General features: G+C 37.7%; 58 protein-coding genes and 1 pseudogene (1 of these 59 cut by a window edge). 31 read left to right on the forward strand and 28 right to left on the reverse strand.

The features are described 5' to 3' along the window. The 5 genes in view from B5X53_RS05640 to B5X53_RS05660 are tightly spaced (at most 48 nt apart) and all read left to right on the forward strand, a layout consistent with a single transcriptional unit that may run on beyond the window. Window positions 1–391, forward strand: partial view of a DoxX family protein gene (locus tag B5X53_RS05640; RefSeq protein ID WP_079712267.1) — the 3' portion only. It extends 35 nt beyond the left edge of the window; only the last 391 of its 426 coding nucleotides appear in the window; its start codon lies off the left edge, out of view; it ends in the stop codon at window positions 389–391. Window positions 392–396: 5 nt separating this feature from the next. Then, window positions 397–852: a MarR family winged helix-turn-helix transcriptional regulator gene (locus B5X53_RS05645; RefSeq protein ID WP_079712268.1), complete on the forward strand. Its 456-nt coding sequence runs from the start codon at window positions 397–399 to the stop codon at window positions 850–852. A gap of 48 nt (window positions 853–900) precedes the next feature. Beyond that, window positions 901–1,893, forward strand: coding sequence for an NADP-dependent oxidoreductase (locus B5X53_RS05650; protein WP_079712269.1), 993 nt, complete (start codon window positions 901–903; stop codon window positions 1,891–1,893). A gap of 45 nt (window positions 1,894–1,938) precedes the next feature. Continuing rightward, window positions 1,939–2,571, forward strand: a complete 633-nt coding sequence (locus B5X53_RS05655) for an SDR family oxidoreductase (protein WP_079712270.1) — start codon at window positions 1,939–1,941, stop codon at window positions 2,569–2,571. Between the two features lie 28 nt (window positions 2,572–2,599). Continuing rightward, the gene (locus tag B5X53_RS05660; RefSeq protein WP_079712271.1) at window positions 2,600–3,277 is read left to right on the forward strand and encodes a type 1 glutamine amidotransferase domain-containing protein; all 678 of its coding nucleotides are present in this window, start codon (window positions 2,600–2,602) and stop codon (window positions 3,275–3,277) included. A gap of 125 nt (window positions 3,278–3,402) precedes the next feature. On the opposite strand, the gene B5X53_RS05665 is transcribed toward B5X53_RS05660, so the two are convergent. Continuing rightward, complete coding sequence (locus B5X53_RS05665; protein WP_079712272.1) at window positions 3,403–4,839, reverse strand: alpha/beta hydrolase family protein; 1,437 nt, start codon at window positions 4,837–4,839, stop codon at window positions 3,403–3,405. Between the two features lie 79 nt (window positions 4,840–4,918). Continuing rightward, window positions 4,919–5,473: a helix-turn-helix transcriptional regulator gene (locus B5X53_RS05670; protein WP_079712273.1), complete on the reverse strand. Its 555-nt coding sequence runs from the start codon at window positions 5,471–5,473 to the stop codon at window positions 4,919–4,921. 568 nt (window positions 5,474–6,041) lie between these two features. Between B5X53_RS05670 and B5X53_RS05675 the strand changes: the two genes are divergently transcribed. After that, window positions 6,042–8,324, forward strand: coding sequence for a glycosyltransferase family 4 protein (locus B5X53_RS05675; RefSeq protein WP_079712274.1), 2,283 nt, complete (start codon window positions 6,042–6,044; stop codon window positions 8,322–8,324). Then, window positions 8,321–9,346, forward strand: coding sequence for a glycosyltransferase family 4 protein (locus B5X53_RS05680; RefSeq protein ID WP_079712275.1), 1,026 nt, complete (start codon window positions 8,321–8,323; stop codon window positions 9,344–9,346). The genes B5X53_RS05675 and B5X53_RS05680 overlap by 4 nt, the downstream gene beginning before the upstream one ends. Here B5X53_RS05680 and B5X53_RS05685 read toward each other — a convergent pair. Next, window positions 9,332–10,795 (reverse strand): glycoside hydrolase family 130 protein, encoded by a 1,464-nt coding sequence (locus B5X53_RS05685; RefSeq protein ID WP_079712276.1) that lies wholly within the window; start codon window positions 10,793–10,795, stop codon window positions 9,332–9,334. The two genes, B5X53_RS05680 and B5X53_RS05685, sit on opposite strands and share 15 nt — an antisense overlap. Window positions 10,796–11,160: 365 nt before the next feature. On the opposite strand from B5X53_RS05685, the gene B5X53_RS05690 reads away from it, so the two are divergent. Beyond that, complete coding sequence (locus tag B5X53_RS05690) at window positions 11,161–11,337, forward strand: histone H1 (RefSeq protein WP_075325781.1); 177 nt, start codon at window positions 11,161–11,163, stop codon at window positions 11,335–11,337. A gap of 107 nt (window positions 11,338–11,444) precedes the next feature. Here B5X53_RS05690 and B5X53_RS05695 read toward each other — a convergent pair whose 3' ends face one another. The 10 genes from B5X53_RS05695 to B5X53_RS05740 form a co-directional block, all read right to left on the reverse strand. Then, window positions 11,445–12,248: a 3-keto-disaccharide hydrolase gene (locus tag B5X53_RS05695; RefSeq protein WP_079712277.1), complete on the reverse strand. Its 804-nt coding sequence runs from the start codon at window positions 12,246–12,248 to the stop codon at window positions 11,445–11,447. A 103-nt stretch (window positions 12,249–12,351) separates the two neighbouring features. Continuing rightward, window positions 12,352–13,374 carry a family 43 glycosylhydrolase gene (locus B5X53_RS05700; RefSeq protein ID WP_079712278.1) on the reverse strand — a complete coding sequence of 341 codons (1,023 nt, stop codon included), beginning with the start codon at window positions 13,372–13,374 and terminating at the stop codon, window positions 12,352–12,354. After that, window positions 13,374–15,221, reverse strand: coding sequence for a glycoside hydrolase family 2 protein (locus B5X53_RS05705; RefSeq protein WP_079712279.1), 1,848 nt, complete (start codon window positions 15,219–15,221; stop codon window positions 13,374–13,376). The genes B5X53_RS05700 and B5X53_RS05705 overlap by 1 nt, the downstream gene beginning before the upstream one ends. A 61-nt stretch (window positions 15,222–15,282) precedes the next feature. Continuing rightward, a complete protein-coding gene (locus tag B5X53_RS05710; protein ID WP_079712280.1) occupies window positions 15,283–18,396 on the reverse strand; it encodes a beta-galactosidase, LacZ type in 3,114 nt (1,037 codons plus the stop codon). A gap of 19 nt (window positions 18,397–18,415) precedes the next feature. Continuing rightward, entirely contained in the window at window positions 18,416–19,657 is a 1,242-nt protein-coding gene (locus B5X53_RS05715; RefSeq protein WP_198550759.1) for a BNR repeat-containing protein, read from the reverse strand. 338 nt (window positions 19,658–19,995) lie between these two features. Beyond that, window positions 19,996–21,003, reverse strand: coding sequence for a glycoside hydrolase family 43 protein (locus B5X53_RS05720; RefSeq protein ID WP_079712282.1), 1,008 nt, complete (start codon window positions 21,001–21,003; stop codon window positions 19,996–19,998). Window positions 21,004–21,038: 35 nt separating this feature from the next. Further along, entirely contained in the window at window positions 21,039–23,450 is a 2,412-nt protein-coding gene (locus B5X53_RS05725; RefSeq protein WP_079712283.1) for a glycoside hydrolase family 2 TIM barrel-domain containing protein, read from the reverse strand. A gap of 11 nt (window positions 23,451–23,461) precedes the next feature. Further along, window positions 23,462–25,018 (reverse strand): glycoside hydrolase, encoded by a 1,557-nt coding sequence (locus B5X53_RS05730; protein WP_079712284.1) that lies wholly within the window; start codon window positions 25,016–25,018, stop codon window positions 23,462–23,464. A 54-nt stretch (window positions 25,019–25,072) separates the two neighbouring features. Next, the gene (locus B5X53_RS05735; protein ID WP_079712285.1) at window positions 25,073–26,779 is read right to left on the reverse strand and encodes a RagB/SusD family nutrient uptake outer membrane protein; all 1,707 of its coding nucleotides are present in this window, start codon (window positions 26,777–26,779) and stop codon (window positions 25,073–25,075) included. Window positions 26,780–26,784: 5 nt separating this feature from the next. Next, window positions 26,785–29,874: a SusC/RagA family TonB-linked outer membrane protein gene (locus B5X53_RS05740; RefSeq protein ID WP_232764133.1), complete on the reverse strand. Its 3,090-nt coding sequence runs from the start codon at window positions 29,872–29,874 to the stop codon at window positions 26,785–26,787. A 225-nt stretch (window positions 29,875–30,099) separates the two neighbouring features. On the opposite strand from B5X53_RS05740, the gene B5X53_RS05745 reads away from it, so the two are divergent. Next, complete coding sequence (locus tag B5X53_RS05745; RefSeq protein ID WP_079712287.1) at window positions 30,100–34,173, forward strand: two-component regulator propeller domain-containing protein; 4,074 nt, start codon at window positions 30,100–30,102, stop codon at window positions 34,171–34,173. Window positions 34,174–34,353: 180 nt separating this feature from the next. Here the strand turns inward: B5X53_RS05745 and B5X53_RS05750 are convergent, their stop codons facing one another. Both B5X53_RS05750 and B5X53_RS05755 read right to left on the reverse strand, forming a co-directional pair. Further along, a complete protein-coding gene (locus B5X53_RS05750) occupies window positions 34,354–35,958 on the reverse strand; it encodes a RagB/SusD family nutrient uptake outer membrane protein (RefSeq protein WP_079712288.1) in 1,605 nt (534 codons plus the stop codon). A 20-nt stretch (window positions 35,959–35,978) separates the two neighbouring features. Beyond that, the gene (locus B5X53_RS05755; protein ID WP_079712289.1) at window positions 35,979–38,966 is read right to left on the reverse strand and encodes a SusC/RagA family TonB-linked outer membrane protein; all 2,988 of its coding nucleotides are present in this window, start codon (window positions 38,964–38,966) and stop codon (window positions 35,979–35,981) included. Window positions 38,967–39,866: 900 nt separating this feature from the next. Here B5X53_RS05755 and B5X53_RS05760 point away from each other — a divergent pair. The 5 genes from B5X53_RS05760 to B5X53_RS05780 are packed head-to-tail and all read left to right on the forward strand — an operon-like array spanning window position 39,867 to window position 47,594. Then, window positions 39,867–41,000, forward strand: coding sequence for a glycoside hydrolase family 43 protein (locus tag B5X53_RS05760; RefSeq protein WP_079712323.1), 1,134 nt, complete (start codon window positions 39,867–39,869; stop codon window positions 40,998–41,000). Between the two features lie 33 nt (window positions 41,001–41,033). Further along, window positions 41,034–43,208 (forward strand): glycoside hydrolase family 43 protein, encoded by a 2,175-nt coding sequence (locus tag B5X53_RS05765; protein ID WP_079712290.1) that lies wholly within the window; start codon window positions 41,034–41,036, stop codon window positions 43,206–43,208. Then, the gene (locus B5X53_RS05770) at window positions 43,208–45,136 is read left to right on the forward strand and encodes a glycoside hydrolase family 97 protein (RefSeq protein WP_079712291.1); all 1,929 of its coding nucleotides are present in this window, start codon (window positions 43,208–43,210) and stop codon (window positions 45,134–45,136) included. Before B5X53_RS05765 ends, B5X53_RS05770 begins: the two co-directional genes overlap by 1 nt. Window positions 45,137–45,138: 2 nt before the next feature. Next, window positions 45,139–46,371, forward strand: a complete 1,233-nt coding sequence (locus tag B5X53_RS05775; RefSeq protein WP_079712292.1) for a DUF2264 domain-containing protein — start codon at window positions 45,139–45,141, stop codon at window positions 46,369–46,371. A 20-nt stretch (window positions 46,372–46,391) separates the two neighbouring features. Next, window positions 46,392–47,594 carry a glycoside hydrolase family 88/105 protein gene (locus B5X53_RS05780; protein ID WP_232764134.1) on the forward strand — a complete coding sequence of 401 codons (1,203 nt, stop codon included), beginning with the start codon at window positions 46,392–46,394 and terminating at the stop codon, window positions 47,592–47,594. Between the two features lie 73 nt (window positions 47,595–47,667). On the opposite strand, the gene B5X53_RS05785 is transcribed toward B5X53_RS05780, so the two are convergent. The 3 genes from B5X53_RS05785 to B5X53_RS05795 all read right to left on the reverse strand — a co-directional run bounded on the left by B5X53_RS05785 (window position 47,668) and on the right by B5X53_RS05795 (window position 53,499). Beyond that, window positions 47,668–49,470, reverse strand: coding sequence for an alpha/beta hydrolase fold domain-containing protein (locus tag B5X53_RS05785; RefSeq protein WP_079712293.1), 1,803 nt, complete (start codon window positions 49,468–49,470; stop codon window positions 47,668–47,670). 122 nt (window positions 49,471–49,592) lie between these two features. After that, window positions 49,593–50,723: a glycoside hydrolase family 88/105 protein gene (locus B5X53_RS05790; protein ID WP_079712294.1), complete on the reverse strand. Its 1,131-nt coding sequence runs from the start codon at window positions 50,721–50,723 to the stop codon at window positions 49,593–49,595. Window positions 50,724–50,757: 34 nt separating this feature from the next. After that, window positions 50,758–53,499 carry a glycosyl hydrolase gene (locus B5X53_RS05795; protein ID WP_079712295.1) on the reverse strand — a complete coding sequence of 914 codons (2,742 nt, stop codon included), beginning with the start codon at window positions 53,497–53,499 and terminating at the stop codon, window positions 50,758–50,760. A 405-nt stretch (window positions 53,500–53,904) separates the two neighbouring features. Here B5X53_RS05795 and B5X53_RS05800 point away from each other — a divergent pair, with 405 nt between their 5' ends. The 5 genes from B5X53_RS05800 to B5X53_RS05820 all read left to right on the forward strand — a co-directional run bounded on the left by B5X53_RS05800 (window position 53,905) and on the right by B5X53_RS05820 (window position 63,743). Next, a complete protein-coding gene (locus tag B5X53_RS05800; RefSeq protein ID WP_101023103.1) occupies window positions 53,905–57,057 on the forward strand; it encodes a SusC/RagA family TonB-linked outer membrane protein in 3,153 nt (1,050 codons plus the stop codon). 38 nt (window positions 57,058–57,095) lie between these two features. Further along, window positions 57,096–59,195 (forward strand): RagB/SusD family nutrient uptake outer membrane protein, encoded by a 2,100-nt coding sequence (locus B5X53_RS05805; protein WP_079712297.1) that lies wholly within the window; start codon window positions 57,096–57,098, stop codon window positions 59,193–59,195. A gap of 69 nt (window positions 59,196–59,264) precedes the next feature. Then, window positions 59,265–61,718 carry a glycoside hydrolase family 31 protein gene (locus B5X53_RS05810; protein WP_079712298.1) on the forward strand — a complete coding sequence of 818 codons (2,454 nt, stop codon included), beginning with the start codon at window positions 59,265–59,267 and terminating at the stop codon, window positions 61,716–61,718. Window positions 61,719–61,824: 106 nt separating this feature from the next. Next, window positions 61,825–62,139 carry an L-rhamnose mutarotase gene (rhaM, locus tag B5X53_RS05815; protein WP_079712299.1) on the forward strand — a complete coding sequence of 105 codons (315 nt, stop codon included), beginning with the start codon at window positions 61,825–61,827 and terminating at the stop codon, window positions 62,137–62,139. Between the two features lie 38 nt (window positions 62,140–62,177). Then, window positions 62,178–63,743: a rhamnogalacturonidase gene (locus B5X53_RS05820; RefSeq protein WP_101023104.1), complete on the forward strand. Its 1,566-nt coding sequence runs from the start codon at window positions 62,178–62,180 to the stop codon at window positions 63,741–63,743. Window positions 63,744–63,785: 42 nt separating this feature from the next. Here the strand turns inward: B5X53_RS05820 and B5X53_RS05825 are convergent, their stop codons facing one another. From B5X53_RS05825 to B5X53_RS05855, 7 genes are all read right to left on the reverse strand, one after another. Continuing rightward, complete coding sequence (locus B5X53_RS05825; RefSeq protein WP_101023105.1) at window positions 63,786–65,405, reverse strand: family 43 glycosylhydrolase; 1,620 nt, start codon at window positions 65,403–65,405, stop codon at window positions 63,786–63,788. 70 nt (window positions 65,406–65,475) lie between these two features. Further along, the gene (locus B5X53_RS05830) at window positions 65,476–67,911 is read right to left on the reverse strand and encodes a glycoside hydrolase family 2 TIM barrel-domain containing protein (protein ID WP_079712300.1); all 2,436 of its coding nucleotides are present in this window, start codon (window positions 67,909–67,911) and stop codon (window positions 65,476–65,478) included. A 90-nt stretch (window positions 67,912–68,001) separates the two neighbouring features. Then, window positions 68,002–70,914 carry a glycosyl hydrolase 115 family protein gene (locus B5X53_RS05835; protein WP_079712301.1) on the reverse strand — a complete coding sequence of 971 codons (2,913 nt, stop codon included), beginning with the start codon at window positions 70,912–70,914 and terminating at the stop codon, window positions 68,002–68,004. Continuing rightward, window positions 70,911–72,431, reverse strand: a complete 1,521-nt coding sequence (locus tag B5X53_RS05840; RefSeq protein ID WP_079712327.1) for a rhamnogalacturonan acetylesterase — start codon at window positions 72,429–72,431, stop codon at window positions 70,911–70,913. The genes B5X53_RS05835 and B5X53_RS05840 overlap by 4 nt, the downstream gene beginning before the upstream one ends. 4 nt (window positions 72,432–72,435) lie before the next feature. Continuing rightward, entirely contained in the window at window positions 72,436–75,294 is a 2,859-nt protein-coding gene (locus B5X53_RS05845) for a glycoside hydrolase family 2 TIM barrel-domain containing protein (protein WP_079712302.1), read from the reverse strand. Between the two features lie 61 nt (window positions 75,295–75,355). Next, the gene (locus tag B5X53_RS05850; RefSeq protein WP_079712303.1) at window positions 75,356–76,648 is read right to left on the reverse strand and encodes a rhamnogalacturonan acetylesterase; all 1,293 of its coding nucleotides are present in this window, start codon (window positions 76,646–76,648) and stop codon (window positions 75,356–75,358) included. Between the two features lie 104 nt (window positions 76,649–76,752). Next, window positions 76,753–77,799 carry a GntR family transcriptional regulator gene (locus B5X53_RS05855; protein ID WP_079712304.1) on the reverse strand — a complete coding sequence of 349 codons (1,047 nt, stop codon included), beginning with the start codon at window positions 77,797–77,799 and terminating at the stop codon, window positions 76,753–76,755. Window positions 77,800–77,984: 185 nt separating this feature from the next. Here B5X53_RS05855 and B5X53_RS05860 point away from each other — a divergent pair, with 185 nt between their 5' ends. The 8 genes from B5X53_RS05860 to B5X53_RS05895 all read left to right on the forward strand — a co-directional run bounded on the left by B5X53_RS05860 (window position 77,985) and on the right by B5X53_RS05895 (window position 91,139). Beyond that, window positions 77,985–80,081 (forward strand): bifunctional aldolase/short-chain dehydrogenase, encoded by a 2,097-nt coding sequence (locus B5X53_RS05860; protein WP_079712305.1) that lies wholly within the window; start codon window positions 77,985–77,987, stop codon window positions 80,079–80,081. A gap of 78 nt (window positions 80,082–80,159) precedes the next feature. Then, on the forward strand, window positions 80,160–81,440 hold the full coding sequence (locus B5X53_RS05865) for a sugar isomerase (RefSeq protein WP_079712306.1): 1,281 nt from the start codon (window positions 80,160–80,162) through the stop codon (window positions 81,438–81,440). A gap of 13 nt (window positions 81,441–81,453) precedes the next feature. Beyond that, window positions 81,454–82,842, forward strand: a complete 1,389-nt coding sequence (locus B5X53_RS05870; RefSeq protein WP_079712307.1) for an FGGY-family carbohydrate kinase — start codon at window positions 81,454–81,456, stop codon at window positions 82,840–82,842. A 5-nt stretch (window positions 82,843–82,847) separates the two neighbouring features. Then, window positions 82,848–83,996, forward strand: coding sequence for an alpha-hydroxy acid oxidase (locus B5X53_RS05875; RefSeq protein ID WP_079712308.1), 1,149 nt, complete (start codon window positions 82,848–82,850; stop codon window positions 83,994–83,996). Window positions 83,997–84,054: 58 nt separating this feature from the next. Next, entirely contained in the window at window positions 84,055–85,455 is a 1,401-nt protein-coding gene (locus tag B5X53_RS05880; RefSeq protein ID WP_079712309.1) for a purine-cytosine permease family protein, read from the forward strand. 139 nt (window positions 85,456–85,594) lie between these two features. Then, window positions 85,595–87,079, forward strand: coding sequence for a glycoside hydrolase family 28 protein (locus tag B5X53_RS05885; protein ID WP_079712310.1), 1,485 nt, complete (start codon window positions 85,595–85,597; stop codon window positions 87,077–87,079). A gap of 7 nt (window positions 87,080–87,086) precedes the next feature. After that, window positions 87,087–88,958, forward strand: a complete 1,872-nt coding sequence (locus B5X53_RS05890) for a rhamnogalacturonan lyase (protein WP_079712311.1) — start codon at window positions 87,087–87,089, stop codon at window positions 88,956–88,958. A gap of 24 nt (window positions 88,959–88,982) precedes the next feature. Beyond that, window positions 88,983–91,139 carry a hypothetical protein gene (locus B5X53_RS05895; RefSeq protein ID WP_101023106.1) on the forward strand — a complete coding sequence of 719 codons (2,157 nt, stop codon included), beginning with the start codon at window positions 88,983–88,985 and terminating at the stop codon, window positions 91,137–91,139. Between the two features lie 129 nt (window positions 91,140–91,268). On the opposite strand, the gene xylA is transcribed toward B5X53_RS05895, so the two are convergent. The 3 genes from xylA to B5X53_RS05910 are packed head-to-tail and all read right to left on the reverse strand — an operon-like array spanning window position 91,269 to window position 95,704. Continuing rightward, the gene (gene xylA / locus B5X53_RS05900; RefSeq protein WP_079712312.1) at window positions 91,269–92,585 is read right to left on the reverse strand and encodes a xylose isomerase; all 1,317 of its coding nucleotides are present in this window, start codon (window positions 92,583–92,585) and stop codon (window positions 91,269–91,271) included. Between the two features lie 6 nt (window positions 92,586–92,591). Further along, window positions 92,592–94,085, reverse strand: coding sequence for a xylulokinase (locus tag B5X53_RS05905; protein ID WP_079712313.1), 1,494 nt, complete (start codon window positions 94,083–94,085; stop codon window positions 92,592–92,594). Between the two features lie 20 nt (window positions 94,086–94,105). Continuing rightward, entirely contained in the window at window positions 94,106–95,704 is a 1,599-nt protein-coding gene (locus B5X53_RS05910) for a sugar porter family MFS transporter (protein ID WP_079712314.1), read from the reverse strand. A 146-nt stretch (window positions 95,705–95,850) separates the two neighbouring features. On the opposite strand from B5X53_RS05910, the gene B5X53_RS05915 reads away from it, so the two are divergent. The 4 genes and pseudogenes from B5X53_RS05915 to B5X53_RS05930 form a co-directional block, all read left to right on the forward strand. Next, window positions 95,851–96,570 (forward strand): NUDIX hydrolase, encoded by a 720-nt coding sequence (locus B5X53_RS05915; protein WP_079712315.1) that lies wholly within the window; start codon window positions 95,851–95,853, stop codon window positions 96,568–96,570. 22 nt (window positions 96,571–96,592) lie between these two features. Beyond that, window positions 96,593–98,539, forward strand: a complete 1,947-nt coding sequence (locus B5X53_RS05920; protein ID WP_079712316.1) for a sialate O-acetylesterase — start codon at window positions 96,593–96,595, stop codon at window positions 98,537–98,539. 17 nt (window positions 98,540–98,556) lie between these two features. Next, window positions 98,557–99,213 (forward strand): fructose-6-phosphate aldolase, encoded by a 657-nt coding sequence (gene fsa / locus B5X53_RS05925; protein WP_079712317.1) that lies wholly within the window; start codon window positions 98,557–98,559, stop codon window positions 99,211–99,213. A gap of 3 nt (window positions 99,214–99,216) precedes the next feature. Beyond that, a pseudogene (locus tag B5X53_RS05930) lies at window positions 99,217–99,628 on the forward strand (transketolase); the annotation flags it as partial.

Genomic DNA, 99,628 nt, shown 5'->3' on the forward strand with positions numbered 1-99,628 from the left:
TATTTTCAGGATCCTGCTGGCAATATTCATGATTTTCGCCGGTTTTAGTCACTTAACTTTTAATAGAGTAGACTTCCAGGCGCAAGTTCCAGATTGGGTTCCTTTAAGCAAAGATCTGGTAGTTATTTTGTCTGGAATAGTTGAAATGGCATTAGGTCTGGCATTATTATTTTGGAAAAAGCAACGTGTGATAATAGGTTGGGCGTTAGCTATTTTCTTTATACTTATTTTTCCCGGCAATATCGCTCAGTATTTAGACAGAAAAGATGCCTTCGGAGCTTTAGATTCAGATAGAGCAAGATTAATTAGGCTTTTCTTTCAACCAGTTCTTATAGCCTGGGCACTATGGTCTTCCGGCGCCTGGGAAGCCTGGAGAAATTCAAAAAAATAAATATTATGGACGATCAGCAACTAAAATTAAACAATCAGGTTTGTTTTCCTATTTATTCGGTGTCCAGGCTAATTACAAAAGCCTATAAACCATTCCTGGAAGAAATGGATTTGACTTATCCTCAGTACCTGGTTTTACTGGTATTATGGGAAAATGATAAATTATCGGTTAATCAAATTGGTGAAAAATTATTATTAAACACCAATACCTTGTCTCCGCTTATTAAACGAATGGAGAAAATGGATCTACTGAAGCGCACCCGCTCTAAAGAAGATGAACGAAGTGTATTTATCCAGCTTACAGAAAAAGGAAAAGCACTAAAGAACAATGCGCTTCCAATTCCAGAGAAATTGCTAAATACTTTGGTAACGGAAGATGTAACGCTCACAGAAGTAATGCTGTTAAAGGATACGCTCGATAAATGGATCGATATCCTTTCAGACAAGAAAAATAGCAGATAATATACTAACTTACTGATAAATAAATTTTTAATTAAAAAAACAATAGAAATGAAAGCACTACAAATAGTAAAATACGGTGAAATTAAGGATAGTTTATCCATCAATGAGATCGAAAAACCATCGGTAAAACCAAATGAGATTTTAGTTGAAGTTAAAGCGGCTTCATTGAATCCTATTGATTATAAGATGGCACAAGGACATCTAAAAGAACTGGTGTCTTTAAAGCTACCGGCTACAATAGGTTTTGATGTTAGCGGGGTGGTTGTGGAAAAAGGAGCTGATGTTAGTGATTTTGAAATCGGTGACGAAATATATTCCAGGGTACCCCATGAACAAATGGGTACCGTTGCAGAGTTTGTTATCATTGATGCTGATAAAGTTGTTAGAAAGCCGGAAAATATATCTTTTGAAGAAGCTTCAGGATTGCCTTTAACAGGAATTACCGCGATCCAGGCTTTAGAAAAAGCCGGGTTAAAAAAAGACGACAGAATTCTTATTCACGCCGGTTCCGGGGGTGTAGGTAGTTTTGCTATTCAGTATGCCAAAGCAAAAGGAGCTATCGTTTATACAACCACCAGTACTAAAAATGTAGATTGGGTAAAAGCTTTAGGAGCTGACCGCGTAATAGATTATAAAACGGAAGATTACAAAGAAGTAGCCAATAACCTGGATATTGTTTTTGACACCTTGGGAGACGATTATACGTTTGATGCTTTTCAAATTATTAAAGAAGGCGGAACAGTAACTTCAATTGCAGGTCCGCCAGACGAAGAATCTGCCAAAATAATGGGGATCGAAGGTTATAAATTACCCGAACAATTATCTAATCTTATTGAAGATAACTCGGTCGCCTATAAACACACCTGGATGCAGCCTAATGCAGCGCAGTTGAAGGAGATAAAAGGAATGGTAGAAGATGGCGATATAAAGTCAATCGTAGATCTTATTTATTCATTTGAAGATGGAGTTAATGCTTACGAGTACCTGGCGACCGGAAGAGCACAGGGAAAAGTAATCATAAGCTTATCTAAACAGGCTTAGATTGGTGAATAGATTATATATTATAACTAAAAAAAGAAAATGATTATGAGTAAAAAGAAGAATGTATTAGTTGCCGGTGCAAACGGCAGCACGGGAAGAATCATTATCGATTTATTAAAGAAATCTGAAAACCATCAACCTATTGCTATGGTAAGAAAACCAGAGCAAAAAGAGCATTTTGAAAAAGAAAATGTAACCGCTGTCCTGGCCGATTTAGAAGAAGATTTAAACCAGGCTGTAAAAGGTGCCGATAAAGTAATTTTTGCTGCCGGTTCTGGTGGAAATAAAGTGGTTGAAGTAGATCAGGAAGGAGCAAAAAGATTAATAGACGCCGCTAAGAATGCAGGAGTTGAGAAGTTTGTAATGCTTAGCTCTATGGGCGCAGGCAAACCCGAAATGAGTGAGGAGCTTGGAGATTATCTGGAAGCCAAAGGGAATGCAGATGATTACCTTCAAAAGAGCGGTTTAACTTATACTATTGTTAGGCCTGGTGCGCTTACAGATGATGATGGTTCCGGAAAAATTCAGCTAAAGAAAAAATTAGAAAAGCAAGAAAGTATTTCCAGGGCAAATGTGGCTCGTACGCTTGTTGAAGTTCTGGACGATGATGTAAAGCAGAACCAGATTTTTGAAATTCTTGATGGCGAGACTCTGATTGAAAAAGCAGTCCGTGATTAAGAAATTTTTTAATTAAAAAAAGAAAGATATGAAAGTACTATTTGTATTAACCTCTCACGATAAATTGGGGGATACAGGAGAAAAAACAGGATTTTGGATCGAAGAATTCGCAGCACCTTATTACAACCTGGTGGATAAAGGAGTTGATGTTACGGTAGCTACACCCAAAGGAGGTAAAGCACCTATTGATCCTAACAGTGAAAGTGAAGATGCACAAACCGAGGATACCAAACGCTACTACAAGGATGCTGAAACTCAAAAAGTGATCGAAAATACCTTAAAGTTAGATGGAATTAAGTCGGAAGAATTTGACGCTGTATTCTACCCCGGAGGTCACGGTCCGCTTTGGGATCTTGCTGAAGATAAGACTTCTATAGCTTTGATAGAGGAGTTTAACAAGCAGAAAAAACCAATCGGTTTGGTATGCCATGCACCAGCAGCTCTTAAAAATGTGAAAAAGGAAAATGGGGAACCCTTAGTGAAAGGAAAAAAAGTAACCGGTTTCACCAATACTGAAGAGGAAGCTGTGCAGTTAACCGATGTTGTTCCATTTTTAGTAGAGGATATGCTGAAAGAAAATGGAGGCATTTATTCTAAGTCTGGCGACTGGGAAGTTTATGTGCTTGAAGATGGAAATTTAATCACCGGACAAAATCCTGCATCTTCCGAGAAAGCTTCTGAAAAACTATACGAGATGCTTAAATAACTAAAGCTCTCTTAATTTAAAACCTGCAACCTTAAAAGTTGCAGGTTTTTGTGATTATAATAAGAATCAGATATCCAGTTCCTATTTCTAAACACTGGCAATTAGTGATTCTAGAAATACTGAATCTAAAATTCTGATTCGATTGTAATTCCCGTAAACTCGTTTTTCAAGATGTCTATCGACTTATTCAAAAGGTATTTATCAAAAAAATTCAATATTAGTGAATTTGTAATCTTGTAAGCCTTGAATGGTTCTATACTTCCCTCCTCATTTATAGCAGAAAAATTGACCATTAATGGAATATCCATAAAATTAGAATGTCCGGAATTTTCAATTTTAATATTATAGAAGTCGGCATTGCTTTTATTCCGAAATGCGTGTTTATTGAAATTGGGTTGCTCCTTTAGCCAGTCTGAAGATATATAAGCAAAAGGTTTATTTAGTGTACTATTCACCATAGTACCCCATTGAGTGCCATCCATATTTATTGCCGCTTTAACTCGTTTGTCTTCAAGTAAAACCTGACCTGCCGCAGCTCCTCCGTGTGAATGTCCGAAAACACCAATATTTGAATTAATAATATGATTTTTTAAGAACAAGAAACTCTTTTCATTTTCTAAATGGTCTATTACCGAGGAAATATCCTTACTCCATCTTTTAATACTTTCAGCTGCAATGTAATCCTCCATTAAGTCTTTAATAGCCTTAAATTCTTCTTTAGTACTTTCAGCTTGATTAAATTCCTGGGTGGCATTCCAGGCCATATTCGCCATTTCCTGGTTATTATTTAAGCTATCATAGGTGGTGTTATATAGCTTTATATCTCCGTCTGGAAATATTGAACCTGTACTTTCATAAGTGTGATTAATATTTAAAACAATATAGCCCTGGCTAACAATTTCTTCAATTAGCGCATAGTAACCAAAAGCTTTAGAATAATGGCCGTGTGAAAAAATTAAAACCGGAAATTTCCCATTGGCAACCTCAGGACTTTTATAAGTACTGGTTTTAATAAGGTCTAAATAATCCATCGACCATCCGGGTAAACCATATTTGTCTGCAAAACCAAGCCTGCTTCCCTTATCAAGGTAATTTTCCGAATTTTCACCTGCAATCTGGGCTGGATACCAGGCTTTAATCATTAATTCCCTTTTATCATCTTTATCCCAGGTAATTGATTCTGGTCTATCGGTTTTTATATGAATATATTTTGAGCCAATCTCAAGGTTACCAGTGGGCGTGGGTAATTTAAAAACCGGTAAAATACTAGGTAAGAACCAACCCAGAATTAAAACAATTCCAAAGCCGGTGGTTAAAAATATCTTCACCAATAAATTCATATTTACCCGTATCGTTTGTTTCCACAGCAGAAAAAGAACTCCAAGAACTATTAAATAGCCCAGAGACATTTGCCACCTGGCTCCTTCTAATACTAAATGCAAAGCGAAAATAATTCCAATTAATATAGCAAAAGTTTTCCTCTTTGGAATCTTCAGCTTAATTAGAAATAGAATTGGAAAGATGGTAGCAATTACCAGTAAAATAATTTCGAAAAATCTCATCGGTTTTGTTTTAAACAAACATACTGAGGAGTTCTTCTAATTTTGTAAAAATGATAATGGACAAATAATGGACAGGATTTTAATTGGCTGAATTTGATATATTTAATAGGAAAAGATATAAATCATCCCTGGGTTTTAAGCCTATTTTTTTCCTTAACCTATAACGTGCCTTATTCACACTTTCTGGGGTAATGTTTAAAACCTCACTCACTGCTTTTGCACTCAAATTCATTCGCAGCAGTGCGCATAGCTTTATTTCATTCGAAGTAATTTTTGGAATTTTTTTCTGAAGAGATGACGTGAAGTCAGGATATATTTTTTCAAAATCGGAAAAGAAGGTAAGGCTTTCAGGTTCAAGCTGATTGTTTTTCACTATATCTCTGAGAGATATCTTTAGATCAGATTTTAATTTTTGATTGTTCTTTTCCAGCTGATTTTCCCTACGGTGTGAAATTTTCTTTTCTACCTTCTCAAAGCGATCACTCTTTCTATCAAATTTAAATTGTAGACGCTCGATTTGTTTTTTTCGCAAGATATAAGGAATAGCAATGAAGCCTACTATAAAAAGTCCTAATCCGCTAATGAACAAGATGCTAAAAACAAACCAGGTGTCGGGATCAACTCTAAACTCCATTAATAATTATAAATGTAGATTTTCACCAAAGAAAGAATTCCTAGGGATTAGGATCTAAAGTTTAGCAAAAGAATCAGGTTCAGTTTAAATATAGAGAAATTAAAACAATTTTATGTTTTAGTTTTATCAGATAAGATGCTTAAGTTCTTTGTGAATCAACTTTTTTCCCGAATTACGAACGATTTAAAAAGTAAAAAAGAAATTCAAATTCTCCTAGTCTATAAAATAAACAATTAGAAATAAATTATCAAGGAATCTGGATCAATATTTTCAATACTTTATGCCGTTCAGTTTCAAAATGAATTTTCCTTTTATTAAAGAAATACGATTTTTCATACTGAGAATGCCGTTTCCTGTTTTGGTTCTTTTGGCAGAAGCTCCCATAAAGTTATCGGAATAGCTTATTCACCGAAAACTCATCAACTCATATTTTAGCATAAGTTAACATATAGACTAGAAAAATTTTAGGCTAAATAAGTTTATCTTTAAGATTCTTCCCCAATTCGAAAAAGTCCCCGAACTTTTAGGCCACTTTTTTACGGGTAAATGTAAATTAAAATAGCTTAAAATGAAGATCGCCTATATAGGGACATATCCGCCAAGGGAGTGCGGGATTGGGACTTTTACTCAAAACCTCGCCTATGCAATGACGGCAAAAAATCAGGATGGCGAAAAAAATCATAAACGACTTATCATCGCTATGAACGATTTTGACGAAACCTATATCTATCCGCAAGAAGTAAAACTTACTATTCGCCAGGAACAACAAACTGATTATTTAAAAGCAGCAAATTTCATAAACTCCAATGGAGCCGATATTTGTATTCTGGAACACGAATTTGGAATTTTTGGAGGAAACGCGGGCGTTTATGTACTGCCCTTATTACACCACGTAAAAATCCCAATAATTGTTACGTTACATACTATTTTAGAAAACCCATCTTATACCGAGAAAGCTATTTTAAAGGAAATTTGCAAGATGGCAGATAAGGTTGTGGTGATGAGCCAGATGGCAATTTCTTTTCTGATTTCTGTTTATGATGTTCCTGATAATAAAATTGCATTTATCGAACACGGTGTCCCTGATATTCAATTTGATAGAAAACAATCTAAAACCGAATTTAAACTGAAGAAGAAAAAAGTTCTAATGACCTTTGGCTTTATTGGGAGAAATAAAGGGATTGAAACTGTTATTAAAGCATTACCACAAATCATTAAAAATCATCCGGAAATCCTGTATATGGTTTTGGGAAAAACGCATCCCAATGTTTTGCGTAGTTCAGGTGAAGAATACAGGAATTATCTACAATTACTCATAAAAAATCTCAAACTTCAGAACCACGTTTTATTATTGAACGAGTTTATAGACGAAACTGAATTATTCAGATATTTATCGGCCTGTGATATTTACATCACACCGTATCTCCACGAAGCCCAGATTACCAGCGGTACGCTCACCTATGCTATGGGTTCGGGTTGTGCTGTGGTATCCACTCCTTATTGGCACGCCGCAGAGTTGCTACAAGATGGGAAAGGCCGACTTTTTAATTTTAATGATTCAGATGATTTGGCTGTTACCCTAGGTACTTTATTGGATAATCCTAGTATCCTAAAAGATATTCAACGTAAAGCATATAAATACGGCAAAGAGATAAAATGGCCCAGAATAGGGGAGAAATACCTGGAGCTTGCTAAAAGTATTTTAAAAACTCCTAAGAAAGAAAGTTTAAATGAAGAACAAGCAATAATAGATCCTTTAATACTTCCGCCGTTTTCCCTGGCTCATATTAAGAGATTAACCGATGATACTGGGATAATTCAACATGCGAAATTTGGAATTCCTAATCTTAAAGAAGGTTATTGTCTTGACGATAATGCCCGGGCTTTACTAATGTCTTTAATGGCTTATAACCAGAAAAAAAATCCTTTAGCCCTAGAGTTAATGCCCATCTATCTAAGCTACATTCATTATATGCAGAATGAAGATGGAACTTTCCGGAATTTTTTAAGTTTTAACAGGAATTTTTTAGACATCAAAGGTTCTGAAGATTCCTTCGGAAGAACCATCTGGGCGTTGGGATATTTAATGAGAAATGCTCCTAACGATGCTTATTATCAAAATGGAAAACTGGTTTTCTTTAATGCTGTTCCGGTTCTTGAAAGGTTAAACTCCATTAGAAGTATCGCTAATACAATCATCGGGATATGTTACTACCTGCAAACTAATCCCGGAGATGAAGAAATGGTTGTACATCTAAGAAACTTGAGCTCAAAGTTAGTAACTCAGTATGAAAATAACAGAACTGAAGGATGGCACTGGTTTGAGAATTTACTTGCCTATGATAATGGGATTCTACCCTTATCTCTGCTTCACGCAACTCAAATTTTAAACGATGAAAGGATAAAATCTATAGCTCTGGAGTCTATGGATTTTCTTACTGAAAATACTTTAAAACATGGATATCTTTCAATTATAGGAAATAAGAATTGGTATGTGAAAAACGAAGAAAGGTCAATATTTGCACAGCAACCGGTAGATGCGTTGGCTATGGTTCTTATGTACTACCAGGCGTTTTTGTTAACCAAAGACAAAGAATTTTTAAATAAATTGTTTCTTTCGTTCATGTGGTTTTTAGGCGAAAACGATTTGCGAATGAGTCTGTATGATTTTGATACCAAAGGTTGCTGCGACGGAATTGAAAAATACGGAGTAAATAGAAACCAGGGCGCAGAGAGTTCTCTCGCTTATTTAATTTCGCACCTTACCGTATTGCAGGCTTACGAAGAACTTTACCAAAGTAAAGAATTTAAATCTGCTGGGCTTTCAAAAACAATGGTAAATAGCTCATGAAAATTGCAATTCTATCACCAATAGCCTGGCGTACACCACCTGAACAATACGGTCCCTGGGAACAGGTGGCCTCAAATATAACGGAAGGTTTGGTAGAAAAAGGTCATCAGGTCACACTTTTCGCCACCGGAAATTCTGTTACCAAGGCAAAACTGGAATGGGTGTGTAAATTTCCATACGAAGTAGATAAGAATAACCATCCAAAAGTATTGGAGTGTTTGCATATTAGCCATTTAATGGAACAAGCCCACCGCTTTGATATTATTCATAATCATTTTGATTTTCTGCCTTTAAGTTATTCCGGTTTGATTAAAACTCCTATGTTAACTACAATTCACGGATTTTCCTCTTCAAAGATTCTTCCGGTTTATAAAAAGTATAATTCATCAACATCATATATTTCTATTTCTAATTCAGATAGAAACAAGGAATTGGATTACCTGGCTACTATTTATCACGGTCTTGATCCTGAAAATTTCACTTTCAGAGGAAATAAAGAAAATTATCTGCTTTACTTCGGAAGAATTCACCCTGATAAAGGTGCTCACGCAGCTATAGAAATCGCTAAGAAAGCCGGTCTTCCACTAAAAATTGCCGGGCTTATCCAGGATGAAGCCTATTTTAATTCAGAAATTAAACCTTTTATAGATAATGAAAACATTCAATATTTAGGAAATGTAGGCCCTGAAGTTCGGGATAAACTTCTTGGAAATGCAAAAGCATTGCTTCATCCCATTTTCTTTGAAGAACCCTTTGGTTTAAGCGTTGTGGAAGCTATGATGTGCGGCACACCAGTTACTGCCTTTGAAAGAGGAAGTATGCCGGAACTTATTGAAGAAGGCAAAACCGGATTTTTGACTGAAAATATTGCAGAAGCTGTTTTGGCCGTAAAAGCATTAGATAAAATTAAACCTGAAGCCTGCAGAGCTCTGGCGGTGAAAAAGTTTAGCCTGGACACTATGGTCAATGCTTATATAGAAGCTTATAAAACGGTAATAAATAATAAATCATCTTCGCTTTAAAGCACTAAATAAGTCGGTTAATTTTACCACCGCATAGGTTGAAGAATAATCTGAGACCGCGTAAGGTAAGATAAGGCTTTGGTTGTGAATTAACGCTCCACAAGAGTAAACTACGTTGGGAACGTAACCTTCTCTTTCATTTTCCAGGGGCGTAACCAGAGGTTCTTCAAGGCGGCCAATTTCTTTTGTAGGATCTTCCAGATCAAACAACGAAGCTCCAATACAATAACGACGCATAGGGCCTACACCGTGGGTAATGATTAACCAGCCTTCGGTTGTATATAAAGGCGAACCACAGTTGCCAATTTGGGTAAATTCCCAGGGATATTTCGGCTTCTGAAGAAGAATGGGGTTTTTCCATAAAGTATTTCTTTCAGAAAACATGATATAATTATTGACCCCGTCAATTCTGGCCAGCATTGCATATTTTCCTTTTATTTTGGTGGGGAAAAGTGCTAAATTTTTGTTTTGAGCCCCGTCGCCGTGAAGAGGCATAATTCTGAAGGTATAAAAATCATCGGTAGAGAGAAGCTTTGGCAAAATAGTCCGGCCATTATAGGCTGTATAGGTCGCATATACTTTTATTTGCCCATCATCATCAATAAATCTAACAAAACGAGCGTCTTCAATACCACTGCTTTCCGATTCTGAAATGGGAAAAATTACTCGGGCAGAAAGATCGGCATCGTGTTTAAATTCAATATCATAGAAAGAGTCAACCAGCCAGGTTATTTCTTCCAGGGCCCTTCTTCTTTCGGCAATCATATTCGTGTCTTCCAGTATTTTGCGTACTTCCTGTTTTAAAACATAATATTCAAATCTATCGGGTAACCTGTTCATAATAGCTTTAGAAAATTTCATGGGAATATCCATTTCCTCCAGCCGTTCTATAAAGCGTTTTTTATCATATAATTTTTTGTGGGAGATTTCAGCTTTATCAATATGATTCCCGATTTTCATTAAATGTAAATCGTTGTTCTTATCCAGAATTCCCCTTCTAAATACCAAAGAAGAAATATGGCCTTCTCCCGTTGCCCTGAAGGAAATAATTACTCTTTTTTCCCCTTCTTCTAAATAGGTTTGGTCAAAATCTTCAATCATAGAAGGATTGAAAAATGCGGCCGATTCCAGGGCATACTCCATGGTGCAATAGGAACCAATAAGCAATTTTCTTTCTTCAGAAAGTTCAGCGTAATTGACCTGCATCGCTTCAATGATATGCCGAATATTAGAACAATGCTTTAAAAATATTTTGGAAATATTACGGTGGCGCCAGGAAAATTCTCTTAATGTTTGTTCTAAGGTTTGATTAACCTGAAAATCACTCATCGCCAAAATCCTTGTAACCAAATTTTGCGTGCGTTGATCCCCATTCATAAAAAACCTCACCACAACCCGGCTCGAATCTGGCATAAACTTAACATCTTTTCGTTCTACTGAAACTCTCATAAAAATGAACACTTTAAGGGGAAACCTTTTAAAGATATTGGTTAATTGAATACAAAACTTAGTTTCAATCTTAATTTTTGCGGAAAACGGAGCATTTAGATACTACTTTTTGATCTTATAGTTTTATCTCAATTCTTATTTAGGTCAGAATAATCTAATTCTCTTTTAGTGGCTGTATGCAGTGTATCAGGGTAGCCTAATTATTTGATAAAAAAAGGATTATAAAAGCTTAATCATCTGGGAGGAGTCATTCTCCCGAATTACTAATTGATATTCTTTAAAATTATTCAGTAAAAATATCCCAAAATTGAGGTCTCCGGCGAATATTCTGTTATTTTAGCGTTTTAAATTTTAAATCTACTATCATGAAAGAACTTGTTGAAAACATTCAATCTACATTTGAAAATTTCCAAACAGAAGCTAATGCACAGTTGGAGTCTGGCAATAAAAGTGCCGGTACAAGAGCGAGAAAATCTTCTTTAGAACTGGAAAAACTTTTAAAGGAATTCAGAAAAGTTTCAGTTGCAGAATCAAAAAAGTAACACCTGGAAACCTCCTGAAAAGGAGGTTTTTTTATGTTGTTTCAGAGAGTTTCCTGGTCGAGTTTCAATATCTTGCAGGGATAAACTATACCGGTAGTACTTAAGAGTTAATTAAACTCTTTTATTTTAATATTTTTAAATTCTACTCCCTGTCCTTCTGCTTGAAGACCTATGTACCCTTCGGTTAAAAGTTTACGGTCTTTTTTGATTTCAGGATCATACCCGCTTACTACGCCGCCGCCAATTTGAGGTTTGGTATATTCCAAAACTTTTTCTCCATTTACTTTGTGGATTACCAGCGAGTCGCTGTAAACAATTAGTTCCGCTTGTACCCATTCCTCAAGGGGGAAAGTTTCTGAAGAAGATTCGATGCAATGGCGGGGATCCATCTCACCTTCAAAAAACACCTCAGTACCGGGGGAACACATATTTCCGGTTGGCCGCGGCTCTCCGTCTCCCTCATCGGCAAGCATTTGGTACTCTACTGAAATTGGCCAGTCCTGCTCTTTAAGAATAGTTTCAGGAGCCTGGGAATGAAACATCACACCGCTATTACGGTAAGCGTAATCGGGTGCATCTTCCATCCACTCATTAGTAAAGCGATATTCAAATTTTAAGTGATATGAAGAGAAAGGTTCTTCGTAGAATAAATGGCCGTAACGTTCGTCAAATTCATCGTAATCGCTATAATTAACCTGAATAATACTGTCTTTGACACGAAAAGTATTTGCATAATTTTCTCCAACTTCGTGATGATGAAACTTAGCAATCCAACCATCCAGGTTTTCTCCATTAAAAAGGTTAACCCATTCGCTTTCCGGTTCTTTATTTTCTTCTTTTTTAGTGTCTGATTTACAGGCCAAAAAAGAAGTGCTTAAAATTATTGATAGTATAAGGAGATAATTTTTCATCGGTTTTATGTTTGGGTTGATATACCAGAATATAATCCAGTTTATTCGTACATCGAAATTTGGTTTTCAAGGTTTCCTATTTGAGTATCCTACTTTTTATCCTTTAATCGCTAAAAGATTTTATTCCTTCATAGGAGATCTTTTTAATATTTCCCTCCTGATCAAAATTAAGGCTATCTATCCTTAATTGTCTTAAAACATAATCTTTATCCTGCGGATATATCTGGTGATATAAAAGATAATACTGATTATCCTCTTTGAAGATTGAATTATGCCCGGGCCCGTACACGTTTATTGCTGTATTGGTTGTAGCAATAGGACTGTTTGTCCCTTCTGTCCAGGGCCCCAATGGTGAATCACTTATAGAATATCTAATTTTATAGGTGGAGTCTATCGCTTTACCATCAGAATATGTCATATAATATTTATCATTTTCCTGAAAAATGTATGGAGCTTCAAAGTAATTTGGAGGAGTGATATCTTTAATTTCTCCATCGAAACTAATCATGTCCCCTTCGAGTTTTACTGCAAAACAGCGACCGTTTTTCCAGTTAAGTCCCGAACCCCAAAAGAGATAAGCCTGCCCGTCATTATCGATAAAACAGTGAGCATCTATCATGTGATATTCTGGGTATAAGTTACTTCTTATTAAAGGCGTATTATCTTCTTTAGCATTTTTCCACGGGCCCAGAGGTTTTTCACTTACTCCTGCCCATATCTCACTTCCAACTGAGATGTACATATAATACTTTCCATTTTTAGCCTTTATCACATCTGGGGCCCAAACCATTGCATCGCCCGACGTGGAACTGGTATTATCTTTTTTAGTGGGCCAGTTTAGATGATGGGTTTTAAAGTTTTTAAAATTTTTGGTTTCTAAAACCGCCAATTTTTCTCCTCCCCAGGGATCCATGGTTGCGTAAATAAAATAGGTATCGTCTTCTTTTATGATCTCAGGATCAGCGTAATACCCGTCATGAAAAGGATTTGATATAAGTTCTTCCGAATTTTCCTTTTTTATTGAATCGGTTTGATCATTTATAGCCTTTTTCTCATTCTTGCAAGAGATAATAAGGAAGGGTAGTAAGGTTAGTAAAATAAATTTACCTGAATTTATTCTTTTCATTATTTACTTTTGTTTTTCTCAATTTCCTCATAATATTTTTGCAGGATATTAAAAGCTTTCTTTTTATTGCCTTTATCATCAATTAAACCTTTTCGGTTCCAGCCTTCTTGGTATTTTGGATGGTTTCTTCGCGGGGAGCGGAAATCAGTCAATATCCAGGGGGAAATTCCACTATAATTATCGGGCATGCGCTTCATCATTTTTATGGTCTCCTCATAATACCACTGCTGAAATTCTTCAGTCCAACGTTCATTTTTTTCTCCGTAAAATCCACCCTTAGCTCCGGCGCCGGTTTCACTAATGAATAAAGGTTTGTCATAAGCCACCTCCCAATTTGAATTTTCTTTAGCGTGAGGCAGATCTCCATACCAGCCCAGATATTCGTTTACCGAAACAATATCAGTAAATTCTCCTAATGGGTCATCAACATAATTTTTCTCCCGGTTATAACCCACTTCTAGCGCAGCAGAAACCAGTCGAGTATTATCTAATTTTCGTGTTCGTTCGATTAAGCTTTTCATGAAATTGGTACGGGTCTCACTTACGGGGGTTTCATTACCTACCGACCAAATAATCACCGATGCCCGGTTTTTATCCCGGGTAATCATTTCCTGTAACTGAGTTTTTGCTTTTTCAAGAACTTTTTCACTTTCAAAATCTATAGTCCAGTAAACCGGAATCTCTGACCATACCATAATCCCGAGGGAATCGGCTAAACGGGTCATGTTTTCATTATGAGGATAGTGTGCTAAACGGACCATATTTGCATTAAGATCCTTAACATAACCAAAAAGCTGTTTTGCATCCTCTTTATTTTTTGCCCTTCTTACATCTTGCGGAATTTCTTCATGAATACTAATGCCACGCAAAAAGATTTTCTCACCATTTAAAAGGATGTCCTTACCGGAGGTTTCTATCTTTCTGAAACCAATTTTATCTGAAATCGTATGGTTATTGTAAGAGATTTTTACGTCGTAAAGTTTAGGATTCTCAGGAGACCAGAGTTCTAAATTTTTGACATTGAATTCAAATTCTGAAATGGCATCTTTTGTAAATTCTTTTTTGAATTTGAGTTCGGGTATTTCTAAATTCACTTTAGCATTGGAATCTGCGCTTTCATTAACTTTAAAACTTCCACTGATAGTAAATTTGTTTTTTCTTTCAGAACGTTCTATATCCTGGTCAGGAGACAATCGAAGGGTATAATCCTCAACGAAATTATTTGGAAGTTTAATAAGCGCTACGTCTCTGGTTATTCCACCAAAATTCCACCAATCGGTATTTACAGTCGGGATTTCTTCCGGATGCCTTTTATTATCAACTTTTACAACCAAAAAATTGTCTTCTTTTTGTAAAAGTTCTTTCGGAACTTCAAAATTGAAAGGTGTAAAACCTCCCTTATGTGAGCCTATTTTCTTTTCGTTTAGATATACGTGGGCTTCATAATTGACTGCTCCAAAATATAAAAAGTATCGCTCGTTTTTATCTAAATCATCCAAATCGAAACTACGCTGATACCAAACGGTGCCCTCGTAATATTTAAAAACATCCGCCTGGGAATTCCAATCGCCAGGAACCTGAAGCGTATAAGGCTCCTCGTAACCGTGTTCTATACGATCTTCTTTCTTTTCTTCTTGAGGACGGCTCCAATAGGCCTCGCCGTCATTTTCATTTCTTTCTTTATATCTGTAATCATAAAACCCCGTTTCATAAGGATCTATAATATAGTTCCAGCTACCGTTTAATGATTTCGATTCTCTACCGTTGATATTAGTAATAAGGCCTTCCTGGGCTTGCCCGGGATAATTTATTACCAACAATAAAATTATAATTACAATGTTTTTCATAATCCTGCTTAAAAAAATACCGACACTCCATTTTTCGGACTGTCGGTATTGTGAAATTACCCTATTTTATTAGGCTGATGGTATAGGAGTAGGAGTAGTGATTATCCTTTAATAAATACTTTTCAAGCGGATAAGCTCCCCAGCTGTTGTTTCCTCCCAACCCACGTTGTTTAAGATCTACGTGTAAAAATACTTTATCGTAAGTTGGAATATCTGTCGGGTGCATCTGATTTTTTGATTCCCCGGGATCTAAATCTTCAGTCTTTACATCAAGTGCGCTAAAACCTAAAGGTTGATCGCCTATAATTTTTATTCCTTTTCCGTTAGTATTAGTTAAAGTTAACCAACGGGTATCGGTTTTATAACCGGCTTCCTGTGGACGAATGTAGGTCCAGGTAAACTGGTTTTCTACTTTATCTTCATAAACTCCCAAAAAGGCTGATGAATTCCTGTCGTTATAGTTCTCCCAGGGACCCCGACCGTAATAGGTAAGATTTTCATACTCCCCGGGCAATATCATGCGCATACCAAACCTGGGAAGCTCCAGCGTTTCTTTCCCTTCCATATTGATATTTGCTGAAACTTTAATTTCGCCGTTGTTTTTAATAAAATATGAAACGGTATAGGGAACATTCACTTCCTGAAGTTGATAAGTTACCTGAACTTCAACTCCATCCTCTTTTTTATCATCAATTTTAAAGTCCTGTACTTCAGGTTCATTATTAGTTGCTTCTTTCCAGGCTTTTAAACGCTCTGGCATTTGATTACCAAAATCATTATCGGTTGGAGCTCGCCAGAAGTAAGGTTGCGGGAATTGGCTAATGAATTCTTCTTCTGAATTGGTATAATTATATTCCGTTATTTTTCCTGTTTTGGCATCAATTTTACCTGAAATGTTATTTGTGCTAAAACTAAAAATTTCATTATCAAAATGATGAGTTATATTACCTTCAATTTGTTCTTTTTCAGATTCAAAAAAGGAAGCTTTATTAAGCGGAAACTGTTCTCTGGCAATTTCGTGACCTACCGGGATTAGTTCAGTTGCTTCTTTTGTATAGGCAAATACATTCATATAAGTCTCCTCTTCATCGCCCAATTCCGGAAGTTCAAGCTTAACTTTAGATTCCGTATTTGGTGCAGCCTCTACATTGAAGTATTCTTCTTTTACTACTTTCCCATTTTTCACTAATTCCCATTTAAATTGATACTTATCAAGATTAGTAAAATTGAAATCATTTTGAACAGTTAAATTCTGTCCATCTAAACTGAATTTTATATTCTGGTGTACTTTTTTAACCTCAAATAAGGCTGGGTGAGGTTCGCGGTCTGCTGTTACTAAACCGTTAGCATTAAAGTTTTGATCGTGGTGCATGTTCTCTCCACCAAGATCGCCGCCGTAGGCCCAAAATTCTTCACCTTCATCGGTATAAGCTCGTAGGCCCTGGTCTACCCAATCCCAAATAAAGCCACCTTGCATATGCGGGCTGTTTTCAATAATATCCCAGTATTCCTGAAAGTTACCGTTACTATTTCCCATCGCATGAGAATATTCACACATAATATACGGCCGTGTTTTATCCTCCGCATTCGCATAATTTTTCATACTCTGAATCCCGGGATACATCGGAGCTACAATATCTGTATTTCTATTCTCTCCAGCCTGTTCGAATTGAACCGGTCGGGTAGGGTCATTTTCTTTTAGCCAGTCATACGCATCATAAAATACGGGGCCATTACCACTTTCGTTCCCCAAAGACCATATAATAATTGAACTATGGTTTTTATTATACTGCATCATACGCTTGATACGGTCTAAATGAGCATTTCTCCATTCTTCCCGGTAAGCAGGATGAGCTTCTTTATCAAAATTTCCCTGCCACTCGGCCCCCATATCATGAGTTTCAATGTTGGCTTCGTCTACGATGTAAAATCCGTATTCATCCGCCATGTCATAAATATATTGGCCGTGAGGGTAGTGGCTCATTCTAATGGCGTTAATATTATTTTGTGCCATTACTTCAAGGTCTTTTTTGGTAATTCGTTCATCGGGTACGTGACCTTTATCACCGTGATGTTCATGGAGGTTAACTCCCTTTACGGTTATTGGTTCACCATTTACTTTTAATTGGGCATCGTCGATCTCAACAGTTCTGAACCCTGTTTTTCCAGAAATTACGGCTAATGCATTGTTTCTGCGATCTTTTAGCTGAATAGTATATTGGTATAAATTAGGATGTTCTCCACTCCATTTTTTAACATCCTGGATAGTTTCTGAAAAAATAATGTTTTCATCAGTTGTAGTAACTTGCTTTTCTTCCGTATAAACTTCCTGGCCTTCATTATCTTTTAAACTAATTGAAAGTACAGGGTTCTTAATTTTAGATTTATTGAATTCGCGTATATCCACTTCTACATTAAACAGTCCGTTTTCGTATTCCTGGTCTAATTCACTTTTTACGAAATAATCCCAGATGGCCGTTTTGGGCATAGCCTGAAGAAAGACATCTCTTTCAATTCCACTTAATCGCCAGAAATCCTGGTCTTCAATATATCGGCCATCGTGCCAGCGAAAAACCTGTACCGCTAAGACATTTTCACCTTTTTTTAAATTTTCGGTAATATTAAATTCTGCCGGAGTTTTTGCGGCTTTGGTCATTCCCAATTCTTCTCCGTTAAGGAAAACCTGGGCGTAACCGGAAATGGAACCAAAATGGAGGATTATTTCTTTATCCTTCCAATCCTTAGGGATCGAGAAATTTTTTCTGTAGCTACCCACCGGATTATAGGCATCGTCAATATAAGGTGGGTTTTTTGGGAAGGGGTAGGTTACATTGGTGTAGATAGGAATATCAAATCCTTCTATCTCCCAGTTTGAAGGTACTGTGATATTATCCCAATTAGAATCGTCTAGATTTGGTTCATAAAAATCTTTGGGCCGTTCTGCGGGAGTTTTTACGATATTAAATTTCCAATTTCCATTTAAACTTTGATATAAATTGGAAGCTTTTGGTTTTTTTGTTTGAGCCTGCTTTTCCGATTCATACAGTACAAAGTAGCTGCGTCCTTCTTCTTTGTTCTTGTCCAGGAGTTCCGGATTCTCCCAATCGTTCTTCTCCTGTGCCATTCCATTTGTTAGGCTGAATAACACAATAGCTAAGCTAATTATCTTTCTCATTTTTATAAATTTCTAAGTATTAGGGTAAGTTTTTAATTTCCAATATTTTTATAGGTGTCGCTTCTTCTTCGGCAATTCCTTCTCCATCTACCTGAATTACTTTTTGAAGAAAAATATGTAAGTCATTTTTTATTTGAAATAGCTCTTTGTCGTAATTAGGCTCCCATTGCCCTACAGAATAATCTGTAAGATCATCTACCTTCCATTTATCGTTGGAGAAAAATGATTTACCCGCAATAGAGACTTTATTATCTCGTTCTTCATCTCTAAAAAGTAAATACACCTTTTTTCCTCTTACGTTTTCCCCAATAAGTATTTCAGGTCTCGAAATAGGAATACTCTTTGTGCCGCCACCGCCAAGGTTGAAAAAACTTTTTCTGAAATCTGTTGTTTCTTTTTTCCAGTTACCATCTTCTAGATAAACAACCTGAAATTGTGTAGCATCTATATTCTCCTCATTCCAATAACTCGCGATATAGGGATTACCTTCTGCATCGGTGGTGATAGAGGTTTGATTTATTAGGCTGCTGTTTTGTGGGACTTTCCAGGCGTATTCAGCAGAGGACTCGGTTATGGGTAACTCATATTTTTCTCCGGTAGATTTCTCCCAGGTTTTGCCACCATCTTTAGAGCGAGCATAGGCTATATCGTGGTTGGTGGCAACATCCCAGCTTTCCCGCCAAACCCAGGAAATATGAATGGTTCCTTTAGAATCAACCGTAGTTTGCCAGTAAGCGTTGCGCTTATCTTCACCGTCAATTAAGTTGTCCTGTAATCTCGTCCAATTGTGAGTTTTGGTACTGTAATTATTAGCTATTAAACTCCCACTGCCCGAATGGCCTGAACGATAGAAGAAAACTAAATTTCCATCTTTAAGATTATAAAATTGCGGATATGAAACTTTATCTTCCAGGTTATTGGTCATCGGCATTTTTTCCGATAGCTCTAATCCCAAAGCTTTTTTACTTCTAGCATAGCGAAGTTCGTTATCATGATGGTCCCAGCTTACGTGCAAGAAGCCATCTCCATCAATGGCGATACTTATGGCATTATGTGCATCTTTTGTATTTCCTTTATAGCGAGTTTTATGAATTTCCCAGGAAGATCTGTCTAATTTGCGTTTAGCCAGTACCATAAATCCCTCCTCATTGTAAAATGCCGTAAACTGATTCTTTTTATGAGTGGTAATTGCTTTTTCCCTAAAAATCACAGTATTTACTGAATTATTTGCCCAGCCATCCCCGACATATATTTCCGCCATCTTTGAAGAAACGCAAGCATTCAAAACGATAATACAACCTAGAGAAAGGAAAAGGAAAAACTTTCTGTTACAGCAGCGATCTATAGTCATGGAATAAAAATGAATTAGAGAAAAAATCAATTTTTTTGTAAATTCTAAAAGTAAATTTAATGATTTCTACAATAATAAACGTAAAAACTACACTTAAAAACTTCACTTTTATAGTTCTTGAATTGGATGCTTGATACTTGTTAATTAATAATGTTAAGTTGTGAATAAAGGAATAATCAGGATTTCAGATTTTACAATGGATTTCAACCTTATCAAGGCTGAGTTAGTTTTTCTTTGATAAATTATTTTTAATCGTTCCGCAGATGATTAATGACTATTTTATCTCCAGAATCATCTACATTAAATAGATGTGGGATGCGAATATACCTTCCATTTTCATCTTCTCTGTGGCTGTGGACAGACATAAGCAATTTGCCTTCAAATGTGTGGAACATCATCCCGTGTCCATAATCTGGAGGGGTAATTAATTCTTTTTCGTGCTCCCATGGACCGTCCAGTGTGCCACTCTTAGAATAGGCGACACCCTGGGCATAAACACTGTGGTCCCAGCTGGTCCAAATCATTCCTAATTTCCCGGTTTTAGTTCGGAAAAGCCAGGGGCCGTCGGTTACTTTGTTGGGTACCTCATTGTCCTCTTCATCATATTCCTTGCTCCAGGGGGAATCACTGGCACGGAAGAGGATTTCTCCTTTCCCTATTGAGCCGCTTAGGTCAGGTTTTAGTTCTATTTTCTCCATAGTTCCATCCCAATTTTGAAGCCATTCGTGGCAGTAAATCATATATGGTTTACCATCTGTATCTTCCCAAAATGTACCATCCAGAGTAGGTTTTTCTGGCGGCAAATAAGTAAGATCTTCCATGGGTACGTAGGGCCCGTCGGGTTTGTCACTTACCAGGATATGGCTGGCACGACGCTCTATTTCGTTTCCTTTTACAGTATCAATAATGACATCCCTGTTGGTGAAGGTGGCGAAGTAATAGTACTTATCATTATATTGGTGTATTTCTGCAGCCCAAATCATTGGGTTATCTCCCATCCAGGAATTGGGATCTGTTTGTACGACATTAAAAGGACCTGTCCACATTTTTAAATCTTTACTTTTCCATAACATACCACCGGTGCCAGTCATGTAATAAGTAGAGGTGGCATCATCGGCCAGAATAGCAGGGTCGCTTAGCCGGATAGAATCAAGGGGCACATTTTTTCTTATTTTATTCTCCCTGTTTTGTGAAAATCCTGCAGGGAAATTCATTAAAATTCCGACTACTATCAGAAAAATTTTTTTATACTCCATTTGTTATTTCCTTTATTATGTAATAAAGCCTTTTTTTAAAAAGAAATCTCTTTTTCAGGAATTCCCGGAGAACTAATTTTAATATTAACTTCTTTGGCTTCACCTGTAGTTTCTATATAAGCTCTCAATTGTCCTTTGTAAGTATTTCTTTCTTTTGCCTGGTAACTTTCATGGCTGGATAAGTCTCCACTCTCCAGGCCAAGTAATTTTGCGGGGCCTTCAACTTCTATGCTTACTTCCCTGTCATCGTCTGTTATTCTGTTTCCTTCTTTATCGGTTAAAAGGATATCGAGGTGAATAATTTCTTCAATACCCTCTGAAGACGATCTTTTATCAGTTTGAATTTGAAGATCTGTAGCCGTACCGGGAGTTACCAGTTTATATTCTGAGACTATACTGTCATTTTTATCATATCCTTTAACTAAAAGTTCTCCTGGGCTAAATGGTACTTCCCAGGCAATCATTTTGTCATTCTGATAAACCGCTTCTTTTCTTCCCAGGGATTCCCCGTTTAAAAACAATTCTACTTCCTCTGTGTTTGTATAGGCTGTAATCCATTTCGTTTGTCCTTCTTCACCTATCCAGGCTTCTTCGATATTGCTTCTCCTGTTTACATCCCGTTCGCTATTGGCGACTCCTATGTAAACCATTGGTTGGTTATTCCATAAACTTTTCCGGAAGTAGAAATCAGGTTTGGGTTGTCCGGCAAGGTCTATAATGCCGGCGCCGCTGCTTCTTACCGGCCATTCCCTTGCCTCTCCAAGAAAATCAAAAGCTGTCCACAGAAACTGAGAAGAAATAAAGTCATTATTTACTACGGCAAGCCAGGCATCTAAGGCATCTCCATTTTCACTTCCGTAGATTACTCTCTCCGGAAATTCTTTATGATCTTCTTCGTATCTGTATTCCTGATAGTTATAACCTACAATATCCAGCACAGAAGGGTAGAGGGTATGATTAGACATAGTTACCCCTGCCAGGGCAGCAGTTACCGGCCTTGTGGTGTCATACATTTTAACGGCGTTTGCCAGTTCATTTGCCAGCTTAGCCAAATGACTCGCAGGAGGATTTTCTTTATTAAAACCTTTTCCGTAAATCTGGGGGTTTCTGCCTTCGTCCAGTACAGGATGGCTGTAAGGATCATTAGGATAATCTATTTCATTACCAATACTCCACATTATAATTGAGGGGCGATTACGGGTTCTTCTCACCATATCCTGAACATCCTTTACTCCCCATTCTGAAAATGCCTCATGATAACCTTCATTTCCCGGGGTGCCTACGTTCCATCCTTCTATCCATTTGTTTTTGCCGTATTCCCATTCATCAAAAGCTTCCTCCTGTACAAGGAATCCCATTTCATCGGCCAGCTCATAAATAAAATCCTGGTGCGGGTAATGAGCCATTCTTATAGCATTTACTCCTAATTCTTTTAAGGTCTCCATTCGTTTTTCCCAAACTTCTTTAGGAACAGCAGCTCCCAACGCCCCTGCATCATGGTGAAAACATACTCCTTTTAATAACATGTTCTCTCCATTTAGGAAAAATCCACGATCTGCATCAAAATGGAAGTCGCGAAAACCTACCTTTTCGTTCCATGCATCCACCTCAGTACTACCTTCTACAAGATTAACTTCTAAATCATATAAATAAGGTGAACCTGGAGACCAGAGTTTTGGATCATTAATTTCAAGATCAAATTCCAAATAATTTTCTTTACCTGGACGCAGGCTTATATCTTGTTTAGAAGTGGCAACAGAATTTCCGTCGTTATCTTTCAAATAAATCTGTACGGTTTTCTTACTAATCTCTTTTCCATGGTTTTCAAGTTCCACTGAAACTTTAGCTGTTGCACGTTCTTTTGAAACTTCGGGAGTTTGAAAAAATACCCCCCATTTGGAAAAATGATGTTCCTCCTGAGTAATTAAATAAACATTTCGATAAAGCCCCGAGCCAGTGTAATACCTGGAGTCTGCATAGTCAGTATGGTTTGCTTTTACTATTATGAGGTTATTGTCAGCCTGTAAAAACGGCGTTAGGTCGTATTGAATAGGAATAAAGCCATTAGGTCTTTTACCCAGATAATGCCCGTTAATCCAAACTTCACTGTTTTTATAAATACCGTCAAAATAAACAGCATACCTTTTATTTTTATCGTAGTCCTTGAGATTAAAATCTTTTCTATACCAGCCTATTCCTCCCGGCAAAAAGCCGGTGCCGCTGGCCCATTCGCTGCTAAACGGGCCTTCCACACTCCAGTCATGAGGCACGTTTACCGGTCTCCAGCTTACTTGATCACTTGTAGCTCGCTCTATACTTAGATCACCTTTATGGAACGTCCAGGCATCATTGAATTTTTCCTTTCCCATTTGTTGGCTAAAAAGATCTGGAAGAGTGAAAAAGAATGCAACAAGTAAAAATACTCGAATGAAGGATTTTTTTCTCATATTTTCAATTTTTAATTAGTAGTTATAGTGACTATTGCTTTTGAAGGAATAGTAACCTCTGAATTTACTGTTTTTACCTCCAAATCTTTTTCAGAAGATGTTATAAAGGCTTTTAAATTTATTAATGATTCATCGGCTTGCTGCAAATTTACACTCAGCTCTTCGTTACTTTTATTAATAAGAACAATCACTGTTTCGTCATTATTGGGATTTTTATAAGCTGAATACAGGAAAGTGTCGGCTTTCGTATTATCTGAAGCTGTAATTTGGACGCGTTGAAAACCAGGTTTAATAAAATGGCTATAATTGCCTAAAGCCCACAATATTTTACTCTCGTAGAAATTCCCGTCATTTTTTTGGTGATCTATATAAACAAGCCCATCCTTATAATCGTAAGGGGAGACGGCTAACCACCAATGCCAGGCAGTCGCATTAGCAATAGCCAGGTCAGCATGGATAATTCCGGCCACATAAAGCGCAGGATCAATTCCCAAGTCGCGGCCGTTGCCTTTCATGATTTCGTTGTTTTCTAAAATACAATATTCTGACATCCAAAATTTTAAATTATCATAGTTGTCAATCTCATTTTTCACTTTATTCCTAACCTCTTTTACTTCTGAATAGGGATAAGTAGTAAAGTAACTGTGTCCCGAGATGGTATTACTTATCTTTGAGAAGTCTCCTACATAATTTTCAGAAGATTCATCAAAGAAGCTTTTGATTTGTTCCCCTCTTTGCGGCTTATTGTCTTTTTCATATAAATAGTTGAGTTGTGCAGTTTCTGGAATGTCGATTTTTACATCCAAATTTTCTTCTTCCAGTTTCTTGTTTAATTCCCTAATGAGGCTATGTATTTCATTGTTTCTAAAAGGAGTTCCTTCCTGGCCGCCATCAGACCAATCCCACTGGGGTTCATTAATTGGGCTAATATAATCGGGGTCCAGACCTTTTTCCTGAAATCCTTTTACCACATCCGATAAAAAGCCGGCGAATCTTGAATAATTTTCAGGAGCAAGATTAGTATTCTCATTCTCTGCATAAGCCTTGCCTGTCCTGGTCATTTGAACTGGAGCACTATTAGAAAATAACAGTAGATTTTCTACTCCTCTTGCCTGTGCGGCCTCAGCAAACCAGATTTGACCACTTTGTTTTTCCCAATTGTAAGAGCCGTTATCGTTTAGGAAACCTTCAGCTCTACGCCACTCATCACTAATGCCACTATTCTCTCCCTGTTCGGCACTACCGGCTCCTATATTAAATCTCCAAAGAGATAAGCCGATCCCCAGGGGGTTACCTTGTTCATCTTTTTCGCTACTAAATAACAGGTCAGCAATTTTTTCTTTTTTGCTTTGGGGCCACTTTCCTACGAATTGGGTGGACCAGGCATCAGAAGCACCAAAGTTATCTATAGTTTGAAAGGTCTCATCTCTATCGATATTTAAAGTGATTGAATTAGAAGGTGCTTCTCCATCATCGCCTTCTTGATTATTTGCATCAGAATTATTGTTGCAGGCGAAGAGAAGGCTGGTCAGAATGATTGAAAATACTATAAAAGTTTTTATTCTCATTACTTAAAATTTTAGTTTAAAAAAGGGAGAACACTGGTTCTCCCTCTTAAATTTTTAATAACCGGGATTTTGCTCCAACTGCCCATCGGAAGATTGGATTTCCTGTCTGGGTATTGGGAGCCAGTAATGTTGTTCTTCAAAACTTCTTCCTTCTAGAGCAATTTTTCTATCATAAGAAAGACTACCGTCCTCAGCTTTTCTAATGTTAATTCCGTAAGCAGGCACGTTTTCTGTTTCCATCGCAATTTTCCAGCGACGTACATCGTAGAATCTGTGCTCTTCAAAAGCTAATTCAACCCTTCTTTCCTGACGTATAGCCTCTCTCATCTCTTCCTGAGACAATCCTGCTGGGAGAGCTGGCATTTCTACTCCATTTCTACTCCTGATTTGGTTAACCGCATTGTAAACTGACTCGTCTGGACCTGAAACTTCATTTTGTGCTTCAGCGTAATTCAGTAATATTTCAGCATATCTGAAATATATCCAGTTTTGTGTTCCGGCTACTTCCCATGGATTCTGAATAGGTAAATCTTCGTTTATAAACTTCCTTAGGTAATATCCAGTTTTACTGGTATTCCAGTTATCAGGTCCGTCTTGGGAGTCAAGCCCACCCGGAGTAAAAGTTTCCACTTCGCGGCCACGATATTCCGCTCCGTTATATAATATGCTTTCATAAAACCGAGGATCTCTGTTTTCGTATGGTGAATTTGCTTCTTCTGGGTCATCCCAATTAAATTCTGAGCCATCTGCCATTTCATAATCATCCACCAGATTTTGTAACGGTACCTGGCCTCCCCAACCACCATAACCATTAGGGCCATTAGCAATCTCTAAAGCAGTATGTCTTTCATTGATGTTGTAATACCGGGCGAAAATAATTTCAGAATGACTCCCTTCTGTAAGAAACATATCAGCATACCCATCCTGATATAAGCTGTAAATTCCCAAATCCATTACATCCTGAGCTGCATCTGCTGCTCGTTGCCATTTCTGTGGGTCAGAATTGTCATTGTCGTATAAAGGACTGGCTGCATATAAGAGTAAACGAGATCTTAAAGCTAACGCAGCTCCTTTAGTTGCACGACCATCTTCCCATTCTCCGTCATTATGCAAAGGTAGACCTTCAGCAGCTTGATTTAATTCTTCAATAACATATTCAATGCTTTCTTGAATGGATGTTTTTTCGAAAAGTTCTGGGTTAGAAAAATCATCTCCCAATTCAGAAACCCGGTCTCCCATTAAAACTACTTCTCCATAGTTTCTAATTAAATCGTGATAACGAAATGCTCTAATGAATTTTAATTCTGCTATTAGTTTTGCTTTTCCAGATTCGCTCATTTCGACATCACTTATATTTTTCAAAGCATAATTTACTTCTCTAATACTCCGGTAACTTCTACCCCAGAATGTTCCAAGAATACCTGTATTTTCTGGTGATAGTTGTCCCTGCTGAATTAACCATGTATTGTCGTCATTGTTATATATGGCCTCATCAGTTACTGTACCCATCATTGCGTATTCATAACCTCTACCGAAACCTGGAACAGAGCCATCTCCCTCCTTATCGGTTAATCTTACCCCTAAATATCGGTTGATTACATACGCTTCAAATAACGTTGAATCTTGGACTATGGCCACTTCTGATAGTCGATCGGTTGGATTTACTTCTAAAAAATCCTTTTCACAACCGATAAAGGTTACAGCAAGGAATAATATTCCTAACCTTATAGATGATAGTTTTAATAATATATTATTTTTCATAATTCTTAAATTTGGATATTTAAACCTAAATTAATAATTCGTTGCTGTGGATAAAATTGCCCGCTTTCGCTGGCCCCTTCAGGATCGTAATCTTCTACTTCAGTAATAGTAAATACATTAAATCCACTAGCGTATATCCTCGCACTAGAAACTGAAAATCTTTCTAACAAGGTGGAGGGGATTGAATAACCAATCTGGATATTCTTAAGTCTTACAAATGATGCGTCATCCAACCAAAAATCATTTCTAAACAAACCACCACTTACTGCGGATGAAGCTCTTTCACTTACACGAGGATATGAGCCATTTGGGTTGTCTGGACTCCAGCGATTATCTGCCCAACTACTGTAATAATTTCCAACTGTGCCAGATTCCGGTAATACATATTGACTAACGTTTGTTTGTCCAGAAAATAAAGCTGAGAAATCAAAATTTTTCCATTCAGCATATAAATTTAAGCCGAATGTTATTTCTGGGATATTGCCATATTCTGTTCTATACCTATCATCAGCATTAATTTCTCCATCTCCATTTATATCCTCATAAATTAAATCTCCAGGCTGAGCCCCTGGTACGTGTGGATAATCTTCTAACTCTGCTTCTGATCTGAAAATTCCTAATGTTTTATAAAGTAAATAAGTATTCATAGGTCTCCCAGTTTGTTGTTGGTATTCTGGCAGGCCGGGAGCTTCATCCATAAAAATAACTTCATTCGTAGCATAGGTAAGATTACCTGACACTCCGAAGTTAAAATCTTCTCCAGAATAATCATAACCTAATACTGCTTCTATACCATGACTTTCAACTGAACCAATGTTTTCTGAAGGAACTAAAGACTGAGCATCATACGGGTTTACTATTCCGCTAGTAGCTGGTATTGATGCATTTCTGGTTGTTAAGATATTTGAACGATCTTGTCTAAAGTAAATGAATTCAGTAGTGAAATTATCTAACCATCTCGCGTCAAACGCAATATCAGTTTTAATAGCTTCTTCCCAGGTGATATTAGGATTTGCAAGTCTAGTAAGATCAATGCCAGTTGTAACCTGGTTTCCAATAACATAGCGGTTGTTAAAACTGTAATTGTTAAAGTATTGAAACTGGCCAACATTATCATTTCCTAGCTTACCGTGTGAAGCGCGAAATTTTAAATCATTAAAAAAGGAAATACTTTCTTTAAACCATTCTTCTTCTGTAATTCTGTAACCTACCGATACAGATGGAAAAACACCATATCTATTTCCTTCCGGGAAAATAGAGGAGCCGTCTATACGCATTTGTAATTCAGCTAAATATTTTTCATCATAATCATAAGCTATTCTACTTAAGTAGCTTAATCTCGTAAAATTATAACTGCTTCCATAATTATCATAATCTGCTGCTGCAGCTCCACCTTGAGATAACTCTGGAGTTTCTGTGGTAGGGAAATGAATTCTTGAGGCTCCCATTGTGTGAGATTTATTCTCACTTTGCTCATAACCAATAAACGCATCTACATTATGGGCCCCAAATTGCTGGTTATAGTTTAATTTAATATTACCAACAGTTTTTGATTCGTTAAAATGTTCTTCATACAATGCGGCTTCCTGATCTGGCCCCCCTCCTACAACTCGCGGTATATACTCATCATTTCTATACTCATATAATGTATAAGGTGTTATGAAATTCTTTGTACGGTTAGAACTTTCATCTATAGAAAAGAATCCGTCAATCGATAAACCCTCGAGAAATGGGATATCATAGCTTCCTCTTAAAATTCCATTAAAAACATATTTCGGATTCTCATTAATTCCACCTGCATCTGTAGCTCTTACCAAGGGGTTGCTTAATTCAATACCTGTAGAGGGATTACCATTCGGGAAAACGGCGGGACTGGTAGGGTAAGCCCTATAAAGAGATCTGAAAATTTCTCCTGCACCTGTAGTAGGGAATTGTCTGTCCTCTTTTCTTCCATTCAGGGATAAACCAACCTCCAATCTATCTGTAATATCCACATCCAGGTTAGACCTTACACTGTATTGGTCGTACCTATTTGCTCCGTCTTTATATATACCATCCTGTCCAATTTTTCCAAGTGAGAAAAAGTATCTGGCGTTATCACCACCCCCACGAACGTTTAAGTTCTGTTGGGTTTGGATTGTGGTGTTTTGAAGACCTTCTTCAGGCCAGTTTGTATTAGGGTAATTTATAGGATCGCTTCCATCCCTAAACAAATTTATTTCTTGATCTGAATAAATTTGATTAAATCCATCAGAAGGATTATTGTAATAAGCTATCTCATTTCTAATATTTGCGTAAGTTGGAGCATCTGCCAAATCAGGTAATCTGGTTGGAGATGCAATACCTACATCAATTTTATAAGAAATTTGAGGAGCTGCATTTCTACCTTTTTTTGTAGTAATTAATATTACTCCATTGGCAGCACGACTTCCATAAATTGCAGCGGAAGCATCTTTTAAGACGGTGAAACTTTCAATATCTTCGGGGGACAGTCGTGACAAGCCTCCAATCTGGCCCGGCACACCATCGACTACAACCAGTACATCATTGTTACCTGTTGTAGCAAGCCCTCTTATAGAAATACTCGAATCATCGTATCCCGGTTCACCACTCCTGTTATTGGCAATAACCCCTGGCACTCTACCTGAAATTGAATTAGATAAGTTGGGTTGAGGGCTACGTTGAAGTTCTTCAGATTCTACTTCAGAAATAGAACCTGTTAAGGTGGCTCTCTTTTTGCCACCGTAACCAACTACTACTATTTCATCTAATTGTCCTAGATCTTCTACTAAGGTCACATTAAGACTGTTAGTTTCATTAACCTCTACTTCCTGGGTTTTAAAACCAATGTAAGAAAATACAAGAGTAGCACCGGAACTCGAAACTCCTATCTCGTAATTTCCATCAAAATCAGTAACCACACCATTGTTGGTGTTTTTTTCCTGAACAGTTACTCCAGGTAGAGGTAATCCTGCTTCATCAGAGACAAGGCCTGTAACTTCCTTTTGCTGAGCAAAAAGTAGGGTAGTAAACAGTAAGAAAAATACAGAAAGATATTTCTGGCATTTTTCCGATTTAAGAAAAATTTTTGACATACTTTTTATCATTTAAATAGTTAGATTATTAAAAAAATTTCAAATAGATTTTAGAAAACGATTTCGTAAAATAGGTTTCTCGATTGTCGATAGACAAGTTTCGTAATTCGTAGTGGAAAGTTAAGGGGGTATAATGTCAAAAAACAGGGGGTAAATTGTGCAGGCCAGATTATTCCTGTTTTTAACAGCCATATTTTTTATTTTTATAAAATTTTAAAGCTAGAAATGAAAATTCGTTACTTAATTTTTTTTATTCTGATTCTAAAAACCAGTTTCCTGGTGAGCCAAAATTCTATTAAAGATGGCTCGCTGGGGGATAGTTTGCATTTTCATCTTCTGGATGTCTCTTCAGGTTTGTCACATAATTTTATAAATGATATAAAACAGGATTCACTTGGTTTTATGTGGATTGCAACCATAGATGGTCTAAATCGATATGATGGCAATCAATTTGTCCAGTTTAAAAAACAGCGTGGGTCATCAGAGAGGGGATTGGTTAATAATTATATCCAGCAATTGGAGCTAAAGAATGGTAAAGAGTTAGTAGTAGCTACCGATGCTGGTCTTGTTATTTATAATTCTAGAATAGATAAATTCCAGTTAATAAATACTGAAGACGGTTTGTTAAATAATAGTGTGAGTGCTATTGAGACGGGCCCAGGTGATAATTCTGTTATTGGAACTTACCGAGGGGGAATTCAATTTGCTAATAATAAGTGGGATCTTAAATATTCGAGGGAAAACTTCGTCCAAAATATAAACCTTACTTCAAATGAAATTTCATCTATACAACTGCAGCAAGATAGTATTTTATGGGTAGGTACATACAATGATGGACTTAATAAGATAAATCTTAAGAACGGGAGAGTAAGCCATCTTTTTGAAAAAAATAAATCAACTACTTCACGGGTAATTAATAGTTTATATGAAGATATTGATGGGAATTTGTGGGTGGGCACAAGAAATGGTTTGCATGTTATTACAAGGTTAAATGATACTATTAGCATCAACGCAAAGTCTGGATCACAAGGCTTAAGTGATATGGATGTGCTGTGCTTTGAAGAAGACCTGAATAATAATATTTGGATAGGGACTAGAAACGGTGGGCTTAATATTCTTGAGAAATCTTCCTTGTTTAATGATAGTTCTAATATTAATATTCGGAGATATTTACCAAGAAATGATGGAAGTAGTGTATATAATAGAACAGTTTCAGTTATCACCAGGGACAAGGATAACAATATGTGGATTGGGACCCCTACTGGTATAAATTATGTCAATCCACTTGGAGATCCAGTAAGACTTATCACGCATAGTGCAGATAAGAAATCAATAAGTCATAATAGAATTGGTGCCTTGGCACAAAGCGGAGAGGGTAAGGTCTGGATTGGTACCGACGGAGGTGGTCTTGATCTCTATGACCCACAAACCGGAATTATTTTTAATTATCATCATAATGAAGAAGATCAGAGTAGCTTGAGCAATAATTATATATTGTCAATTCTCGAGGATAGTAAAGACCGTATTTGGGTAGGAACTTATCAGGGAGGCCTTAATAGATTGGATATAAAAAATGGAAAAGCCAGACATTATCTTCAGGGCTCGGTTTCTAACGGAAGTGATGTGCGGGTGATATTTGAATCCAGGAATGGAACAATTTGGGTTGGTACAAATCGAGGAGGTTTATACAAATACATTGAAGGTAAAGATAGGTTTAAATACATTGAATCCTTAGGAAAGATTGATATACGTTCAATAGTAGAAGATCAGGAAGAAGGTGTTTTGTGGTTTGCTACTTTTGGATCGGGATTAATTAAGTATAATCCTGAAGCCGATGATTTTCAGAGTTTTAATGAAGATAATACTAAGGGGTTTAATAGCGATATCATATTTTCAGTATTGCTGATGGAAAACGGAGAAGTGTTGGCAGGTACAAGATTTGGCGGGATACTCCGATTTAATCCAAAAACTAAGGAAGTGCTAACTTTTTCCGTAGAGGATGGTTTAAGTAATAATACCGTAAATAGTCTTATATGGGAAGATGAGACTTATATATGGATGGGAACCTATAACGGAATAAATCGTTATAATGTGGAAACAAATGAAATATTGGATGTTTCTTCTTTGGATAATCTCCAGTCGGGGGAATTCAATATTGGTGCAGCCCTTAAGAATTCTTCAGGAAACCTTTATTTCGGTGGTAATAATGGTTTGAACATTTTGGATCCGAATCATTTTAAGAGAGTAAAACAGGATTATCCTTTGTTATTTCAAGGTCTTAAAGTCCTCAATAAAACTGTTGAAGTAAGGGTAGAAGAAAAAAATTCCATTCTCAGGCAAGCGATTTTTTACCAGGATAAAATCAAATTAAACCATAACCAGAATTCTTTTTCCGTGGAATTTGCATCACTCAAATATCCGGAAGCTCATAATTTGACATATTCTTACAAACTTGAAAACCATAATAAATATTGGATTGAAGATCAAAAGGAAGGTATAGCCAACTTCACTAGTGTTCCTCCCGGAGAATATATACTGAAGGTACGCGTTAATTCCGGTGTCAATACTAAAAATTATAAAGAATTAAAATTCAATATTGTCCCTCCCATCTGGAAAACATGGCCTGCTTATTTATTATATTTTATTATGGCTACTATCTTGATCTGGATAAGTTTTAAGTATTATTCGGAGCGTGTTCACCTAAAAAATTCCCTCCTATTTGAGAAAAAGCAGCGTCATTTAGAAAAGGATTTAAACGAAGAACGGTTTAGGTTTTTTACGGCTTTTTCTCATGAACTTAAAACTCCTCTAACTTTAATTCTGGCTCCAGTTGAGAATCTTCTGGAAATTCAAAACAAAAAGATAAAAACAGATTTATTGTTTATTCAGAGAAATGCCCGCAAGTTGCATCATTCAATTAATAAATTATTAGAGTTTAGAAAGGCCGAAGAAGGTTTGAGCCAATTGAATAGAAGGGAACATGATATTTCTGAGAATCTAAAAACATGGATAGAAAATTACCTTCCTCTAGCGAAAGAAAAAAATATAACATTAGAGTATTCCCTTCCCGTAGACAAAAAAATATTCAATGTGGATATTGAAAAGATTGAAGTTGTAATTAATAATTTACTTTCTAACGCAATAAAGTATTGTAAAATTAATGGTGAAGTCAAAATCTCACTGATTTGTAATAGTGACAATTTTAAAATAACTGTAAGTGATACAGGAACAGGTATTAGTAAAGAAGAATTGTCTCATATTTTTAACTGGTATTATCGCTCCAATTCTAACGTTAAGGAAAAAGGGAATGGGATAGGATTGGCATTGTCGAAGCGTTTCGCAGAATTGCACGGTGGAAGTATTCATGCAGAAAGTACGCCCGAAGAGAAGACGATCTTTACTCTTGCAGTTCCTGCAGTCGAAATTAAGGAGGTTGAGGAGCATTTGAATAGGGATGATGAAAAGGTCGTTACCGGGCAGGTGTTTTCAGATAATATTAAGTCGCGTAAACAAACAGCCAATCTTAAACCCAATAAGGATAGACGGCTCATTCTTATTATAGATGATAACGAGGAAATTTTAAATTTTCTTAGTAATATTTTTAAGGAGGAATATGATATAATACACTCAAGAAATGGGAGAGAAGGAATTGTTAAAGCTTCCAATTATGTTCCTGATCTTATAATTTCAGATGTTATGATGCCAGAAAAAAACGGGGTAGATTTATGTTTTGAATTAAAGCAGCAGCATTCCACAAGCCATATTCCTATAATTCTTCTCACTGCTAAAGGAAATTTTGAAAGTATAAATTTAGGTTATGAGCAGGGGGCTGATGATTATATTGTCAAACCTTTCAATCCTAAATTGTTAAAAACCCGTGTTAAGAATTTATTGTTTAGTAGAGAGCAACTTCAACATCATTTTAAAGGTGTGAGGGAGAATAAATCAAAAACGGAAGAAAAAGTTTCAGTATTGCTAACGAAGGAAAAGGAATTTCTTTCTGAACTCGATCTCATAATTGCAAAGAATATGGGTAAAGGTACAGATAATGTTGATTTAATCTCACAAAAAGTTGGAATGAGCAGAACCTCCTTATATAGAAAACTGAAAGCAATTACCGGCTTGAGTATAAATGAATATATTAGAAATTTGAAAATTGAAAGAGCCGCAGAACTTATTAAAAATGAAAATTTTTCAGTTTCCCAGGCATCTTATGAGGTTGGCTTTACTAACTTAAAGTATTTTAGAAAGATATTTAAAGAAAAATTTGGTAAAACTCCAAGAGAGTTTAAATCATAAGCAATAAAAGTATAATTACAAGACAATAAAATATACAAACTTTTGAAATCTTAGTAATAACAGCATGGTGGCTGCTTAGTAAGTATACTAAAAGTATAATATAAGACAAATGCAGTAAAATTAATAATAAGAAACCTTTCCCAAAGTTGTGGGAAAGGTTTACTGGCTAATTAATACTGGTTAATATCCAGGGTTCTGCTCAAGTTCAGCATCTTTATTCAACTGAATTTCTCTAAGGGGTATGGGCATTAAAAGATGCGTTTCGGATAAACCTCGAATTTGCATATTTTCCGGTGCGTCATTATTTAATCTATTGGCTCGTTCCACAAGTGTTCCGGTTCTCATTAAGGTCATTCGGCGATTTTCCTCGGCTATCAGCTCTCTTACCCGTTCGTCCAGGATAAAATCAAGATCTATATCACCAGCATCTACCATAGGCGCATTTGCTCTTTCTCTCAGTTCATTTATTGAAGAGGCTGCACCTGCAAAATCATCCTGCTTAAACTGAGCTTCAGCTTTTAAAAGATAAGTCTCTCCTAATCTCATTAAGATGAAATCTTTCCACATTCCCCACCCAAAAGTGTCTCTTTCATCAAAATGCTTCCATTTCATAGTGTAAGGATTTGTAATAAAGAGGGTATCGGGACCTTCATAAGGTACTCTTTCCCCGTAATCTTCATAGTCTGGATTATTATAGTATAATTCCCTGTTAATATTGTATTCCGAGTTGCGCATATCACCTTGGTCATAAAGGTCGTAGAGCACAAAATTATTAAGTCTTATTCTGGATAGACCGCGGCCGCCAAGAGAATCAGCGGGCAACATACCTGCTCTACTATGGTACTGAGCACCCCATACTCTACGATGCTGAGGAGCACCCACACTTCCTCCTCGAACATCGGCCGGGTTTTCCATTTCGAGTACCCAGATCGCTTCTGTGTTTCCTTGAGACCTTCTTTGGTTACCCTTCCAGAACATATCTGAAAATGGGTCTCCATCTTCATCTGCTTTAACGCCATAACGTTCTGTGACTAAGCTATAGGCGCTGCTTTCAATAATTGCATCAGCTTCTTCTTCGGCTTTTGCAGGTTCATCAGTTCTTAGATAGAATTCTGCGAAAAGTTGGTGGGCAGCATATTTATTTATCCGAGCTTCCGCTGGCATACCTCCGACTTCGGGAAGGTGTTCAGTGGCAAAGTTCAAATCTTCCTCAATTAAAGCATTAATATCTTCTATAGGAGCTCTCACAAAATCGGTTCTGGGCTCTGTAAGTGCTTCAGTTACTAAGGGTACACCTCCATAGAGCGTTGCTAGCATATTATAGGCGTATGCTCTGAAAAATCGTGCTTCGGCATTTACTCTATTTCGGTCTTCTTCATTCATATCCGGTGCTTGCAATTCAGGATTCTCTACATTATTTATAATACTATTTGCATTTTCAATAAGATTGTAATTCCATTCCCAGGTATAGGTTGTTGCCTGGTCATCTGCGGTGAGAGAACTATACTCGTAGTAAGGAACTTCAATTCCTTGCGGAAGAGTGGGCCATACGATGTCAGTTCCCACCTGCCAAACTGCAAGCCATCCCTGAGCCCAACTAAGACCTTGATAGGCTCCCATTTGTTGATAAAGACCGACTAATGCTGCTTCGAATCCAAGGGCATCAGTTAAATTTTCTGGTGTATACGCTGAACGCACTTCTTCTTCAAGAAAAGAGTCTTCGCAAGAAGCAACTATAACTGCAAAACTAAAAACAAGTGCTGTTATTTTAAAATATCGTTTCATATCTATTCTGTTATTTATTTTTAAAGAGAAACATTTAATCCTACGGAAAAGGTTCTAACCACAGGGTAATTATTTGTCCAGTTTCCGCTTCCGCGAGGATCTTGATTACTTTCAGGATCCCATCCAATCCAATCTGTAAATGTATAAAGGTTTCTTCCGGCAACGTAAATCATAAAATTACTTACTCCATAATTTTCAATAATATCTGCAGGTAATCTATAGCTTAATCTCGCATCTTTAATTCTTACAAAGCTGGCATCTCGAGGAAAACCATAGCCGCGTGGATTACGATACCCCATAGAGGCAAATTCATTGGAAGGGTTTTCGGGTGTCCAGTAACCTACATCAATAGGAGTATTTCTTCTTCCGCCTTCATCAGCAAAGTGGATATCACTATTATTTTTTAGAACTCCCTGAATAGTTTGTACAAAAATGCTGAAATCAAAGTTCTTATAACTTAGCCGGTTTGTTAAACCACCTGTCCATGATGGGAGACCGGTTCCAAGATATTTCCTATCATTTTCAGGGTCTATAACACCGTCTCCATTTAGGTCTGCAAATTTTAAATCCCCGGGCCGGGCACTCGGGTCCCAGTTTGAAGGATCTTCGCCTTCCTGCCAAACTCCTACCATCTCGTAGTCATAAACAGCCCAGAGAGGTTTACCAATAAACCAACGGTTTCCAAGGTCATCTTCACCATCACCGTAGATATCTAAAAGTTCATTTTTGAAGGTTGAAAAGTTGAGGTCCATTTCCCATCTAAAATTATCATTCCGAATTGGAACAGTGTTCAGAGTTACTTCCAAACCAGTGTTTTGCATTTCTCCCAGGTTATCCCATACAGAATTAGACCCGGTAATACTAGGTAAACTTCTTTGAATCAAAATATCTCGTGTTCTACTTCTATAAGCTTCAATGGTACCTCCCAACCTATTTTCGAAAAAGCCAAAATCAATACCAAAGTTTGCAGAGGTGGTAGTTTCCCAGTTTAGATTAGTGTTACCCATACCGCCGAGATAAGTCCCGACCTGCGCTGAACCACCAAATGGGTACAAGGTGGTGCTGGCAGTTGTTTGGGTTTGACCTACTCCCACTGCCTGGTTTCCAGTTTCCCCGTAGGAAAAACGTAATTTAAGTTGATTTATATTATCAGAGTCCTGAAGAAAGTCTTCCCTATGAACGTTCCAACCTAAAGCCATGGATGGGAATATTCCATATTTATCGGTATCGGCACCAAAGGCTGAGAAACCATCACGACGCGCTGTAAGGGTTAACAAATATTTACTGTCGTAATTATAGTTTATTCGTCCCATTTGAGAAAGTAGAGTAGATTTCCAGCTGTTGGATGATCCACCAATATTTTCCCCTGCGCCAATATTATAATAGGAAAGCGCATCATTTATAAAACCGGAGGAATTGGAACTGGAAGTGAAATATTCATTTTCCTGAGCACTATACAAAGCTGTGAAATCTAAATTATGTTTCCCGAAACTTTTTGTGTAAGAAAGAATATTTTCAATAACCCAGTTGTTTTCTTCAGAATTAGTTAGGTTGGCCGTTCCTCCTTGTGTGTTATTTGCAGCCCTACCTGAATAGAATCGATAAGTATATGGGTTGTGTGCATACGAAGCATTGAATCTATATGAAAGACCTTCTATAAAGCCTGGAGTCAATTCTGCAAATGCATTTCCGGAGAAATTATTATCCCTTTCCATTCTATCCGTATTTAACGGTAGTAATGGGTTAGCGAATAATTGTTCCGGTTCCATTGGGAAAATAATCATATTTCCTTCGTCATCATAAGGCACAGAGTAAGGGCTCATAGCAGCAGCTTCTAATAGATTAGCTCTTCCACCATTAAAATTGTTGTTTGCAAAGAATGCGTTTACACCAACTTTTAGATAATCGGTTACATCAAGATCCAGATTAGTTCTAAAAGTTACTTTTTGATAATCATACCCTTGAATTACCCCTTTTTGATCCAGGAACCCTCCAGATAAATAATAACTGGCATTTTCGCTTCCTCCGTTTATACTTAAATTGTGTTCCTGAATTACCCCTGTTCTGGTAACTTCGTCAATCCAGTCGGTAGTACGACCGGCTTCATAATTTTCAACTTCTCTGAAGTTAGGAAGGATTCTGTTTTGCTCCAACCCCATTGCATTCATATAGTCCGCATATTTCTGAACGTATGCATCCGGGCCTCTTGGTTCGAAAATATTAGCAATTTCTTCAACACCTCCATATACGGTATAATTTATAGTTGGTTTTCCAAGTTTTCCTTCTTTAGTGGTAATAAGAATAACACCATTTGAACCACGTGTACCATATATAGCTACAGCTGAAGCATCTTTTAACACCTCAATAGATTTAATGTCCCGTGTGTTAATATCATTCAATGTTCCAAAAAATGGAGAACCATCAAGAACGATAAAAGGGCTATTATTAGCATTTATGGAGTTCACACCTCTTACCTGTATAGAGCCAGTACTTCCAGGTACAGATGAGCCTTCTGTAATATTCAAGCCTGCAGTAGTACCCTGGATAGCCTGGGTGACATTTGTTACTGGAAGATTTTCCAATCTTTCCTGGGGTACTGAAGAAACAGAACCGGTAACATCCGATCTTTTCTGAGTACCATAACCTACTACCACTACTTCATCTAATTGTCCAAGATCTTCTTCAAGAACAACGTTATTAATAGCTTCCTGGTCATTTACTGGTATTTCTTTGGTCTCAAAACCAATATAGGAAAATACCAGGATCGCATCTGGTCCCGAAACCTCAATTTCGTAATTTCCATCAAAATCAGTCACAACACCATTATTGGTGTTTTTTTCCATCACTGTTACACCCGGTACAGGCAAATTGTCTGCTGCACTTGTAACAGTACCTGTAATAATTTCTTGAACTTTTTTATTGTTTTCTGCATTTTTAAAAGGTAATGCCTGAAAAGAAAAAAGTAAAGCAACGCATAAGATTGCATTGTGTAAATTTTTCACATTCATAATAGTTTTTTGGTTTAGATAATTAACTCAAACGATTTCGAATAACTTAATGTAAACATAAAGATCTTTTTTAAATGTGCAAAGTACGTTTATTAAAGTGTCAAAAATTTAACAAAAAAAAGGTTAAAATATGGTTTATATTTCCATAGTAAATTATCTTAATCCTATTGATTCCATAGGCTTGTAATCGATTGAAATCAAAAAGTTAAATTACTGTTAAATTAAAAATATAGAGGTGAAAAACTCAAACAGAGTAAAATTTGGTGGAAATCAATTAGAGTGAGTAATTACTAGTATTTTCCAATTTAAAATTTATTTTTATTGAATTTATTGCTTTGGGTAATTACCCTCCTGGGATTATAAATAAAGAGAAATAAGACTAAACTTATTATTAAGTCAAAGGTTTTTTATATGTAATAAATTGATTATTAGTTTTTTAATTTCAGATAATTAAGATGTTGGTTTTTTTGTTAATATAGTTTTTGATGTTTGCGACGTTTTATAACGCAAATTTTTACTTTTATTTTATTCCTGAAAATGAGTGGTTCTATGGATAAATCTCATTTTACATAAAGGAAGTTATTAAACGTAGGATAAACATTTATTTTTTATATTAGCCGCAATACTATAAGATTATTAATGAATTTAAGAACCGTATTGTACTTTGGTTAACAAATAATTAAATTTCGAAGTAAACCTAAATATCTCTATGTAAATATGTTACAAAAAAATATTTTACCTCTTTTTTTAGATTAAAAAATCGTCATAGGATTTAACTTATATAGACTGAAGTACGAGACCAGTTTGATTAAAACCTATGTCCATATAAATATAGGTTTACTGAGTTATCTCTTTGAAAATTTTTCCTTCAAAAAGGAAGGAAATATAAAATATAAGAAAATGGAAAGAAAAGTAATATTTCTAGTGTTTTTGGTTAACAGTCTTAGTATTACCGCCCAGGAGACTACCTATCCCTATGATGCTTTTTATCCCGGGACGATTTGGGAAGATTCTGGAGAAAACCATATTAATGCCCACGGGGGTGGAATTATGTTTAAAGGGGACACCTATTATTGGTATGGAGAGCATAAAGGAAAAAGTAGTAAAGCGAGAGTTGGAATAAATGTTTATAGCTCTAAAGACCTTTATAACTGGAAAAAAGAAGGAGTGGCTCTTGCTGTAGAAGACGATCCTGATTCCGAGATTACAGGCGGAAGTGTTATGGAAAGACCTAAGGTAGTTTATAATGAAAAAACAGGAAAATATGTAATGTGGTTTCATTTAGAGTTAAAAGGGCAGGGCTATGCCGCTGCAAGAACGGGTTTGGCTGTTAGTGATAATCCAACCGGTCCTTTCGAGTATTTAAAATCTTTTAGACCCAATGCAGGGGTATGGCCTAAAAATTTTAAGGAAGAATGGAAAGAAACGCCTGAGGACGGTGATGCTGAAGAATGGTGGACGGATGAATGGTACAAAGCTTTAAATGATGGAATGTTTGTAAGGCGGGATTTTGAAGATGGTCAAATGGCCCGCGATATGACTGTTTTTGTTGATGACGATGGAACGGCTTATCACATCCATTCTTCAGAGGAAAATCAAACTCTACATATTTCAGAATTAACTGATGATTATTTAGGCTTTACCGATAATTGGGTGAGAGTAAAACCTGGCGGGCAAAACGAAGCACCAACTATATTTAAGCACAAAGAGCATTATTATATGATTACCTCCGGTCTTACAGGCTGGGAACCTAATAAAGCCCGTTCTTTTAAAGCAGAATCGGTTATGGGACCCTGGAAAGGCCTTGGAAATCCCGCAAAAGGAGAAGAGGCTAATGTGACTTTTAGGTCGCAAAGTACTTTTGTTTTACCGGTACAGGGAAAAGAAAACGCCTATATCTTTATGGCGGATAGATGGAAACCCGATAATCATATTGATGGTCGTTATATCTGGCTTCCTATAGAATTTAAAAATGATAAACCTATTATAGAATGGCATGACCAGTGGGATTTGTCTTTTTTTAATGAAGAATAATGACCAAACTATTAACCAATTTTAAATTTTAAAATGAAAAAAAAATATTCTGTATTCCAGTACTTCCTGCTATCGGTATTAAGTCTTTTGTTATATGCCTGTGAAAACACTGAAAAAAGTGAGTATAATAAAAATGAAAATGTAGCCTACCTATTTACATATTTTACCGGTAATGGTGAAGGCGAAGAGGCCGTTCGTTATGCGCTTAGTGAAGACGGCTATAACTACTATGCCCTTAACAATAATGAGCCTATAATTAGTTCTGAAGAAATCAGCAATACCGGTGGTGTTCGTGACCCACATATATTAAGAGGTGCCAATAGAAGCTTTAGAATGGTGGTGACCGATTTGTTGACTCAGAACGGTTGGAGTAATACTGAAATGGTATTGTTAAAATCTGATAATTTAATCGATTGGACTTCTACGGTCATTAATATCCCGGATACTTTTGAGGAATTTTCAGATGTTAGCAGGGTGTGGGCACCGCAAACTTTTTACGATGAGGAAAAAGAAAAATATATGGTTTATTTTTCCATGTTACAGCCTGATAGTTATGACAAGATTTACTATGCCTACGCCAATGAAGATTTTACTGAACTCGAGACGACTCCTAAACAATTATTTTACAATCCTAAAGAAATGGCCAGTATAGATGGTGACATCATTAAAAAGGACGGTAAATTCCATCTTTTCTATAAAACTGAGGGAGATGAAGATAAAGGGATAAAAGTAGCGATTTCAGATAGTTTGACCGGCGGCTACGAGCCTATGGAAGGTAATGTAGACCAAACCGACCAGGCGGTAGAAGGTAGCGGGGTTTTTAAACTCATAGATTCAGATAAATATATTTTAATGTATGATGTTTATATGGATGGTCGATATGAATTTGCTGAAAGTAACGATCTGAAAAATTTTGAGTTGGTAAGCGAAGATATTTCTATGAATTTTCACCCGCGTCACGGTACAGTATTGCCAATTACAGAAGAAGAAGTAAATCAACTCCTGGAGGCATTTCCTTCAGATGATTTTCCGGTAATTACCGGGAGTAATTCTTCAGCAGTAAAGCAGAAAAATATAATAATAGACGAGGCTGAAAAGTCTATCTACTTACCTGTTAAAAATGGAACCGATCTTAGCAGTTTTAATCCTGAATTAGGAACTTTTCCCAGTATTGAAATCACGAATCCTGAAGCTAAAAACTTCGAAAACGGTGTACAGGAATACACTGTGAAATTAGCCAATGGTGAAGAGAAAATTTATAAAGTTCAGGTAGAAATAGCTAATAATCCTGTTGTTGAAGGTTATTACGCCGATCCTGAAATTATATATTCAGAAAGGGAAGAAAAGTATTACCTGTATCCAACCAGCGATGGCTTTCACGGATGGTCAGGCACTTATTTTGAAACTTTTTCTTCAGAAGATTTAATCAATTGGAAAAATGAGGGTACAATTTTAGACCTTAAAAAAGATGTGGACTGGGCAGATAGAAATGCCTGGGCTCCTTGCGCTATTGAAAAGGAAATAGATGGAGAATACAAGTATTTCTATTACTTCACAGCCGCCCAAAAAATTGGGGTAGCGGTTGCAGATCAACCTGAAGGGCCTTTTGAAGATATCGGGGAGCCTTTAATTTCAGAAAAACCGGAAGGGGTAAAAGGTGGTCAGGTCATCGACCCTGATGTTTTTACCGATCCCGAAAGCGGAAAAAGCTATTTGTATTGGGGTAACGGATTTATGGCGGTTGCCGAATTAAATGAAGATATGACTTCTCTAAAGGAAGGAACTGAAAAAGTTATTACTCCCGATAATACGTTTAGGGAAGGTGCTGAGGTGTTTTTTAGAGATGGTAAATACTACTTTCTATGGTCAGAAAACGATACTAGAAGTCCGGATTACCGGGTAAGATATGCTACTTCTACCTCGCCAACTGGTCCACTTGAAATTCCTGAAGAAAATATGGTAATTGAAAAAGATGAAGAAAACGAAATTTATGGTACAGGCCATAATTCGGTTATCCAGGTGCCGGGAAAAGATGAATGGTATATCGTTTATCATCGCTTCACCCGCCCCAAAGGTATCGATATGGGACGGGAAGCCGGATTTCATCGCGAAGTTGCCATTGATAAATTGGAGTTTGATGAGGACGGTACTATTAAGAAGGTGAAGCCGACGGTTAAAGGGATAGAATCCTTAAAAACTTCGGAGTAATGAGGAAGTTTATAGCATCGGTTTTTGGGTTAGTGATTTTGTATTCCTGTTCCGATCAGGAAATGAAGAATGCGAACTTCAGTAATCCGGCAAATGATATTAAACTGGAGGTGAGCGTTAATGAAAATGGGGAATTAGTTTACATGGTTTCTTATAAGGATAAGGGCATTTTACAGGAATCGAAATTAGGCCTGTCCAGGGAAGATTCAGATTTCACAAAAAACCTTAAAATTATCGAGGTTTCAGATAAAGAAGAAGTTTCAGAGGATTATAAGCTTTTCCACGGAAAACAGTCAGAAATTAGTTATACAGCAAATCAATATACTTTAAAAGTAGAAAATGGGGATCAGAAACAAATGGGGATCGATTTTCATTTAGGTGAGAATTCTCTTGGATTTCGCTATCGTTTTCCAGAGGGGGAATCGGGTGTCAAAATAATTAATGAGGAAAAAACCACTTTTAATTTTACTTCAGAAGCCCGGGGCTGGTTGCAACCTATGTCTAAAGCAAAAACCGGTTGGGCGGAAACCAATCCTTCTTATGAAGAGAATTATAAAATGAATATTCCTCTTAATACTAAGCCCGAAATTGGTGAGGGTTGGGTATATCCGGCACTAATAAAGGAAGGAGAAACCTGGATTTTAATTTCTGAAACCGCGCCAAACCGAAATTTTAGTGCCAGTAGGTTAAAGTCTGAAGAGAATGCTTTAAAAGTTAGTTTTCCTCAAAAAGAAGAAGTTTTTCCGGGAGGTGAATTATTACCTAACGCGGAACTGCCCTTGGAAAGTCCGTGGCGTACTTTAGCCTTTGGCAACCTTGAAGATGTTGTTAGTAATACCATTGTTACTGATTTGGCGGAACCTACAAAACAAGAAGAAACCGATTATATTAAGCCAGGGCTATCTTCGTGGAGTTGGGCCTTGTTAAAAGATGAGTCGGTAAATTACTACACCACCAAAAAATTTATTGACTACGCTGCCGATATGAATTGGGCTTATTGCCTTATCGATGTTAATTGGGACGAAAATATTGGATGGGAGCGTATGCAAGAGTTGGTAGATTATGCCGACGAAAAATCGGTAAAATTACTGCTATGGTATAATTCTTCAGGTGATTGGAATAGTACACCTTATACTCCAAAAGGTAAATTACTCACAAAAGAAAGTCGGGAAAATCAATTCAAAAAATTAAAGGAGATTGGTGTTGCCGGTGTTAAGATCGACTTTTTTGGAGGAGATGGGCAATCGGTAGTTGATTATTATCACGACATACTTGAAGATGCCGCAAAATATAAGTTATTAGTTAATTTTCACGGCGCTACCTTGCCAAGGGGATGGCATAGAACTTATCCAAACCTTATGACTGTTGAAGCAGTTAAAGGGCACGAATTCATCACTTTTGAACAGGAAAATGCAAATCGGGCTCCGGCCCACGCGGCAATATTGCCCTTTTCCCGAAATGTATACGACCCGATGGATTTCACTCCTATGGTTTTAGATACTATTCCGGATATCAACCGACTTAGTACCCCGGCATTTGAATTAGCATTACCCGTCCTTTTTACTTCAGGAATACAACATATTGCAGAAACTCCGGCCGGGATGGCAAAACAACCTGAGTTTGTTAGAGAATATTTGCGAGATATCCCGGTACAATGGGATGAAAGTAAACTAATTGAGGGTTATCCCGGGCAGGAAGTGATCATGGCTAGAAGAAAGGGTGAAACCTGGCATATAGTAGGAATAAACGGTGAAAATGAAAGCAAGGAATTTGAGATTTCATTTGATTTTATTGAGAATCTTGCATCAGCCTATTTAATTACTGATGCAAAAGAAGGTTTTACAAAACAAGAGATCGAAATAAATGAACCTATTGAAATTTTTGTTCAGCCATATGGCGGATTTGTAATTAAAATTCAAAATAATTAAATATGAAAAAAAATAACAACATACCTCTAAAAGCTTTTGCCTTGGGAGTGTTATTTCTCTCTCTCAGTACAATGAGCTTTGCCCAAGAAAAACCTGAAGAAGTGAGGGAATATTATGTTTCATCCCTGATAAAAATAGCCGATCCGGTTTTAACAGCTTTGAGTAAAGATCAACTTAAAGAAAAAATGCCCATAGAACGATCTCCGGGTGCCTGGGACGATCGCACACACGTAACTTATTTAGAAGCTTTTGGAAGGTTGATGTCCGGTATGGCACCCTGGCTGGAAATTGGGCCAGACGATACGGAAGAAGGGAAATTAAGGGAAAAATATATTGAACTTAGTGTAAAAAGTTTGGAAAATGCGGTAGACCCTGACGCAAAAGATTTTATGAATTTTTCAGAAGACCGTCAGCCTTTGGTTGATGCTGCATTTTTGGCACAGGCGCTACTAAGAGCACCTAATCAATTATGGGGTAATTTAGAGGAGGAGTCAAAAGAGAATGTAATTGAAGCCTTAAAGTCTACCAGGAAGATAAAGCCTTATTACAGCAACTGGTTACTTTTCACCGCAATGGTGGAAGCAGCTTTATTAAAGTTCGATGAGGAGGCAGATATGGTTAGAATGGATTATGCGCTAAACAAACATATGGAATGGTATTTAGGCGATGGAATGTATGGGGACGGACCAAATTTCCACTGGGATTACTATAACAGCTTTGTTATTCAACCAATGATGCTCGATATTCTTAAAACGTTAAATGAGGAAGGAATTGACAAAGAAAAAGATTTAAAGGAAGTAACACGAAGAGCAAGCCGATATGCCGAAATCCAGGAGCGCCTTATTTCTCCTGAAGGTACTTATCCTCCGATAGGACGATCGTTAGCATACAGGTTTGGAGCTTTTCAGGCATTATCCCAAATAGCATTATGGGAAGAACTACCCGAAGAAATTAAACCTGCTCAGGTAAGGTCAGCATTACACGCGGTCATAAAAAAACAAATTGAAGCAGAAGGAACCTTTGATGAAGAAGGATGGCTTAAAGTTGGATTCTATGGAAGTCAGAATAATATTGGCGAAGGCTATATTTCAACCGGAAGCCTTTATTTATGTTCTGAGGCATTTCTAGTATTAGGACTTGAAGAAGATAATGAATTCTGGAGTGCTCCGGCAGCCCCCTGGACACAAAAGAAAATTTGGAGTGGAGAAGCTATTCCTATAGATAAAGCTGAATAAAAATTTATAAAGATAACAGCATGATTAAAATTAAGACTTACTTATTATTAGTTGTTTCAGGGCTACTTATGGCCTGTAATTTTGGAGAAAGCAAGAATTCAGAAGAGAATAATGAAACTACCTCAAATACTGAAGAAAAAGAGATTTTACCAGATTCTAAAGAGGAAGTAGAGGAAATTATACACCGTGTGAATAAGCACTGGCAGGATAAGAATCCTGATCACAGCTGGGCTTTTTGGCACGACGCCGCTTACCATACCGGAAATATTGAAGCCTATAAAGTGACAGGTGAAGAAAGTTATTTAGAGTATTCCAAGGCCTGGGCAGAAGAGAATGAGTGGATGGGCGCCAAATCAGAGGATAAAACTGAATGGAAATATAATTACGGGGAAACCGACGAGCATGTTTTATTTGGGGATTGGCAGATTGCTTTTCAGACCTATATTGATATTTATATGTTAGAAGGAGAAAACGATCCATCGAAAATTAAACGTGCCCGTGAGGTAATGGAGTACCAGATGAATACTTCTGAAAATGATTATTGGTGGTGGGCAGACGGTCTGTACATGGTAATGCCCGTTATGACCAAGCTTTACAAAGTTACCGGGAATGAGGAATATTTAAATAAACTGGATGAATACCTTTCTTATGCCGATAGCATCATGTATGATGAAGAAGCAGGATTATATTATCGTGATGCAAAATATGTTTATCCTGAACATAAAAGTGAAAATGAAAAGAAGGATTTTTGGGCCAGGGGGGATGGTTGGGTATTTGCCGGCTTTGCTAAAGTGCTTCAGGACTTACCTGAAGATGCTAAAAACCGAAAAAAGTATGAAGAACGCTTTAGAACTATGGCTAAGGCTCTAGCTGAAGCGCAACAAGAAGAAGGATACTGGACCAGAAGTATGTTAGACCCAGAGCACGCGCCCGGCCCGGAAACCAGTGGCACCTCTTTCTTTACTTATGGCTTTCTATGGGGAGTAAATAATGGAATTTTAGCTAAAGAAGAATATATGCCAACCATTAAAAAATCCTGGCAATATCTTACTGAAACGGCACTTCAGGAAGATGGCTCTATTGGTTATGTACAGCCTATTGGTGAAAAAGCCATTCCGGGCCAGGTGGTGGATAAAAATTCTACTGCCGATTTTGGAGTAGGGGCTTTTTTACTGGCTGCTTCAGAAATGTATAGGTATGTAAATAACACTCAAAATCCTTAACTATAATATTGAAATGTTTTCAATGGATATTAAAGGAATCTAATTTGTTAGCTAAACTTACAGGAGTTTTCCATTACTCCTGTAAGCTTTTCAAGACTTCTGCCGGTACTTTTAATATACTCCCGTGTCGAATATCTTCAGGAAAGCTAACTTTATCTGAAATATCTTCCCAGTTTTCCAGGTCGTTTGATCGTACTGCACCGAATTCTTTTTCAATATACTTATCAAAGAAAACCAGGTATTCATCCCTTATCTTAACTGAAGTTGGTCCTTCTGCCCAATACTCACCGGTAATAGGTTCACTAGCTTTGCTATAAGGGCCTTTCAGATTGTTGGCGGTAGCAATCCTGATATTTTTCTCAGCAGGTTCACGCGTTTCATCTTTCAGAAACATCACAAACATATCTTCATACTCTTTAATGCTTGCATCAATAACGTTGAAGCCGGGCTCATATAAAATCTTCGTGTCGCTAAAATTTTTAAAATCCTTAGTGCTTACATAATACATTCGGTGATTATAACCGTCGTCGGCATCAATTTGGGTTTCACGAAACTTTCCTTTTATAGTTGTTGCCCAGTAAATGATGTATTCTTCGTTTTCTTCGTCGTAGGTAACTTCGGGCGCCCAGGTATTTCTTGCATTTTCTTCGTGTTCCATTACAGGAATATATTGCTGATCACTCCAATTGATGAGATCTTTAGAAGAAGCATAACCAATTCCTTTTTCGGTCCAGCCAACCGTCCATACCATATGATATTTTCCGTCTCCGCCTTTTATAATACAGGGGTCGCGCATTAGTTTTTCATTCCCTAATTCTGGTTTTAAAAAAGATTTTCCATTATTTAAAGCTTTCCATGTGTAGCCATCATAGCTATAGGCCAAGTGAAGGCCATCTTCGCCATTTCCGGTGAAATAAGAAAAAACCATAGGTTTGTTTTGAATCAGGTGGTGCTGATCCAACCATTTTTCAAGATTGTTTGGCCAAAATGTATTTGTTCCTTTTTTCCCTAATCCGAACCCATGACCGCCATCTTCAAATATGTGCATCTCCACAGGAACGTTATTAGCTTTTAAAGCTTTATAATATTCCAGACTGTTTTCTACCGGAACAGCTTTATCATCGGTAGCGTGCACCAAAAAAGCAGGAGGTGTCTCGGCTGTCACGAGGTTTTCATTCGAAAAATTCTTTATTAGGTCTTCTTTTGCATTTTCTCCTAGTAAACTCTCCTGAGAACCTTTATGGGTTAACTTATCTTCCATTGAAATCACCGGATATATTAGAATACTGAAATCCGGCCTTCCTGAAACTACCTGGTCCTTTTGAACAATTTTTTCATTAAATCTAGTTGAAAGACTCGCCGCCAAATGGCCGCCTGCTGAGAAACCTAAAACCCCTATTTGATCTGGATTGAGGTCCCATTTCCCTGCATTTTTTCTGATAAACCGCATAGCCTGTTGGGCGTCGGCTAGGGGAGCAAGCCTCTTATCTTCCATTATTTCATCAGAAGGAAGCCTGTAGTGTAAAACAAAAGCATTCAGCCCTAACGAATTAGCCCATGTAGCAACTTTTCTCCCCTCTTTTTCTACCGAAAGATGAGAGTAACCTCCCCCGGGAAGAATTAAAATCGAAGCATTATTTGGGTTTTCAGCCTTAAAAATTTTTAATTCTGGGGTAACTACTTTGGAAATCCCGGTAACTACACCGGCCTCATTTTTATTTTCAATTTGTGTATAATCTTCTGCCAAAATTGCCCCCGGAATCTCTCCTTCCCAGATTTCCACAGATTCCTGAGCATAAAAGGTTGGGAAACAAATAAGGTTTAAGAGTATAGCCAAATGGAATACTCTTAAACCCTGTCTGGTTTGATATTTCATAATTTTATTTTTGATAATTCATCAAAATTACTCAATAATTGAGATTTAAATGCTCCGAGGCTTGCCTCGAAGATTAAATAATGGTTCTCATTGAATGCTTCGTGAGCTTCCTCCGAGGTAGTTTACTCCATTTTATAAATTTCGGTACCGGCAAGTAAAAATAATCCCAGTCCATAATCTTCAAAATCTGGTACCTTATCGTAAGAAAGTGGCTGGCCGTCTTTAGGTTCTTTTCCCGTAGATTGAACATACCCTAGAAAACCATTTTCGTGAAGTGCATCGTCGATCATTGCGTTCCAGGCTTTTTCAATTATTGGTGTATATTTTTCTTCATCAAGTAAGCCATTATTAACGCCGTATGTCATACCATACACAAATGATGCTGTACCGGAGAGTTCTTTTCCGCCATAATGATCTTCATCGTGGAGACTCACATTCCAAAAGCCATCTTCACGCTGAACTTTGGCTAAAGCTTCGGCCATAACTTGAAGGTCTTCAATATATTGATCACGATGCTGAGCGTCTTCAGGAATAATATCCAATACTTTTGCCAGGGCTACAATTACCCACCCATTACCACGACTCCAGTAAGAATCTTCTCCGTTTGGTTCGGTATAAGGTGGGTCAAAATCGGCATCTCGCCACCATAATCCATCTTCTGGATTAAACAAACCATTTTCCCCCTCTATATCTCGAGAATACATATACATTTTATGCATTTTTTCAAAATAGCGTTCATCGTTTTCCAAAACTCCTAATTTAGCAAAAACAGGCATTCCCATTTGAATGGCATCAATCCAATCCCAATCTCCATTTTGGGGAGTATGTAAGAACTTCTGCATTGCAGCCCGGGTATTTTTAAGTTTTTCAGGCTTTGGCTCTAATTGGTAAAGATCAATATAGGTCTGGGCAGCACAATAGTCGTCGGCATTTCGGGTTATATTTTTGCTTCTAAATCCCCAGTCGTGAAATTCTGCCCAGTCGAGGGCATAATTATAATAATCTTGTTTTGGATAGATTTCGTGTAATGCCATAAGACCTTCGTAATATACGGCCCTCGTCCATATGTGGCTTGGACGTTCCATATTTGTAACGATAGTTTTTCCAACATCAGGCCATTTTTCCATAAAGTATTTATTGGCCAATTCTATTTGACTTAAGACTTCATCTCTATCTAAATCTATAGATTGTTGAGCAAAGGAACTTGCACTAATAAAAATGACGAGGTAGGCGAGTAAAGAATGTTTTTTCATAATTTAAAAATGTATTTTTTATTAATTATTTGCTTTAGTTTTTATGCAAAGGAGTAAGGGTTAGAGTGTCTAAAAGACCTGAAGGCATAGGATCCCATTTAGTGGCATCAAATTCTTCATAATCTTTATTTACCATATTTATTTCGTGGAAAATTTTCCATTCCTCGCCACGAATTTCCATATCTCTAACGCGATTAGCAGCCAGATTGGTTACTTTAATTTTTATTTTGTTAATTCCTTCAAGAAGATCTCCTGTTTTTAGTTTGAATGGTGCTGCCCAGGCTGTTCCAATGTATTCTTCGTTTATGTAAACTGAAGCACTTTCCCTTACATCTCCCAGGTTAAGCTCCCAATTATCAGCATCAACATCAGGTTTTTCAAAAGTAGTTTCATAAATTCCTGTTCCCGAAAATGCTTCGGCTTTTTCTCCTAAACCGGTCCAGGATTGCATTTCCTCTATTTTCTTTGTTTCAGGGATTTCAGGACCGCCATTTTCAAAAGATAAGGTCCATTTACCTGTAATATCGTAAGATTCTTTTCCAGGTTCATAATAAAACCAGGCTTGTAATTCTTTTTCAAGTCCTGTTTTTATAAAAAATGATTCACCCGATTCTATTTGTACTCTCACCATAGTTCTGCCATTTTCTATTTTAGAATCGGCTTTCCCTGCTTCGCCGGTTAGCGGGTCAAACAGCATTATTTCATCTGAAGTTGTTTGTAGTGGAATATATTGATCTATGGATTTTGAAGTATGGTTTACCAGAAAGTATATTTTGTTGTTACCTAATTTCCTTCTAATGAATTTCAATCCCGTATTTACCAAATCTTCAGGAAGAACATTAACAGTTTTCAGATCTTCTGGAAGGTTATTAAGTTTAGTAATTTCAATGTTGTTTTCATCAATAATTTTTTCTATTCTCGTAGTCCTTTCTTTGTAATTATGATATCCAGGAGCGGTTTCAGGCAAACCGGTAAATACAATATGTGCTCCATTATTTTTTAACTCAATTAATTTTTCTAAAGTTTCTATGGGCATATTTTTACTTGCAGGAACAATTAAACTTTTGAAGCTGCCTCCAGGTAATTTAATTTTACCGCCTTCAGCACTGGCTCTGTGGATAAACCTATCAGAAATAAAATCTGTGGCATATCCATTATCCATTAAATAATTAGTGGTTTCATAAAAAGATGTATCGTGAAGCCATTCATCCAGGGAATGGATTTTTAACTGAAAAAACAGATTTCCTTTATAAAAATTATCCCAAACATCGTGAATGGGCCAATAAAGAAGTGTTTCATTGTCGGCTTCCCCGGCTTGCAACATAGATTGAGAGTTTTCTATATAGGTAAAGAGTTCGGGGGCATCCTGCCAAATAGTATTATTAGGACTAAAGTTTACCGACGCATAAAATTTCCATCCCGGCCATTTTGCGCGGTCAGGAGAATAGGTGGTCCCGTGTAAGAAAATATGATTTATTCCATTTAGGAATAGCTCTTCTACTTCGGGTTTAGCGTGTGAAAGTGCCGTTTTAAAATGATCCCTAAGCCAGGTAAATGTTTCTGAAGAAGTTAATGGTTTGCCGGCAATATGCGCCGCAGAGGATGAAAATTTAAGCATAACAGGATCTGCATCCCCTTCTCTTATATCTTCTTTTTCTCTTCTCAATCCTGGGATATCAAAGGGCATTGAGCCGAAAGTTTCACATTCAGGAATATCGGCCGAAGCATACATATCTATTAAATTTCCCGGGGAACCATGTGCCTGTAATCTTGTTTTTAATCCTTTTTCGTTGGCCCATTCCGTCCACGGAATATTGAAATCTTCCAATAATAAATCGGAAATAGTTTCCCGGTAATCGCTTTTAACCCTATTTCCTTCTTCCGACCTATTATCTTCTAAAAGAAGATGAAGTTTTGTTTTAAGGTTGTAACCTCTTCTAGATTGAAATTCTTCAAAAAAATCAGGAGTAAAATCGGTGGCATATACTTCGTAACTATCGTTAAATACACTTCTGGGTTTATGCGAAATTTTATCAAAAGCTTTATCAAATGGTTGTATGTATTGATTTAAAGCCTCGTGCGAATAATGATCTACAGTAAAGCCTTCTCCTCCCGGGGCCGCTCTTTTAACCTGTTGGCCGGTTTTACCCGTAAACACAGCAATAACTTTATGATCCTGGCCTTTAGATTTCCAATTTATCGAAGCATCTTTTTTTACTTTATGCGTGATGTCTATGTGTTTCCCTTCTTCATTAAAAGCTACTAAATATTTAAGTTTAGCAGTGGTTTGATCTCTTTCGTCTTTAGGTTCAATCTTTTGTTTTAATCGTTCTCCTTTCTTTATTTCGTAAGTTCTTGTTACCAGTTTGGTCGCGGCATGTTCCTGATCTACTTGTGGGCCGCCATAAGGCCATCCCGTTCCTAGAACCATATCAACCCCCATTTCAAGACTATCGGCTGTTTTAATGGTATAATCCAGGATTTCCAGATATTCAGGAGATAAAAAATCTAAATAATTATCCTCTTCTCCTTTCACTCCATAGATAGGTGTGATTTCTACGCCTCCAATTCCTGCTTTATGCAGTTCGATTAGATTTTGCTTTACATTTTTCTTATCAATTGCACTGCCCATCCACCACCAACGGGTCCAGGTTTTAGTGGTTATATCAGCTTTTTGCCAGGTAGTTTCTAGTAGTTGATCATTAGGGTTTTCCTGAGCGTATGTAGGTAAAAGACATAACGCCAAAAGTGGAAGAAAAATAAGTTTATTGAACATTAAGTAAAGTTTAAACCTTGGTGGATTTACTGTATTAAGAACCAATATTAATTTATAAAAATAAATATTAAGCGTTTAGCAGGTATCCTGTGCCGTCCTGTAAAATAGATAATTCATTATGAAAATTTAGCGGTACTTAATTTCAATAATTCATGCAGTAAAAAATACTGAATTATTCGATAGATATTTCTTCTTAAACTAACGTTAAGGAAAGAGCTGTATACCTTTATAATAATTTGCCAGGTCTGTAAAAATTTTATTCAAAATATGTGTAAAACAAGCATTATTGGCAGATAATTTAAATGATTTGTAAAAAAATGCAGTACAGTACAGGATACCTAAGCATAGAAAAGCAAATATATTTGAATGTTAATATTTTGTAAACACATAAACTCAATTAATTATATGAAACATTTAGTACGGAAATTATTGATGTATACAGGATGCATCTTATTTAGTATTCCTGTTTTTGCCCAGGAGAAGGAGGTGACTGGGACAGTTACTGATGAAAATGGCATACCGGTACCAGGAGTAAACGTGGCTATTGAAGGCACAACTAGCGGAACTCAAACAAATTTTGATGGAGTTTATGAGCTAAACGCTTCAGAGGGCGATGTTCTTGTATTTTCTTTTATAGGAATGCAACAAACAGAAGTTACCATTGGAGACGCCACAGAGTATAATATTGTCATGGAGGAAGGAAGTTCTGAGCTTGATGAAGTAGTAGTAGTGGGATATGGAACTCGAAAGAAATCTGATGTTACTGGAGCAGTTGCAAATGTAAGTTCTGAAGAACTTATGACGCAACCTGTTAGTAATGCTTTCCAGGCTTTGCAAGGAAAGGCAGCAGGTGTGGATATTACAAGTAGCGAAAGGCCGGGTACAATTGGTACCGTACGAATACGTGGTAATCGCTCCTTAACAGCAAGTAATGCTCCTCTATATGTGGTAGACGGTATTCCATTATTGTCTGCTTCTTCAATTGAAACTATTAACCCTAGGGATATTGAATCTATTGACGTTCTTAAGGATGCATCAGCTACTGCAGTTTATGGTTCAAGAGGTGCCAATGGTGTTATAATAGTTACTACTAAAAAAGGAAAAGCTGGTCGTCTTACTTTGAATTATTCAGGTACGGTTACCGCTTCAGAGATTGTAGACAGAGCACCGTCAATGAACGCCGCAGATTTTATTGAATTTAGAAGGTCGGCTGCTTATAATCTTGATCCGGAAACTTATGCTAATCCTAATTCCCCTACACTGGAAAATGATACTAATATATTTGACAGTCCTCTCGATGGTCAAACCTCAAGAGACAACGTATTGCAAGGTTGGGAAGGTGGTACCTGGGACCCTTCCAGAGTTACAAATACAGATTGGACAGATTTTGTAACCCAAACCGGAATTTTAAATGAGCATACTATTAGTGCGAGTGGTGGTACTGAAAAAATGAAAGCCTACGCATCTTTAGGATATTTGAATGATAAAGGGACACAAAAAGGCCAGTTTTATGAAAGATATTCTGCAAATGTTAGCACAAATATAAAGCCTGTGGACTGGTTTACCTTAGATGCTAATTTTAATATGTCCTGGAGTGAACAGGATTATGGTTTTTCAACCCTGGGAGGCCGAAGCAGTTCCGGTCCAAATGCAATTTACGGTGCTGCCAAAAACATATACAATATGGCTGTTCCATATGATAGTGACGGGAACCTGGTTATTAACCCGGGTGGTGAATCAACCATATATACCATTATGGACGAATGGGACAAAAGTACCCAGCTATCTGAGACAATGCGTGCCTTAGGAAGTGTGTCTGCGACCTTTGATATTGGAGAAATAATTGATCCATTAGAAGGTTTGAATTATCAGGTGAGATTTGGACCTGATTTTCGATACTGGAGAGAGGGTGTTTACCTTGACAATACATCAGCCCATAGAATTAATTCAGACGGAAGTCCTGGAACTAATTTCGCAAGGTTAAATAATAGAAGAGACCTTTCCTGGACACTGGATAATATTATTACTTATAACAAGACAATAGCAGATAAGCACAATTTTGATGTAACACTATTACAAACAGCATCCTCATGGAATATTGAAAATTCAGGTATGAATGCTAATAATATTCCGAAAGAATCTATGCTATGGTATAACTTTGGGGAGGTAGATATTACCAATTCTGAAAATAGTGCTGATATGTGGTCCGGCCTTAATGAACGCCAACTCAGTTCCTATATGGCGAGATTAAACTACGGTTTTGATGATCGTTACTTATTAACCGTTTCGGGACGTTGGGATGGCGCCTCGCAACTTGGGGAAGGTCGTAAATGGGACTTTTTCCCATCAGCCGCCCTGGCTTGGAAAATAGATCAGGAGGACTTTCTAAAAAATAGTGAACAGATCAATTCCTTAAAACTTCGTTTAGGTGTTGGTACTACGGGAAACTCTGCAGTAGATCCATATGCAACGAAGGGAGATATTACTTCAATCTTTATTCCTTTTAACGGGATGTCTAATCGTATAGGGTATACTACAAATGAACCTTATTATTCAGCTAACCAACTTTCCCTGGCTAATCCTTTACTTGGGTGGGAAAAAACAACACAATATAATTTAGGTGTAGACTTTGGATTTTTTAATAATAGAGTGAACGGGAGCTTTAATGCTTATAGATCATTTACCTCAGATTTATTAATGTCTGTAAATATACCAACCTTAACAGGTTTCCCTTCTACTGTGGCAAACATTGGGCAAACGAATAACCGAGGGGTAGAGCTATCCTTAAACGTGGTTCCAATAGAAACTGAAGAATTTTTCTGGGAGTCTAATATAAATGCCGCCTGGCAAAAGGATGAAATAGATGAACTGGCATATGGGGAAAACGATATGGTGGATAACGAGTGGTTTATTGGAGAATCCATAGGCGTTATATATGGTTTTGATAATGAAGGAGTATGGCAGGATACACCCGAGGATCAGGCCGAAATGGATCTTTGGAATGCTAATGGTTATAATTTCACCCCTGGTAATGTTAGACCAATGGATCAAAATGGGGATTATGATATGACTCAAGAAGACCGTATAATTCTTGGAAATCGTAACCCAAGATGGACCTTAGGCTGGAATAATTCAATAGGATATAAAGGGTTCGAGTTACAGGCATTGATTATTTCGCGTTTAGATTATACAGCTTCAATAGGAGGCCAGACTATGACCGCCAGGGCTAATCAAATTGATGTAGATTACTGGACACCGGATAATCAGGATAGTGAATTTCAAAAACCAATCTTAGGGCAGGCTACTTCAGGCTCCCAGGATCAGTTTTCCGGACTGTTAGGTATTAGGGATGCTGGTTTTGTAAAAATCAGGAATATTTCACTGGGATATAATTTTTCCTCAGAATTTACTTCAAGAATAGGCTTAAGTAATCTTAAAATTTACGCACAAGCTGTCAACCCTGGAAGTATTTATCAGGCAGTAGACTGGTATGATTTCGATGTAAACTCAATGATTTTCAATAGGAGTTTTTCATTAGGTCTTGATATCGGTATTTAAATAAAAATAACCTTAGAGTAATTATATAATTAATACAGATGAAAACAAAAATATTTAAAAATAGTAACAAGATTCTCCTTATCATGGTAGCGTTTGTACTATCTTCTTGTGAAAAGGATTTTCTTGACGAGGAACTAAAAGCTCAATATTCTACGGAGTATTTTGATACAGCTGAAGGTCTTGAGGATTTAACCGTTTCCTTATACGGTAATATTAGATGGCATTTTGGATTTGAATGGGCATATGGCATGACCCTTTATGGAACCGATGAATTTACCAATGCTAATGATCTAACCAATGAAATGTGGAATACCTACGATAGCCGTTTAGGACCTATGGGTGCAAATCCCGATACTGGGGCCGCTAACTGGAATTCTACTTCCCCAGCTGCTTTATGGGATCAAATGTATTATGGTATAGCTTCTGCAAATACCATAATCGCGAATGCAGATATCATTGAAGATGATGTGCAACGAAATCGTAATCTGGCACATGCATATTTTTTAAGAGGATATAATTATTATCGCCTTGCAGCTCAGTATGGAGGAGTAGTATTACAATTAGAGCCTGCTGTAGGAGTAGTACGAAATTTTGAAAGAGCCTCAGATGAAGAAACCTGGGCACAGATTATTTCAGATTTTAGAAATGCTTTTGAACATTTTGAAGGGGAAATCTTTACTTATGGAAAAGGGGTGACCTGGACCAAAGCAACTGCCGGGCATTTTTTAGCAAAGGCATTGCTATTTAGAGCTTCAGAAAGAAATGATGATTGGAATAGTTCTTATATAGATGCAGATTTAGAAGAGGCCGTTCAGGCTACTACCTATGCAATTAATGCAAGAGGAGCCTTAGCTGATAATTATCGAGATCTCTATGCAGATTGGACAGGAGTTGATAGTGAAGCCGAGCAACTTGATGAAATATTAATGGCAGCACCTCATAATGACGATGGTTCAACTACGGGTAGATTTGGAAATCGTACCTATAACTACTTTACGCCGCAATTTTCTGCTTTCTCTGGTGGATGGGTAAGAAGGGGAGTTTGGATTGGTGGAATGGATTTCCAACGATTAAGACCAACTGAATATTCTTACAAGGTTTTTGATCATGTAAATGATTCCAGAATGTGGAAGACTTTTAAAACAGTATATGGTATCAATAACGTGATAGACGATGAATTAGGACTTGAACCTGGAGATCCTGGAATTGTAATGATCCTCAATACTGAAGATGATAATACTTATAATAATTTTACTTTTGGTGCCTCAATTCAAAATCCTGACTGGAGAGATGTAGATGGTCGTTTACCGGAATGGGAATTAGGATCACGTCAAACCGAGACCTCTGGTTCTTTAACAAGTACTCCTGGCCAGTTTGTACCAAACTCTTTGGTATTATACCAAAATGGAGAATATGTTTCTCCACAATTTAAGAGTACTCCAATTTCAAATTTCTTTGCTGGAATTAATAAAACCGATGATGGTTCCCGTTTTGCCGAGAAAGGTGATGCGCACCGGGATGTAACTATGGCGAGATTGGCAGAAACTTATCTTATTAGAGCAGAAGCCTACGTTCGTCAAGGACAGTATGGAAGTGCTATGGATGATATTAACACCGTTAGAAATAGAGCAGAATGGAATGAAGGGGAAAATAGATCATACTATGTTGATGGTTCTCAGGCTTTTGAAAATAATGCTCTTAACACGGGTAGTGCCGCTGATAATTATATTAATTCAAATCTTGATATGAACACCTATTATTTGTCTAATCCTGATTTGGAAGTTACCACTGCAGCATCAGATTTAACCTTAACTTCTTTTCCGGATAACCTCCCTGAAGAGGATGAAGAAATTTTGTCAGAATTAGGTGTTTCTGGATCTTATGAGCGGGCTTTACACTTTATTCTTAATGAACGTACTCGTGAATTACTGGGAGAATGGCAACGATGGGAAACGCTCTCCAGAACAGGAACATTAATTCAGCGTACTACAACTTTTAATGAGGAGGCCACAGATATTACGCCTAATAAACATGAACTTCGTCCCATTCCACAATCTTTCATAGATGGATTGTTGAACGAGGATGGATCCAACCTGGCTCCAGATGTACAGGATTCCTGGCAAAATCCCGGTTATTAAAATTTAAATATTTTTAAAAACAATGCCAAACGCTATTATTTATAATAGCGTTTGTTTTATAACTTAAAAATGAACTTTACTAAAATTATAGTCTGTCCAGCTCTTTTGATTTTATTGTTGAATATAGATGCTATTGGCCAGACTGGTATTGGAGACTTCGAAGAAATTTCTTCTACAAACGATAATACAGTTGAATTAGCCACTACAATGGGTAGGGTGCAGATACAGTTCTGTACCCCTTCCATTGTGCGTTTTAGAACAAGCTGGAATAATAGCTTTGAAGAGGATGAGCATTTAATGGTAAACCGTTATGATTGGCCTGAAACCGAATATGAATCTGAAGAAGATGAAGGATCCCTAATTTTTACAACTGAAGCTTTGAAAGTTCAAATTCAAAAGAAACCTTTTGCTATTGAAATTTTTAATAAAGAAGGAGAACTTCTGAATTCTGAAAAATCAGATAATAATAAGTTAGGTGCATTTTCCACTGAGGAAAAAATTGGCGCAAAAAAGCAGCTTAATCCGGAAGAACATTTCTTTGGTTTTGGTGAACGTATGGACTTTTTAGATCGCAGAGGGAAAAAGGTCTCTCTTGATGTAGGGAGAGGATTAGGAAAACCTCATATTATTGGAGCTTATAACGTTCTAGAAGCTAATTATGCACCGGTTCCATTTTTTATGAGTACAAAGGGTTATGGAATTTTCTTCCATAATTCATATAAAACTACCTGGGATATGGGACTTTCAGATAATAAAAGTTACTCTTTTGAAGCTGCGGGCGGCGAATTGGATTATTACTTTATTTACGGTCCTAAATTTCCGAAAATTCTAGATGGGTATACTTCAATAACCGGGAAATCACCATTACTTCCAAAGTTTGCTTTAGGATTACACGTGGGTACTTATAGCGGAGGAACCTGGGGACATGAAGAAAAAACCTCCGAGAATTACCCGGTTGCTCTTGTTAAAAAATTCCGGGAATTGGAGATTCCAATAGATATTCTTCATTTAGATTCTACCTGGAGAATATTTGGTGAAAACGGCGGAAGTGGCGCAACCACTTTTGAATGGCGGGAAACTTTTGATAATACCGAGCAAATGTTTGACAGCATCTATGATATGAATATTAATATGATGGGATTACATGTGCGTCCTCGTTTTGACAATGGAAATAAATTAAGATTATTAGATGAAGCAAGGGAAGCAGGCCACGTTTATCCTGAAGATGATAACCCTGGAGAGTTTGTGAACTTCTTTGATGAGGAAAGTGTTGATTGGTGGTGGGAGAACGGAGCAATGAATGTTGTAAAGGAAGGTGCTATGTTCTTTAAAACCGATGAAGGAAGTGCATTTGGAAGAAAAGCTAACGAAAGTAACAAAACCGGCCCCCAGGGTAAGGAAATTGAATCTTTACATAATTTATTTCCACTGGCTTATGCAAAAGCCGCTTTTACTAAATTCCAGGAACATAATAATATGCGTGGTATGAACCATACCCGTGAAGGTTATGCAGGTATACAACGCTACCCTTTTATTTGGGCCGGAGACTGGCCAAGTGAATGGCAGTATTTTGAGCCGGTGATAAAAGCCGGACTTAATATTGGGATTTCGGGAGTAGGCTATTGGAGCCATAATATGGGCGGTTTTGAACACGTAGCCGACCCCGAACTCTATATCCGTTGGGTGCAATTTGGGATGATGAGTCCTATAGCGCATCTATTCGGGATGGAACATCCTAATTATAAGGAACCCTGGAACTATGGGGAAGAAGCGCAGAAAATCTTTAAACAATACGATGAGCTACGTTATAGCCTGATTCCCTATTTATACAGCAATTCCTATGAAATGCATAAAACCGGAATGCCACTTATGCGTGCCTTGGTTTTAGAGTACCAGGATGATCCAAATGTTTATGAAATTACAGATCAATATCTGCTTGGAGGCGATTTATTAATCTGTCCGGTTACAACTAAAGATGCCAAAACCAAAACAGTCTATCTTCCTGAAGGAAAATGGATAAATTACTGGACAGGAGAAAAATTTGAAGGCAAACAATATCTAAATGTACTTACGCCCATAGAAGAGATGCCAATTTTTGTAAAAGCCGGTGCCATAATTCCAACTCAGGAAATAGTACATTATGTAGGTGAAAAGGAAATAGATGAAATTATACTGGATGTCTACCCAGAAGGAAATTCTTCCTTTAAACTTTATGATGATGATGGAGAAAGTCTCGATTATCAAAACGGTGAGTTTAGTATTTCAGAAATAAACGTACAAGAAGATGAAAATCAATTAGTACTTGAAATTAAGCCACCGCAAGGAGAATTTGAAGTAAACCCTCGCAGCTATAAAATACTGATTCATTCAGAGCAAGAATTTTCAGATATAAAAATCAATGATTCTGAAGATGAAGATCTAATCACTTACGATGATAAAGTTGTAGAAATTCTGCCGCGGGAAAAAAGTGACAAAAAGATAAAGGTAGTTTTAATTAAAAAGAAAAAAACTAAATCCAGCTGACTTCACTAGAAAAAAATTTGAAGAAAGCGCACTTCCATCATGAAAAGAATTTATTTTTAGAGAATTGTTTTAACTAAGAAGATGAAGTTAAACTAACGTACTTATTATGAGTTTGAGAGCTTTTAAAATGAAATTATTGCGAGGTTTTGAAGCTGAATATAAGAGAAGGCACGATGAGATATGGCCAGAACTCAGCAAACTTCTTTCAGAAAGAGGAATTTATGACTATAATATATTCCTGGATGAAGAAACTCATATTCTTTTTGCGGTTCAAAAAGTGAAAAATGAAAAGGATTTAACCGGTTTAAGAGAAGAACCTATTTTGCAAAAATGGTGGGATTATATGAGTGATATTATGGAAACAAATCCTGATAATTCCCCTGTGGAAAAACCTTTGGAAAGGGTTTTTCATATGGACTAGAAAAAAGAATTCGATAGTAAATAATTTATTAGAATTAAATGAGAAAATATTTTCGTCCCGCCAACTTCCTTAAAATAGTAAGCGCCTGTCTGTTTCTGTTGTTTAGTACTTCAGCAGTGATGGCATCAGATAATTTTAATATCCGCAATTACGGTGCGGTAGGTGATGGGGAGACCCTGGATACAGAAGCTATCAACAAAGCAATAGAAGCGGCTTCTGAAGCGGGAGGCGGCAAGGTTTATTTTCCGGCTGGGACTTATTTAAGTTATTCTATACGGTTAAAAGATGATATTCACCTTTACCTTGGGGCCGGAGCAATTTTAAAAGCAGCAGGAGAAAATGACGGCGGTCGGTACGACGCTCCCGGGGAAGGTGCCGGTAATGAATACCAGGATTATGGGCATAGCTACTGGCGAAATAGCCTAATTTGGGGAGAGAATTTGAATAATATTACTATTTCCGGTCCTGGAGTTATCCAGGGAGAAAACTTGAGCAGAGGTTTTTATGCCTCAGAAAACTGGGATAAAAAAGGAATTCCCGCTGGTAACCTTATGTGGGAAGGTGGAGGAAATAAAGCTATTGGATTAAAATTGTGCACGAATGTGATTCTAAAGGATTTTACGATCATAAAAGGTGGACACTTTGGAATTTTGGCCACAGGAGTAGATAATTTTACTATAGATAATCTTAAAATTGATACCAATCGTGACGGAATAGACATTGATGCCTGCAGGAATGTTCGTATTTCAAATTGTACAGTAAATTCCCCTAATGATGATGCGATTGTTTTGAAGAGTTCTTTCGGACTGGGCTTTGCCCGAGCGACAGAAAATGTGACGATTACCAACTGCCAGGTTTCCGGCTATGATGTGGGAACTATGATTGCCGGCACCTACCAAACAAAAGAAGGTCATTTGGTGCCGGACCAGGAAGGACCTACCGGGCGAATTAAATTTGGAACAGAATCTAATGGCGGATTTAAAAATATTACTATTAGCAATTGTGTTTTTGACCGTTCGCGAGGCCTTGCACTGGAAACTGTGGACGGAGGTCTTCTGGAAGACGTGAATATTAGTAACATTATTATGCGAAATGTTACCAATTCCCCTTTTTTCCTTAGGCTGGCGGGTAGAATGAGAGGGCCTGAGGGTGTAGAGCGGGGAAAATTGCGAAGAGTAAGTATTAGCGATGTGACGGTTTATAATGCCGATTCCCATTTCTCCAGCATTATCAGCGGGATACCCGGCCACGATATTGAAGATATTCGATTTAATAATATTGACATTTGGTATCGTCCGCTGGACTCTGCTAGAACCCAAATCCAGAAAATAGTACCGGAATATGTTAAAACCTATCCTGAACCCGCTAAATTCGGGGTTATGCCTTCCTATGGATTCTTTATAAGGCACGCAAAAGGTATTGAAATGAATAATATCAATATTCATTATACAGGCGATGAGAGCAGACCGGCTATTATTTTGGATGATGTAGAGGAAATAGAATTTAATAATGTAGAAGCACAAAAAGCCGAAAATTCCCCTGTTCTTAAAACCCGAAAATCAAAGGGGATTAAAATCAAGAATAGTAACAGTTTACAAAATTAAGCAGGATCTAATTTAAATATGTTATGTAGCCCGATACTTTATTTATTTGCTTAAAACAAAAGAGACATCGTCTATTTGAGCACTGGCTCCTGCGTCCCCATAAGCATTAAAACCAATTTCTACTTTTTCATTGCTTACCTGAACATTTTCAATTTCTATCGTAATCCATTCATCATTCTGCTCTGTGATCTCTACATTATGGCGTTTTCCTGCACTTTCGGCATACATTCTTAACTTATGAAATTTACCAGTATTTTTAATTTTGGCTGATAATGTATAATAACCGTCTTTTAATTTTACATAAGGTGTAGACTCTATAATTTGGAAAACCTCTCTTTTAAACTCTATATTATCTGAGATATTCAAACTTTTTTCACCTATCACATGTTTTCTGTCTTCTTCTGAATTAAAATAATTTAAAACAGGCGAATCTTCTGATTCAATGACAATTACATTACCCTGGTTTACTTTAGAATACCATCCTAGTAGTTGTTCTTTAATAGGTTTAACAGGACTTGGGATCTGCCTTCTATCAGCTTCAAAACTTGCGTTTTTTACATAATTGTTGTCATCGGCTACTTTCCATTCTCCAGTGGCTTCATTAAGGTTCCAGGAGCTTAAAGAGTTAAAGTAGGGAGTCTCGCCATCAAAAGACATGGGGCACCATTGATTATACCCCAGGCCATTGCCAGCAAAGTCTGCCCAACGATCTCCACAATAGACTACTGTTTCCTGTTTTGATCCTTTTACATTTACAAAAAATCCTGTTTGTGTAATATGTGCATAATCTTCGTAAGTCCCCGGAGTAATCAACATCTTATTTTCAGGGGTATAAGGTCCCTCAATGTTATCGGCCACCAGGTAATAAGCATATGAGGAATCCCAACCATAGAGATTTGACGCAAAAATATAATACTTCCCATTATGTTTAACCATACAATTTCCTTCCCGGCCTTTTCCCTTATATATTTGATTAACATCCAGCAGATCTACTTTTTCATCTTTTACGCCGATCTCAGACAAATATATAATATGTCTACCCTGGCCGTAGGAATATACCAGGTACGAAATTCCCGTATCCGGGTCTGTGAAGACGGTTTGATCTCCGGTATTTGGAGAGCCAATCCTATCGGTCATATCTAAACGATTATGAACCTTGAACGGGCCGGCTGGTGTTGGAGAAAGTGCGATTAAAACTCCAGCATTATGCTGAATAAACATAGCATATTTGTCCATTTCTTCTACGTAAGCAACTCCCATTCTTCCCATCCAATGTGTATTCTCATAGTGATCAGTGACTTCTGATCTCTCCAGGGCATTGCTCTCCAACTCCCAGTTCACCAAATCTGTAGAGGTATAACAAGTAACGGCTTTAATATAATTTCTCTCCTGTGTTACAGACGGATCATCGCGATACAACTCTGCTTCTCTATAATGAACCCCATACCAATAATATTTTTCCACTCCATCTTTTGGATCGGTAAAGGTGAAAATTCCACCTCCCTGGCTATAAATAGGCTCACCGTCTTTGGTGTCCCAGAAAGTATCATTTTTGATGTTGGAGGATTGTGCTTTTAATGTTTGTGAAGTTCCTGATATTAGTCCCCACATAAGGCTTAAAAGTACAATCTGAAAGAAATGTTTTATTGTATGCGTCATCATAATGCATTAATTAATTTTATTATTTCTTGTTTCCTGCAAAAGGCCGTCTGGAACCGTGTTCTCCTTAAAATTACGGGTTGATAGTTTTAGATTGTAATTTAATGTTTCCTGTTTGCAGTCCTTTTCCTGAAACTGACAATTCAATTTCTCCTACGTCGGTAGTTGATTGCACCAGGACCACTAGCTTTCCGCTAAAGGCTTTCATAGTTGGTAAATGGAACATCTCCAAAGAGGTTGGATCTCCATTGGATGCTGCCCGGTATTTGCCGGCTCCATCCACCTTGAAACTCAACTGGTTTGTTGCTGTAGGACAGACATTACCGTCCTTATCTACTACAGAAACTGTAATAAAACTCAGGTCTTCTCCATTGGCTGTGAGATTTGTGCGGTCTGCTTCCAGTTTTAAATGATGTGGTTTCCCTGCGGTAACGATTTCTTTCTCCATTGCCGGCTTATCATTTTCATCGTAAGCGACCACTTTAATTGTTCCCGGCTCATAAAGCACCTCGTTCCACATTAGGCGGTACCTCTCAAGTAGTGAATCTTTCTGTTTTATACGTATTCCCTGGCTTTTTCCGTTAATGAACAACTCTGCTTTATTATAACTCGTGTATACAAAAACAGGCGTAACTTCCCCTTCACGTCCTGCCCAGTTCCAATGAGGAAGGATGTGCAAAGTCTCGTCTTCTGTATTCCAACGGCTTCTGTAGAGATAATAGCGGTCTTTAGGAATTCCGGCGAGATCTATCATACCAAAATAGGAACTCCGGCTTGGCCAGTAGTTATCATAAGGAGTAGGTTCTCCCAGGTAATCAAAACCGGTCCAAACGAATTCCCCTAGCACCCAATCGTGATCGTCCTGTTGTACAAAATCTTCCTCGGGTATGTTGGACCAACTACAGTACTCCAGATCATAGGAAGAAGATTGCAAGTCGGGGTAGGTGATGTCATGGCCTTTTTTCACCGGAAATTTATAGATGCCGCGCGAACTTACCGTAGAAGCGGTTTCTGAACCCAGAATGAAGCCCTGGGGAAAGCTCTCTCGCGCCTCTTCATATAAATGTACGCGGTAGTTCAATCCCGGGATATCCAGTACAGCACCAAAACCGTTTTCCATCACTGCCTTCACCTGGTCCATTCCAACGGTAACCGGCCTTGTAGGGTCTTCCCGATGAAAGATCTCCTGGAGCCAGTGTAGTCGTTTCACACCTTCACTGCCCCATTGATCTGGTACTTCGTTCCCGGCGCTCCACATAATGATACTTGGATGGTTTTTTGTAGCTCTAACAAGGTTCTCCACATCTTTTTCAGCCCATTCATCAAAATGCTGGTTATATCCGTTCTTTACTTTTGGCTTTTTCCACTCATCAAAACTTTCAGCAATCACTAAAAAGCCCATTTCATCAGCTAATTCAAGTTGTTCAAGAGAGGGCATATTGTGAGCAGAGCGAATGGCGTTGCAACCAAGATCTTTTAAGATTGTAAGCTGCCTTTTTAATGCTGCTTTATTTATAGCTGTGCCTATAGGTCCCAGATCGTGATGTAAGCAGACCCCTTTAAATTTAGTAACCTTACCATTCAACTTAAACCCTTCTGGAGTATATTTAAATTCCCGAATCCCAAACCTCATTTCTTGCGAGTCCTTTAGTTCCCCGTCCTTAAAGAGTTTTATTTCTGCGGTATAGAGATATGGGTGGGAAGGCGACCATAAGTTCGGTTCTTCAACGGGGATGTTTTGTTCAACCTCATCCCCGAATCGTTGGGAATTAGAATTAAAAGCTATAGCCTTACCCGTACTGTCTTTAATGGTCGTTTCCACCCGAACATTCTTTCCCTGTACTTTAGATTTGATTTCAACTTTTGCCATTTCTCCAGTTATATAAGGAGTGGTTATGGTAGGGCCCCAATGTTTAAAAGACACTGTGTCTTTTGTTATTAGCTGGACTTTTCTGTATAGGCCAGCCCCGGGATACCACCTCGATGATTGAGATTCGTTTTCCAGTCTTACGGCAAGCAGGTTGTCTTCTCCTATTTTTAATTCTTTACTAATGTCAAAGTAGAAGTAGCTGTAGCCGTATGGTCGATTCCCTATTTTTTTTCCATTTAGAAAAACCTCTGCATTGCTCATGGCTCCATCAAAGGTTAGTAAGATTTGTTTTCCTTCAGCTGATTCTGGAATAGAAAGCACGGTGCGATACCAGCCGGTCCCAATAAAAGGAAGCGAACCTGTTCTACCGGTTTTCTCTGTGGCCACTTCTTCATTGTTCTGCTCAATTTTTACAATTTGTTTGTCTATATCCTTGTTAAATGGGCCGTAGATAGCCCAGTCGTGAGGAATTTGCACGTCCTGCCAGGAAGCATCATTAAAATCTATTTTATAGGCATCTTTATTTTCTCCTTTAAAAAATTTCCAGGTCTTTATATCCTCTATATCTCGTTTCTGCGAAAAAAGGAGGTGTGGGAGTATGAGTATTAACAGGCAGCTTATAGTTTTGTATGTTTTCATAGGGTGGTTTCAATATGGAACTCAAAATTACGAATACCAATATTTGTAAGTAAAAATTCTATATCATCAATTACTATTTATTTCTGTTTTCTAATTAAACCTGGTTTCCGGTAGTAGGCTATAGGGTAAAGATTGGTCCTGGAGGTTTACATAGATAAAATCAAGAGCCACTCCCTGGTCAACCATATATATCTTCAGAATTTGCTTTCCGGCTTCTTGAATTTCAACAGGAATATGGACCTTTGCCAGATTACGAAGAACATTTTGCTTCCATTCCTCACTTCTTCCATATGTCCTGAAATCGACTATTTCAACTGGACCATCATTCCACTGCACCCCTATTCTCATTCCATGTTCATTGGTTAAGGGATGGGTAGGAAGGGCATGTAAGACAAGCTCTGCGTTTTTTGTTAAAGATTCTGTATAGAGGGTATACTCGAGATATGGGGACTTTTCCTGTAGCTGAAGCGTGTCCAACGGTTTTCCTGTTAATGGGAAGGATTGCATCAAATTACGAGAATATCCCAGCCCCGGAATTCTTTCCCACTTAAACTCATCTCTATCTGTTTTTCCGGAATAATTTTCTGCATAAATAACAACCAGCCCGTTTTGTTCTGTAAAGATATTCTCGCCCGTTTCCGCCAGCTTATAGGATCTTAGTTGCATGTTTATTTTGTGGCGACGCTTTCCTAATCTGGGATTTAGCTCTGCATTTTTGGGCCTGTTGACCTGACGCCATTTTTGCCAGTCCACGGCTACAGTAATCCTTTTTTCGGTTATACCATCTTTGGTAAGATTCCCTTTTGTTTCACTTAGTTGCAACCAGCTAGGCACATTCTGCACAGACCACTTCACCGATTTCGGTTGCTTGAGGTAGATGTCAAAAAAGTGATTTTGTGGTGAGTTTTCATAAAATGCCGGGAGTTGAAGATCCTCTACTCCAGAAGCATTTTCAACAGAAATTCCGGCTGCTGTTGAATAATTAGGATCCAGGTAAAAAGAGATTTCAGGTTTATCAAAAACTGGCAGCTTTCGTGGGGCCATATCCATCATTCCTTTCCATTTTCCACCGGATACTTCTTCATTATAACGCCTGGTAATGGAGGCTATACTGTCATAATAAGTGTGAGACAGGTTTTTATATTTTTTAACTATTAGACGATTTTGTTTTAAATATTTAAGAGCAAGATCTCTATAAAGGAATTTCTTGTTCATAAAAGAGGCAGCTTTCACCGGATAATGAACCAATTGAAAATAAGCATCCCTAGTAACTTCCGGGATTTGATGTTGTATCTTCTCTGTCTTTTCTTCTAAAGCTTCGTAGCTATCAATTCGTCTATTGATTTCGTCCCCCCAGGAAAAAGGAGTGTAAGCAGTTGTATCAATTTTGGTAGTTGGTTCAGTTTGGCTCCATCCCATAAATTCAGGCTTACGTTCAAAGGCCAGATTATAGTATTCCTTTTTTATATTCGCGATGGGTTTTCCTTTTGCCTTTCCAAAGGCATTGCTATAGAAGTCTTGCATATGTTTGTCTACATATTCCGGTTCTTCAAACTTTTCAATATCATAAGCCATATCCATAAATAACTGCATATTATATTCAGCAGGTTTTAGATCGCCTACGTTTAAAATCCACATTTTTCTACTGTTGTTTTTATAGGCTTTCATCATTTCATTACGAATCAATGCCGGATGCGTGGTGCTTAACCATTGATAATCGTGAGGGCGGCCCCAATAAGAGGCGTGGTAATAAACTCCGCCTCCACCTTTTCTTGCACGTTCTTCTTCGTTTCCAAGACGTCTTATATAACCATAATTATCATCTGTCCATACTATAGTTACATCTTCGGGTAATTCCAAGCCGTGATCATACACATCCAGAACTTCCTTATAAACAGTAAAAGCCTGTGGCACCCCGGTCACTTCTTTACTACTATAGGTTTTGAGTAATTTCCTTTGATCTTTTAACACGTTTTGGAGGTTTGCTTTCGCTTCTTCAATCCCTTTTACACCTTCCATACCACTATCGTGAATTCCGCGCATTCCAAGCGTGTAAATAGCATCTATATCTTTAGTTTCTTTTACCCGCTCTTCCCAGTATTTATAAACATTTTCTTTGTTTGATAGATAATTAAAGGAACCCATTGGTTCTTTATCCCATTCATCTACATTGTTGCGTAGCATAGGTTCTGCGTGGGAAGTTCCTATCACTATTTGGTATTTTTCCGCCATTTCAGGATTGCCCTGATAATGGAAAAAAGCTTTGGTACTGGGATGCATAGCGGGCCAGATGGTGTTCGCTTTTAGGCGTAGAAGTAATTCGAAGATTTTTGCATAGGTCTTAGGGCCTATGTCCCCAACTTCAGGTTCAAAGGTTTTCTCAGCCCAGGGTTGCAACCCCCAATCTTCGTCGTTTAGAAAAATTCCACGGAATTCCACGGAAGGTTCTTTAGAATAAAATTCTTCCTGTTCAATGATAATTTCCTTTTGTTTTTTTACCGGTACATCGGCCCACCAATACCAGGGGGAAACACCAATTTTTTCTGAAAGTTCAAACACACCATAAGCTGTTCCTCTGGGATCGGTACCTGCAACTACCAGAATTTTCTTGGCCTCATCCTTTACAACTTTATGAAGAAAGCTTTCATTTTGATTTTTAAATTTACGGGGAAGGTCATTAGAACCAACAAATTTTGAGATCAAATCTGAATTCAGCTGGCCTATTACTATAGTATTTCCTTTTGTTTTATTTACATCGGTAGTAACCAATGGTTTTTTATGGCTTACCTTATAAATATCCTCCGCTAAAAGTGAAGCACTTATAGAATCTAAAGGGGAGCCTTTTTTATCGTATAATATGGAAAACTCCGGTGTACCGGTGAAAATTTCAAATTGAGTGTCCTGACTGTAAAGTTTAGGAAAAAGAAATACTAAGAATAGAAATAAGCCTGGCTTTTGTAAAGCTCTAAAATCCCTTATCCGTTTTATAGATTTAAATCTCATTCCTTTTTTTCTTTTATAAAAATATAATCTCTTATTCCAGTTTCTTTAGCTTGTTTTAAATTTTTAGCAATAATAAAAGCATTTAATTCCGCGCCTTCCATATTGGTGTGAGTATGGTCTTTTGGAAAGAATGAGGATACTTCCTCAGGTCCTATTTCTTCATACTTTTTAGCTATGGAATCATTCAAATCAATAAATAAAGCATTCTCCTGTTCGGCAGCTTCCCTCGCCCATTTTCCATAAGAATCGTTAGCCCTTTCAACATTGCCATTGGCCCATTTGTTTCGTGGAATATGACTAAAAACTATAGGCCTGGCTCCTTTTTCTTTAGCTTCACTTATGTATTTCTTCATATACCAGCCATAGGTGTGAACTTCTTCTTTGGAGCCATCTGGTTTTGCGACCTCTTGTATGGAGTCGCTCATTCCTTTTAAAGATGCCCGATGCTTCAGTTTAGTCACATCTCCACCGTCATTATGGCCAAACTGCATCAGGACAAAATCGCCTTCCTTAATACTGTCTTTAATTGCGTCCCAAAGACCTTCATTTCTAAAAGTACGGCTACTTCTGCCGCCACGTGCCTTGTTGATTACATTCACCCTTGTGGTGTCAAAATATTGTTCAATTGGTACGCCCCAGCCCACTGCCTCTTCATCATTATTATTTGCAACCGTAGAATCTCCGATAAGAAAGACATTCTTTTTTGATGGGAGTTCAACCTCAGGATTTTCCAACATATAATCCCTTAGTTTATTCTCACTTGCTTTTATTCCTTCAACTACAATGGACGCAGCAAGTAAAGCACCCCTGGCAGAGGTGTGAGTATGATCACGTCTATAAAAATATTTCCCAGTTACCTGGTCTTCACCTTCTTTTTCGATAGCCATGGCCATCTTCTCATTTAAATCTATAAATGTTACATTCTCTTCTTTAGCAACTTGTTTTGCCCAACCACCATAAGAATCATTATTTCTAGGAACCTTTCCGTTTTTCCAGTTATTGCGTGGAATAGGGGACATTATAATAGGAATAGCTCCCTCCTCCTTAGCGTCTGTAATTAATTTGCGGATATACCAGCCGTAAGAATGAACAATCTCGTGTTCTCCTGTGAGCATGTTATCAATTTCTTCTGATTCATCTCCTATACCCTTTATTGTTCCCCTTGCACGAAAATCATCGTTAATTGGCCCAGCATCATTATGCCCAAACTGAATCAAAACATAATCGCCCTTTTTTAAACTATCCTTTACCGGCTTCCATAATCCCTGGCGCTGGAAAGTACGGCTGCTGGTACCTCCTAAAGCATGATTTTCAACCTCTATTTCGGAAGTATCCAAAAATTGGCCAATATAATCTCCCCAGCCCCACAAGCCGCCGGCTCCGTCTCCCTGACCATTTTTTACGGTGGAATCACCCACTAGGTAAACAGTGGGTTTTTGTTTTTCTGAATTGTTATTGCTACATCCGATCAATAAAATAACTGAAACGACCAGAAAAAAGATTTTTAAACTTTTCATTGTTCTAATTTTTTTCCTGATTTTTTCTGAAATCAAACCATAGTTTCATGGTAATTCCATCGTCTCCGCTTTTAATTCGGATATTCGTCGGTTGGCTGCTTGGTCCTTGATGTTCCAGAGGTTTAAAGGCTCGCATAGCAGGAATTTCATACATAAATGAAATATCTCCTTCCGGGAATTCCGGTTGTGGATGTACTTTAGAAACCGCATGTTCAGGCTCGGCTGGAGTGAATAAGCGCAGGAACATATTATCGTTCTCGCTAAACACCCTGAAGCCTTGATCCCCTGCACTTAAAAATCCACCTAAGAAATTGGCGTGATAACCTTTAAATTCAGGGTAGATGAGATTCTCGTAACTTTCACCGGTAATGGTATTATTATAGTCTTTTTGCCAAATAGAATATTCGGTTCCTTTTAAGCGGTTTTTCCATACACGGTAAGGTCCTTTTCCAAACCATTTAAAACCTTCAACTCCTTCTTCAGGAAAATCAAATGTAATCCCGAATTTATCAATATTCCCTTCGTAAAATGCACCATCAAAACCATCACCTCCCCTTGCATTTGTTAGGGCGGTCATGTGCATATGCAAACGACCGTCTGGGTACATCGTCCACACAATACTTTCTATGCCGCCACCGTATTTAGCCGTAAAAATCGATTTATCCCCATCCTGGCTAATCTGAAAGTTCTGAAATTCGGCCTTCATTCCTATTGGCCGTGGACCATTGTGAAATGGGATTTCGTTTTCACCGCTGGAAACTGATGTAAGTAGACCTGTTGTTTTATCAAAACTTACTTTTATATCATTTCCGGAAAGTGTGATGTTATTTTCGCTTTCTTCAGCAGAAGCAGCTTGTTGGTTCTCTTCATCCAGTAAAAATTTATCGGCGAAATAATCGGCACGGTGAATAGGCCAGGTCCAGGTGTAAATTTCCCTTTCGTGTTGATCCCAGGCTGTAATTTCCAACCAATCACCTTCAAAAAAATTCTCCCCTGGCTGAAAATTGATTTTTCGTGTTTCTCCCGGAACTGCGTCTGGTAAATTTATTTCTCCAGAAGCTATTTCACTTACTTCCGAATCACTGTAAAGTATTTCTTCCGGAGCTTTCATTACCTCGTACTTCATTTTAGCAGAGTTCAGGTTACTAAAGAGGAAGTCGTTTGTCACTAAAAAAGAGCCGTCAAAAGTTTGTGTAATTAAGCGCGGTTCAAACTGGATGGGTGCCCAAACTTCTTTGATTGTATAAAAACTACCTTCTTTTTGACGGTGTGGTCCTAAAATTCCATCGGCGGCAAGGTTTCCTTTGGAGTCATATTTTCTTTCCCCCTCCCAATCGCTTCTTATCACGGCGTTATCACTGAAATCCCATATGAATCCACCGGCAAATAACGGACTCTCTTTATACTTATTCCAGAAATCATCTAAACCGGCACCGTGACCATTATCATAGGTTCCGTGCATAAATTCCGTAGGAAAAAATACATTTTCCCCGGACCCAAAGCGATGCACGCCAGTTTGGTATGTGGGGTAGTGGTGGGTGTCCCAACCGTTAAAATCGGCCCAGGGATGAATAACTATTCTTTTTTGCGGGTCATAATCGTGAAAAACCGAATCCAGTTCATAATTCCAACCTCCTTCATTTCCCTGGTCCCAGATGATAACTGAAGCGCTATTTACATCCCTTTTTACAGTTTCTTTCACCAATTGGCTCCCGGATTCCGTGTCATAAGGGTTTTGCCATCCAGCCAGTTCATTTAAAACAAAAAGGCCTAAAGAGTCGGCGGCTTCCATAAAATGTTTGTCGGCCGGGTAATGAAAACGAACTGCGTTCATATTCATATCCTTGATGAGGTTTACGTCCATTACACTAATGCGTTTGCTGGTGCTTCGGCCAGATTCCGGCCATAATGTATGTCGATTTACCCCTTTCATTAATATTTTCTTGCCATTAACGTAAATACCATCTTTTTTTCTGAATTCCAGGGTTCGAAATCCAATGCGATCTGAAGTTTCGTGCAGCGTTTTTCCGTTTTGGACGAGTTTCAGTTTTAACTCATATAAATTTGGACTTTCAGGATCCCAGGTTTTTACGTTATCCCATTTTGCTTCAATAATTTCTTTCTCAGTGTTCTCTGCAACAGGAAAACTAAAGGTTTCAAATTCTTGGGTTTGTTCTCCTACAGCGGAGATTTTAGCTTCAATTTTCGTATTATCGGGAATGTTTTTTAGGTCTACCTCCGCGGTTAGACTTCCATCCATTTTTGCATCTACCGCAAAATGAACTATATGAGAATTGGGTTTTATTTCCAGCCATACCGGTCTATAAATTCCTCCAAACAGCCACCAGTCCGCTTTGCGTTCCGCGTTATTTACCGTGGGGTTTGCGGAATGTTTCCAAACGTGAACCTCCAGTAAATTTTCTTCACCATATTTTAGAAACTCGGTAATATCATATTCAAATTGGTAAAACCCTCCCTGATGCTTAGGGCCTACCACTTCGCCGTTAATCTTAACCTCGGTATCGGTCATAGCACCACCGAAAACTATTTTAACTGCTTTACCTTTGTTATCGACTGGAACTTCAAATGTATGTTTATAAAAGCCTTCTTCTTTACTGGGTTCTTCCAGGTTTAATTCTTTATACCAACGGCCATAAGTATAAGTTCCAAATCCTTCAATTTCCCATTGGGAGGGAACATTAATGTTGCTCCATTCGTTACTGTTTCTGCCATCACTCACCTTAAAATCCCATTCAACAGGTTCCTCAAAGCTTTTACCTGATAAATAAATTTTCTCTGTTTGTTGTGCGGTAAGTTGTAAGCTTCCTAAAATTAGAAAGGTAAATAGTAAGTGTTTTTTCATATCTATTATACGTTGATATTTTCTTAAATATTCAGTTTACTATGAATGTGGACAATTAAAATTAATTTCCTTCGGGTTTGGTGCTTTCGAAATGAGTACTCAGGGGAACCGTCCAGTTTTTAAGATTATTAGGTTTATTTGAATCATAACGAGAGGTTTCTTCCCTGATGTGATTTTTTAATTCTAAATCAGAATTTCTTATTTCTTCAATAATCGCGAGCGCAATTTCATTGGCGCCAAAACCATTGAAATGTGTATTATCGGATAGTTCTTTATGCTGGCCGGGAAAGGTGTTTTCCTGATAATGTACCAAAGCATTTTTGGAATCTTCCACGCCCCAGGCTTCATACATTTTAGTGGTAATTTTAGTAAGATCTATAATTGGGACGTCCAGTGATTTAGCAACTTTGCGCATAGCATCAGGAAAATTGCCGTGAGTAGGTTCTAATTTTCCTTCTTTATTAAAATGACGACGTTCTGTGGGGGTAAGTAATACCGGGATTCCGCCCTTTTTACGGGCTTCTGTTACGTATTCTTTAAGGAGTTGAGTATACAGGCCATAAGCACCATTTCCTTCTCCCTTTATTTTTGAATCATTATGGCCAAATTCTATAAACAGGTAATCTCCTTGCTGTATAACATTTAGAATTTTTTTTAATCTATTTCTTCCTTTAAAAGAACCCAGCGATTCTCCTGAAGCCGCATAATTAGCTACCACTATATCTGAAGAAAAAAATTGAGTAATCATTTGGCCCCAGGATGCCCAGGGTTCTACATCCTGATCGGTTACCGTAGAATCCCCGGCAAGAAAAATATTTATAAAATCCTCTGCAGGCTTAATGCGAATAGCTTTTACGGCGACTTCCCCGGAAAACTCAAGCGTTAGTTTGTTATCCCAGTTTAGATCATCCTCTTCCCGGGATTTTAAGTTTACCGATTCTTCCTCAGAAATTTTAATTCCTCTTAGATCTACGCTGAATGTTTCGGTTTTAATCCCTCCTTTTTTTACAGAAACCTGGCTGCGCATTAACCGGCGCGATTCCGCTTTTATAGTTGTTTCTGAGGTGCTTTTTTCGCTACCTAAATCGACTTCAATGAAATAATTTCCTTCGGGAAGTTTTATTGAAAAATAAGCAGGAGTAGCAGAGGTAAAAGCATTTTTTTCGAAAACTATATTTTCGCAAGTATTAAAATCGAAGCCATAACCTCTATCCACATGGTAAGAAAGCGGCGATGAGATTGGGATCTCTTTAGATGATTTTTCCAAACCAAAATCAAATGTTTTAACTTCAGCCTGACTATAAACTATCGAGAAGTTTAGAGAAATTAATAAAATTGTAAAAATGAAATTCATCTAAGTCTGATCTAATTTTGATAATCAGCCTAAAATTAATTTAAAGAAGCAATAACACTATCCTGTACTGTTATGGGTTGATAAGGTCTAAATAGAATGAAGAATTAAACTGAATTACGTTCTATATATTTAAAAACGTTTTTCACTTTTTCCTTTTTATTTTTTAGGAGCATATATGCAGCGGTTTCACCCATTGTTTTAAAATCGGTACTTATTACGGTAATTCCTAACAGTTCCTTTAAAGGAGTTTCATTGTAAGAAATAATTCCAATGTCTTTACCAAGTACCAGTTTCTTTTTTCTAACCTGGCGTACAAGATTCACTAAATCTCTTTCCTGAATGGTGATGTATGCATCTTTGCTCTGAAGATCCATCTCGTCGTAAATTTCATCAAGTATTTCAAAATCTAAGTTATTCTCCCAACAAAATTGTTGAAAACCATGAAGAATTCGGCGAGGATACGGGTTGGCACTCTTACTGGGATAAACAAGAATTATTTTATCATATTTCTTAATTCTTTCTAATCCCTCATTTAAAGCTTTATAAATATCATTTTGAAAATCCTGGTAAATAGCACCATAGTTACCTGAAATACCCGGTTTTGTATTGTCTAACATAATTAGCTTGTCCTTAGGTATTTGTTCTAAGACCTTAATTACGTTTTCAGTATAACTTACATGATTAGAGTTTTCATCCCTAAAGTGTGGCATAATAACATAATAGTCATAAGCACCCATATTTCTCTCCAGAGATTTTATAAATAGAGATTCATCACAATGGTAGATAAACATATTTACATGACCATTCACACCTATTGAGTCTACAAATGAATTATAGATTATCATTTTATAGGTGCTGGGTTTATTAACCAGAAAAAAAATATTCGCCTTAGAAATGAGATCGGTTTTAGCTGTATAATAACCTTTCCCTTTTACCGAAATAATAACCTTACGTTCTTTTAATTGTTTATAAGCTTTTTCTACCGTGTCCCGCGAAAGATAACAGGATTCGCTTAATTCATTAATGGAAGGTATTTTTTCGCCAACCTTTAAATTTCCATTAGAAATATCCGCTATTATAGAATCCACAATTTGTTTGTATTTGGGAATACGGGATTTTTCATTTATTTGTATTTGAAAGGTCTGAGTCATTTAAACTAATTAAGGAAAAACACATTAAAGGTAATCGATTACACAATATTAAGCTTAATTTGTGAGAAATAAAAGATAGAACTCTTTAAAAAGATGCCATGTCAACATAGCAGTACACTACAGGATACTACCCTATAATTTATAATTTACTTTTGAGGTATTAAAGATAATTTTTTGGAATAATTATGGAAAAAACTTTTAAATACGTAGACTATCTCTGGGAGGAGAAAAAAGCTGCAGACCTGGGCGATGACCAGGTCGCATTATTTTTATATAGATCTAATATCCTCGGTGCAGATTTGAGAATTACTAACTACGGCGGTGGAAACACCAGCTGTAAAACAGTAGAAAAAGATCCTTTAACCAATGAAGATGTTGAGGTTATGTGGGTAAAGGGGTCTGGAGGAGACATCGGCACTCTAACCAGGGAAGGTATTGCAGGTTTATATACCGAAAGATTAAGAAACCTTAAAAATGTTTATAAAGGTATTGAGGATGAAGATCGTATGGTGGGGCTTTTTAACCATTGTATTTACGATTTAAACAGCAAAGCACCTTCCATTGATACTCCTTTGCACGGGCTTCTTCCGTTTAAACATATAGATCACTTGCATCCAGATGCGCTTATTGCAGTGGCGGCAGCAAAAGATAGTGAACAAGTGACCAAAGAAATTTGGGGAGATACAATGGGTTGGGTCCCATGGCAACGCCCTGGCTTTGATCTTGGTCTTCAGTTAGAAAAATGCCTGGAGGAAAATCCGGGGATTCGAGGAATAGTACTTGGAAGTCATGGACTCTTTACCTGGGGAGACACTTCCTATGAATGTTATATGAACAGTCTGGATGTTATAGAAACTGCTTCAGAATATATTGAGAATAAGGTAAAAGAACAGGGGGAAGTTTTTGGAGGAAAGAAAACAGACAGCCTTCCTTCTTCTGGAAGGAAAGAAAAAGCTGCAGAATTGTTGCCATTACTTCGTGGTCTGGCTTCTTCAGAAAATAGAATGATCGGGCATTTTACCGACAGTGATACTGTACTGGAATATATAAACAGTAATGATCTCGAAAGACTCGCTCCAATGGGTACCTCCTGTCCAGATCACTTTCTGAGAACAAAAATCCAGCCTTTAATCCTAAAATTAGATCCATCTGAAGATCTTTCGGATCCAGAGGCAGTTCTTAAAAAATTAGAACCAGATTTTGATCAATACCGTAAAGAGTACAAAGACTATTACGAAAATTGTAAACACGATAATAGTCCGACGATGCGAGATCCTAACCCGGTAATTATTATTTACCCGGGAGTTGGAATGTTTAGCTTTGCTAAGAATAAACAAACAGCAAGAGTTGCCAGTGAATTTTATGTGAACGCTATAAATGTAATGCGCGGTGCAGAGGCTATAACTGAATATACGTCCCTGCCTCGTCAAGAGGCATTTGATATTGAATACTGGCTTCTAGAAGAAGCAAAATTGCAAAGAATGCCTGCCGAGCAACCACTTTCCAGAAGAGTTGCTATTGTAACAGGAGCAGCTGGCGGTATTGGTAAGGCAATAGCCGATAAAATGGTAGCCGAAGGGGCAAATGTGGTGCTAACCGATATCACCAAAGAATCTTTAGAAGCGGCTGTTAAGACTTATAAAAAAGACCAGGTGAGCGGTGTGGTTTGCGATGTGACGGATGAAGCCTCTATTATCGCTGCTTATAAAGAGGCGAATCTGGCTTTTGGTGGAGTGGATATCATTGTACATTCTGCCGGCTTGGCAATCTCAAAATCTTTAGAAGATACTAGCATGAAAGACTGGAACCTGCTTCAGGATGTGTTGGTTAAAGGTCAGTTTTTAATGGCACAACACGGAGCTGCTGTGATGAAAAAGCAAGGATTTGGAGGCGATATCATCAATATTGCCAGTAAAAACGGAATTGCCTCAGGACCTAATAATGTAGGTTACGGTACTGCAAAAGCCGCACAACAGCATATGTCCAGGTTATTGGCAGCAGAGTTGGGCGGAGATAAAATTAAAGTGAATATTGTTAATCCAGACGGTGTTATTGTCGGTAGTAAAATATGGGAAGGAGCCTGGGCAGAAGGTCGTGCCAAAGCTCACGGTATTAAGGTAGAAGACTTACCTAAACACTACGCAAAACGTAACCTTTTACAGGAAATTATTTTACCCGAAGATGTGGCAAACGGAGTTTTTGCGTGTATTGGAGTGCTTGATAAAAGTACTGGAAACACGATAAATGTAGATGGAGGAATGGCCAATGCTTTTGTGAGATAATTAAAGATAATCTAATAAAAAGCCTCATAGATTTTATATCTGTGAGGCTTAATTTTAAATGAAAATATCGCATAAAAAATGAAAATAACCACTGATAGGATTTCAGAATTCAATAAAAGCAATCATTCTTCTTATAAGACTGAACTTGATTTTCTTAAAAATAAATTGGTCAAAAAAGGAATTGATACTGAAGAAATAATTTCAAAAGTAGCCGATTTCCAGGTAGCCATTCCCAGTTGGGCATTAGGTGCAGGTGGTACGCGATTTGGAAGGTTTTCTTATGGTGGGGAGCCTGCTTCTTTGGAACAAAAACTGGATGATATTGGTGTTTTGCACGCGCTTACCCAATCGGCTGGAGCGGTTTCTTTACATATTCCGTGGGATATTCCTAAAGATGTAAAAGCCATAAAGGAGAAAGCCCAAAGTCACGGGATTGTTTTTGATGCAATGAATTCCAATACCTTTCAAGATCAACCTGAGGCTAAAGAAACATACAAATATGGTTCTTTAAGCGCGGTAAACGATGCTCCTAGAGATTATGCTATTGGGCATAACCTGGAGGTTATTAAAATAGGGGAAGAATTAGGTTCAAAAAGTCTCACCGTCTGGTTGGCCGATGGAGCTAATTTTCCAGGGCAAAATAATTTTCAAAGAGTATTACAAAACACTGAAAACAGTTTAAAAAGCATTTACGGTAAAATGCCTAAAGACTGGAAAATGTTTATTGAATACAAACCCTACGAGCCTAATTTCTACAGCACCGTTATTCAGGATTGGGGCACTTCTTTTATGCTTGCCAACGCTTGTGGGGAACGTGCTTATACATTGGTTGATTTAGGACACCACCTACCAAACACCAATATTGAACAAATCGTAGCCACTTTAATGCTGAAGGGGAAACTTGGAGGTTTTCATTTTAATGATAGCAAGTATGGCGATGATGATATTACCGTTGGTTCCATAAAACCATATTCTTTATTTCTTATTTTTAACGAATTGGTATACGGGATGGAAAATAATCCGCAAAACCCGGATTTGGCCTGGATGATAGATGCCAGCCACAATACCAAAGATCCGCTGGAAGATCTGTTGCAATCCCTTGAGGCAATATTAATTGCTTACACACAGGCGCTTTTAGTAGATCAAAAAGCTTTAAAACAAGCTCAGCAGGAAAACGATGTTGTTACCTGCCAGGAGATTCTACAAGACGCCTATAGGACTGATGTTCGTCCATTATTAAAGGCAGCCAGGGAAAAATCTGGCGCGGCCATAAATCCTCTAAGCGCCTATCGAAATCTGGAAGTTCGAAAATATCTAGTTAAAGAAAGAGGAACAAAATCAAAAGCAACCGGACTTTAAAAAGGATTATAAAATGACAAAAGTTAAAGTAACCGCTGTTTTTGATATTGGTAAAACCAATAAGAAGTTCTTTCTTTTCGACAAGAATTATAAAGAACTTCTCCGTAAATATAAGCGTTTACCAGAAACTAAGGATGAAGATGGTTATCCGGCAGAAGACTTAGTTGAACTTCAAAATTGGATGAAATCTATTTTTGAAACTATTCTGGAGAAAGATGAATATAATTTAAAGGCTGTGAATTTCTCTTCCTATGGGGCCAGTTTTGTTCATTTAGATCATAACGGCAAAGTGCTTACTCCCCTTTATAACTATACGAAATCGATTGAAAAATCGGTAGTGGAAGAATTTTATAAAAATTATGGAGATGAATTATCAATTGCAACCCAAACCGCATCACCGCAGTCTGGATTTTTAAATTCAGGAATGCAATTATACTGGCTTAAGAAAACTAAGCCTGAAATATTCAGTAAAATAAAATATAGCCTTCATCTTCCGCAGTATTTATCCTATTTATTTACGGGTATTCCGGTAAGTGAATACACCAGTATTGGTTGCCACACTAATTTGTGGGATTATTATAAAAAAGATTATCACGATTGGGTTTATAAGGAAAATATAGATAGAATATTAGCTCCTTTAGTGCCAACCTCGGCAAGTATGAATACTTCTTATAAAGGCAAAAAGTTAAAAATTGGGGTAGGTATTCACGATAGTTCTTCAGCATTGCTGCCCTACATCCTTAGTAAGAAAAAACCATTCTTATTACTATCTACCGGAACCTGGAGTATCGCTTTAAACCCATTTAGCAAAGATGAAATTACCAAAGAGGATATAAAGCATAACTGCTTAAATTATCTGAGGGTCGATGGGAAACCGGTAAAAGCATCTCGATTTTTTATGGGAAATGAATATAGGTTGCAGGTAGAAAAGCTGGGTGAATATTATGGAAAAGAATATGGGTATCATCGTGAGATAAAGTTCAATAAAAACCTTTATTTGAAATTAATTGAGAACCCTTCTATCTATTTTAAATTTGAAGGTATTTCCCTTCAACGCAAAAAATTACATAAAACCGATCTTGAACCATTCCAAACTTTTGAAGAAGCTTTTCATCAATTGATGATCGAATTAATGGAGTTGCAGATCCAGACTATCAGGAAGGCTATAGGGAATTCTGAAATCAAAACGATTTACATCGATGGTGGATTTACAGACAATGATGTTTTTATGAAATTAATGTCCCATCATTTTAGTGAATTCAAAGTTCTTGCTACTCAATCTCCCTTAGGTTCAGCCCTTGGTGCGGCTATGGTAATATCAAATAAAAAAGTGAAGACTTCCTTTTTAAAGGAGAATTACCGAATGAAGAAACTGGTACCTTTATTACTCAACCAAGACTAAAAATTATGGCTTTTCCTTTTAATACTGAATATCCATCTATTGAATCCCTGCGGGAACGTGCGGAAAAAAGAATGCCGAGATTTGCCTTTGAATATCTTGACGGTGGATGTAATGAAAATATAAATATTCGCCGAAATACCGATGAAATTAGAGAGATTCAGCTGAAGCCACGATATCTTAAAAATTACAATACCTCAAAACTTGAAACCGAACTATTCGGGATAAAATATGGTGCCCCATTTGGGATTTCTCCCATTGGGTTGCAAGGATTGATGTGGCCGAATGCTCCGGAAATTCTGGCAAAAGCATCTTTAAAGCATAACATTCCATTTATTCTAAGTACGGTAACCACCACTAGTATTGAACGGGCCAGTGAGCTTACAGAAGGCCGCGCCTGGTTTCAATTATATCATCCTACAGAGGAATGGTTACGAGATGATATTCTAAAACGTGCTCAAGCTGCCGAAGTGCCTGTCTTAGTGATTTTGTGCGATGTGCCAACTTTTGGTTACCGTCCCAAGGAAATCAGGAATGGTCTCGCAATGCCACCACAAATGAATTTCAGGAATATTCTGCAGGTTATGGGAAAACCGGCCTGGGCCGCCCAAACCTTAAAACATGGACTTCCCAATTTTGCTACGATGAAACCTTACATGAATAACGGAATGAGTATTAAGCAGCTGGGAAAATGGATGAACGCTACATTTTCCGGTAGGCTTAACGAAGAAAAAATAAAGCCTTTACGCGATTTGTGGAAAGGTAAATTAGTCCTAAAAGGAGTAGTCTCCGATGAAGATGCAGAAGAAGCTATCCGTCTTGGTTTTGATGGAATTATCGTTTCAAACCACGGGGGACGACAGCTGGACGCGGGAGAATCTACTATAAAACCTCTGGTTCATATTTCAGAAAAATATGGAGATCAAATAAGTGTGATGATGGATAGCGGAATTCGTTCCGGGCCGGATATAGCCAGGGTTATGAGCAGTGGAGCCGATTTTAGTTTTTTAGGAAGATCTTTTATGTATGGAGTTGGCGCCCTGGGTGATAAAGGAGGAGATCATACTATAGCAATGCTCAAAATGCAGTTGCAACAAGTCTTGGAACAGGTATGCTGTGAGAATGTAAAGGATTTACCACATTATTTAGTGAAATAGTACACTGAATAGTAACTGATTTAAATAAACGGAATAGAAAAAATCAATAACAAATAAAATGAGTGAAGCCCAAATTGAAACGGAAGTCTCAGGCGAATTTGAACGCGAGAGTGTACCCAAGTCCAAATGGAAGGACTGGAAAAGCTTTTTGGGAATGTATGCAGGTGAACATGCTGCCGGAACCGAATTTGTTATTGGGCCCTTATTTCTAACCACCGGAGTTAGTGCTTTCGATTTAATTGTCGGTTTATTGTTAGGTAATTTATTGGCGGTTTTAAGCTGGAGGTTCTTAACGGCTGAGATTGGTACTAAATTTAGGTATACACTCTATTTTCATCTGGAAAAAATTTGTGGTACTCGTTTAGTAACGCTCTATAACCTGGCCAACGGACTCTTATTCTGCTTCCTGGCCGGTTCTATGATTACTATTTCGGCAACTGCAGTGGGTATCCCTTTTGATATGCAAATGCCCCGTCTTACCGATACCATGCCCAATAGTTTAACCTGGATTATAATTGTTTTATGTATTGGTGCGGTTATTTCAATTATTGCCGCCAAAGGTTATAATACAGTGGCAAAAGCTGCTAACTGGATGTCCCCTATAATTGTTTTAGCATTTATAGTTTGCGGAATTGTAGCTTTATTCCAACTTAATGTAAACAGTTTTTCAGATTTTTGGAATGTTTGGGGAGAGGGTGGCGAACCATTCCCGGGACAAATAAAATATACTTTTTGGCATGTAGTACTTTGGTCCTGGTTTGCAAATGCTGCGATGCACATTGGAATGTCAGATCTTTCGGTGTTTCGTTTTGCTGAAAAACCGAGTGTTGGCTGGACCACGGCGGGAGGAATTTATGTTGGTCATTATATCGCCTGGATAGCCGCTTGTTTATTATATGCTGTTTATTTGCAATCTCCCGAAGCACAAGTATTTGTAACCAATGGTGAAGCCCCTCCGGTAGCTCCCGGTCCGTTGGCTTACAATGCAATTGGAGTTTTTGGGATTTTAGCAGTCATCCTGGCTGGTTGGACTACCGCAAATCCAACTATTTACAGAGCCGGACTTGCATTTCAGGCAATTATGCCCAAAGCTTCTACTTTTTGGGTGACCATCACGGCGGGAGCAATTGCTACAATTGCCGGTTTGTTTCCAGCCTTTGCAATGAAATTACTTGATTTTGTAGCTATTTACGGATTTATTCTCGCGCCAATTGGAGCGGTTATCGTATTCGAATATTTCTTCGGAAAAAAAGCAGGTATTCAGACTTTCTATGCTGAAAAAACCGGGATAAAATTTAACCAGGCTGTATTCTGGGCCTGGGCGGTGAGCTTTGGTATTTTTTATACGCTATCTGTGCAATTTGATATTTTTCTTTCCTTTTTAACATTACCCGCCTGGATATCCTGCGGACTCTTATTTTTGTTATTTAGTAGATGGTATCAAAAAAAAATAGCGTAGAAATTCTAAGTGTGTTTTTTACGCTAACCACCATTGGAAATCAATGGTGGTTTATCATTTATAAAACAGGTATGTGCAGGATACCTTTTGCTTCTAAAAATTAGAAATTGTTACAGTTTTGTCTAACCGAAAATCCATTATGAAATTTTATACATTAATTTTAAGCTTTTTTCTTCCAATATTTCTCTTTTCCTGTAAGAATGAAAATAATTCATCAAAAGAAGTAGAAGCAATTTCCAAAACTTCTCAAAATGAACCCGAGTGGGTAAGCAAAGTAGGGGCTGAAGATTTTCAAACCAAAGAGGAAATATATTATGTAAACGATTATGATGCTATTGATGATGGGTCTGAAATTACTACCAAAGCGATTCAAAGAGCAATAGATGACTGTGCTGAAAAAGGAGGGGGAACGGTAAGTTTTAAGCCTGGAAAATACTTATCCGGATCAATTTTTATAAAAGAAGGAATAAGGTTTAATATTCCAGAAGGTGTGGAAATACTGGGTAGTGAAAGTATAAAGGATTATCCTGAAATTGACACTCGTATAGCCGGAGTAGAAATGGAATGGCCGGCTGCCTTAATCAATGTACTGGAACAGGAGAACGTAGTAATAGATGGCGATGGGCTGGTTGATGGCCAGGGAAAGGTTTATTGGGACTATTACTGGGATTTACGTGAAGAATATGAAGCAAAAGGCTTGCGTTCCATTGTAGATTACGATGCAAAGCGCCCTCGCACCTTTCTTATTCAGGAGTCCAAAAATATCTTTTTAAAAGATTTAAATATTCAACGTGCTGGATTTTGGACGGTACAGGTGCTTTATTCAGAATATATAACCGTAGATGGCTTAACCATTAGAAATAATATTGGAGGCAACGGTCCCAGTACCGATGGGGTAGATATTGATTCTTCCAAATGGATTTTAGTCCAAAACTGTGATGTAGATTGTAATGATGATAATTACTGCCTGAAAGCCGGTCGTGATTGGGACGGGCAAAGGGTAGATCGCTCAACAGAATATGTGGTGATTCGTGACTGTATTGCCAGAAGGGGTGCCGGTTTATTTACACTGGGTAGTGAAACGGCTGGTGATATTCGGCATGTGTTTGTATCCAATGTCAAGGGCATAGGAACATCTAACGGATTAAACATTAAATCGGCAATGACCCGCGGTGGCACTGTAGAAGATATTTATTTACAGGATATTGAGATGGATAGCGTAAGAACTTTTATTGAAGTTTCTATGAACTGGAACCCGAGTTACAGTTACACCAAACTCCCTGAAGAATATGATATAGATGCTGTGCCGAAACGCTGGCAAACACTTTTAAAGAAAGTAGAACCCAGGTCTAAAGGAATACCCACATTTAAAAACATTCATCTTTCCAATATTGATGTGAAAGGTGCAGAACGAGCGATAAATGTAAATGGGGTTGAAGAATCTTATATCGATAATTTTAATTTGACAAATGTAAATATCGAAGCTAATAAGGCTGGTCAGATTTCATACAGCCGAAATTGGAATTTAGAAAACGTAACCATAAAAACTTTAGATTCTTCAAAGGTTAAACTCAATGAAACCTCAGGGATAGATTTTTCTGAGGAGATTTATTCAAATCCATAATTCTTATATGAGATTTCCAGCCAATAAAAACTGCCTCTATATTTTCGTTTGCCTACTTGCTGTAAATACCTATGCGCAAAGACAAATGGAAAACTTAGATCGCGGGGTAGTTGCTGTAGTGCAACAAGATAATAGTGTTTCAGTACAATGGCGCATTTTAGGTACTGATGACGAAAACCTGAAATTTAACCTTTATAGAAGGTCTGGAGAAAATATAGTAAGGAAATTAAATCAGGTGCCTTTATCAGGTCCTACTCATTTTTTTGATGAAGAGGTAGATCTTTCAAAAGAAAATACGTGGTTCGTAAAGAGTGTGAAAAATGGAGAAGAAGCGGAGGAACCTGGAAGTTATACATTAGAAGCAAATGCCAAACCTGAAAATTATCATACACTTCAATTAAAACATATAGAAGGTTACACTCCCAATGATGCTTCTGTTGCTGATCTAGACGGCGATGGGGAATATGAAATCATTTTACACCAAACTGGCGTAAGTAAAGATAACTCCCATCGTGGACTATCAGACGAACCAATATTTCAGGCATATAAATTAGATGGCACTTTCTTATGGAAAATTAATCTGGGTAAAAATATTCGTGAAGGTGCTCACTATACCCAATTTATGGTGTATGATTTAGACGGTGATGGGAAAGCAGAATTTGTTTGTAAAACTGCCGACGGAACTAAGGATGCCCTGGGCAATGTTATTGGGGATGCGACTAAAGACTGGCGCGATACTAATAAAAATTCAAAAACCTTTGGGAAAATACTGGAAGGCCCGGAATATTTTACTGTTTTTAATGGAGAGACAGGGGAAGCCCTGACTACAACAAATTATATACCCGGCCGGGGAAATTTAAGTGGTTGGGGAGGAGTTGGCGGTAATGCAGGGAACGATAGAACAGGTAACCGGGTAGATAGGTTTACTGCATGTGTAGCATATCTGGATGGTGAGCGACCTAGCGTTATCATGGGTCGCGGATATTACGGCCGAACGGTTCTTGCGGCCTGGGATTTTAGAAATGGGGAGTTAACTTCCCGCTGGGTTTTTGATAGTGAAAATGCTGAAAACCCATATTCGGGGATGGGGAATCATAATCTTTCTGTAGCTGATGTAGATAAAGATGGTAAAGATGAAATCGTGTTCGGTTCAATGGTAGTTGATGATAATGGCGAAGGTTTATATTCTACAGGTTTCCGGCACGGCGATGCACTTCACGTAACAGATCTTGATCCTGATGTGCCCGGGTTGGAGGTTTTTGGAATCCATGAAAACGAAGAGGGTACTGAGGGTCCCGGAGTTGCCCTTTTTTCAGGAAAAGATGGAGAAGTATTATTCAGGGCTGCCGAAAATAAGGATATTGGAAGAGGCGTAGCCGCAAATATTGATAGTACGAGAATAGGAGCCCAATTTTGGTGGTCCGGTTCCAAAGGCTTATTCGATACCAAAGGAAAGAAGATAGGAGAACAACCCGAATCTATTAATTTTCTCATCTGGTGGGACGGCGATTCGAGTAGGGAATTATTGAATAGAAATTACATAGGGAAATACGGTAAGGGTAGGATATTCACTGCTGAAGGAGCTTTGTCTAATAATGGTACTAAAGCAACGCCTACGCTCTCAGCCGATATTTGGGGTGACTGGCGTGAAGAGTTGATTTTAAGAAGTGAAGACAATAAGGAATTAAGAATTTATACCACTACAATTCCTACTAAGATCCGGCAATATACTTTGATGCACGATCCTCAATACCGGGTTAGTATAACCTGGCAAAACGTAGGTTATAACCAGCCACCCCATACTTCTTTTTATATGGGAAAAAATATGAAGAAAGCTCCGAAACCTAAGATAAAATTGATTCCTGAAAAGTTGAAATAATCTTTAGTCACAAAATTTTATAATATGAGAAAAGCAATTTTACTATTAGGAATTATTTTTTATACAGCCTGTAATTTTTCAAATTCGGAAAATAAAGAACATACAGACGAACCTGAAAGTAAAATTGATCGTAAAGCCCTTGTTTCAAGGCATAATGTAAAAGTGGATGGCATAGACACATTGGCTTCCCTTTCAGTAGGAAATGGAGCTTTTGCATTTACTGTAGATGCTACCGGATTACAAACATTTCCTGATAGCTACCAATTTGGAGTGCCTTTAGGTACCCAAAGTGAATGGGGTTGGGATAGCCACCCGAATCCCGAAAATTACAGGTTTGATGAAACACTCGTAGAATACGATCAAAATGGAAGAAAAGTTACGTATTCGGTACAGCGAAAGGAATTACCAAGAAGTGAGGAAGCCGTAAACTATTATCGGGAAAATCCACATCGCATCCAGCTGGCAAATCTGGGACTTGAATTACTTAAAGAGAATGGGGAGGAAGTAAAACCTGAAGACCTTCAAAATATTCAGCAGGAATTAAATTTATGGACAGGAGAAATCGAAAGTGCCTTTGAAATAGAAGGAGTCCAGGTTAAGGTTTATACCGCAGTACATCAGTCAGATGATGTTGTAGGCATTAGGATAAAATCAGAATTAATTGAGCAGGATCGATTGCAGGTTAGGATAAGGATTCCATTTCCAACTGCAGAATGGGAAGATTTAGCTACCAAATGGGAAGGGGACGAAGATTATAGCAGTACACTTTCCGTAGATGGTAATAGAGCCCACATTAAAAGAGTAATGGATTCTATAACCTATAATATAGGCTTACAATGGCAGGGGAATGCAGCAATAGAAGAAAAAGAGGAACATTATTTTGTATTGAAACCATCGAAAGATCAAACAGAGTTTGAATTCACCACTAAATTCTCCAATGGTGAAATAAGTGAAATTCCAGATCTAGCAAGTGTAACAAAAAGTTCACAAAATCGCTGGGAAGAATTCTGGCAAAGCGGAGGGGCAGTAGATTTTTCTGGGAGTACCGATGAACGTGCCCACGAGTTAGAGCGAAGGGTAATTCTATCGCAGTATCTTACTAAATTGCAGTGCACCGGAAGTCAGCCACCACAGGAAACCGGCCTAACATATAACAGCTGGTTCGGTAAGCCACATCTTGAAATGCACTGGTGGCACGGGGTTCATCTTCCACTCTGGGGAAGACCGGAATTACTGGAAAAGAGTATGCCCTGGTATGATACCGCTTTTGATAAAGCAAAAGGAATTGCTGAACGACAGGGATTTGAAGGTGCTCGCTGGCAAAAAATGACCGATCATTCGGGCTATGAAACTCCCTCTTCGGTAGCGGCACTACTTATTTGGCAGCAACCCCATTTCATTACTTTTTCAGAATTATTATATAGAGCAGATTCTTCTGAAGCGACATTAAATAAATATAAAGAACGCGTATTTGCAACTGCCGATTTAATGGCATCATTTCCGAATTACAATAAAGATAAAGACCGTTATGAATTAGGCCCACCGGTAATTCCGGCGCAAGAGCGATTTCCTGCAAGGGAAACTTTTAATCCAACTTATGAGTTAGCTTATTGGGAATGGGGGCTAAAAACCGCTATTGAATGGAAGGAACGTTTAAATGAAGAAGTTCCTGAAAAGTGGGTAGAGGTCTTGGAAAAATTGTCAGAATTTCCGGTTCAGGATGATGTATATCTGGCTACCGAAAGTGCTACCGATTCTTACACCAATCCTGAATATAAAACAGACCATCCATCTGTATTTGGAACCTACGGGATGCTACCGGAAACAAGCCGGTTAGATAAAAAAATAATGAAAAATACATTTGATTTAATTTGGGAGACCTGGAGTTGGGAAGAGACCTGGGGCTGGGATTTTCCTATGACGGCTATGACGGCGGCACGACTTGGGAAACCGAATAAGGCAGTGGACGCCCTTTTTATGAATCCACAAACCAATACTTATCTAAAAAACGGGCATAATTACCAGGAAGAGCGTTTAACACTATACCTGCCGGGCAATGGTGGAGTACTTACTGCTGTAGCTATGATGTGTGCCGGTTGGGATGGAAGTGAAGGAGAAACGCCTGGATTTCCCGAAGAAGGTTGGGAAATAAAATGGGAAGGTTTAGAGAAAATGCCCTAGGCAACCAAATCTAAAGATGGTTCTTAATAAATTCTGCAATAAAATAAATAGCATTGTAAACCAAAAATTCCCCTGAAAACCAGTCTCAGAGGAATTATTGAAGTTATAAAGTTCAATTAAGGCTAATTCTTAATAGGCATTTGCAATAATTTGCTCGTATAATTCTTGCTTACCGCTTATTTGCTTTGGTTCACCAAGCTCTTTGGCTATTTTGCTAATTTCTTCAAGAGAAAGATCTCCGTTTTCAAATTTGTTTCCATTACCACTGTCAAATGAAGCATAACGCTCTTTTCTAAGCTTTTTATAATCGGTATTTTGTAATACGTTGTCTGCAGCGATAAGTCCGCGTGCAAAAGCATCCATACCGGCAATATGAGCTATAAATTTATCATCAAGGTCCGTGGAATTTCTTCTTACTTTCGCATCAAAATTGATTCCTCCGCCCTGAATTCCGCCTCCTTCAAGGATTACTAACATAGCTTCGGTAATTTCATAAACATCAATTGGAAATTGATCGGTATCCCATCCATTTTGGTAATCTCCACGGTTGGCATCAATACTTCCTAACATCCCGGCATCAACAGCGGTTTGTAATTCGTGTTGAAAGGTATGTCCTGCAAGGGTAGCGTGGTTTACTTCAATATTGATTTTAAAATCTTTTTCCAGGCCGTAATTCTTTAAGAATCCTATGGAAGTAGCAGTATCATAATCGTACTGGTGTTTAGTAGGCTCCATTGGTTTTGGCTCGATCAGGAAATTTCCTTTAAAACCTTGTTTACGCGCGTAATCACGGCAAGTGGTTAAGAACTGCGCCAAATGATCCTGCTCACGCTTCATGTCGGTATTTAAAAGGCTCATATAACCTTCGCGGCCTCCCCAGAATACATAATTCTCTCCGTTAAGAGCAATTGTAGCATCTATCGCGATTTTTGCCTGTGCGCTGGCGCGTGCCACTACGTTAAAATCTGGGTTGGTAGAAGCTCCATTCATATAGCGAGGATCGCTAAATAAATTAGAAGTACCCCAAAGTAATTTAATCCCGGTTTCTTCTTGCTTTTGTTTTGCATAGTCAACCATAGTTTCCATACGCTTTTCAAATTCAGAAAGCGAAGAACAATCATCTACCACATCAATATCGTGGAAACAGTAGTAAGGAATTCCCAGTTTCTCTATAAATTCAAAAGCTGCATCCATTTTATCTTTGGCGCGATCTATTACATTTTCTTTTTTGTCCCATTCAAAAGTTTCGGTTTCTGCTCCAAAAGGATCTCCACCTTTGTTGTTGAAGGTATGCCAGTAAGCCACCGCAAACCTTAAATGCTCTTTAAGCGTTTTGCCGGCAACCGTTTTATTTTCGTCGTACCACTTGTAGGCTAAAGGATTTTTACTATCTCTGCCTTCAAATTGAATTTTATCTATTCCTTTAAAAAATTTGTTGTTACTCATAATTATTTATTCTTTAATTTTAATATTCTGTTTCCATTCCTGGTAAATCTCCTGGTACTGCTTACTCAATTTTGCATCAGGTTCCATTCTTTCCAGGCATTTTAGGCTTGTAAATGCATCGTCAAATTCCTTATAAAAACCATATCCTACCGCAGCACCACGGGCAGCACCCTCGGCTCCAGATGTATTATAAAGTTCTAAAGTTGTTTGGGTAGTATTCACGAAAATTTCTCTAAAAACCGGACTTAAAAAAAGATTATCTTTCCCGGCTCTTACCACTTTTCCTTCCACTCCTATAGACTGCATTACTTCAAAACCATAATTCATAGCGAAAACAATCCCTTCGCAGGCCGACCTTATAAGATGTGCCGGTTGATGAATGTTATAGTTGAGGTTTTCTATTCCTGAATTCACTTCTTTATTGCTGAAAATTCGTTCTACGCCATTTCCGAAAGGGTAGAAGCGAAGACCTTTACTTCCAGGTTCTACTTTCGCTGCTTCTTCGTTTAACTTTTCATACGGAATAAGTTCTTCCCTCCCTACCGAAATTATTTTACGTAACCACTGGTAAAGAATTCCTGAACCGTTGATGCATAAAAGTACCCCGTTATGCTTGGCTTTTTCGGTATTATTTACGTGTAGAAACGTATTTACTCTGCTTTCTGGGTCAAATGTGTTTTCTGCACTCACCGCATACATTACTGCTGAAGTTCCCGCCGTGGTTGCAATATCACCCGGTTTTAAAGCATTAAGCGAAAATGCATTGTTGGGTTGATCTCCGGCTCTGTAATTAATTTTAGTTTTCGGGTCAAGGCCTAATTCTGAAGCGATAGAAGCGCTTACTGTAGCCTGATCTCCAAAACTCGGAACGATTTCCGGGATAAAATCTTGAGAAAGTCCCATTTTGTCTAAAACTTCAGTGGCTAATTTCCCCTTAGAAAAATCCCATAAAGCGGCTTCAGATAAACCTGAGGTACTTATTTGAGGAGTTTCAGAAAGTTTTGCTGCGATATAATCTCCCGGCAACATCATTATTGAAGCTTTCTTGAAGTTTTCGGGTTCATTTTCTTTAACCCACTTTAATTTAGAAGCTGTGAAATTCCCCGGGCTCCCAAGAATTTGGTTTTTACTTATTTCTTCACCAATTGCTTTATAAGCTTCATCTCCTATATCTACGGCGCGACTGTCGCACCAAATAATAGAAGGCCTTACCGGATTAAGTTTGTCATCGGTTAAAACGAGTCCGTGCATTTGGTATGCAATACCAATTCCTTTAATTTTTTTAAGGTCTACGCCTTTTTTATCTCTAAGAATGCCAAATCCTTTTTTTACATTTTCCCACCAGTCTTGCGGATTTTGTTCGGCCCAGCCGAATTGTGGGGCGGCGATCTCCATTTCAAATTCAGGAACTTTAGCCGAAGCTATAGTCGTTCCTTTTTCGGCATCTAATACCGATAATTTGATTGAAGAACTTCCTAAATCTATTCCTAAAAAATACATACGTTAATTCTTGATTTATTTTATTTTGAGATCCAAATGTTTTCCATTTCCTCCAGCGTTTTCTCTTTGGTTTCCGGCACGAATTTCCAAATAAATAAGCCGGAAAGGATCGCCATTATTCCGTAGATCCAGTATGGAAAACCATTATTGAACATCGCTACCAAATCAGAATTATTATTCATCATTGGGAAAGTCCACGACACTAGTAAATTGGCAAGCCATTGTACGGCTACAGCTACCGCCATAACTCCTTTTATTGAATTCGGGAAAATTTCAGATAATAATACCCAAACCACCGGACCCCACGACATAGCGAAGGCTGCAATGTAGAAAAGCATAAACATTAAAGCCGTAATTCCAGTTGTTTCCAGGTAAAGTGCGAATCCAAGGCCAATCATACTAATCGCCATAACAGCACTACCAATCATCATTAACTTTTTACGCCCAAATTTGTCTACGGTAGAAATTGCCACCACGGTAAAAATCATATTAATGGCACCTACAATAATGGTTTGTAGTATAGAAGCATCGGTTTCCATACCCATTCCTCTAAAAATTTCAGGGGCGTAATAAAGTACCACGTTTATACCCACAAATTGTTGAAAAATAGATAAGAGCAGTCCAATTACAACCACAGTTCCACCAAAATAAAGCCAGTGGGCTTTTTTCTTACCAAAAGACTTTTTGATTTCTTCTAATACACCAGGTGCCCTGTCGGGACCATTTAAATTGGTAAGAACTTTAAGTGCATCTTTCTCATTGCCTTTCATTACCTGGAACCTTGGGGTTTTTGGCACTAAAAGCAAAGCAAGGAAGAAAATTGTTGCAGGAATCCCTTCAGAAAGGAACATATACCTCCAGCCGGAAGTATTTATCCAGCTTTCGGTTTGACCCTGAACAATAAAATAGTTTACAAAATAAACCACCATCATCCCGCTCACAATAGCTAATTGGTAAAAACTAACCAGTTTTCCTCGTATTTTGGGCGGTGCCATTTCAGCAATATAAAGCGGCGCTAACATACTGGCCAGTCCAACTCCCATTCCTCCTATAATTCTGTAAACAATAAAAGCTGAAAGTGAATCGCCAAAGAAAATATTCATAGTATCGGGGTAGGCAGAACCTATTGCTGAAAGTACAAACAGCATAGCGGCTATAAGCAATCCGTTTCGTCTTCCTATAGAATTTGCAACATTATCTCCAAGGGAAGCTCCAATAATACAACCTACAAGTGCACTACTAACCATAAATCCGAGAATTGAATTCTTTAAATTTTCAGTTAAAACTCCAGGCAGACTTAAAAACTGAAAGTAGTAAACAGCACCTCCTATAAGCACAAAGAGCCCAATTATAAGATAGGCCTTTGATTTACTGAAAAATTTGAGAAGAAAGGAACTGAATAAAATTACAAGCGCGATTACGCAAATACTAATAATTACCTTAAACTGGAAAATTGCAGCTATTGCCAGGTCTTTATCGGTTTCTAATGCTCCGATAAAATAGTTTTCAAGAGCACCCACGGCTCCAGAAATTACTGCGGTATCATATCCAAATAATAAGCCTCCAAGACTTGCTACGATGGTTATTAAAACAATACCACTCTTATTTAATTTTGCCATTTATAGATATCTTATGGTTTATTTGACTACAAGTATAGTTATTTTTTTTTATATTAGCAATTTACAAGCCTTAATTAAAGTAGGATAGTAAAAATAAAGCTTAAAAATTGTCTATATCTTTATAAAGATACCTATTGAATATACTTATGAAAAACCCGTTGCCATTTCTCCCTACAAATGACCTTTCTGCGGAAGAAGTTATGAGTTCCATAACCATTGACTGTTGTGTTTTTAGTTTTGAAAAAGGTTATCTGGAAGTATTATTGGTACAACACGGCCAAGGTATTAGTAAAGGTAAATGGGGTCTTCCCGGTGGTTGGATTAAAAAAGAAGAAGATATAGATGTGGCAGCCGATAGATTGCTTTCTGAATTAACCGGTGTAAAAGATATTTACCTGGAACAGGTCAAAACTTTTGGTAAGCCGGAGCGATTCCCACTGGGCCGTGTAATTACTATAGGCTATTACGCTTTAATTAATAGGGAAGATTTTAAGGTGAAAGCCGGTTTTACCGCTTCAGAAGCAAAATGGTACAGGATTAAAGATATTCCCGATCTTATTTACGATCATAATGAAATTTTGCAGGCGAGTTTAAACCGTTTACGCGGAAAAGTAAAACGAGCGCCTATCGGCTTTAATTTGCTTCCGGAAAAATTCACTTTGCTCCAGTTGATGCAACTTTATACTGAAATATTGGATGTTGAAATGGATAAAAGTAATTTCAGGAGAAAATTTTTAAAAATGAAGCTTTTACAGGAAGCCGGAGATAAGCAAACAGGGGTTTCTCATAGAGCGGCCAAGCTGTATAGGTTTGATGAAGAAATTTATCAAAACCTAACCCGTAAGGGGTTTAACTTTGAATTCTAACTAATTTATTTAAAAAATTAACATGAGGCTGGACTTAAAAAAGAAATTATTTGTAGTTTTATTTTTTATAAGTGTAGGATTCACATTTGCACAAATTAAACTGCCTAAGTTAATAAGTGATAATGTTATTTTTCAAAGAAATACAGAGCTTGAACTATGGGGTTGGGCCGCGAATGGAGAAGTGGTAACGCTGCAATTCCAGGGTAAAAATTTCACGGGAAAAGCAAATGAAGAAGGGAGATGGGAAATTAAACTTCCCGCCCAAAAAGCGGGAGGTCCTTATAATATGACATTTAATGCCTCAAATATGGTTGAGGTTCAAAATATTCTGTTTGGCGATGTTTATTTATGTTCAGGACAGTCTAATATGGAATTACCAATGGGACGCTTAGCTGACACCTATGCTGAGGAAATAGAAAATGCGAATAATTCAGAGATCCGCCAATTTGAAGTACCCGATGAATATGAATTTACCGGTGAAAGAGACGATCTTTCTTTTGGTTCCTGGAAAGAGGTGAATAAAACAAATATTCTTGAATTTTCTGGAGTGGCGTATTTTTTTGCAAAGGCGATCTATGAAAAAGAAAAAGTTCCTATCGGGCTTATTAATTCTGCGCTGGGAGGTTCTCCTGTTTCAGCCTGGATGGATAAGGAAGCACTAAAAGAGTTTCCGCAATTTTATGAAGAGCATTTAAAATGGGGAAATCAGTCTTTTTTAGATTCCGTAGTCAATGCTGAACAAAAAGCAATCAATAATTGGTACGGAGATTTAGATAAAAAAGATACCGGTCTACAAGAAGACTGGTTTAAAACTGATGTTGATAAAACTTCCTGGAAAGAAGTTGAAATTCCTGGTTTTATTTCTGCAGAAGATAGAAATGATAGCGCCGGAGTAGCCTGGTTTTCAAAAAAGGTAAATATTTCTCAATTACCCGAATCTGATACCGTGAAGTTGCATTTGGGAAGATTGGTAGATATGGATTATGACTATGTAAATGGGAAACAGGTTGGGCAAACGGGTTATCAATATCCGCCCCGGAAATATAAATTTGATTCAAAACTTTTAGAAGAAGGAGAAAACGAAATTGTAGTTCGTTTGGTCAATAATGGTGGCCCCACAGGTTTTATAAAGGATAAACCTTATCATTTAATTTTAGATAGAGATACGCTTGATATAAGCGGAACCTGGAAATTCAAGCAAGCGGCTACAATGCCAAATACGCCGGGACAAACCTTTATAAGGTGGAAATCTGGCGGACTTTACAACGCGATGATCGCTCCTTTAACCGATTTTGAGTTGAAAGGTGTTTTGTGGTATCAGGGAGAATCTGATACTGATGATCCTGAACTTTATTCGGAAACATTTCCGAAGATGATAAAAAGCTGGCGTGAGCATTTTAAGAATCCCGAATTGCCGTTTCTTTTTGTTCAGCTGCCAAATTTTATGGAAGAATCCACAGAGCCACAAGAAAGTAGTTGGGCTCAAATGAGAGAAGTTCAACGAAATACAAACCTGAATGTTCCTCATACGGGGATGGCTGTAACTATAGATCTTGGAGAATGGAACGATATTCACCCGTTAAATAAAAAGGACGTTGGGAATAGATTAGCACTGGAAGCCAGGAAACTAATATACAATGAAGATATTGTTAGTTCCGGTCCCGCCCCTTCAGATTGGAAAATTAAAGATGGAGCTCTTGTAGTCAACTTTGAAAACTTAAAATCTGGCTGGAAGTTTAAAAACGGAGAAAAACCTACCGGTTTTACAATTTCCGAAGATGGTAAGACTTTTTATAAAGCTGAAGCGGAGGTATTACACGATAATACCTTGAAAATTTATAATACTAAAATTAAAAATCCGGGTGTGGTAAGATATGCCTGGGCTAATAATCCGGGGAATGCCAATCTTTATAACCAGGAAGATTTACCGGCAGTCCCATTTGAAATAGAATTAACTAAAGAAAAATAATTAAAACTAAACTTGACATGAAATTTTTTATTGATACAGCAAATTTAGATCAGATTAAAGAAGCACAGGATCTGGGCGTTTTAGATGGAGTAACCACTAATCCGTCCTTAATGGCAAAAGAAGGTATTACCGGAAAGGATAATATTCTTCAGCATTACCTGGACATTTGTGAAATTGTAGATGGAGATGTTTCTGCCGAAGTGGTAGCTACAGATTTTGACGGAATTGTGCGTGAAGGTGAAGAACTTGCCAAATTACACAAACAAATTATTGTAAAAGTTCCTATGATTAAGGAAGGTGTAAAAGCCATAAAATATTTTTCAGATAAAGGAATAAAAACCAACTGTACATTAGTGTTTTCAGCAGGGCAGGCTTTACTTGCCGCAAAAGCTGGAGCAACCTATGTGTCACCGTTTTTGGGAAGGCTGGACGATATCTCTACAGATGGATTGCAACTCATTGAAGATATTCGACTTATCTATGATAACTACGGTTTTGAAACAGAAATTCTTGCTGCTTCCATCCGCCATTCAATGCACGTTATTAACTGTGCTAAACTTGGTGCCGATGTAATGACAGGACCATTATCTTCTATAGATGGATTGTTGAAACACCCATTAACCGATAGCGGTCTTGCGAAATTTTTAGAAGACGCTAAATCATTTAATGTATAAATTATGGATATTAAAAAATTAGAAGATTTTGCTACCCAGGTTCGCCGGGATATTTTAAGGCAGGTTCACAAGGTGAATTCCGGTCACCCGGGGGGCTCGCTGGGCTGTACAGAGTTTTTTACCGCTTTGTACCAGGGCGGAATTATGGAGCACAAGCCAGAATTTAATATGGATGGAAAAGACGAAGATTTATTCTTCCTTTCTAACGGCCATATTTCACCGGTTTTCTACAGCGTTTTAGCCCGTAGCGGTTATTTTCCTGTAGATGAATTAAATACTTTTCGACTTATCGATTCCAGGTTGCAGGGCCACCCAACAACCCACGAAGGCCTACCGGGAATTCGTGTTGCCTCGGGTTCACTTGGACAGGGAATGTCGGTTGCTCTTGGTGCCGCGCAAGCTAAAAAGCTGAATA

This window comes from Salegentibacter salinarum (assembly GCF_900168115.1).
Taxonomy (GTDB): domain Bacteria; phylum Bacteroidota; class Bacteroidia; order Flavobacteriales; family Flavobacteriaceae; genus Salegentibacter; species Salegentibacter salinarum.

Coding starts and splice junctions, on each gene's coding strand:
- rhaM (WP_079712299.1), top strand. CDS start 61,825: ATGAGTTTGAGAGCTTTTAAAATGAAATTATTGCGAGGTTTTGAAGCT.
- B5X53_RS05805 (WP_079712297.1), top strand. CDS start 57,096: ATGAAAACAAAAATATTTAAAAATAGTAACAAGATTCTCCTTATCATG.
- B5X53_RS05810 (WP_079712298.1), top strand. CDS start 59,265: ATGAACTTTACTAAAATTATAGTCTGTCCAGCTCTTTTGATTTTATTG.
- fsa (WP_079712317.1), top strand. CDS start 98,557: ATGAAATTTTTTATTGATACAGCAAATTTAGATCAGATTAAAGAAGCA.
- B5X53_RS05910 (WP_079712314.1), bottom strand. CDS start 95,704: ATGGCAAAATTAAATAAGAGTGGTATTGTTTTAATAACCATCGTAGCA.
- B5X53_RS05880 (WP_079712309.1), top strand. CDS start 84,055: ATGAGTGAAGCCCAAATTGAAACGGAAGTCTCAGGCGAATTTGAACGC.
- B5X53_RS05920 (WP_079712316.1), top strand. CDS start 96,593: ATGAGGCTGGACTTAAAAAAGAAATTATTTGTAGTTTTATTTTTTATA.
- B5X53_RS05710 (WP_079712280.1), bottom strand. CDS start 18,396: ATGAGAAAGATAATTAGCTTAGCTATTGTGTTATTCAGCCTAACAAAT.
- B5X53_RS05780 (WP_232764134.1), top strand. CDS start 46,392: ATGATTAAAATTAAGACTTACTTATTATTAGTTGTTTCAGGGCTACTT.
- B5X53_RS05895 (WP_101023106.1), top strand. CDS start 88,983: ATGAGAAAAGCAATTTTACTATTAGGAATTATTTTTTATACAGCCTGT.
- B5X53_RS05755 (WP_079712289.1), bottom strand. CDS start 38,966: ATGAATGTGAAAAATTTACACAATGCAATCTTATGCGTTGCTTTACTT.
- B5X53_RS05750 (WP_079712288.1), bottom strand. CDS start 35,958: ATGAAACGATATTTTAAAATAACAGCACTTGTTTTTAGTTTTGCAGTT.
- B5X53_RS05705 (WP_079712279.1), bottom strand. CDS start 15,221: ATGAAAAACATTGTAATTATAATTTTATTGTTGGTAATAAATTATCCC.
- B5X53_RS05740 (WP_232764133.1), bottom strand. CDS start 29,874: ATGTCAAAAATTTTTCTTAAATCGGAAAAATGCCAGAAATATCTTTCT.
- B5X53_RS05890 (WP_079712311.1), top strand. CDS start 87,087: ATGAGATTTCCAGCCAATAAAAACTGCCTCTATATTTTCGTTTGCCTA.
- B5X53_RS05670 (WP_079712273.1), bottom strand. CDS start 5,473: ATGGAGTTTAGAGTTGATCCCGACACCTGGTTTGTTTTTAGCATCTTG.
- xylA (WP_079712312.1), bottom strand. CDS start 92,585: ATGAGTAACAACAAATTTTTTAAAGGAATAGATAAAATTCAATTTGAA.
- B5X53_RS05725 (WP_079712283.1), bottom strand. CDS start 23,450: ATGAGAAAAAAATCCTTCATTCGAGTATTTTTACTTGTTGCATTCTTT.
- B5X53_RS05870 (WP_079712307.1), top strand. CDS start 81,454: ATGACAAAAGTTAAAGTAACCGCTGTTTTTGATATTGGTAAAACCAAT.
- B5X53_RS05700 (WP_079712278.1), bottom strand. CDS start 13,374: ATGAAAAGAATAAATTCAGGTAAATTTATTTTACTAACCTTACTACCC.
- B5X53_RS05770 (WP_079712291.1), top strand. CDS start 43,208: ATGAGGAAGTTTATAGCATCGGTTTTTGGGTTAGTGATTTTGTATTCC.
- B5X53_RS05860 (WP_079712305.1), top strand. CDS start 77,985: ATGGAAAAAACTTTTAAATACGTAGACTATCTCTGGGAGGAGAAAAAA.
- B5X53_RS05720 (WP_079712282.1), bottom strand. CDS start 21,003: ATGGAGTATAAAAAAATTTTTCTGATAGTAGTCGGAATTTTAATGAAT.
- B5X53_RS05760 (WP_079712323.1), top strand. CDS start 39,867: ATGGAAAGAAAAGTAATATTTCTAGTGTTTTTGGTTAACAGTCTTAGT.
- B5X53_RS05690 (WP_075325781.1), top strand. CDS start 11,161: ATGAAAGAACTTGTTGAAAACATTCAATCTACATTTGAAAATTTCCAA.
- B5X53_RS05655 (WP_079712270.1), top strand. CDS start 1,939: ATGAGTAAAAAGAAGAATGTATTAGTTGCCGGTGCAAACGGCAGCACG.
- B5X53_RS05850 (WP_079712303.1), bottom strand. CDS start 76,648: ATGAATTTCATTTTTACAATTTTATTAATTTCTCTAAACTTCTCGATA.
- B5X53_RS05775 (WP_079712292.1), top strand. CDS start 45,139: ATGAAAAAAAATAACAACATACCTCTAAAAGCTTTTGCCTTGGGAGTG.
- B5X53_RS05835 (WP_079712301.1), bottom strand. CDS start 70,914: ATGAGATTTAAATCTATAAAACGGATAAGGGATTTTAGAGCTTTACAA.
- B5X53_RS05845 (WP_079712302.1), bottom strand. CDS start 75,294: ATGAAAAAACACTTACTATTTACCTTTCTAATTTTAGGAAGCTTACAA.
- B5X53_RS05765 (WP_079712290.1), top strand. CDS start 41,034: ATGAAAAAAAAATATTCTGTATTCCAGTACTTCCTGCTATCGGTATTA.
- B5X53_RS05685 (WP_079712276.1), bottom strand. CDS start 10,795: ATGAGAGTTTCAGTAGAACGAAAAGATGTTAAGTTTATGCCAGATTCG.
- B5X53_RS05840 (WP_079712327.1), bottom strand. CDS start 72,431: ATGAAAAGTTTAAAAATCTTTTTTCTGGTCGTTTCAGTTATTTTATTG.
- B5X53_RS05645 (WP_079712268.1), top strand. CDS start 397: ATGGACGATCAGCAACTAAAATTAAACAATCAGGTTTGTTTTCCTATT.
- B5X53_RS05820 (WP_101023104.1), top strand. CDS start 62,178: ATGAGAAAATATTTTCGTCCCGCCAACTTCCTTAAAATAGTAAGCGCC.
- B5X53_RS05830 (WP_079712300.1), bottom strand. CDS start 67,911: ATGAAAACATACAAAACTATAAGCTGCCTGTTAATACTCATACTCCCA.
- B5X53_RS05735 (WP_079712285.1), bottom strand. CDS start 26,779: ATGAAAAATAATATATTATTAAAACTATCATCTATAAGGTTAGGAATA.
- B5X53_RS05675 (WP_079712274.1), top strand. CDS start 6,042: ATGAAGATCGCCTATATAGGGACATATCCGCCAAGGGAGTGCGGGATT.
- B5X53_RS05730 (WP_079712284.1), bottom strand. CDS start 25,018: ATGAGAATAAAAACTTTTATAGTATTTTCAATCATTCTGACCAGCCTT.
- B5X53_RS05660 (WP_079712271.1), top strand. CDS start 2,600: ATGAAAGTACTATTTGTATTAACCTCTCACGATAAATTGGGGGATACA.
- B5X53_RS05915 (WP_079712315.1), top strand. CDS start 95,851: ATGAAAAACCCGTTGCCATTTCTCCCTACAAATGACCTTTCTGCGGAA.
- B5X53_RS05865 (WP_079712306.1), top strand. CDS start 80,160: ATGAAAATAACCACTGATAGGATTTCAGAATTCAATAAAAGCAATCAT.
- B5X53_RS05855 (WP_079712304.1), bottom strand. CDS start 77,799: ATGACTCAGACCTTTCAAATACAAATAAATGAAAAATCCCGTATTCCC.
- B5X53_RS05745 (WP_079712287.1), top strand. CDS start 30,100: ATGAAAATTCGTTACTTAATTTTTTTTATTCTGATTCTAAAAACCAGT.
- B5X53_RS05665 (WP_079712272.1), bottom strand. CDS start 4,839: ATGAGATTTTTCGAAATTATTTTACTGGTAATTGCTACCATCTTTCCA.
- B5X53_RS05885 (WP_079712310.1), top strand. CDS start 85,595: ATGAAATTTTATACATTAATTTTAAGCTTTTTTCTTCCAATATTTCTC.
- B5X53_RS05680 (WP_079712275.1), top strand. CDS start 8,321: ATGAAAATTGCAATTCTATCACCAATAGCCTGGCGTACACCACCTGAA.
- B5X53_RS05785 (WP_079712293.1), bottom strand. CDS start 49,470: ATGAAATATCAAACCAGACAGGGTTTAAGAGTATTCCATTTGGCTATA.
- B5X53_RS05875 (WP_079712308.1), top strand. CDS start 82,848: ATGGCTTTTCCTTTTAATACTGAATATCCATCTATTGAATCCCTGCGG.
- B5X53_RS05715 (WP_198550759.1), bottom strand. CDS start 19,657: ATGGCGGAAATATATGTCGGGGATGGCTGGGCAAATAATTCAGTAAAT.
- B5X53_RS05790 (WP_079712294.1), bottom strand. CDS start 50,723: ATGAAAAAACATTCTTTACTCGCCTACCTCGTCATTTTTATTAGTGCA.
- B5X53_RS05905 (WP_079712313.1), bottom strand. CDS start 94,085: ATGTATTTTTTAGGAATAGATTTAGGAAGTTCTTCAATCAAATTATCG.
- B5X53_RS05695 (WP_079712277.1), bottom strand. CDS start 12,248: ATGAAAAATTATCTCCTTATACTATCAATAATTTTAAGCACTTCTTTT.
- B5X53_RS05800 (WP_101023103.1), top strand. CDS start 53,905: ATGAAACATTTAGTACGGAAATTATTGATGTATACAGGATGCATCTTA.
- B5X53_RS05825 (WP_101023105.1), bottom strand. CDS start 65,405: ATGATGACGCATACAATAAAACATTTCTTTCAGATTGTACTTTTAAGC.
- B5X53_RS05795 (WP_079712295.1), bottom strand. CDS start 53,499: ATGTTCAATAAACTTATTTTTCTTCCACTTTTGGCGTTATGTCTTTTA.
- B5X53_RS05650 (WP_079712269.1), top strand. CDS start 901: ATGAAAGCACTACAAATAGTAAAATACGGTGAAATTAAGGATAGTTTA.